Origin of the sequence: Pauljensenia sp. UMB1177, assembly GCF_030217965.1 — a bacterium.
GTDB lineage: Bacteria > Actinomycetota > Actinomycetes > Actinomycetales > Actinomycetaceae > Pauljensenia > Pauljensenia turicensis_A.
Genome location: NZ_JASOOV010000006.1, coordinates 1 through 113,576 on the forward strand (window position 1 = coordinate 1; position 113,576 = coordinate 113,576).

Annotated in this window: 101 protein-coding genes, 3 tRNA genes and 1 pseudogene; 32 read left to right on the forward strand and 73 right to left on the reverse strand. The window is 57.1% G+C overall.

The features are described from left to right. Positions 1-282: hypothetical protein (locus QP442_RS07555; RefSeq protein ID WP_285069744.1), on the forward strand; the 282-nt coding region annotated here is incomplete at its 5' end. Positions 283-808: 526 nt separating this feature from the next. After that, complete coding sequence (locus QP442_RS07560; RefSeq protein ID WP_103632459.1) at positions 809-2,248, forward strand: alanine/glycine:cation symporter family protein; 1,440 nt, start codon at positions 809-811, stop codon at positions 2,246-2,248. Between the two features lie 506 nt (positions 2,249-2,754). Here the strand turns inward: QP442_RS07560 and QP442_RS07565 are convergent. The 22 genes from QP442_RS07565 to QP442_RS07670 all read right to left on the reverse strand — a co-directional run bounded on the left by QP442_RS07565 (position 2,755) and on the right by QP442_RS07670 (position 26,502). Next, on the reverse strand, positions 2,755-4,359 hold the full coding sequence (locus QP442_RS07565; protein ID WP_103632460.1) for an alcohol dehydrogenase catalytic domain-containing protein: 1,605 nt from the start codon (positions 4,357-4,359) through the stop codon (positions 2,755-2,757). A 34-nt stretch (positions 4,360-4,393) separates the two neighbouring features. Then, positions 4,394-5,413, reverse strand: coding sequence for an SDR family NAD(P)-dependent oxidoreductase (locus QP442_RS07570; protein WP_006680213.1), 1,020 nt, complete (start codon positions 5,411-5,413; stop codon positions 4,394-4,396). 21 nt (positions 5,414-5,434) lie between these two features. After that, positions 5,435-6,736 carry a PHP domain-containing protein gene (locus QP442_RS07575; protein ID WP_006680214.1) on the reverse strand — a complete coding sequence of 434 codons (1,302 nt, stop codon included), beginning with the start codon at positions 6,734-6,736 and terminating at the stop codon, positions 5,435-5,437. Positions 6,737-6,831: 95 nt separating this feature from the next. Next, positions 6,832-9,282: an alpha-ketoacid dehydrogenase subunit alpha/beta gene (locus tag QP442_RS07580; RefSeq protein WP_103632461.1), complete on the reverse strand. Its 2,451-nt coding sequence runs from the start codon at positions 9,280-9,282 to the stop codon at positions 6,832-6,834. A 32-nt stretch (positions 9,283-9,314) separates the two neighbouring features. Beyond that, positions 9,315-10,682 carry a dihydrolipoyl dehydrogenase gene (gene lpdA, locus QP442_RS07585; protein WP_103632462.1) on the reverse strand — a complete coding sequence of 456 codons (1,368 nt, stop codon included), beginning with the start codon at positions 10,680-10,682 and terminating at the stop codon, positions 9,315-9,317. Between the two features lie 19 nt (positions 10,683-10,701). Then, complete coding sequence (locus QP442_RS07590; RefSeq protein WP_006680217.1) at positions 10,702-12,054, reverse strand: dihydrolipoamide acetyltransferase family protein; 1,353 nt, start codon at positions 12,052-12,054, stop codon at positions 10,702-10,704. 10 nt (positions 12,055-12,064) lie between these two features. Beyond that, positions 12,065-12,811: a DeoR/GlpR family DNA-binding transcription regulator gene (locus tag QP442_RS07595; RefSeq protein ID WP_006680218.1), complete on the reverse strand. Its 747-nt coding sequence runs from the start codon at positions 12,809-12,811 to the stop codon at positions 12,065-12,067. A gap of 246 nt (positions 12,812-13,057) precedes the next feature. Further along, positions 13,058-13,489 (reverse strand): RbsD/FucU family protein, encoded by a 432-nt coding sequence (locus tag QP442_RS07600; protein ID WP_006680219.1) that lies wholly within the window; start codon positions 13,487-13,489, stop codon positions 13,058-13,060. A gap of 15 nt (positions 13,490-13,504) precedes the next feature. Next, positions 13,505-14,500, reverse strand: a complete 996-nt coding sequence (locus QP442_RS07605) for a LacI family DNA-binding transcriptional regulator (RefSeq protein ID WP_219585449.1) — start codon at positions 14,498-14,500, stop codon at positions 13,505-13,507. Then, complete coding sequence (locus tag QP442_RS07610; RefSeq protein ID WP_219585450.1) at positions 14,475-15,884, reverse strand: rhamnulokinase; 1,410 nt, start codon at positions 15,882-15,884, stop codon at positions 14,475-14,477. The genes QP442_RS07605 and QP442_RS07610 overlap by 26 nt, the downstream gene beginning before the upstream one ends. A gap of 203 nt (positions 15,885-16,087) precedes the next feature. Continuing rightward, entirely contained in the window at positions 16,088-17,848 is a 1,761-nt protein-coding gene (locus QP442_RS07615) for an L-fucose isomerase (RefSeq protein WP_285069745.1), read from the reverse strand. Positions 17,849-17,969: 121 nt separating this feature from the next. Continuing rightward, entirely contained in the window at positions 17,970-19,016 is a 1,047-nt protein-coding gene (locus QP442_RS07620; RefSeq protein WP_285069747.1) for an ABC transporter substrate-binding protein, read from the reverse strand. Positions 19,017-19,109: 93 nt separating this feature from the next. Next, a complete protein-coding gene (locus QP442_RS07625; protein ID WP_101628744.1) occupies positions 19,110-20,111 on the reverse strand; it encodes an ABC transporter permease in 1,002 nt (333 codons plus the stop codon). Further along, a complete protein-coding gene (locus QP442_RS07630; protein ID WP_006680225.1) occupies positions 20,108-21,628 on the reverse strand; it encodes a sugar ABC transporter ATP-binding protein in 1,521 nt (506 codons plus the stop codon). The genes QP442_RS07625 and QP442_RS07630 overlap by 4 nt, the downstream gene beginning before the upstream one ends. Positions 21,629-22,239: 611 nt before the next feature. Then, a tRNA-Asn gene (locus QP442_RS07635) sits at positions 22,240-22,314 on the reverse strand. A gap of 214 nt (positions 22,315-22,528) precedes the next feature. After that, the gene (gene rplL / locus QP442_RS07640; RefSeq protein ID WP_006680226.1) at positions 22,529-22,909 is read right to left on the reverse strand and encodes a 50S ribosomal protein L7/L12; all 381 of its coding nucleotides are present in this window, start codon (positions 22,907-22,909) and stop codon (positions 22,529-22,531) included. A gap of 90 nt (positions 22,910-22,999) precedes the next feature. Then, positions 23,000-23,521: a 50S ribosomal protein L10 gene (gene rplJ / locus QP442_RS07645; RefSeq protein ID WP_006680227.1), complete on the reverse strand. Its 522-nt coding sequence runs from the start codon at positions 23,519-23,521 to the stop codon at positions 23,000-23,002. Positions 23,522-23,868: 347 nt separating this feature from the next. Continuing rightward, positions 23,869-24,585: a 50S ribosomal protein L1 gene (rplA, locus tag QP442_RS07650; protein WP_006680228.1), complete on the reverse strand. Its 717-nt coding sequence runs from the start codon at positions 24,583-24,585 to the stop codon at positions 23,869-23,871. Between the two features lie 68 nt (positions 24,586-24,653). Then, a complete protein-coding gene (gene rplK, locus QP442_RS07655; protein WP_006680229.1) occupies positions 24,654-25,085 on the reverse strand; it encodes a 50S ribosomal protein L11 in 432 nt (143 codons plus the stop codon). A gap of 162 nt (positions 25,086-25,247) precedes the next feature. After that, positions 25,248-26,003, reverse strand: coding sequence for a transcription termination/antitermination protein NusG (nusG, locus tag QP442_RS07660; RefSeq protein ID WP_179369930.1), 756 nt, complete (start codon positions 26,001-26,003; stop codon positions 25,248-25,250). 96 nt (positions 26,004-26,099) lie between these two features. Then, a complete protein-coding gene (gene secE, locus QP442_RS07665) occupies positions 26,100-26,393 on the reverse strand; it encodes a preprotein translocase subunit SecE (protein WP_006680231.1) in 294 nt (97 codons plus the stop codon). A gap of 33 nt (positions 26,394-26,426) precedes the next feature. Then, positions 26,427-26,502: transfer RNA gene (locus tag QP442_RS07670), tRNA-Trp, on the reverse strand. 133 nt (positions 26,503-26,635) lie between these two features. Between QP442_RS07670 and QP442_RS07675 the strand changes: the two genes are divergently transcribed. The 3 genes from QP442_RS07675 to QP442_RS07685 all read left to right on the forward strand — a co-directional run bounded on the left by QP442_RS07675 (position 26,636) and on the right by QP442_RS07685 (position 29,993). After that, positions 26,636-27,850, forward strand: coding sequence for a pyridoxal phosphate-dependent aminotransferase (locus QP442_RS07675; protein ID WP_006680232.1), 1,215 nt, complete (start codon positions 26,636-26,638; stop codon positions 27,848-27,850). Between the two features lie 185 nt (positions 27,851-28,035). Continuing rightward, on the forward strand, positions 28,036-28,845 hold the full coding sequence (locus tag QP442_RS07680) for an alpha/beta hydrolase (protein WP_006680233.1): 810 nt from the start codon (positions 28,036-28,038) through the stop codon (positions 28,843-28,845). Continuing rightward, on the forward strand, positions 28,845-29,993 hold the full coding sequence (locus QP442_RS07685; RefSeq protein WP_285069749.1) for an adenosine deaminase: 1,149 nt from the start codon (positions 28,845-28,847) through the stop codon (positions 29,991-29,993). Before QP442_RS07680 ends, QP442_RS07685 begins: the two co-directional genes overlap by 1 nt. A 41-nt stretch (positions 29,994-30,034) precedes the next feature. Here the strand turns inward: QP442_RS07685 and QP442_RS07690 are convergent, their stop codons facing one another. Then, positions 30,035-31,165, reverse strand: a complete 1,131-nt coding sequence (locus QP442_RS07690) for a UDP-N-acetylmuramate dehydrogenase (protein WP_442953378.1) — start codon at positions 31,163-31,165, stop codon at positions 30,035-30,037. A 281-nt stretch (positions 31,166-31,446) separates the two neighbouring features. Between QP442_RS07690 and QP442_RS07695 the strand changes: the two genes are divergently transcribed. Then, positions 31,447-32,400, forward strand: coding sequence for a cation diffusion facilitator family transporter (locus QP442_RS07695; RefSeq protein ID WP_179369933.1), 954 nt, complete (start codon positions 31,447-31,449; stop codon positions 32,398-32,400). A 27-nt stretch (positions 32,401-32,427) separates the two neighbouring features. Here the strand turns inward: QP442_RS07695 and QP442_RS07700 are convergent. The 3 genes from QP442_RS07700 to QP442_RS07710 form a co-directional block, all read right to left on the reverse strand. Continuing rightward, positions 32,428-32,500 (reverse strand) — tRNA-Thr (locus QP442_RS07700). 102 nt (positions 32,501-32,602) lie between these two features. Next, positions 32,603-33,421 carry a DsbA family protein gene (locus QP442_RS07705; protein ID WP_006680237.1) on the reverse strand — a complete coding sequence of 273 codons (819 nt, stop codon included), beginning with the start codon at positions 33,419-33,421 and terminating at the stop codon, positions 32,603-32,605. Between the two features lie 63 nt (positions 33,422-33,484). Then, entirely contained in the window at positions 33,485-35,329 is a 1,845-nt protein-coding gene (locus tag QP442_RS07710) for a serine/threonine-protein kinase (RefSeq protein ID WP_179369936.1), read from the reverse strand. Between the two features lie 264 nt (positions 35,330-35,593). Between QP442_RS07710 and QP442_RS07715 the strand changes: the two genes are divergently transcribed. The 3 genes from QP442_RS07715 to QP442_RS07725 all read left to right on the forward strand — a co-directional run bounded on the left by QP442_RS07715 (position 35,594) and on the right by QP442_RS07725 (position 38,946). Then, a complete protein-coding gene (locus tag QP442_RS07715; RefSeq protein WP_179369937.1) occupies positions 35,594-36,718 on the forward strand; it encodes an ABC transporter ATP-binding protein in 1,125 nt (374 codons plus the stop codon). Positions 36,719-36,864: 146 nt separating this feature from the next. Then, positions 36,865-38,121, forward strand: coding sequence for a DUF4032 domain-containing protein (locus tag QP442_RS07720; protein WP_006680241.1), 1,257 nt, complete (start codon positions 36,865-36,867; stop codon positions 38,119-38,121). Positions 38,122-38,196: 75 nt separating this feature from the next. Then, positions 38,197-38,946, forward strand: a complete 750-nt coding sequence (locus tag QP442_RS07725; RefSeq protein ID WP_006680242.1) for a glycerophosphoryl diester phosphodiesterase — start codon at positions 38,197-38,199, stop codon at positions 38,944-38,946. 134 nt (positions 38,947-39,080) lie between these two features. Here QP442_RS07725 and QP442_RS07730 read toward each other — a convergent pair whose 3' ends face one another. The 3 genes from QP442_RS07730 to QP442_RS07740 form a co-directional block, all read right to left on the reverse strand. Then, positions 39,081-40,259, reverse strand: coding sequence for a hypothetical protein (locus QP442_RS07730; protein WP_006680243.1), 1,179 nt, complete (start codon positions 40,257-40,259; stop codon positions 39,081-39,083). 206 nt (positions 40,260-40,465) lie between these two features. Beyond that, positions 40,466-41,482 (reverse strand): class II fructose-bisphosphate aldolase, encoded by a 1,017-nt coding sequence (fbaA, locus tag QP442_RS07735; RefSeq protein ID WP_006680244.1) that lies wholly within the window; start codon positions 41,480-41,482, stop codon positions 40,466-40,468. A gap of 209 nt (positions 41,483-41,691) precedes the next feature. Further along, a complete protein-coding gene (locus QP442_RS07740) occupies positions 41,692-42,402 on the reverse strand; it encodes a TrmH family RNA methyltransferase (protein ID WP_442953379.1) in 711 nt (236 codons plus the stop codon). Between the two features lie 62 nt (positions 42,403-42,464). Between QP442_RS07740 and QP442_RS07745 the strand changes: the two genes are divergently transcribed. From QP442_RS07745 to QP442_RS07760, 4 genes are all read left to right on the forward strand, one after another. Further along, positions 42,465-42,974 carry a PH domain-containing protein gene (locus QP442_RS07745; protein WP_006680246.1) on the forward strand — a complete coding sequence of 170 codons (510 nt, stop codon included), beginning with the start codon at positions 42,465-42,467 and terminating at the stop codon, positions 42,972-42,974. A 45-nt stretch (positions 42,975-43,019) separates the two neighbouring features. After that, positions 43,020-43,844, forward strand: coding sequence for an HAD-IIA family hydrolase (locus QP442_RS07750; RefSeq protein ID WP_006680247.1), 825 nt, complete (start codon positions 43,020-43,022; stop codon positions 43,842-43,844). Positions 43,845-44,120: 276 nt separating this feature from the next. Continuing rightward, complete coding sequence (pyrE, locus tag QP442_RS07755; RefSeq protein ID WP_006680248.1) at positions 44,121-44,690, forward strand: orotate phosphoribosyltransferase; 570 nt, start codon at positions 44,121-44,123, stop codon at positions 44,688-44,690. Between the two features lie 18 nt (positions 44,691-44,708). Continuing rightward, positions 44,709-45,326: a hypothetical protein gene (locus QP442_RS07760; protein ID WP_006680249.1), complete on the forward strand. Its 618-nt coding sequence runs from the start codon at positions 44,709-44,711 to the stop codon at positions 45,324-45,326. A 155-nt stretch (positions 45,327-45,481) separates the two neighbouring features. On the opposite strand, the gene QP442_RS07765 is transcribed toward QP442_RS07760, so the two are convergent. From QP442_RS07765 to QP442_RS07775, 3 genes are all read right to left on the reverse strand, one after another. Continuing rightward, positions 45,482-47,698, reverse strand: coding sequence for an NlpC/P60 family protein (locus QP442_RS07765; protein WP_285069753.1), 2,217 nt, complete (start codon positions 47,696-47,698; stop codon positions 45,482-45,484). 213 nt (positions 47,699-47,911) lie between these two features. Then, the gene (locus tag QP442_RS07770; RefSeq protein WP_103632466.1) at positions 47,912-49,195 is read right to left on the reverse strand and encodes a hypothetical protein; all 1,284 of its coding nucleotides are present in this window, start codon (positions 49,193-49,195) and stop codon (positions 47,912-47,914) included. A gap of 171 nt (positions 49,196-49,366) precedes the next feature. Beyond that, on the reverse strand, positions 49,367-50,152 hold the full coding sequence (locus tag QP442_RS07775; protein ID WP_006680253.1) for an SDR family NAD(P)-dependent oxidoreductase: 786 nt from the start codon (positions 50,150-50,152) through the stop codon (positions 49,367-49,369). A 177-nt stretch (positions 50,153-50,329) separates the two neighbouring features. On the opposite strand from QP442_RS07775, the gene QP442_RS07780 reads away from it, so the two are divergent. Then, the gene (locus QP442_RS07780; protein ID WP_006680254.1) at positions 50,330-51,127 is read left to right on the forward strand and encodes an exodeoxyribonuclease III; all 798 of its coding nucleotides are present in this window, start codon (positions 50,330-50,332) and stop codon (positions 51,125-51,127) included. Positions 51,128-51,162: 35 nt separating this feature from the next. Here QP442_RS07780 and QP442_RS07785 read toward each other — a convergent pair whose 3' ends face one another. From QP442_RS07785 to dnaK, 13 genes are all read right to left on the reverse strand, one after another. Next, positions 51,163-51,975 (reverse strand): serine hydrolase domain-containing protein, encoded by an 813-nt coding sequence (locus QP442_RS07785; protein ID WP_006680255.1) that lies wholly within the window; start codon positions 51,973-51,975, stop codon positions 51,163-51,165. A 166-nt stretch (positions 51,976-52,141) separates the two neighbouring features. Beyond that, entirely contained in the window at positions 52,142-54,778 is a 2,637-nt protein-coding gene (clpB, locus tag QP442_RS07790) for an ATP-dependent chaperone ClpB (RefSeq protein ID WP_006680256.1), read from the reverse strand. Positions 54,779-55,027: 249 nt separating this feature from the next. Next, complete coding sequence (locus QP442_RS07795) at positions 55,028-56,017, reverse strand: DUF5692 family protein (protein WP_006680257.1); 990 nt, start codon at positions 56,015-56,017, stop codon at positions 55,028-55,030. Positions 56,018-56,220: 203 nt separating this feature from the next. After that, the gene (locus tag QP442_RS07800) at positions 56,221-56,844 is read right to left on the reverse strand and encodes a TetR/AcrR family transcriptional regulator (protein ID WP_006680258.1); all 624 of its coding nucleotides are present in this window, start codon (positions 56,842-56,844) and stop codon (positions 56,221-56,223) included. Positions 56,845-56,921: 77 nt separating this feature from the next. Continuing rightward, positions 56,922-57,602, reverse strand: a complete 681-nt coding sequence (locus QP442_RS07805) for a YbjN domain-containing protein (RefSeq protein WP_006680259.1) — start codon at positions 57,600-57,602, stop codon at positions 56,922-56,924. After that, on the reverse strand, positions 57,599-58,051 hold the full coding sequence (locus QP442_RS07810; RefSeq protein WP_103632488.1) for a YbjN domain-containing protein: 453 nt from the start codon (positions 58,049-58,051) through the stop codon (positions 57,599-57,601). The genes QP442_RS07805 and QP442_RS07810 overlap by 4 nt, the downstream gene beginning before the upstream one ends. Before the next feature lie 520 nt (positions 58,052-58,571). After that, positions 58,572-59,462 carry a hypothetical protein gene (locus QP442_RS07815; protein ID WP_006680261.1) on the reverse strand — a complete coding sequence of 297 codons (891 nt, stop codon included), beginning with the start codon at positions 59,460-59,462 and terminating at the stop codon, positions 58,572-58,574. Between the two features lie 120 nt (positions 59,463-59,582). Then, on the reverse strand, positions 59,583-60,320 hold the full coding sequence (locus QP442_RS07820) for a type 1 glutamine amidotransferase (protein ID WP_006680262.1): 738 nt from the start codon (positions 60,318-60,320) through the stop codon (positions 59,583-59,585). Positions 60,321-60,331: 11 nt separating this feature from the next. After that, the gene (locus QP442_RS07825) at positions 60,332-61,672 is read right to left on the reverse strand and encodes a Mur ligase family protein (RefSeq protein ID WP_006680263.1); all 1,341 of its coding nucleotides are present in this window, start codon (positions 61,670-61,672) and stop codon (positions 60,332-60,334) included. A 102-nt stretch (positions 61,673-61,774) separates the two neighbouring features. After that, complete coding sequence (locus tag QP442_RS07830) at positions 61,775-62,323, reverse strand: heat shock protein transcriptional repressor HspR (protein WP_006680264.1); 549 nt, start codon at positions 62,321-62,323, stop codon at positions 61,775-61,777. Positions 62,324-62,326: 3 nt separating this feature from the next. Continuing rightward, positions 62,327-63,340 (reverse strand): DnaJ C-terminal domain-containing protein, encoded by a 1,014-nt coding sequence (locus tag QP442_RS07835; RefSeq protein WP_006680265.1) that lies wholly within the window; start codon positions 63,338-63,340, stop codon positions 62,327-62,329. A 51-nt stretch (positions 63,341-63,391) separates the two neighbouring features. Further along, positions 63,392-64,078, reverse strand: coding sequence for a nucleotide exchange factor GrpE (locus tag QP442_RS07840; RefSeq protein WP_103632468.1), 687 nt, complete (start codon positions 64,076-64,078; stop codon positions 63,392-63,394). Continuing rightward, positions 64,075-65,931 carry a molecular chaperone DnaK gene (dnaK, locus tag QP442_RS07845; RefSeq protein WP_285069755.1) on the reverse strand — a complete coding sequence of 619 codons (1,857 nt, stop codon included), beginning with the start codon at positions 65,929-65,931 and terminating at the stop codon, positions 64,075-64,077. The genes QP442_RS07840 and dnaK overlap by 4 nt, the downstream gene beginning before the upstream one ends. A 181-nt stretch (positions 65,932-66,112) precedes the next feature. On the opposite strand from dnaK, the gene QP442_RS07850 reads away from it, so the two are divergent. The 3 genes from QP442_RS07850 (at position 66,113) to QP442_RS07860 (ending at position 68,436) form a co-directional block, all read left to right on the forward strand. After that, positions 66,113-66,328 carry a hypothetical protein gene (locus QP442_RS07850; protein ID WP_285069757.1) on the forward strand — a complete coding sequence of 72 codons (216 nt, stop codon included), beginning with the start codon at positions 66,113-66,115 and terminating at the stop codon, positions 66,326-66,328. A 139-nt stretch (positions 66,329-66,467) separates the two neighbouring features. Beyond that, positions 66,468-67,637, forward strand: a complete 1,170-nt coding sequence (locus tag QP442_RS07855; RefSeq protein ID WP_103632489.1) for a methyltransferase domain-containing protein — start codon at positions 66,468-66,470, stop codon at positions 67,635-67,637. 154 nt (positions 67,638-67,791) lie between these two features. Then, entirely contained in the window at positions 67,792-68,436 is a 645-nt protein-coding gene (locus QP442_RS07860) for a Fic family protein (RefSeq protein WP_285069758.1), read from the forward strand. A 218-nt stretch (positions 68,437-68,654) separates the two neighbouring features. On the opposite strand, the pseudogene dcm reads toward QP442_RS07860, so the two are convergent. Together dcm and hemH are read right to left on the reverse strand one after the other, a co-directional pair. Further along, a pseudogene (gene dcm, locus QP442_RS08660) lies at positions 68,655-69,011 on the reverse strand (DNA (cytosine-5-)-methyltransferase); the annotation flags it as partial. Between the two features lie 68 nt (positions 69,012-69,079). Beyond that, positions 69,080-70,072: a ferrochelatase gene (gene hemH, locus QP442_RS07870; protein WP_103632470.1), complete on the reverse strand. Its 993-nt coding sequence runs from the start codon at positions 70,070-70,072 to the stop codon at positions 69,080-69,082. A gap of 232 nt (positions 70,073-70,304) precedes the next feature. Here hemH and QP442_RS07875 point away from each other — a divergent pair, with 232 nt between their 5' ends. After that, the gene (locus QP442_RS07875; RefSeq protein ID WP_103632471.1) at positions 70,305-70,547 is read left to right on the forward strand and encodes a hypothetical protein; all 243 of its coding nucleotides are present in this window, start codon (positions 70,305-70,307) and stop codon (positions 70,545-70,547) included. Between the two features lie 164 nt (positions 70,548-70,711). Here the strand turns inward: QP442_RS07875 and QP442_RS07880 are convergent, their stop codons facing one another. After that, positions 70,712-70,840, reverse strand: coding sequence for a hypothetical protein (locus QP442_RS07880; protein WP_285068187.1), 129 nt, complete (start codon positions 70,838-70,840; stop codon positions 70,712-70,714). Between the two features lie 86 nt (positions 70,841-70,926). Here QP442_RS07880 and QP442_RS07885 point away from each other — a divergent pair, with 86 nt between their 5' ends. After that, positions 70,927-71,379, forward strand: coding sequence for a GNAT family N-acetyltransferase (locus tag QP442_RS07885; protein ID WP_006680274.1), 453 nt, complete (start codon positions 70,927-70,929; stop codon positions 71,377-71,379). A gap of 230 nt (positions 71,380-71,609) precedes the next feature. On the opposite strand, the gene QP442_RS07890 is transcribed toward QP442_RS07885, so the two are convergent. Both QP442_RS07890 and QP442_RS07895 read right to left on the reverse strand, forming a co-directional pair. Beyond that, on the reverse strand, positions 71,610-71,813 hold the full coding sequence (locus QP442_RS07890) for a hypothetical protein (protein WP_006680275.1): 204 nt from the start codon (positions 71,811-71,813) through the stop codon (positions 71,610-71,612). A gap of 36 nt (positions 71,814-71,849) precedes the next feature. Next, positions 71,850-72,689, reverse strand: coding sequence for an aldo/keto reductase (locus QP442_RS07895; RefSeq protein ID WP_219585882.1), 840 nt, complete (start codon positions 72,687-72,689; stop codon positions 71,850-71,852). Between the two features lie 41 nt (positions 72,690-72,730). Here QP442_RS07895 and QP442_RS07900 point away from each other — a divergent pair, with 41 nt between their 5' ends. Continuing rightward, the gene (locus QP442_RS07900; RefSeq protein WP_103632473.1) at positions 72,731-74,032 is read left to right on the forward strand and encodes a M18 family aminopeptidase; all 1,302 of its coding nucleotides are present in this window, start codon (positions 72,731-72,733) and stop codon (positions 74,030-74,032) included. Positions 74,033-74,370: 338 nt separating this feature from the next. Here QP442_RS07900 and QP442_RS07905 read toward each other — a convergent pair whose 3' ends face one another. Beyond that, complete coding sequence (locus tag QP442_RS07905) at positions 74,371-75,939, reverse strand: aspartate:alanine exchanger family transporter (protein ID WP_006680278.1); 1,569 nt, start codon at positions 75,937-75,939, stop codon at positions 74,371-74,373. A gap of 13 nt (positions 75,940-75,952) precedes the next feature. After that, positions 75,953-76,660 carry a TetR/AcrR family transcriptional regulator gene (locus QP442_RS07910; RefSeq protein WP_006680279.1) on the reverse strand — a complete coding sequence of 236 codons (708 nt, stop codon included), beginning with the start codon at positions 76,658-76,660 and terminating at the stop codon, positions 75,953-75,955. Between the two features lie 121 nt (positions 76,661-76,781). Here QP442_RS07910 and QP442_RS07915 point away from each other — a divergent pair, with 121 nt between their 5' ends. The 3 genes from QP442_RS07915 to QP442_RS07925 are packed head-to-tail and all read left to right on the forward strand — an operon-like array spanning position 76,782 to position 82,425. Further along, on the forward strand, positions 76,782-79,460 hold the full coding sequence (locus QP442_RS07915) for an MMPL family transporter (RefSeq protein ID WP_006680280.1): 2,679 nt from the start codon (positions 76,782-76,784) through the stop codon (positions 79,458-79,460). Further along, positions 79,457-81,892, forward strand: coding sequence for a YhgE/Pip domain-containing protein (locus tag QP442_RS07920; RefSeq protein WP_006680281.1), 2,436 nt, complete (start codon positions 79,457-79,459; stop codon positions 81,890-81,892). Before QP442_RS07915 ends, QP442_RS07920 begins: the two co-directional genes overlap by 4 nt. 29 nt (positions 81,893-81,921) lie before the next feature. Then, the gene (locus QP442_RS07925; protein WP_219810916.1) at positions 81,922-82,425 is read left to right on the forward strand and encodes an RNA-binding S4 domain-containing protein; all 504 of its coding nucleotides are present in this window, start codon (positions 81,922-81,924) and stop codon (positions 82,423-82,425) included. Between the two features lie 76 nt (positions 82,426-82,501). On the opposite strand, the gene QP442_RS07930 is transcribed toward QP442_RS07925, so the two are convergent. From QP442_RS07930 to QP442_RS07945, 4 genes are all read right to left on the reverse strand, one after another. After that, the gene (locus QP442_RS07930; protein WP_103632474.1) at positions 82,502-85,225 is read right to left on the reverse strand and encodes an ABC transporter permease; all 2,724 of its coding nucleotides are present in this window, start codon (positions 85,223-85,225) and stop codon (positions 82,502-82,504) included. Then, the gene (locus QP442_RS07935; protein ID WP_006680284.1) at positions 85,222-85,935 is read right to left on the reverse strand and encodes an ABC transporter ATP-binding protein; all 714 of its coding nucleotides are present in this window, start codon (positions 85,933-85,935) and stop codon (positions 85,222-85,224) included. Before QP442_RS07935 ends, QP442_RS07930 begins: the two co-directional genes overlap by 4 nt. Further along, the gene (locus QP442_RS07940; RefSeq protein ID WP_103632475.1) at positions 85,932-86,528 is read right to left on the reverse strand and encodes a PadR family transcriptional regulator; all 597 of its coding nucleotides are present in this window, start codon (positions 86,526-86,528) and stop codon (positions 85,932-85,934) included. Before QP442_RS07940 ends, QP442_RS07935 begins: the two co-directional genes overlap by 4 nt. A gap of 123 nt (positions 86,529-86,651) precedes the next feature. Next, entirely contained in the window at positions 86,652-87,308 is a 657-nt protein-coding gene (locus QP442_RS07945; protein WP_103632476.1) for a hypothetical protein, read from the reverse strand. 205 nt (positions 87,309-87,513) lie between these two features. Between QP442_RS07945 and QP442_RS07950 the strand changes: the two genes are divergently transcribed. Continuing rightward, positions 87,514-88,359, forward strand: a complete 846-nt coding sequence (locus QP442_RS07950) for an aldo/keto reductase (RefSeq protein WP_103632477.1) — start codon at positions 87,514-87,516, stop codon at positions 88,357-88,359. 9 nt (positions 88,360-88,368) lie between these two features. Here QP442_RS07950 and QP442_RS07955 read toward each other — a convergent pair whose 3' ends face one another. Beyond that, entirely contained in the window at positions 88,369-88,491 is a 123-nt protein-coding gene (locus tag QP442_RS07955) for a hypothetical protein (protein ID WP_285069761.1), read from the reverse strand. Between the two features lie 47 nt (positions 88,492-88,538). On the opposite strand from QP442_RS07955, the gene QP442_RS07960 reads away from it, so the two are divergent. Beyond that, the gene (locus tag QP442_RS07960) at positions 88,539-88,949 is read left to right on the forward strand and encodes an ACT domain-containing protein (RefSeq protein ID WP_103632490.1); all 411 of its coding nucleotides are present in this window, start codon (positions 88,539-88,541) and stop codon (positions 88,947-88,949) included. Positions 88,950-89,214: 265 nt separating this feature from the next. Further along, positions 89,215-90,534: a DUF4921 family protein gene (locus QP442_RS07965; protein ID WP_285069763.1), complete on the forward strand. Its 1,320-nt coding sequence runs from the start codon at positions 89,215-89,217 to the stop codon at positions 90,532-90,534. A gap of 3 nt (positions 90,535-90,537) precedes the next feature. Here QP442_RS07965 and QP442_RS07970 read toward each other — a convergent pair whose 3' ends face one another. Further along, positions 90,538-91,716: a hypothetical protein gene (locus tag QP442_RS07970; protein WP_006680291.1), complete on the reverse strand. Its 1,179-nt coding sequence runs from the start codon at positions 91,714-91,716 to the stop codon at positions 90,538-90,540. A gap of 152 nt (positions 91,717-91,868) precedes the next feature. On the opposite strand from QP442_RS07970, the gene QP442_RS07975 reads away from it, so the two are divergent. Further along, positions 91,869-92,126 (forward strand): DUF4235 domain-containing protein, encoded by a 258-nt coding sequence (locus tag QP442_RS07975; RefSeq protein WP_006680292.1) that lies wholly within the window; start codon positions 91,869-91,871, stop codon positions 92,124-92,126. A 93-nt stretch (positions 92,127-92,219) separates the two neighbouring features. Here QP442_RS07975 and QP442_RS07980 read toward each other — a convergent pair whose 3' ends face one another. Continuing rightward, positions 92,220-92,612, reverse strand: coding sequence for a sterol carrier family protein (locus tag QP442_RS07980; RefSeq protein WP_040318326.1), 393 nt, complete (start codon positions 92,610-92,612; stop codon positions 92,220-92,222). 160 nt (positions 92,613-92,772) lie between these two features. Between QP442_RS07980 and QP442_RS07985 the strand changes: the two genes are divergently transcribed. Then, the gene (locus QP442_RS07985; RefSeq protein WP_006680294.1) at positions 92,773-93,777 is read left to right on the forward strand and encodes a hypothetical protein; all 1,005 of its coding nucleotides are present in this window, start codon (positions 92,773-92,775) and stop codon (positions 93,775-93,777) included. Between the two features lie 32 nt (positions 93,778-93,809). Here QP442_RS07985 and QP442_RS07990 read toward each other — a convergent pair whose 3' ends face one another. The 13 genes from QP442_RS07990 to QP442_RS08050 all read right to left on the reverse strand — a co-directional run bounded on the left by QP442_RS07990 (position 93,810) and on the right by QP442_RS08050 (position 108,380). After that, positions 93,810-94,613, reverse strand: coding sequence for a CDP-alcohol phosphatidyltransferase family protein (locus tag QP442_RS07990; RefSeq protein WP_006680295.1), 804 nt, complete (start codon positions 94,611-94,613; stop codon positions 93,810-93,812). A gap of 284 nt (positions 94,614-94,897) precedes the next feature. Further along, a complete protein-coding gene (gene purL, locus QP442_RS07995; protein WP_006680296.1) occupies positions 94,898-97,270 on the reverse strand; it encodes a phosphoribosylformylglycinamidine synthase subunit PurL in 2,373 nt (790 codons plus the stop codon). A 103-nt stretch (positions 97,271-97,373) separates the two neighbouring features. Next, the gene (gene purQ / locus QP442_RS08000) at positions 97,374-98,081 is read right to left on the reverse strand and encodes a phosphoribosylformylglycinamidine synthase subunit PurQ (RefSeq protein WP_006680297.1); all 708 of its coding nucleotides are present in this window, start codon (positions 98,079-98,081) and stop codon (positions 97,374-97,376) included. Further along, positions 98,078-98,344, reverse strand: coding sequence for a phosphoribosylformylglycinamidine synthase subunit PurS (purS, locus tag QP442_RS08005; protein ID WP_006680298.1), 267 nt, complete (start codon positions 98,342-98,344; stop codon positions 98,078-98,080). Before purS ends, purQ begins: the two co-directional genes overlap by 4 nt. Positions 98,345-98,419: 75 nt before the next feature. Next, positions 98,420-99,331 (reverse strand): phosphoribosylaminoimidazolesuccinocarboxamide synthase, encoded by a 912-nt coding sequence (locus tag QP442_RS08010; RefSeq protein ID WP_006680299.1) that lies wholly within the window; start codon positions 99,329-99,331, stop codon positions 98,420-98,422. 25 nt (positions 99,332-99,356) lie between these two features. Beyond that, positions 99,357-100,688: a phosphoribosylamine--glycine ligase gene (purD, locus tag QP442_RS08015; RefSeq protein WP_006680300.1), complete on the reverse strand. Its 1,332-nt coding sequence runs from the start codon at positions 100,686-100,688 to the stop codon at positions 99,357-99,359. 123 nt (positions 100,689-100,811) lie between these two features. Next, the gene (locus QP442_RS08020) at positions 100,812-101,909 is read right to left on the reverse strand and encodes a hypothetical protein (protein WP_103632479.1); all 1,098 of its coding nucleotides are present in this window, start codon (positions 101,907-101,909) and stop codon (positions 100,812-100,814) included. Next, positions 101,899-102,975 (reverse strand): vWA domain-containing protein, encoded by a 1,077-nt coding sequence (locus QP442_RS08025; protein WP_181002134.1) that lies wholly within the window; start codon positions 102,973-102,975, stop codon positions 101,899-101,901. Before QP442_RS08025 ends, QP442_RS08020 begins: the two co-directional genes overlap by 11 nt. 1 nt (position 102,976) lies before the next feature. After that, positions 102,977-103,996, reverse strand: coding sequence for a vWA domain-containing protein (locus tag QP442_RS08030; RefSeq protein WP_103632481.1), 1,020 nt, complete (start codon positions 103,994-103,996; stop codon positions 102,977-102,979). Beyond that, positions 103,993-104,463 carry a hypothetical protein gene (locus QP442_RS08035; RefSeq protein ID WP_103632482.1) on the reverse strand — a complete coding sequence of 157 codons (471 nt, stop codon included), beginning with the start codon at positions 104,461-104,463 and terminating at the stop codon, positions 103,993-103,995. Before QP442_RS08035 ends, QP442_RS08030 begins: the two co-directional genes overlap by 4 nt. After that, positions 104,453-105,346: a DUF58 domain-containing protein gene (locus tag QP442_RS08040; RefSeq protein WP_103632483.1), complete on the reverse strand. Its 894-nt coding sequence runs from the start codon at positions 105,344-105,346 to the stop codon at positions 104,453-104,455. The genes QP442_RS08035 and QP442_RS08040 overlap by 11 nt, the downstream gene beginning before the upstream one ends. A 50-nt stretch (positions 105,347-105,396) precedes the next feature. Then, positions 105,397-106,386 carry an AAA family ATPase gene (locus QP442_RS08045; protein WP_103632484.1) on the reverse strand — a complete coding sequence of 330 codons (990 nt, stop codon included), beginning with the start codon at positions 106,384-106,386 and terminating at the stop codon, positions 105,397-105,399. Between the two features lie 158 nt (positions 106,387-106,544). After that, entirely contained in the window at positions 106,545-108,380 is a 1,836-nt protein-coding gene (locus QP442_RS08050; protein ID WP_103632485.1) for a phosphoenolpyruvate carboxykinase (GTP), read from the reverse strand. Between the two features lie 240 nt (positions 108,381-108,620). On the opposite strand from QP442_RS08050, the gene QP442_RS08055 reads away from it, so the two are divergent. The 3 genes from QP442_RS08055 to QP442_RS08065 are packed head-to-tail and all read left to right on the forward strand — an operon-like array spanning position 108,621 to position 110,785. After that, positions 108,621-109,253, forward strand: coding sequence for a DUF47 domain-containing protein (locus tag QP442_RS08055; RefSeq protein WP_006680308.1), 633 nt, complete (start codon positions 108,621-108,623; stop codon positions 109,251-109,253). Positions 109,254-109,256: 3 nt separating this feature from the next. Next, on the forward strand, positions 109,257-110,318 hold the full coding sequence (locus tag QP442_RS08060; RefSeq protein ID WP_006680309.1) for an inorganic phosphate transporter: 1,062 nt from the start codon (positions 109,257-109,259) through the stop codon (positions 110,316-110,318). 5 nt (positions 110,319-110,323) lie between these two features. Beyond that, entirely contained in the window at positions 110,324-110,785 is a 462-nt protein-coding gene (locus QP442_RS08065; RefSeq protein ID WP_103632486.1) for a septum formation family protein, read from the forward strand. A 592-nt stretch (positions 110,786-111,377) separates the two neighbouring features. Here the strand turns inward: QP442_RS08065 and QP442_RS08070 are convergent. Further along, on the reverse strand, positions 111,378-112,511 hold the full coding sequence (locus QP442_RS08070) for a GIY-YIG nuclease family protein (protein WP_285069764.1): 1,134 nt from the start codon (positions 112,509-112,511) through the stop codon (positions 111,378-111,380). 312 nt (positions 112,512-112,823) lie between these two features. Here QP442_RS08070 and QP442_RS08075 point away from each other — a divergent pair, with 312 nt between their 5' ends. Then, on the forward strand, positions 112,824-113,126 hold the full coding sequence (locus QP442_RS08075; RefSeq protein ID WP_285069765.1) for a hypothetical protein: 303 nt from the start codon (positions 112,824-112,826) through the stop codon (positions 113,124-113,126). Positions 113,127-113,576: the final 450 nt, after the last annotated feature.

Sequence of the window (113,576 nt, forward strand, 5' to 3'; positions counted from 1 at the left end):
GCCAGGATCAAACTCTCCGAACAAAAACATATCCAGAAAAAACCAACCACCAAAACGCGGCCAGCCAATCCCAACAAAAAAACAAACTCAAAAACAAAAAACAGGCATAAAAACAAACACACTATCGAGTTCACAAACAACACCCACACACTCACCAAAAGCACTCAACTTTCGTTGGTTACCTCAGTGAGGGAGGCAGTCGATTCGAGCTTTTCTCGCTCTCGGCGACAGGAAAATAATTTACACACCTTCGTGGCAACTCGTCAAATCATTTTGACGTGAGCGTCACCACACTCGGCGCGAAGGCTCATTTTCTCCTCAAATTCAGCCACTTTGACGAGCTAAACACAAATTTCTTCTTCTGACGATTGCCACTCTCCTCACAGTGACCAGGGCACCAGTCGCTTGCAGGAACCGATGCCTTGACAGCGTCAATATGCTACCCACAGCCAGCCCACGTCGTCTTTCCGCAGATGTCACACTTCACCGGTCGACACATTGTTCATTCCTCTTCCTTTAGGGTCTTCGAAGCAATCGACGATTGCTTCACCGTCATGTCTCAGTAGTCCAATAGTTCCTGATGGCAATGAGCCCACGCTTCAGGGCATCAGCATTCACCCTGCGCGAATGCGTATCCAACGACGAAAACCAGGAGACAAGCATTGCTGAATTGGAGAAGCTTTTCCTTTCCCTTTCCTAGATTTTCCAAACATTAGCCCAAACGTGACTAGTCCTTTGCCTTTCCCGTACAATCACCTTGTCAATCGCTACGCCATGTAGCGTCCCATCTTCCGACAAGGTAACGAGCATGCTTCCTGCTTCTTCATCGATTGTCGACTCGATTAACACAGTCCTCGACGTTCTCAACACCTGGCTGTACTCATACATCCTGATCGCACTGCTTATCGGTGGCGGCCTCTACTTCTTCATTCGCACCAAAGGCTTGCCTGTGCGTATGTTCCGCGAATCAATCCGCGTGGTCACCGAGCCCCCAGAGAAGAAAGGCGAGCTTTCATCCTTCCGCGCACTGATGGTCTCCACCGCATCGCGCGTGGGCGTCGGCAACATCGCCGGAGTCGGTACCGCAGTCGCTCTTGGTGGCGCAGGCTCCGTCTTCTGGATGTGGGTCATCGCAACACTCGGCGCCGCGTCAGCATTCATCGAATCCACACTTGCCCAGATCTACAAGAAGCGTGGCCACTCAGCTGACGACCATTCCATCGGCGGCCCCGCGTACTACATCCAGATCGCGCTCAAGCAGCGTTGGCTTGCAGTGATCTTCGCAATCGCATTGATCCTCACCTACATGGGTGGCTTCAACCTGCTGGCCTCGTTCAACGTCGCTGACGCATTCACCTCGTACTCCTGGTACCACGAAGGCTCGACCCCGTACATCATCGGCGCAATCCTTGCCATCGCGATGGCACTATCAATCTTTGGGGGCACACGGCGCCTGACTTCGGTTACCGGCGTCTTGGTTCCGATCATGGCCCTCATTTACCTGACCGTTGCTGCGATCGTCATCATCTTCAACTACCAGAACATCCCCACAATGCTCGCCGCGATCTTCCAAGGCGCCTTCGATTTTGAGGCAATCTTCGGCGGTTTCGCCGGCTCGGCAATGATGCTCGGTATTAAGCGCGGTCTTTACTCGAACGAAGCCGGTGTCGGCTCTGCTCCGAACGCGGCTGCGTCCGCATCTGTTTCACACCCCGTGAAGCAGGGCTTGGTCCAGATGCTTTCCGTCTTCATCGACACGATGATCATTTGTACTCTGACCGCGTTCCTGATCCTCTCCTCTGGCGTCCAGGGTGGTGACGATCTGAAAGGCGCTCCGCTGGTTACAGCTTCGATGCAGACCGTTCTCGGTGGCGTCGCTCTGCCGTTCACGACCACCGCGTTGCTGCTCTTCGCATTCACGACGATCATCGGTAACTTCTACTACGCCGAGGTCAACCTGCGCTTCCTCGCTGGTGGACGCGTTCCGATCTGGGGTCTGCAGATTTTCCGTGGCATCGCAGTGATTCTTGTGTTCTCGGGTGCTCTTCTGGACTTCTCAGTTGCATGGAACCTTGGTGACCTATTGATGGGTCTAATGGCTCTGATCAACCTGCCGGTCATCATCATCTTGGGCAACAAGGCCATTAAGGCTGCGAACGACTACCAGGCGCAGCGCAAGGCTGGAAAGAACCCCGAATTCAAGGCGACTTCCATCGGTATCACCGAAGAACTCGACTACTGGAAGTGATAATCACGCTCAACTAGTTCTGACCTCACATCCGTGACGTGTGGCCCTCGTTCAGAAATGAGCGAGGGCCACACTTTTACCTTTTTCAGGATTAATTTCGAGAAGGCAGCCCCGTATCGGCATTCATCAGGCGGGTACACGCTTTCCGTTTCGCGAATCATCCCACCAGTCAGTTTTTCCAGCTCAGGCATACGAGGCAACGAAATCAGGCTCCCAGCTGGTAAAACAACATCTCAGACGACAAAACCTGCCACACCGGACCTCGTACACCAGCGCACACGCACAAGGCCCACAGACGCGCATAACCCAGTCACAGCCCAAGGCTCTTAACCAACCTCAATCAGGGACAAACACACCTGGGCCGGACCTGCAATGCAGATCCGGCCCAGGCCTCGGCAATTATTCACCAACTGGCACGAGCACGAAAGGAACAAAGGCTTGCGCCACGATGAGGCTTACCGCTGAGTTGCTAGGTAGCTTTCCCCTTCAAAAACCACCCAGAAACGTCATTTGGCTACTTCGAGAAGAACTTCTTCAGCTTCCTTCGTCCACAGACCATCCACCAGCTTGGCAGCAACCTCAGGGTACTTGTCACCAAGTTCCGTCAGCGGCGTCAAACCAAGGTCATGCAGGGTCGGGAAGACCATGATCTTACCCCCCGACGTACGGTTGATCACCGCGTTGATGGCGTCGCCGAAGCCTGCCATACCGGTCACTGCGTACAGGGAGATCGACGTATCAATGATGCCGGCTTCGATCTTGCGCAGAACGGTACGCATATCGGAAACATCAGAGCCTGACGTGCCCAGCATGAAAATCTTGCGCTCGATGATGCCCTGCAGATCAAAGTCACCAAAGGTGCCCGCCGGAATACCAGCGAACGCATTGAGGATCGCACCATCTGCACACATATCGACAGCCTGAGAAACCAGCGCCGGCACCGGCACCAGGCAGGTGATGTAGGTGTAGCCGTACTCAAGCGGAGTGGTGGAGGTGTTGATGATCTCCAGCGGAACACCGTTCTTTTCGGCGGTCGGGCCAACGGTCTTCTTCAGACCTGCCAGGCGATCGTCAGAAAGGTCGGTGCCGACAACGGAGATGCCCTCAACACCGGAGGTGACCGCACGCATCGTGTGCATCACACCCATCGGGCCGGCGGCACCGATGAACGCGCATTTATCGTTCGGACGCAGGTCGCCGTTAGCGGGGATCCATGCATAGCCTTCGCGCGGGTCCGTGCCGACGGTGCCACAGAAGCGGATAAAGTCGTAGTGAACACGACCGATGTCAAGGCTGACCTTGCGGGAGATGGTTTCTCCGCCGAGGACAACACACATGACCGCACGGGTACCGAGCAGCAGAGACGCCTTTTCAATGCCGTCCGCGTCCGCTCCGAAGAAGACGATGTCATCGAAGGTCTGTCCTTCAAGACCATCAATACCGGCAACGTCAACGGTAACGATCTGCGCAGGCTTGTGATCAGCGGTCAGCTCTTCGACAGAGCCTTCGCCGACAACCAGCAGGCGACCACCGTCTGCAACGTGGTTGCGCTCTGCCCACGCGTAGGAGCCTTCAACGGTTGCCCACGGCTCGATCAGGCCAACGGCCGCTGCCGACGGACCCTCGGTCACGTGGATCAGGAACTCTTCACCTTCGGGGGAGACGACACAACGCTCATCGACGACCGTGTATTCCTGAAGGGCACCGTCGAAGTTGTAACCGAATGCGCCATTGGACTTCGCAGTGCGCAGATGCTTCCAGTCAGCCTGGACCAGCAGACGATCGCCAACCTTGAAGTGGGTGACCTTCTCGCCTACCTCGACGACGCGGACAACGGGCTCGTGACCCGGAACCGTCGGCTGGGAGCCGGGACGGTAGTTCGGGATCTCGGCAAGTGCTTCGGGGGTGATTCCCGCGATGACTTCGGACTTACGCGGGTGCTTGTCGAACTGGTGCAACAGCTTCGTGTCAGAGAAGCAGATGCCACATGCCTCAACCTTGAGCATCATCTGGTGAGGGCCGACCTTGTCGATGCCCTTCTCCTTGTTGACGACGAATTCTTCGGCGCCGACGATCTGGATCGCATACTGCGATTCGGGGTACTCAGTCATTGGATTCTCCTTATTTTCCGGATCAAGCTTGCGCTCAGTTCATCATGACTTGGCCACCCGTAACCGGGACGGCCTGGCCGGTTTCGTATGCCTGCTCGACGATGTAGAAGATCGCGCGCAGAACGTCGATGCCTTGGGCACCACGACGCATCGGAACCTTTGCTTCGTAGAACTCCTTGACGTCCGCGACAGTCTTCGCGCCGGGGACCTTGCCCGAGTTCAGGTACTGAACGAACAGGCCACGGTCGGGGTCAGACCAGAGCGGGCCGTCGTAGAAATTACCGGGGCAGATTGCGTTGACCTTGACACCATGCTCGACCATCTCGAGGGCGAAGGACTGGACCAGGCCGATGCCACCGAACTTGGAGCCTGCGTATGCGGCGTTCTTGTTCGAGCCCACCAGACCGGACTTGGAGTTGATCTGGATAATGTCGGTCAGCCATGCACCAGATGTTGCATGCTGACGAGCAAGCAGACCACCAAGGTGCTTGGTAACCAGGAAGAATGCGACGTAGTTGATGTCGGTCGACAGGCGGAAAGCAGATGCGTCTTGTTCAAGGACAGATCCCGCACGAACGATGCCTGCGTTAGAGACGATCAGGTCGATACCACCGGTGACCTTTTCGATTTCCTCGGTCATCGCGGTCACGGATTCTTCATCCGCAACGTTGACGGTAATCGGGTACGTGGTGTCTTCGCCGAGTTCCTTGCACTTGGCAGCAGCGCCTTCGCCGTTCAGGTCAGCGATGTAGACGAAGCAACCCTGGCCGACGAGGCCTTTGGCGATCTCGGCACCGAAGCCCTGTGCGCCACCGGTAACCAGCGCGACACGACCGGAGATTTCACGGTCGTTGCGCGGGGTCGCGGTGATCTCGTAGGTTTCTTCGCCGACGGTGACGACGACGGGAAGTTCGGTTTCGGAAAGAGTCGAAGCGTCAACCGTTTCAAGGTTGGCATCGAGGGTCAGGGTCGCAGCCTTATCGGTTGGGCGAACGATGACCGGTCGAGCAAGCGCGCTCAGGAACAGGCCTCGAAGCAACGGTGCATGAGTCATGTTTAATCCTTCGGATAGTTCTCAGACGGTAGGAATATTTGCTGCGACTTCAGCCGGATCTGCGCCATCAGCAATAGCGCGTCCAAGCGGAGCGTAGGAAGCAATACGGACGGCAAGGTGCTCAGGAGTGAGTCGCTCGCTACCCAGGATGTTGTACTTCGGATCGAAGCTGGTCAGGGCCTCGTGCGCGACAAGTGCCCACGTGGCCTCGTTGAGATCTTCGAACTCGGGGCGACGCAGTTCGGGGCAGTTGAAGAGCTGGCGTGGCTGGTTAATGTCGACGCCGGAGATCTCGAGCATGCCGTGCTTGACTGCGAGTTCATGGATTCGCTTGAGCTGTTCCGGAGTGTTACGCGGAGGCATATAGGTAACAGCGCGCAGGCCCTTTTCTTCGAGAGCTTCGAAGAGCTCGTCAAGGAATTCATCTTCGAACTTTTCAGCCTTCTTGTCGCCGGTCGGCGAAGCGGAAACATCACCGAGGTAGGCGTAGGTGGCAATGGCACCGATGGAATCTGCGAACTGAACAACTTCCTTCGCAGTCGGCAACTCGTCAGTGGGCTGAATGTAGATGCGACCCAAGTATTCCGACTTCAGTACACCCAGAAGATCGTAGACGAGGTGCGGATTCTCAGCGTCACCGAGTGCGCCTTCGAGGGCTGGCGGAATGTTGACACCCATGCTCTTCAGGCCATCGACGAGGCTCTGACCGCGACCGAATCCCTTAATGAGAGCCGATGCCATCGCGGCAAGCAGGTGGCGCTCTGTGATACCGCCACCGTTGGCATACTGAGAGATGCCGACCATGTCAGTTTGAGGATCGAAAGGCTCCAGGCCAAGACCAACGAGGATCTTGTTCGCGGCCTCAGCCATCTTCAGGGTGCGCTCGAGACGGGCAGCGCGCTTGGGCGCCAACCACTCGGTAACCTTTTCGCGAGCAGGAGCCGGAACACCCTGAACCGTCATGTAGGCGATGCCTTCGGAGTCCGGATTGTTCAGCTTACGAGTAGCAAACGGACCGTCGGGATCAAAGAAAGCGCGGATTTCAAAGCCGGTGACTGAGCCCATTCCCAGCAGACGACATGCGCCGGTCATTTCGGGCGCAGCTGCGATCGAGTCATGATCGACGGAGCCAACAACACGCAGGCCTGCGCGACGAGCATTCAATGCTGCAGCGGTCGGCGTGTAGGGGCTGAAGGAGTAGCACGTATGAATGTGGTTGTTCGATTCAGGAACCCACGCGGGGAACTCTTCATCATTCAGAACTGCGGCAAGAGCGGCGAGGCGGTCCTCCTGGCTCAGGCTAACGTCGTTGGTGGCGTCCATCGGATCCTCGTATCGAAATGTAGAAAAAAATTAAAGCGTTAAATGCCTGATGGCACCGGTGGGGCGAGCCGAAGCCCGCCCCACCGGGTCAATCATCAGAGACCGAGACGGTTGCGACGAGCAATCTCGCCTTCAGTCTGGTTCGACGAGGGCACATGGCCCGGGAGCGGAACAATGCGCTCGTGGATTGTGTCGATGATCCACTCGACCTGCGGGAAGAAGTAGGACTCCAACTCGGGGCCGGGGGTGATGCCGTTGCGCGAGCCGACAACCGCGATCGGCGCGTCGAGAGCGTCAAATGCGAGAGTCTGGACGTTCGCTGCAACGGTGTTGAGGAAGTTGCCACGCTCGACAGCATCGGAGGTGAGAAGCAGGCGACCTGTCTTCTTCACGGATTCGATGAGCTTGTCGTAGTTGAGCGGTGCGACGAAGCGGAGGTCGATGACCTCGGCGCTCATGCCGTACTTCTCCTGAAGGACATCAGCAGCCTCAAGTGCACGGTAGATCGTTGCGCCGTAGCCGGCGATCGTGATGTCGGTGCCTTCGCGACGGATTGCCGGTTCACCTTCGGGGGTCTCGTAGTAGCCTTCCGGAACACCACCGGGCTCGAATTCTTCGCCCTTGTCGTACAGGAGCTGGGATTCGAAGAAGACAACCGGGTCGGTGCCACGAAGAGCAAGGTTGAGCATGCCCTTTGCATCGGTCGGCGTGGTCGGGAAGTAGACCTTGAGGCCCGGGATGTGGGCGGTCAATGCCGACCAATCCTGCGAGTGCTGTGCACCGTACTTGTTACCAACGGAGACACGGAGGACGAGAGGCATCTTCAGCAGGCCAGCGGACATGGACTGCCACTTTGCCATCTGGTTGAAGACCTCGTCGCCGCTTCGGCCGAGGAAGTCGCAGTACATGAGTTCGACAACTGCACGGCCACCGGCCATTGCGTAGCCAACGCCTGCGCCGACGATTGACGCTTCAGCGATCGGCGAGTTGAACAGACGACGGTACGGAAGCGCTTCGGTCAGGCCACGGTAGACAGCGAATGCGCCACCCCAGTCACGGTTTTCTTCGCCCCATGCGGCCATCGTCGGATCTTCCTTGAAACGATGGAGCATAGCTTCGAAGAGACCATCACGGAACTGGTACATCTTCATCTTGGAAACGGGCTTGCCGTTCTCGTCCTTAGCGGTGCGGATCTTGCGCGAGATCGCGGCGACGCGCGGGTTGTTTTCGAGATCAATCTCCGCTTCGCCTTCTTCCATCTTCTCGGTCGGCGTGTTCGAGAACATAACCGTGTCGATGTAGCCGTCGGCAACGCGCGGGCAGGTGTCTTCGTCGATGGCAAGCTTGAGGACCTTAACGAGCTTTTCGGTGAGGGTAGCGGTGTAGTCCTCAATATCGGACTGCGTGGTCAGACCGTTGGAGATCAACAAATCCGAGTAGGTCTTGATGCAGTCGACCTTCTCCCAGAGCTCGACCTCGTCCTTGGTGCGGTACGAGGAGGCATCCGACGGGGAGTGACCAGAGAAGCGGTACGTGATGGTATCCATGAGGACCGGGCCACGTCCCTCTTCGAGGATCTTCTTCTTGCGGGAGACGGCGTCGGCAACAGCCAGCGGGTTAATACCGTCGACGCGCTCTGCGTGCATAGCCTCGGGGTTGAGGGCTGCACCGACACGGGCGAGGATGTCGTACCCCATGGTCTCACCGAAGGTCTGACCGCCCATGCCGTAGAAGTTGTTGAAGAAGTTGAACAGAATCGGCGGGTTGCCACCGTCCTCTTCACGCCACAGCGTGCGGAACTGATCCATGGAAGCGAAGTTCATTGCTTCCCAGACCGGACCACATGCAAGGGCTGCGTCGCCGACGTTGGAGACAACGATGCCGGGCTTGCGGTTGATGCGCTTAAAGAGTGCTGCACCGTTTGCGACTGGAGCAGAGCCACCAACGATTGCGTTGTTCGGATAGGAGCCAAACGGCAGGAAGAAGGTGTGCATCGAGCCGCCGAGGCCACGGTTGAAGCCGGACTTGCGGGCGAAGATTTCCGCGAGGGCACCGAAGAGGATGAAGTTCTCGGTGAGGTCCTTTGTGTCCTTGTAGTCGATCTTCTCTGCGAACGAGAGGGTCTCGCCGTCGAGGAAGGTCTTCATGATGTTTTCAAGCTCACCGTTTTCGATCTGGCGCATTGCCGAGTAGCACTTGGCAAGAATTTCACCGTGCGAACGGTGCGAACCAAAAACCTGGTCATCCGGGGTCAGGACTGATGCCTGGCCAACGTATGCCGATTCCTGACCGATACCAAGGTGAGCCGGACCCCTGTGGTTGTAGGCAATGCCCTGCCACTCGCCGGTCTTTTTGATGGAGTCAAGCATGGATTCGAAGGTACGGACCACGATCATGTCGTGGAGCATGTTCACCATGCCGTCCTTGCCATAGCGACCAAGTTCGGTATCGAGATCAAACGTGTACTGGTTCACCGGGATGTCCGGGAACTGGATATGACCTGTCGCGCGGACCTGCGACGGGTCGATGATCAGAGACTTCGTCATTGTGTCTTACTTCTTTCTTCGTCTGTGGAGGTTCAGAGCTTGACGGCCCAGGCAGCCTCGCGAATAACTTCGGAGACAGTCGGGTGGGGGAAGACAACCTGACGGAGGTCTTCGACGGTCAGTTCCATTTCGAGGACGGCCTGTGCGCCCCAGATCATTTCTGCTGCGTATGCGCCGAGCACATGGATGCCGAGGACCTGCTGGGTCTTCGGATCAACGAGGATCTTGGCTTCACCAGGAGCCTTGAAGCCGTTCTCCGCAATGAAGCGACCAGACATCTGAGCGGGGACCTTTGCAACTAGGACGTCGCGGCCTTCGCGCTTTGCAGCAGATTCGGTGAGGCCAACGCCTGCAGCCTCGGGAATGGAGAAGACTGCCCACGGAACAGTGTTCCAGCGCATAACCTCGCCAACCTTGCATGCATCGGGGTTGATGATGTTCGCGGAAGCAATTTCTGCCATGCGGTATGCGGCGTGTGCTAGCAGTGAACGGCCGGTGACGTCACCAATTGCCCACACGTTCGGCAGATTGGTACGCATGCAGTCATCGACAACGATGCCTCGGTTGATTTCGAGACCCGCTTCTTCGGCGCCCCAGCCAGCGGTTGCCGAGCGACGACCAACAGCCATGAGCACGACGTCAGCTTCGAGGACCTTCTTTTCGTCACCCTTCGAGTAGTGGACCGTTGCGCCGTCGAGAGACTCAACGCGGCAACCGAGTTCGAAGGTGATGCCCTTCATCGCTGCGCGCATCTTGGCAGCCATGTCATCATCCATGAATGGCAGGATTTCCGGGGTCATTTCGATAATCGTGACCTCCGAGCCGAGGGTCGAGTACAGTGAAGCAAACTCGACGCCGATAACGCCACCACCGATAACGGCGAGACGCTTGGGGACCTCAGGCAGAGAGAGGATACCGGTCGAATCGACCAGGTGCGGGTTGTCCTTGACACCCGGCAACGGCGGAACAGCGGGAACCGAACCGGTTGCGATGATGACGTGCTCGGAAGTGTAGGTGATACCGTCAGCGGTGACCTTGCCGGGACCGTCGAAGTGACCACGTGCGGACACAACGGTGACGCCTGCTCGCTTTTCGGTTGCTGCAACACCGGAAACGAGGCCCTTAACAACCTTTTCCTTCCAGTCCTGCAGGCGACCCCAGTCGAGGGTCACGCCGGTTGCGTCAACACCGAACTGGCCAGCTTCCTTGGCGTGCAGGTAGTTCTTTGCACCAGCAAGGAGGGTCTTGGTCGGGATGCACCCAACGTTAAGGCAGGTGCCACCAAGGTACTGCTCTTCAATGAGAAGAACCTTTTTGCCGGCGTGCCCCAGACGCTCGGCAGCAAGGTAGCCACCAGGGCCTGCGCCGAGGACAATTACGTCGTAGTGAGTTTCAGTCATTATGTGTACTCCTAATTACTCAAGCCAGAACAGTGACGTCGATGTTTTCGATAGCGACAACGAGGTCCTTCAGGAAGCGTGCGCCGTCGGCGCCATCAATGACCTGGTGGTCGATCGTAAGCGACAGGTTGATACGTTGTTCAACACCGATCTCGCCGTCAGCTTTGACAACCGGACGCGGCGTGATGGTGCCAACGCCGAGGATTGCGGTCTGCGGGCGGTTAATGACCGGGGTGAAGGTTTCGATGCCGAAGGAACCGATGTTGGACACCGTGAAAGTGCCACCACCAAGAAGGTCGGGGCTGATCGTTCCGGCGATGGCGTCAGCTGCGAGGCTCTTTGCCTGAGCAGAGAACTGCTTGAGCGACAGGGCCTGAGCGGAGCGGATCACGGGAACCAAAAGACCGCGCGGAGTATCGGCTGCGAAGCCGAGGTGAACCTGCTCGAACTTGGTCAGGGTGCCATCCTCGAGGTGAGCGTTGAAAACCGGGTACTTCGGGAGCGTGCGGGACACTGCGAAGCAGACGAGGTCGTTCAGGGTGATCTTGTTGAGGCCCAGAGCTTCGTCCGAGTTCTTGACCTTCTTGCGCATCGCAAGAATGCCGGCTGCGTTGGCCGTCGTGTTGAGGGTCAGCTGTGCCGACTCCTGCAGGGATGCCATCATGCGCGAAGCAACAACCTTGCGGACACCCTTGAGCTTCTCGGAGGTGGAAGCACCCGGGAACTCTGCAGCAGGAATTGCAACTGCAGTCGCCACGACGGGAGCCGGAGCAGTCGGGTTTGCCAGATCAGCAGTCGTCACGCGACCACCAATACCGGTGCCTTCGCCAGTAGCCACACCTCCTTGCGCCTGCGCCGCTGAAGTGTACGCGGGGCCTGCTGCAATAGCGGCCTGAACATCACGTTCAATCACGCGACCGTGAGGACCGGAGCCCTCAGCAATCGCAGCGGTGTCAATACCCTTAGAACCGGCAAGAGCACGAGCGCGCGGGGAGACTGCACCGGTCGCAGCGGTCGTAGCAAAGGACGGCGCGGGAGCTGCTTCTTGAGCCGGAGCGCTTTCCGCCGCTGCTTCAGCAGCGCCGGCCTCGTCCGCCGAATCGTCAGCGGGAACAAGAGCGGAAATATCTTCGCCGGGCTCGCCGACGATGATGAGCGGATCCTTAACCGGAACCTCGTCGCCCTCTTCCCACAGGATCTTCAGGACGGTACCGGCGTCAGTGCTCGGCACCTCCATTGTGGATTTGTCGGTCTCAATCGAGCAGAGAGTCTGGTCAACAGCGACGGTATCGCCAACCGAAACCTGCCATTCGACGATAATGCACGACTCCACAGAGTTGCCCAGCTGGGGCATCACCACGATGGTGGCCATGTGTTTCCTCCTAGACGATGCGTAGCTGCGTACGCTCGGTCAATTCCTTGATGGATTCTTCAGGAAGGTCGCCATCGGTAATGATGCCGGTGACGTCCTCAATTCCCATGAAGCTAACGAAGCCTGCTCGCCCAAACTTCGAAGAGTCTGAAAGCAACCAGGTTTCCTCCGTGCGCCCTCGCATGAGACTGCCAACATGCCCACCTTCAGCGAGCTGGGTTGTCAGACCTCGTTCGACACTGAATCCGTCAGTGCCAAGAAATACTAGGCGCGCGTTGAAGTCATTAATGGAACGCTCTGTAACAGGGCCGACCAAAGATTCGGTTTCAGCATGGAAGCTACCGCCGGTCAGCGTGACCCGAATATGCGGGTTCGGACGAGCATTCTGGAAAACAAGAAGAGAATTAGTAACGACCTGAACGCCACGACGTCCGGTCAGGTGCTTGACGACAAGAGCGCACGTCGTGCCAGCTTCGATCATGATGCGATCATCGTCGCGCACCATTTCGGCGGCCGCGCGGGCAATGCGCTCTTTGTCCTCGATTCGGTCAGACTGACGCAGTCGAATATTGCGGTAGGCAGTCGGACGAGCACCACCGTGGGTGCGAACAAGATGACCCTCATCTTCGAGGTCCTTCAAAGTGGTTCTAATCGTGACAGGCGAAACGTCGAGTTCTTCAGCCAGGACGTTAACATTCACCTCGCCTTCAACGGCAAGGCGATCAAGGATGTAACTGGTTCGTTGTGCGCGCCCCACACCCATCCCCTCTTCGTGAGCATCGATTAGATTGTCACTTTCGTTTCGGTTTTTACAGTCTAGCAACTAAAACGAAAATCAACAAGACCTGCCTCACAAGAAATAATAGCGACAATTCACTGAAAAACTCACGAAAATATACGCAATTTTCACTGAAAAATCGCCAAATAACGAACTGCACTGTCGCTCAAACACTCAACGCGCTTGAACAACAGTGCAGTTTCGTATGAAAGTTCTACGAAAGACTCATTCTCCGGGCTGACGAACGCCCACAGTCAGCAAAAGATTGCCGTACAGGCGCTGTTCGCCAGTCGCCACAATGATGCCCACATCTTCGCTACGCGCTGCATCGTAGAAGTCGAAACGCGACAGCTCACCGAACTCGGTATCGGGCAACTGGGCCTTGAACTCATCATGGATCGGGATCTCAACGGCCGGCTGATCGGGAGCCGGAACCATGATCTCTGCCTTCTCGATCGGGCAGACCTGCTTCAGAACTTCCAGAATCTGAAGAACGTCCAGCATGCCAGGAGCGAAGTTCAGCGAGATAAGCTCGCAACGCTCAGACACACCGGTGGTGTGCGGGTAGTTCGCATCAGCAAGCAGAATCTTCGAACCGTGGCCAGCCGCGGCCAGTGCACGCAGAAACTGCGGGTGCGTCATTGCTCCATAGATCATGAAGATCTGTCCTTTCTATTCAATCGAGCTGGACCGGATAATCAGCTCAGGGTCAATCGTCACATCCTCGCTCTTACCGCCGCGCATCATCGAACACACGATACGAACAGCAGCACGACCAAGGCGGTCAAAAGGCTGACGAACAGTCGTCAGCGGAGGGGCATAGCAATCAGCGCCATCAATATCATCGAATCCAACGACCTTAACGTCTGTCGGAATCTTCGCTCCCCGTTCGTGAATCAATCGCATGGCACCAAGCGCCAACTGATCATTCGCTGCTTGAATTCCCTGGGGAAGCTTTGCCAGCGAGCGCATAGCGTCATATCCATCTTGCGAATCCCACGAATATGACTCGATCACTTTGCCTTCGACTCCGTGTTCTTCGCACGAGAGTTTAAAGCCCTGCAAGCGCATGGAAGCATCAGACCAACCCGACGGGCCCGCAACATGAACGATGTCGGTAATACCTTGGCTCAGCAGATGATCAGTCGCTAGCTCTGCGCCTCGAACATTATTAATGGACACTGTCGAAATTCCATCCAAATCGTGTTCGCTAGTCAGCACCAAAACCGTCGGAACCCGCTTGCCAATCTGAATGGCAAGGTCAACGCTCGGGTCCTGTCCAGCAAGGATCACAACCCCATCAACATCGAATGGCGCCACGTCGTTATGCAGTTCACCATTTGGCACATATGCGTTTGAAAGCGACACGTGATAGCCGGCTTCAGAACCTGCATTCAAAACCGAAAGCAAAACCCTCGCATGCCCGTGAAACATCGGGGCAGCCAGCAAAACGTGCAGAACGCCCGTCCGATTCGACGCAAGCGCGCGCGCCGCGTAATTCGGTCGATACCCAACTTCAGTAAGGATCAAGGAAATACGCGCACGCGTCGCATCCGCAACCTCAGGATCACCGCGAACAACGCGTGAAACGGTATTCGATGAGACGCCCGCTAAACGCGCAACGTCTGCTAGCGAGACCTTCTTACCTGTTGGACGGCGTGTGGACATGGGTCTTTGCTGTTGCCGCAATCATCGCGGGGCGATCCGCGGGATCAAGGTGTCCAAGAAGTTCGAGTTGAGCAAGAAGCGAACCGAGAGTTGAAGCTTCAATCGGGCCGGCAACAACACGAACCTGCGCCGCTTCTGCCGTGAGATCGCACAGCAGGTGGTTGCGGGCGCCTCCACCCACAAGGTTCAGCTGATCGGGTCGCTCTCCTGAAATCTGAGTCAGCTCATCAATCGCACGCGCATAGCGACGAGCGAAGGATTCGATAATCAGGCGAACGTACTCGGGCATCGAGGTCGGATGCGGAGCACACTGTTCATCGAGGGCAACATCAATCTTCTGTTGCATCTCACCAGGCTCAGCAAAGCGCGGGTCATCCGGGTTGAAGAACACGGTGCACGGTGCACATTCACGGGCCTGCGCGACAAGCTCATCCGTATCAGTCGGAGTTCCTTCACGCTCCCACTGACGCTGGATTTCCTGAAGAATCCACATACCCGTGATGTTGAAGAGCGGGCGAACTCCCCCGTCAGTGCGAGACTCGTTCGTCAAACCACGTTCGTATGCAGCATCCGAGATCAGCGGGTGATCCTCAAGAGCACCAAGAACTGACCAAGAACCACACGAGAGGAAGTACGCGCGGACGCCTTCATCAATGGGTAGACCGTGAACTGCGCATGCGGAGTCGTGTGCACCACCGCGGACGACGGTCAGTTGCTCGAGGCCTTCGACGGTGCACTGCCCAACAGCGGTGAGGTCGTCATTCAATTCACCAACCCACGAGCGATCCAAGCCGAGGCGTTCGAACATGGCATCGTTGAATCGTGGTGAGCCCGGTTCACATAGACCCGAGGTAGAGGCGATGGTGCGCGACCAGCCCTTCACTCCGGAAAGCTTCCAGGCGAAGTAGTCAGGAAGGAAAAGAATCGAGTCGGTCTTGGCAGCAAGTTCTGGATCTTCCAACGTAAAAGCCAGAAGCTGGTTTGCTGTGTTGATCGTTGCCGGGGCGATACCCGACATTTCAAAGAATGTGCGATCATCAACGCGCGAGCGGAATTCTTCGTGTGTGCGCTCGGTGCGCTCGTCGCGGTAGGCACGAACCTTGCCAACTCGCTCGTTATTTGCATCGAGGGGAACGAAGTCAACACCCCACGTATCCACGGAAACAGACACCGAGTCCGGGAATTGTTCCACTGCCTTTTTCAAACCGATAACGGTCTGTTCCCACATCGTGTCAACGTCCCAAGTCAACGAACCCGTTTCGTCACGGATTGCCTGATGCTTGAAACGGTGAACGTCAGTGATCTCAAGACGGCCATCAACAATAGTTCCAGCTAGAACTCGACCCGAAGCGGAACCGAGGTCAACAGCAAGTGCGGTGGTCATTAAACGGGTCCTTCCTGGTACGGCAGGCGGGATGCTCACTTCACGTCAATGCGAAGGGGCGACTTTGAGTGTTTTATAGCTTTATGGTCAGCGTCATCATTGAACGCTTGGGTGACTCTCAACATTGAGAGTCGGTGCGGTGGGTAAGCCCTAATGGGCTCACCCACCGCTTTGACTTTCGTCAGCTAACTGCGACTAAACAATCAGCGGTACATCGGACCGAAGGTCTCGCATGCACGGTAGTCCGCGCCTTCGAGATCAGCGGTACCGAACAGCGACCATGCCTTCGGGCGGAAGATCTTTTCTTCCGGAACGTTGTGCATGTTCACCGGGATACGGAGCATCGAGGCAAGCGTGATGAACAGGGCACCGTTGTGACCGTAGGAAATCGCGCCGTGGTTTGCGCCCCAGTTGTTCATGACATCGTAGGTCGTCTTGAAGGCACCTTCACCGGTGAGGTTCGGAACGAACCAGGTAGTCGGCCATGCGATATCCGTGCGCTCTTCGATCTTGAAAGCAACTTCGTCAGGAAGCTCGACGGTCCAGCCTTCGCAGATCTGCATGACTGGCTTGCCGGCAACCAGGTTAATGCGAATCATGGTGACAGGCATTTCACCTTCAGTGCGGAAGTGAGTCGAGAAACCACCACCGCGGAAGTAACCTGTCGATGCCGGGTGGAAGGTGGTTGCCTCAAGGGTTGCCTTCTGGTCTTCTTCGGTGACCTCCCAGAACGGCTTGATGACGGGCTTACCGTCACGGGTTGCCTTGCCAGCACCGTCAAGGGTGGTGGAACCGGAGTTGCGCAGGTCAAGGAAGCCCTGTGCCGCGCGTCCTTCCGGCTTCCAGCCGGTGACGCGCTCGACGGACTCGGGGCTCCAGTAGGTGCGAACATCGGAGAAGATCTGGGGCGTATTGGTCAACAGGTAGCCAAACAGCATCGAAGCACCGTTGAGCGAATCGTTCTCGGTTGCAAGAACGTTGGGCTGACGCGGACCGGTCCAGTCGAAGTTCGTGTTCAGAATGGTTTCCATAACGTCACCATTCGGGAAGTGGTCGGTCCACTGGCGCTGTCCTTGGAAGCCTGCGGCGATAGCACCGTGGCCACCAGCTTCTTCTTCAAAACCGAGCTCTGCAAGACGTGGGTTGCCGTTCATCAGGTCGCGACCGATCAAGGTCATCTTAGTGACGAACTTCCACCAGTCCTCATGCTTCTCCGGGAACTGCCAATCTTCGGGGTTCCAGTCCTTGCCCTGCTTGAAGTTCTCGCGGATCCAGGTGTAAGCCTTCTCGTACTCTTCCGGATCGTAGATGCCTTCTTCAATGCGGCGGGTGAACTCGGACATGTCGATGTATTCGTTGCGCATTCCAAGGTAAGCACCGAAGAAGTCAGGGTTGACGACAGAACCAGCAATACCCATGGCAACCGAGCCCATGGACAGGTATGCCTTGCCACGCATCTGGGCAACTGCAAGACCAGCGGTAGCGTAGCTCAGAAGACGCTCACGAACATCTTCCGGAATGGAATTGTCATCGCCATCCTGGACATCCTTGCCGTAGATGCCGAATGCGGGGATACCGATCTGCGCGTGCCCAGCAAGAGCTGCTGCCAGGTAGACAGCGCCGGGGCGCTCGGTGCCGTTGAAGCCCCAAATTGCGTGCGGCATGGTGGCATCCATGTCCGTGGTTTCAGTGCCGTAGCACCAGCAGGGGGTAACGGTCAGGGTCAAGCCGACATTGTTGACGCGGAACTTGTCAGCGCAAGCCATTGCTTCGTGGACACGACCAATGGTGGTGTCAGCAATGACGCACTCGACGGGGGTGCCGTCGGTGTAACGGAGGTTTTCGGAGAAGAGCTTGGCAACGGCCTCAGCCATGCCCATGGTCTGCTCTTCGAGGCTTTCGCGGACACCGCGACGGCGACCATCGATTGCCGGGCGGATACCGATGCGGGGGTGATCAGTCATTTGTTCCCTCATTCCTTGATCAAAACTTCATTGTTGAGTGGGGGGCGATTCACACCCCTCGGATCCTACGTGTGAGTTGGGGCGGGCCCGAGTGAATGAGCCCACCCCAACTCAGTCAACATCACTCGTAGAGGTTCGGAGCGACCTCGTCAGAGTCGATGTTGGATGCGTCGTACCAGTAGAAGCCGGAGTCAATCGTCTTCGGGAGTGCGATGCCGTTGATTGCCTGGATGGCTGCAGTGACGGTCTTGTAGCCCATGAGCTTCGGCGCCTGGGTGATGGCGCCGGCCTGCGAGCCGTCCTTGATTGCAGCGATCTGGGTCTTGCCGGAGTCAAAGCCGACAACGGTCAGGGTCTTGCCGGACTCGTTAGCACCCTGGATGGCGCCGGAAGCTGCTGCTTCGTTGGAGCCGTACATGCCGACGATGTCGTCGTTTGCCTGGATGATGGCCTTGGAGGTGTCAGCTGCCTTGCCGACCTCGCCTGCAATCTGCTCTTCGAGGAGCTTCAGGCCCTCGGGTGCGTTGGCCTTGAAGTATTCCTTGAAGCCATCGCAACGCTGCTTGCCGGTGGTGGAGGTTGCGTCGTGGCAGATCACGCCGACGGAGCCGGTCTTGCCATCGAGCAGTTCGATCATGTGCTTTGCGGCCTCAGCTGCTGCTGCCTTGTTATCGGTCGAAACCGTGGTCAGCGGGAGGTCGGAGTCAACACCGGAGTCGAATGCGACCAGCGGGATGCCTGCGGACTCAATCTGGGTGAGTAGCGGGGTTGCTGCGCCCGAGTCGAGAGCTGCAAGGCCGATAGCTGCCGGGGAGGTGTCGAGTGCTGCCTGGAGCTGGTCGAGTTGCTGGGTCACCTTGGTCTCGTCGTCGGGGCCGACGAATTGGATCTTGTAGTTGAACTCCTTGCCGGCGTCCTCGGCGCCTTCCTTCACTGCCTGCCAGAAGCGGTGCTGGAAGCCCTTGGAGACGAGGTAGATGGTCTTGGTGCCATCGCCAGCAGGAACTTCGTTAGACTGCTCGGTGACCTCTTCCTTTGTTGCGGAATCGGAGCCCGATGCCGCTGCGTCGGAACCCGACTCGGAGGTGTTCGAGGTGGAGCAAGCTGCCAGGCCGAAGGCCATGGTTCCGGCTGCTGCGACTGCAACGATACGGCCGATGGGGCGCATGTGTTTTTCCTTTCGTGGGGCCAAGAAGACGTTTGCCTTCTTGAGGGTGTGAATCAAACGCCTATGTAAGATTCACGGATTCAATTGGTTTTATCAGGCTGCGTTCTCGCGAGCGCGGCGGATGTTGTCAATGAAGACTGCGAGGAGAACAACGATACCGGTAACAACCAGCTGCCATTCAGAAGCAACACCCATCATCGTCAGGCCCTTCTTCAGGGTTTCCATGATGAGTGCACCAACGAATGCACCTGGGATCGATGCACGGCCACCGGAGAGTGACGTGCCACCGATAACGGTTGCTGCGATGACGTTGAGTTCGAAGCCGACGCCTTCAGCGGGCTGGACGAAGCCGAAACGTGCCGAGTAGAGGATTGCGCCGATTGCCATGAAGACACCAGCGGTGATGTAGATGATGACCTTCCAGAGGCGGACGTTCACACCGGAGAGGCGGGTTGCTTCCTCGTTCGATCCAATGGCCAGAGCGTAACGACCAAGGAGGGTCTTGTTCAGCAGGAACGCTGCAAGAATCGTCAAGAGGATGAAGATGATTGCTGCGTTCGAGATACCCGGGATGATCGAACCGGTGGACAGTGCGATGTAGCCAGGGTTTGCGATCGAGATCGTGGACTTATCGGAGATGATCAGTGCCAGACCACGAGCCACCATCATCATTGCCAGTGTTGCAATGAACGGCGGAAGACCGAGAATCGAGATGTTCAGGCCGTTGATCAGACCAACGAAAGCACCGAACAGGAGAACGAGGATAAGACCGACCCCCAGGGGCAGGTTCAGCCAGTCAGCCGACAGGAAGACACCGGCCATAACGGCGACGAGGGTCATGCCCGTACCGACCGAGAGGTCAATGCCGGATGTTGCGATAACGAACGTTGCGCCGAGAGCCATCACGCCGGTGTAGGCGGCCTGCAGAAGAATATCGGTAAAGATCTTCGGCTGCGCAAAGTTCGGGGCTGCGAACATGAAGTATGCGTAGATGATGACCAGTGCGATGATCACCATGACTAGCTGCATGTTCGATTTGAAGAAGGCTGCCACCGGGCTGGTGGACTTTTCCGCCTTAGTAGCTGCGGTGCTCACGCGAGAACTCCATTCGCTTCTTCCTGACCAACGGTGGCCAGTTCCATGATGTTTTCCTGGGTGGCGACCTCGTTGTCGAGTGTGCCGATGATGCGGCCGTGGGCCATAACTGCGATGCGGTTTGCCAGGCGCAGAACCTCAGGCAGTTCGGAGGAGATCACGATGATCGCCTTGCCCTGCTTGGCAAGAGCCTCCAGAAGTGTGTAGATTTCATCCTTCGCGCCAACATCGATGCCTCGGGTCGGTTCGTCGAAGATCAGCACGTCGGAGTCGCGGACAAGCCACTTGGCGATAACGACCTTCTGCTGGTTACCACCAGAGAGGGAACGAACTTCAGTGTGAATCGAAGGGGTACGAGTACGGAGCTTCGCGACGTATTCCTGAGCTACTGCGTCGATCTTCTTGGAGTTGATGACGCCGGCACTGGTGAATTCGCTCATCGTAGCCATTGCAGTGTTGTCTGCGATGGTCTTGTCGAGAAGAAGACCGAACTGCTTACGGTCTTCGGAGAGGTAGCCGATGCCAACCTTAACGCCGTCAGCTGCGTTGCGGATCGAGACCTTCTTACCGTTGATGTAGACATCGCCGGAAGTGTGGGGGTCAGCACCGGAGAGAGCGCGAGCAACTTCGGTACGACCTGCGCCAACGAGACCTGCGAAGCCGAAGATTTCGCCCTTCTTAACCTCGAAGGACACATCGTGGACGGCCTTCTTCGTGGACAGGTGCTCAACCTTCAGAACTGCTTCGTCAGACAGAGGCTTAGTGGTGGGGCGAGCATCAGCCGGAACCTCGCGACCAACCATGAGGCGAATAACCTCGGAGAGTTCGGTGGCCTTGGTATCGACGGTGCCGACGTACTCACCATCACGCAGAACAGAGATGCGGTCAGTGAGCTCCTTGAGCTCAGGCATACGGTGCGTGATGAAGATCAGGCCGGTTTCCGGAGTAATGAAGTTGCGAACGAGCTCGAACAGGGATTCGGTCTCAGTCGTGGTCAGAGGAGCTGTGGGCTCGTCCATGACCAGGATCTTCGTTGACTCGTAGGAAAGTGCACGGGCAATTTCAAGCATCTGCAGACGGGCAACCGTGAGGTCACGGCAGGTGTCCGCCGGGTTCAGGTCCATGTTCAGGCGCTCGAACAGCTCCTTAGCATCCTTGTTGAGCTTGCGGTCGTTGATGACCGAGCCTTTGTGGGAGCCAGCACGACCGATGTACAGGTTCTGCGCAACCGTGAGGTCTGGAATAATGTTGAGCTCTTGGTGAATGATGCTCAAACCCAGATCACGAGCATGGTTGGCGTTCTTGACATCAACCTTCTGCCCCTGGAGCCAAATCTCACCGCCCGGATCCGCCTTATGGATACCAGTGAGAACCTTCATCAGCGTCGACTTACCGGCGCCGTTCTCACCACAGAGACCCAAGATCTCGCCAGCGTTAAGGTCAAGGTCCACGTTGGACAACGCCTTGACGCCAGGGAATGTCTTTGAGATCCCCTTTAACTCAAGTAACTTTGTCACTTCTCACCCCTTGGGTACCGATCACTACAGTGTGGCCGGAGTTTGTTATCTGAAACTCGTTAGCGCTACCGAAACAAGCCCCAGGAATCGCCCTCATTGGCGTGTGATAAGCCTACGACAACTGAGAGCGCCTTTGAAATCGAAAATGACGCTCCGTTATTAAATCGTTACCGCTAACGAAAAGGACTCGCGAGATATCAACAAAAGCGCCCCGAGAGCTTTCACGCACTGACCTAACGACCATTTCAATTGGGCATATTTGCATCTCCAACCTGCAAAAATCTGTCAACAAACAGCAGATTCCGGTGGGGACGATTCACTACACACGAACGCGAGGGAGCGAGTTGCGTTCGCCCCTCCGCTAGTCAACGACGAGGCCGGGCACATCAAATAGCGACTCCCCCACAGTGCCCGAAGGCACGAGCTATAGAGGCATGAAACTGGGGATAATGCCCGAAAGTCAACACCCCTTAGAAAACAAGCCCAAAAAGCTAACTAAACCCCTCATCACAAAGCACCCTGGCCAAAACACCAAAATTAAGACACAAAAATGGGCATTAGTCCCAAGAAACTGGGGCTTCAGTGAGTAACTCACTGAAGCCCCAGTTATGTGGCTCCCGCGACTGGATTCGAACCAGTAACCGTCCGATTAACAGTCGGATGCTCTGCCGTTGAGCTACGCGGGATTGCGACCTGTTAATTATGCCGAAGTTCAACCGCTGATTGCAAATTGACTCTGCGTGGTGCGCGCCTCATTTTGAAACACAGCATAAACAGGACCTCATCAGGCAAAAACTGTCCCCCGGGAATCACTCCCAGGGGACAGTTTCAAGCGAATGAATCGCTGAAGCGTTTCTCACCTTCTATGCGCACAAAGACACGTCAGGTAAGAAGACGAAATCACTTAAGGGTGACCTTGCCGCCTGCTTCTTCGATTTCAGCCTTTGCCTTCTCAGCGTCGTCCTTCTTGGCAGCTTCGAAGATGGTCGACGGTGCGCCGTCAACAAGATCCTTGGCTTCCTTCAGGCCGAGACCGGTGAGGTTCTTGACAGCCTTGACAACTGCGATCTTCTTATCACCTGCGGACTCGAGGACAACCTCGAACTCGTCCTTTTCTTCAGCAGCTTCAGCAGCAGCCGGAGCAGCAGCAACGGCGACAGCAGCCGGAGCAGCAGCGGTGACGTCGAAGGTCTCTTCGAAGAGCTTGACGAAGTCAGAGAGCTCGATGAGGGACATTTCCTTGAAAGCTTCGATGAGCTCATCGTTGGAGAGCTTTGCCATGATTGGCATCCTTCCTAATTGGCCTGCCTTGCGAGCAGATTGTTGGTGAGTTCCACGCGGTTACGAATCGAACGCGCGGGGCCTGTCGCTTCAGGCCGCTTCGCCCTGCTGTGCACGCAGAGCATCGATGGTGCGCACCGTCTTGGACGGGAGCGCGTTGAATGCGTACGCCGCCTGCGAAATCTTCGCCTTGAGGGCGCCGGCAGTCTTGGCCAGCAGAACCTCGCGGGATTCCAGATCAGCAAGCTTCTTAACACCCTCAACGGACAGCGCTACGCCATCCATTGCGCCCGACTTCAGGACGAGCTGGGGGTTTTCCTTGGCAAAATCACGCAGCGTCTTGGCAGCCTCAACAGGCTCACCGGTGACGAAAGCAATAGCGGTCGGACCCTTCAGGTCCTCAGCGAGGAAGCCGAGGCCGACTTCCTGTGCCGCCAGCCTTGCCAGCGTGTTCTTCACCACGGCGTAGCTCGCGTTTTCGCCCAGTCCGCGACGCAGCTGCTTGAGCTGGCCAACGGTCAGGCCGCGATACTCAGTGAGCAGGACAGCGTCAGACGCGCGGAAACGTTCCACGAGTTCGGCAACTGCTGCTACCTTGTCAGACCTCGCCATGGTCCTCCTTCCAGATAAGTGACCACCGAGTAATGAAAAAGCCCGACACGTAGGTTCGTGTCGGGCATAAATATCCGGTGTAGTCATTGCTGACTAGTCACTCACCTACGTCGACAGCTTTCGCATTTCATCTCAGTTTCCTGAGAAACCGACGGTCTTCGGCAGTGACCAGACTAGCAGGATGGGGTGAAGCAAATCCAGTCGCGACGATGTGCAGTAGGGCACGCAGACCTCAATACTCACTCACACAACCCATGAACATAAAACGTGAGTGGGCTTGATTGGTGTTTAAGCCAATCAAGCCCACTCATACGTCAATGTTTCATTCCCCTACAGGGAGTTCAACATCAGGAAGCGTCAGCAGTTGCGACGTTCTTCGTCTTCGTGGCATCGAGCGGGATGCCCGGGCCCATCGTGGTGGAGACGGTTGCCTTCGAGATGTAGCGCCCCTTGGCGGAAGCCGGCTTCAGACGAAGGATTTCGTCCAGGACAGCGCCGTAGTTCTCGGCGAGCTGTTCTGCGGTGAAGGAGGACTTGCCAACAATGAACGCAAGGTTCGAGTGCTTGTCGACGCGGAACTCAATACGACCACCCTTGATCTCCTTGATCGCCTTCGCGACGTCCATGGTGACCGTGCCGGTCTTCGGGTTCGGCATCAAACCACGCGGGCCGAGGACGCGACCGAGGCGACCAACCTTGCCCATGAGGTCCGGGGTTGCAACGGCGACATCAAAGTCGGTGTAGCCCTTAGCAACCTTTTCGATGAGCTCGTCGCCACCGACCTCGTCAGCACCAGCGTCGATTGCATCCTGCGCACGCTCACCAACAGCGAAGACCAAGACCCGGGAGGTCTTGCCGGTGCCGTGAGGCAGCGAGACGGTGCCACGCACCATCTGGTCAGCCTTGCGAGGATCAACACCCAGTCGGAAGACGACCTCGACGGTCGAATCGAACTTGGTGACGGTGGTCTCCTTGGCCAGCTTCATGGCCTCGAGAGGGGTGTAGAGAATGTCCGCGTGAATCTTTTCAGCCGCGGCGCGGTAGCTCTTGGAGCGCTTAGTCATTCTGCTTCTTCTCCTTGCAGTTGTGGGTTCCGGGCAGCGCATGCCCTACCACGGGAAATAGTTTGGGGTCAGCCTTCGACGACGATGCCCATGGAGCGGGCGGTGCCGGCGATGATCTTGGCTGCAGCTTCGATGTCGTTCGCGTTGAGGTCGACCATCTTTGCCTGTCCAATTTCGCGAGCCTGGTCCATAGTGATGGAGCCAACCTTCACAGTGTTCGGGGTGCCGGAGCCCTTCTGGAGGCCAGCGGCCTTCTTGATCATTTCGGAAGCCGGCGGAGTCTTCAGAACGAAGGTGAACGTACGGTCTTCATAAACGGTGATTTCAACCGGAACGATCGAACCACGCTGCGACTCAGTTGCAGCGTTGTAGGCCTTCGTGAACTCAACGATGTTCACACCGTGCTGGCCCAGTGCAGGACCAACCGGAGGTGCAGGGGTTGCGGCGCCGGCTGCGATCTGAAGCTTGATCAGGCCGGTGACCTTCTTCTTCGGTGCCATATTTCGGGTCTTTCTTGTTCAATTACCAGAAGAACGGAATTCCTTCTGGTTGCATGTAGAGGCAGGGCGCTGAAGGCGCACTGAACCCACTACACACGAAGTGCAATGCTATCGCGCACCCGCCCATGTTCCCAAGTTCGGGTGCGCGACTTCACTCTTTGGTCAGTCTTCGCGCTTGGCAACCTGGTCGAAACCAAGTTCAAGCGGAGTCTCGCGTTCGAAGATCATGACGAGAACCTTGAGCTTCTCGGTCTCGGGCGAGATCTCGGAAATAGTCGCTTCCAGCGACTCGAACGGACCATCGATGACGGTGACGATCTCGCCAACCTCGAAGGCCACGCGGATCTCTTCCTTGACCTGAGCCACGGCAGGGACCTGCGGGCCAGCTTCTTCAAGGATGTTGTACTTCAGCAGATCAACGACCTCATCGATGCTGAGCGGAACCGGGTTGTGCTGGTCTCCAACGAAGCCGGTAATAGCCGGGGTGTCCTTGACCATGCGGTACGACTCTTCATCAAAGTCCATGCAGACGACGACATAGCCAGGAATACGAACGTGGCGAACACGCTTCTTCACCGAACCACGGAACTCGGTGATGTACTCATCCGGAACCTCGACGCGGAAGACCTTATCGGTCATGTTCTGGCTTTGAACGCGTTGTTCAAGGTTCGCCTTCACCTTGCGCTCGTGACCGGAGTAGGTGTGCAAGACGTACCAGTCACCGGGGATCATCATGATCTCGTTGCGGAACTTTTCGAGGGGATCAATGTCGCCAGATTCTTCGCCAGATTCAGCTTCTTCAGCTTCAACCGGCTGCTCAACGCTTCCGGCTTCTTCTTCCGCCGCTTCAGCGGGGTTTTCGGTCAGTTCAGCCTGGGCGGCCTCGTCGATTTCGACAGGCAGATTCTCTTCACTCACGCGTTCCTCCTGGGTGCTAGTTTCCTAGCAGAAAATTGAGTGCCGAAGGCTAGAAGAAACCCGCCTGCAGTATCTGCGGGCGGGTTCGCATCAGCTTCAGCTGAATATCAGTGCGTTCAGTTTACCGAATCCAAGATCCAAAAGACCAGTGAAAGCCATGATTACGGCCACAAAAACGACCACGACAACGAAGTAGGTCCACGTTTCAGAACCACTCGGGTAGACGACCTTCTTCATTTCTTCAATCACTTGAAGGAAGAAAGTCCACATCCTCACGAAAATATTCGGCTTCTTCTGAGCCTCTTTTTCGTGGGAGTCACGGGACGGCGTAGCGCCAGACTTCGTGCGATCTGTTTTCGCTGGCATGTGTGATGCCGTTGCGTCAGCCACGGAACCCCTCCTGAATTCGTGCCCAGAATATAGTGGCAGGGCAGGCGGGACTCGAACCCACAACCGCCGGTTTTGGAGACCGGTGCGCTACCAATTGCGCCACTGCCCTACTGCACGCCGTAGAACGTGCGGGAACGAGTTTATGGAAAATCTCTTCAACTGTCCAACTGGGGAGTGTCGCAAACTGCTTGATATTCGGAATTAGACTACCGAACAGCCCCATTTAATGCGACGATAGTCCTATGAGCACAACACCTCGATCGCGCGTCAGCGCACGCTTTTCCGCTATCACCCCTTCAGCCACTCTCGCGGTTGACGCGAAAGCGAAAGCCCTGAAGGCTGCGGGTCGTCCCGTCATCGGCTTCGGCGCAGGTGAGCCGGACTTCCCCACCCCTGACAATATTGTCGAGGCCGCCGTCCGCGCAGCGCGCGAGCCGGCGATGCACCGCTACACTCCGGCGGCCGGCCTTCCAGCTTTGCGCGAAGCAATTGCCGCAAAGACTCTGCGCGATTCCGGCTACGAAGTTGATCCGTTGCAGGTGCTGGTCACCAATGGCGGTAAGCAGGCCGTATTCCAGGCTTTCGCTTCCATTTTGGATCCGGGGGACGAGGCTCTTCTTCCGACCCCCTACTGGACGACCTATCCGGAAGTCATCAAGCTTGCCGGCGGTGTCACGGTTCCCGTTTTCGCTGGTGCCGATCAGAATTACAAGGTAACCGTCGAACAGCTCGAAGCTGCTCGTACGGAAAAGACGAAGCTTCTATTGCACTGCTCACCCTCGAATCCGACCGGCGCTGTTTACACTCCTGCAGAAGCTCGCGCGATTGGCGAATGGGCTCTTGAACACGGCATTTGGATTATCACCGACGAAATCTACGAGCACTTGCTCTATGAAGATGCCGAGCCGGCTCATATGGTGAAGCTTCTTCCAGAGCTTGCCAATCAGACCATCGTGTTGAACGGTGTGGCGAAGACCTACGCAATGACCGGCTGGCGTGTTGGTTGGATGATCGCTCCGACTGACATTGTGAAGGCTGCAACCTCGTTCCAATCACATTTGACCTCGAACGTATCGAATATGGCTCAGCGTGCAGCCTTGGAAGCTGTCACTGGCCCTCTCGACGCTGTTCATTCCATGCGTGAGGCATTCGACCGCAGGCGCAAGACCATGATCTCGATGCTTTCCCAAATCGACGGCCTCGATGTTCCGACCCCGAAGGGCGCGTTCTACGCCTACCCGAACGTCGAGGGCATTCTGGGTCGCGAAATCCGTGGCAAGGTCCCCACAACGTCGGCTGAGCTTGCCGACCTGATCCTCGAAGAGGTCGAGGTTGCTGTGGTGCCCGGCGAAGCGTTCGGCCCATCTGGCTTCATTCGTCTCTCCTACGCCCTGTCTGACGGCGACCTTGTTGAAGGTGTCGGCCGCATTCAGGAGCTTCTGGCGCAAGCGCACTGAGGCCAGGCCTTACTAGCACCTCCCCAGGACAGGACCTCGCGCCCAGGATCTCGAACCCACACAGTGTCTGTATTCTGTTCACGCTTGGCATGTCTGGACGAACGGACGGCTCTGAGAACCGCACAGGTTCTCAGAGCCGTCCCGTATTCTGCACACACTGCCTTCCACCTGCCACAATAGAGTGCATGAATATCCAGTATCGTTCCGCGTCAACGCTCGCCCCGAAGGGCACCGTCTTGCTCTGCCACGGATATGCCGAGCACTCGGGCCGTTTTCTTCCCCTGCAAGACGAACTTATTGAAGCTGGATACGACATCGCGTTCTACGATCACTATGCTCACGGCACATCCCCAGGCCCACGTTCGCAGGTTGATGTTGGACGCCTGATCAAAGACCATCTAGACGCTCGACGCATTGTGCTGGCGCACGCACGCACATCAGACCTCTTCCTCTTTGGTCATTCCATGGGTGGTTTGGTTACCGCCGCATCGCTTCTTCTGAACCCCTCGAACGTGAACGGTGCGATCTTGACGGGCCCAGCATTCCGCCCGCTTCCTCCGTTGCCGGCTGGCGTGGCTCGCTTACTGCTTCCGCTTGCGCGCGTTTTCCCCGCTTTGACGGCGCAGAAGCCTCGCTCAGCAGATGACCCTTCCGTCCTCTCTCGCGACCCCAGAGTCCAAGAAGCGTTCGATGCTGATCCACTCAACTACACGGGTGGCGTTCCTCTGATCACGGGGGCAACAATGATCACTCAGGGCGACCTTGTCCTGAAGAATGCTCACCGCGCCAGGACTCCTATGCTGATCCTTCACGGAAACGCAGATAAGTTGGCATCGTTGAACGCTTCAAAGACTTTCGTTCAGAACGCACTGGCATCACACCCTGATGCTGATATTCACCTACGAATCATTGATGGCGCGTACCATGAGGTCCTCAACGAACCCGAGGGTCCAGGCCTGATTAAAGACATCGTCGCCTGGCTGGACAGGCACTGATGTCCCAGTTCGTCGCCTCGTCGCCTATCCACCGATTCACTGACCAGGCCAAACGCGCACGCCCAACCCAACCGAATCTGACTGCCCCGGCGCACCAAACATCTGGTCGACGCGATTTATCGCGCCTACCGAAAGCGCATCTGCACCTGCATTTCACTGGAGCAATGCGCCCGCAGACTCTGATTGACCTGGCCAATGAGCAGGGCGTTCGCTTGCCCAGCCACCTTCTGGCCATCGACCCGTTAAAAGTCCCCGCCGACGGACGAGGCTGGTTCCGCTTCCAACGTTCCTACGATTCTGCGCGTCATCTGGTGCGCTCAGAATCCGCCATGCGACGCATCGTCCGCGAAGCTGTAGAAGACGACGCGAAAGAGGGCTCGGTTCGCCTTGAAATGCAGGTGGATCCGACCTCTTACGCCCCGTGGGTTGGTGGCATCACTCCGGCCCTCGAAATCATCCTTGACGAGGCCCGACAGGCGTGGCGCGATACGGGCGTGGAAGTGGGAATTATCGTTGCCGCATCGCGTATCCGACATCCTCTTGATGCCCGAATTCTGGCACGATTAGCCGCGCAATATGCTGGCGAGGGTCCGGGCACGGTCGTCGGTTTCGGCTTATCGAATGATGAACGCGTGGGCACAACCAGCGAGTTTGGCGCGGCCTTCGGCATCGCACGGCGCGCAGGACTGGCTTCTCTTCCCCACGGTGGTGAACTGCTAGGACCCGAGTCGGTACGCAATGTTGTCACCGCGCTCAACCCGGCACGACTCGGCCACGGCGTGCGTACGACGGAAGATCCAGACCTGCTTCGCAGGCTCATTGACGAAGGCGTTGCTTTCGAAGTCTGCCCGACCTCAAACGTCCATTTGGGGGTCTACCAGGACTTTTCACACGTTCCCCTGCCCGTTTTTATGAAATACGGGGCAACGGTGGCACTGGGCGCAGATGACCCGCTGTTATTCCGTTCGCGACTGATCCAACAGTACGCACGAGCACGCGACACCTTTAGTCTGTCCGATCAACAGATCGCAGACTTGGCTTCTCAGTCAATCAACGCTTCCCTGGCATCAAGCGCTTCGAAGAACCAATGGCACGCCCACATTCAGGCGTGGCTCAACACACCCCCATACGACGGTCACAACGACTAAGCGGGAGCCTCGCAAGCCGTCGGGAAAGGCAGAAGCGGACGCTACCAGCTGATCCCAACCGTGACGGGCTCGGGAACCAAGGTGATGCCGAATTTTTCTTGAACGCCGGCGCGAACCGCGAGCGCAAGCTCGACGACCTCATCGCTGGTGGCATCCCCGCGGTTGGTCAGGGCAAGAACGTGTTTCGTTGACAGCGAGGCGCCGTTTTCGCGCGCTCCATCCACTGCCCAGCCTTTCGTGAAGCCCGCGTGGTCGATCAACCATGCAGCTGACGTTTTCATCATGCCATTTCCGGCGTCAAAGCGTGGGGCCTCGGGTGGGAGCGTGGCAACGGTTTCGGCATCGACGATGGGGTTCGTGAAGAAGGAGCCAGCACTCCACGAATCGTGATCGTTGGGGTCGAGCACCATACCCTTTGACGTGCGCAACTCAAGGACAGTATCACGCACACGCTGAGCATTCGCGCTCTGCCCTTGTTCAATGCTCAAGCGATTCGCGAGTTCGCGGTACAGGACGGGCGCGGACTGATCGGAGATTGTGAGGCGGAACGTGGCTTCGAGGACAACCCAACGCCCGGTCGGACCCCATATACGTCCCTGGTCGTCACCTTCGCGGACTGAGCGCTTAATAATCGACTCACGGTAGACGAGATCCAGTTCAGATGCATTCAAGCGCTTCTCGCACTGTTCACCGCGATCCCAGACGTCAACGTAGGCAAGCGTGTCAGAGATCTCGTGACCGTAGGCTCCAACGTTTTGAACAGGCGCAGCTCCGACGGTTCCGGGGATGCCGGACAGGGCTTCGATGCCCGAGAGGCCTTCGGCAAGGGTCCACTGGACGAATTCGTCCCAGACGGTGCCAGCAGTCGCCGTGACGAGAACGGTGTCATCTGAGCTCTCATAACGAGTGATCTGCTGACGCCCATCTTTAACGACAATGCCTTCGAATGGGGCATCGGAGGCAAGAGTGTTTGAGCCACCCCCGATCATCAGAATCGGGAACTCACCCTTGTCTGCGCTGTCAAAGGCTGCAATCAGATCGGAACGTGAATCGGCAAGAATATAGGTAGCGACCGGACCCCCAACGTGGAAGGTCGTCAGTTCTTTCAGCGTCGTCATTGCCATTAAAGCTCCCTTATCAATTACTGCCTCTATCCTACGGCCAGGTACCACCCACTAGTCTTCGGCAGGCTCGATTCCACGCTTGAGACACATGGACTCACTCAACCGAAAACGCAGTGGTCACATCACGGTCATATTTTCATTAAAACCGTCTACGAGAGCCTCTCACTCACACACAAGCGACCTTTTTCCCAAGAAAGAACAAAGCAACTAAGGTATGACTTAGTTAGATGCACACCTCTTGGCTCCGTTCGACTTTTCCGTACCTTATGCGCTGGTACAGATGATGGATTCACGAGGGCGTGCTCGATTAATTCGACGACAGGATGGTCATGCAGCACGAGAACGAGCACGCTCATCACCACGATGACACTCACGGTCACACACATAGTCACGGGGCGAATGCGTCACGCACACGCCTTGCGATCGCACTTGGCATCACCGCATTCATTCTGGTGAGCGAAGTTGTCGTCGCAATCCTGACCGATTCACTGGCTCTTCTTGCCGATGCCGGTCACATGACAGCGGATTCTGCGGGCCTCGTATTGGCACTTGTTGTCGCCCACCTGGCTCATAAACCTGCGACCGACCGCTCAACGTGGGGGTTGCGTCGCGCCGAGATTATCGGCGCGGCTATCCAGGCTGGCGGGCTCGCCGTTATCGGCATCATCGTTGCCGTTCGCGCCACGATAAACCTCGTCAACCCGCCCCAGATCGAATCTGGCGGAATGCTCATCATGGGCGTTATTGGTTTGGTCGCGAACGTCGCATCCCTGCTGGTTCTCATGGGTGGTCGTGAAGCGAACCTCAATATGCGCGCCGCTTTCTTGGAGGTGACGAACGACGCCCTAGGGTCGATCGGCGTTATCGTCGCTGCCGCGGTTATCCATTACACCAACTGGACCCGAGCGGACGCCCTCGCTTCCCTGTTGATCGTCGTACTCATCTTCCCAAGGGCAGCACTTCTGCTTCGTAGCGCCGGCATGGTTCTGATGGGATTTACTCCCGAGAACCTCGACCTTGCCGAGGTGCGCGATCACATGCTCCGCATCGAAGGCGTCGAAGCAATCCACGACCTGCACGCGTGGACCGTCGCGTCGGCTATGCCCGTCCTGACAGCACACATCATCATCAGCGAAGAGGCTTTCCAGGCCGGCAGAAGCGAGCAGATTCTTGACCGCCTACAAAACTGCGTCGCCAAGCACTTCCCCGTTGAAATTAAACACTCCACATTCCAGCTTGAGACTGCCGAACACCTGGTCCACGAGCAGATTGAGTGCTCATAAAACCTTAAGACAAAAGGGTGTAACGAGAGCCGCCTATCGGACTCGAACCGATGACCTGCTGTTTACAAGACAGCTGCTCTACCAACTGAGCTAAGGCGGCTTCGACAATTCAACGAATCGTCATCACATAGTGTGCCATGAAGAACGGGGTCCCGACCAATCGGCCGCGACCCCGCACTTCACGTTTGTCAGTTCTTCGAACTCATCTCAGGCCAAGTCCTGAACGCAAGGACGCCATGATCGAAGCAGAATCAGAGCCCGACAACGTCAGCAGGTCCGTATGATCCTTAATGAACTCCGGTGTGCCTTTCGACTCACGGTTCGTGAAATTCGCGTTGCTCCACGTGTCGGTGGCGGTTGTCAGATAGTCGGTGACCGCGTTCACGGGCAGGGACGAAACCACGTCAGAGGAAACACCCACCTGAGAAGCGATCGTCTTCACCTGTTCCCAGGACTTCGTCGCATCCTGAATCACCGTACCGTTACCAGCCTTGAACTGGCCAGCAAAGTACGCCATCAGCCCCTGGTGAAGAGCCCCCCAGTGCTCAGGATCCCGCTGAGCAACAATCAGCGAAGCAGAGGTAGCGGCATTCGCGTATTCCATGCCGACCGTCCTCACGGGCTGGAACTCAATGTTGTATTCGCCATTGTCAGCGCCTGCGATCAAGTCTTCGCCAATCAGAACCTCAAGATTCGCGCAGTGGTGGCACGAGTAGTCGAAGTATTCGGTAACGGTCGGAAGAGAGTCATCAACCTGGCCGACACCAAGATGCGAGTAACGAATCGGCTGACCCGACGCGTAGTCACCCAAGTAATCACTGGGGTTCGCGCTCTGCGCTTCATTCTTTGCAGAAAGCTGCTGAGAAATAATCACACCAACGGTCGCAATCACTGCGATAACGATGACTGTAACGACTGCGATGATGATCGAACGTGTGCGACGCTCAGCCTTTTCCTGCGCTTCGCGCATCTGCTGAGCTTTCGCGCGCACGGAGGTATCCGTTACCTTCTTGCCTGCCATGGTTTTCCTTTCACAGGTCACATCTTTAAGGCAACCCTACCTAGCGCTAGGCACGTATGCAGTTCAGAGCGCGCCTCCGGTGACGAGGAACCATGTGGCACCTACCACGCCAACAGCAAGGAGGCCAGCAATCGCACGCACCCACACTGGGCCCAGCAGTCGCCTGACCGCAATGCTGGTTCCAACTCTCAGATCGGAAGAGGTTGGCATCAACCACGCTGAAACGATGGTCGCCAGGACAACGATCCACACGCCGATCGAGCCAATCGGTTCGGTCACTAACGGGTCGAGCGTCGCATTCGGATCGGATGCCAGAACAATGTCCAGTAGACGCATCCACTGTCCGCTTCCGCCGTGAGCAACCGTGTAGAGATTCCAGGCAAGATACGGGACGATTCCACCGATAGTCATCCCAAACACCACCTGCACCAGAGCGCGAATAAGGAGCAGTGGCGACGAGGCCACGGTCGCAGCGGTATCACTGGATCGCGCAATGCCAGCCCGAACACGGCGGTTTTCTCTATGTCGATGGAACGCGCCACCAAACGCCATGAAAAACATGAGCACGATGACCGTAGCAGTCCCCATCACTCCTGCGAACATGGGGATAAGAGCAAGTGGCATCGCAATGATGCACCCGAAGATCCACACGATTCTGGGAAGGTCAGCTTCATATCCCAGATCCTCATACGGGTCATCGACATCGAATTCATCCGACCCCGGAGCCGTCCACTGACCCGGAACCGCCACCGCATGAGGATCTACGTATCCGCCGACGGCCTGCCCATACATGCCAGCAGGTGCGCCATTCGGGTAGGTCAGCGGTTGAAAGTCCGCGGTGTTGCTGACCGTTTGCCCCATTCCCAGTTGGGGAATTGACGAGGCCGCGCTCCCCACATTCCACTCATCAGTTTCAGGGCGCGGAAGGAGCCTCGTCGATGGGTGAAGCGGAGAATCCCCAAACTGAACAGTTTCGTCGTTATTGGACCACGCCAGCATCCCTGACGAGGAGGCGACAACGCGGGGCTCATCTGCGACAACGGGGCGGACAGCGGAAACGTAGGGGTTCGCGAAGGCAGCGCTCCAGTCAAGCTGGTTGATCGACATGACGTCGCCGGGAAAACCGTAAAGTTCGACTAACGTTGCGACGACCTCGTCGGGTTCGGGGCGAGAATTCACGTCCGGAGACAGAGCCTGGTGAATGATCTGCGCAAATGAGAGCGGAAGTCCCTCAGTGTCCGGCTCGCCCGTCAGAACACGAGCAATAATCGCCTGAACATCGCCCGTGCCGTACGGAGGACGCCCGGTCGCAAGCGAGAGCAGGGTCGCCGACCACGCCCACCAGTCTGAATCATCGTCGGCCGGGCGAGCACGCAACAGCTCTGGAGCCGTGTAACCGGCAGTACCTGAAACCAGACCGGTGCGAGTGAAATGCTCATCCGCTTCACTCATTGCGATCCCGAAGTCAATCAGAATCGGGCCGTGCGGAGAACAAATAACATTCGATGGCTTGATATCGCGGTGAACGATCCGCGCGTCATGGACAGCCATCAATGTGCGCGCGAGACTGGCTGCAATCGCCGCGATCAACTCCGGCGCAAGCGGCTGGCCATTCATCAACGAGGCCAACGTCGGGCCCTCTACATATTCAGTCGCAATGAAGGGCTGCGAGGCATCGGTTTCAATGTCAACGACGTGGGCAACCCTGGCGGAGCGAACCGAATTCACGGTCGCAGCTTCACGTTGCAGGCGACGGCGAGATTCTTCGTCGGCGGCCAAAGCAGGGTGCACAAGCTTGAGGGCAACTCGATCGCCGCCCTCGTCCTCTGCAAGCCACACGGTACCCGCGCCACCCGTACCCAGCTGGGATACGAGCGTGTAGCCACCGATCTGATCGCCTTCATTCACCCGTTCAGATTACAAGGAGCCATGGGCAGATCGATTGAACAAACTCCGTGCGACGGTGAACAAGCGCAGTCTCAACAACACGCCACGCGGTGAACAAGCGCGGTGGGTAATGCGCACGACACACTGAAACCTGTTGCATAACCACGCCGTGTGCTAGGTTGAGAAAGGTTGCTCGCACGAGGAACCCGCCAGTGATGACGCTGGTGAACATCGACCCACTCGGATCGTCCGGCACGTACCTGCCGGTGGGAAGGAAAATGAATAATGGCAACTGTTACCTTTGACAAGGCAACCCGTATCTACCCGGGTAACGACAAGCCCTCGGTCGACCAGCTGGACCTCAAGATCGAGGACGGCGAATTCCTGGTCCTCGTCGGCCCGTCCGGTTGCGGGAAGTCCACCTCCCTGCGTATGCTCGCCGGCCTCGAAGAGGTCAACGGCGGTCGCATCCTGATCGGCGATAAGGACGTCACCAACGTTCCGCCAAAGAACCGCGACATCGCAATGGTCTTCCAGAACTACGCGCTCTACCCGCACATGACCGTCCGTGAAAACATGGGCTTCGCCCTCAAGATCGCCGGCACCCCGAAGGACGAAATCAACAGGCGCGTTGATGAAGCCGCACGCATCCTCGACCTTGAGCCCTACCTTGAGCGCAAGCCGAAGGCACTCTCCGGTGGTCAGCGTCAGCGCGTCGCCATGGGGCGCGCAATCGTTCGTAAGCCTCAGGTCTTCCTCATGGACGAACCCCTATCGAACCTCGACGCGAAGCTCCGCGTTCAGACCCGTACCCAGATCGCTTCTCTGCAGCGTGAGCTCGGCGTCACCACCGTGTACGTCACCCACGACCAGACCGAAGCTCTGACCATGGGCGATCGCATCGCCGTCCTCAACAACGGCCTCCTCCAGCAGGTCGGCACCCCGCAGGAAATGTACGAGCGCCCGGCAAACGACTTCGTCGCAGGCTTCATCGGCTCCCCGGCTATGAACCTCGGCTCGTTCACCGTCGACGGCACCAACGCTATCCTCGGCCCGGCACGCGTTCCGCTCTCGCAGGCAACCCTCGACGCCCTCACTCCGGCAGACGGTGGCAAGATCACCATCGGTTTCCGCCCTGAAGGCCTCGAAGTTGTTTCCGAAACCGAAGAAAACACGATTCCGATCGAAGTTGAATTCGTTGAGGAACTCGGCTCGGACGCCTACGTTTACGGTCGTCTTGCAGGCTCTACCGAGGGCCTCGGATCCACCGACGAAGGCTCAACGAAGCAGATCATCGTTCGCGTTCCTCCGCGCACTGCTCCGGCTCGCGGCGGCGTGATCCACGCTCGCATCCGCCCCGGCCAGCAGCATAACTTCTCTGCTGCAACCGGTATGCGTCTGCCTGAGTGATTCATCCACAGTTGGCCCCGTTCTCGTTGATAGTGACGAGGCGGGGCCAACTCATATCCCTGACGCCTGACCAGTGCCCCACTTTTGGTGGGTTGGCGCTTTCTCCTCAATAATTGCGTCCCTTTAAGCAATGAGAGAATAGAACTATGTCCGAATCACTAGAGATCATGGCCGCGACCGTTGATCCCTCGCTTCTTGATCTTCCTTGGGAAATTCCGCTGGAAGAATGGCCCGACGAGATCCTCGCGGCTCTCCCCCGTGGCATTTCTCGCCACATCGTGCGATTCGTGAACCTCTCTGACCGTGTGATCGCCGTAAAGGAAATTGGCCCGACCGTCGCACATCACGAGTACGAGATGCTTCGTGACCTCTCACGTCTTGGTGCCCCTTCCGTGCTCCCTACCGCAGTGGTCACCGGTAGGCACAGTGTTGACGGCGAGGAGCTCAATGCCGTCCTGGTCACCGAACACCTGCAGTTTTCCCTGCCCTACCGTGCTCTGTTCAGCCAACACATGCGCGCTGACACGGCAACACGTTTGATTGATGCCCTAGCGGTACTGCTTGTTCGCCTGCACCTTCTTGGTTTCTACTGGGGCGACGTTTCACTGTCGAATACTTTGTTCCGTCGAGACGCCGGAGCATTTAGTGCCTACCTGGTGGACGCAGAAACCGGCGAGCTCCACCCGAAACTCACCTCTGGCCAGCGCGAGTACGACGTTGATTTGGCACGAACTAACATCATCGGCGAACTCATGGATCTTCAGGCTGGAGAGTACTTCCCCGAAGACGCGGATCCCATTGAAGTTGGCGACCGTATTCGAAGCCGCTACGACGAATTGTGGAATGAGCTGACCGGAACAGAACTCATTGATTCTTCCCAGAAGTGGAAGGTTGCTCAGCGAATCGAACGCCTCAATGACCTGGGGTTCGACGTTGCTGAATTGAAGATGACATCGGTTGCCGGATCAACCGAACTGATGATCCAGCCGAAGGTCGTTGACGCCGGACATCATCATCGCAAGCTCATGCGACTCACCGGCATGGATGTTGGCGAGCACCAAGCACAACGCTTGTTGAACGACATCGCCACCTACCAAGCCACCGCGGGCACCCCGAACATGCCACTCGAATTGGCCGCACACCAGTGGTTGAACAACGCCTTCGAACCCGTCATGCGAGAAGTTCCAGCCGAGCTGAAAACCAAGCTCGAACCGGCTCAGATCTACCACGAGTTCCTTGAACACCGCTGGTACCTGGGCGAACAAGCCGGCCACGACGTTCCCCTCGAAGAAGCGATCGACTCGTACGTTGAAAAGATTCTTGCCGCCAAACGCGACGAAGAACGCTTCATCAACCAGACAGAAGAAGAAACCACCGCCGCATCAAACCCTGACCTCTGGTAAGAACAAGCGGTCTAGCCCCCAAGCGACTAACGTTGCAGGCAGACAACTGAACGAGAACACCCAAAAGGAACACGCATGGCATTCCCCAGGATTTTCGCGCACCGCGGAGCCTCATCATTGGCGCCTGAAAACACGATCGCCTCCTTCGCGAAAGCAGCGGAGGTCGGTGCCCGCTGGTTCGAATTCGACGTCGACGTCATCGGCGACGGATCTTTGATCGTCATCCACGACGATAAGCTTCAACGCACAACGACCGGCAAGGGCGGCTACTACAACCTCAGCTTCTCCGACATTCGCACACTTGACGCCGGAAAGTGGTTCTCTGACACCTACCGGTTCGAACGAATCCCAGAAGTAGCTGACGTCATCTCATTCGCCAATTCGGCAAACATGGGCATGAACCTCGAGATCAAGCCCTGCTATGGTGGCACCGAACTTCGCGAAAAGCTGATCGAGAACCTCGCCGTTGCAGTTGATTCGGTCGCGAACACCGAGCGCTTCATCGTTTCTTCCTTCGACCACGAGGCCCTCGCACGCTTCCACGCTATGCGACCGAACATTAAGCTCGGTTGGCTGTTCGACCGCGAAAACCAACCCGGCCCCACCTGGCAACAGGGAGCTGATCTGCTGAGATGCACCGCAATTCACCCCGATGTCAACGGCCTCACCCCTGAAGAGGTCAAGGAAATGCGCGACGCAGGCTTCGACGTCAACGTCTGGACAGTCAACGATGTGGATCAAGCTCAGGAGCTCGCATCATGGGGCGTCACCGGTATCTTCACCGATCGCCCACAGGACTTCCCCGCTGAAGCACACGCGCTCTAAAACGTGCGTTTTAAAGTGCCACATTCCTGACGTAACGCACCGGGGTCGGTAGTTCGAATGAACTGCCGACCCCGGCCTCGTCAATAAGCAGTTGGCGCGATCATCACACGAGGACGCATCAATCGCAAGCGATACTAGCGGTCCTCTTTCGCACGCAGGTAACGCGACAGCGACAACTCTGCCACCGAATCAAACAGCAGAATAGCGCCGAGCACACCACCGAACTTCATCCAACCACGACGCGGAGCCTGCGCGCGCGCCGCGAGGGTCAGCAACATCGTGCCGACGATAGCCTCGGCACCGGCAAAATACTTCACCAGATGCGGACGATCGACGGCGATTGAATGGTAGGACTCCCATAGAGGCTGAGCCGGTGAATCCGGTTCCTTCAGCATGATGTCCACGCTACGACCGATCGCGTTTGAAATACCGCGAGCCATGTGGAGCTTCGCGCCTTCAACCTCATCGGCATCAATGTGCCCTAGCAGGAAGCCCGCAACGGACTCGGGCAGACCAAGCGCCTTCACCGCAGCGACAACAGCGTCATCACCGAACAGGGACGTCGACTTGTACAGATCGTCAACGTTCGACCCGTTCACCGCGTCCGCAATCTTCTTCAAATTCGGACGTTCGCCGACGAGATCCAGGATCTCGTCGTCAACCTCTGTCGGCACATTGTGCGCGCCCGGAATGATCTTTGAGTCCATCGCCCAGTTGTGAATAACAACGTGTTCCAAGTGGTCATCCGTGACCAGGAAAATTTGGAACTCATCATCCTGCTTCGACAGGGTTATCAGTGGCAGTTCACCGAAGTTCCAACCAGCTTTTTCAGCCGGAAGCTCAGCAAGAAGCAGGCGCTGGCCACCATTGCCCTCAAGATCGGCAAGATCGATACCCTCAAGCGCTGCAAGCAACGGCACCGACGACGCAGGTGTATTACCAATCTCAACGATTCGCGAGGATTCTGCCGGCTCATCGTCATCCAAGTCGTCATCCCACACGTCAGCAAGCGGACTGACCCCTTCGGGAGTATGGTCCACGACCACGGTCGAAATACGGACTTCGCCCTCAAAACGGGATGCAAGCTCTTCGGCAAGATCCTCGATTGTGGGACCTTCAGAAATCGTATTGTCACGAACAATGCCAAGACGACCGTCAGAAACAGCGAAGTCAACGCCCACAAAGTGCGGGGCAGACGGATACCACTCGACTTTCGCTAGGATGGCGCGCTCATGCAACTCATTGATAACGGCCTTGGGATCAAGACCCGCGCCGATGATCATGCCTTCAACTGAAGTCCACACCTGGCCCATAGCGACCACCCTTCTTACGTCGAACTGTTCTAATCTCATCACGTTTCACCCGCGTTGTCGCTATCTGAGACACTCTTTCAGCGAAAGCGCGCAAAACTTCCAGTGTGGCCGGACAAAAGTGCGCCCTCACGCATGCGAAACAGGGCTAAACGCGGAAAGGGCCCGCAGCCGTAGCTGCGGACCCCGTCCGTTGATCAGGTAAAAGATCAGGCCATCTTGGTTCCGACGGAACCAAGACGCTGGCAAGCCTCGACGACGCGAGCAGCCATGCCTGCTTCAGCAGACTTGCCCCACGAACGCGGGTCGTACTGCTTCTTGTTGCCGACCTCACCGTCGATCTTCAGGACACCGTCGTAGTTGCGGAACATGTGCTCCACGACCGGACGGGTGAAGGCGTACTGGGTGTCGGTGTCGACGTTCATCTTGATGACGCCGTTTTCGACTGCGAGGGCAATTTCCTCTGCGGTCGAACCGGAGCCACCGTGCATGACCAGGTCGAACGGACGGTTGTTCTTCCAACCAACCTTTGCTGCAACCTCTTCCTGGATGGTGCCCAGAATTTCGGGACGAAGCTTGACGTGACCCGGCTTGTAAACACCGTGGACATTACCGAAGGTCAGAGCGGTCAGGTAACGGCCGTTCTCGCCAAGACCGAGGGCCTCAACGGTCTTGAGTGCATCTTCGGTGGTTGTGTAGAGCTTCTCGTTGATTTCGCCGACAACACCGTCTTCTTCGCCACCGACAACGCCGATTTCGATTTCGAGGATGGTGTTTGCCTTCTGGGAGAGGGCGAGGAGTTCCTTGGCGATCTCCAGGTTCTCGGCGAGCGGAACAGCGGAGCCGTCCCACATGTGCGACTGGAAGGTCGGCAGATCCTGGGTTGCTTCAATCTCCATGAGCGGGCGGATCCAGGAATCAATATTCTGCTTTGCGCAGTGGTCGGTGTGCAGAGCGATGGTCACGCCGTAGTTCTTGGCGACCTCGGTTGCGTATGCAGCGAGGGCGAGCGAACCGGTGACGCGGTTCTTGATCGTCGAACCGGAAGCGTATTCAGCGCCACCGACGGAAATCTGAACGATACCGTCAGATTCTGCCTCGGCGAAGCCCTGGATAGCAGCGGTAACGGTCTGGGAAGAGGTCACGTTGATCGCGGGGTAGGCAAACTTGCCTTCCTTCGCGCGGTTCAGCATCTCGGCGTAGACCTCAGGGGTTGCGACAGGCACAGGAGCCTCCTATTCGAACGACAGATTTGTCACTGGCTATTGTTCCACACATCGCAAGTTTCATGTGAGGTAGGAAGTCCCTATTTCCTGCACATAAGTGCCTCTAAGGTGGACTTTTGCCCGTGCAGGCAACAAAAAAACAGCGTAGTTTTAGCTTCGCCATCCCGGCCTCGCCGATGAGGAACGAGGCCGCGCACATCACTGAAGCGTCAGGCCAAACTGGACGCGTGCGCCCACATCGCGATTGCCGCCGCGTGGCCAACATTCATTGAGCGCGTCGATCCTCGCTGGGTAATGTGGACGATCACCTCGGCAAGGTCGCTCATTTCCTGGCTCAAACCGGAGGATTCCTCGCCGAAAATCAGGCACGCACGCTTCGGCAGTTCAGTGGATTCCAGTGGCTTGGAGCCCTCCACGTTATCGACGCCGACGAGGCTCATTCCGCGCTCTGCGCACGATCGGGCAAGGTCTTCGGGAGTCTGGCAGTGATCGATCTGCAGGTAGCGGTCAGTCACCATTGCCCCGCGACGATTCCAACGACGACGCCCGACGATGTGGACTCGGCTAGCTCCCAGCGCATTCGCAGTGCGCACGATAGACCCGATATTGAAGTCATGACCGAGGTTCTCGATTGCAACCTCGAACGGGAGCGCGTGGGCTGCGATGTCTTCGCGGATCGCGTCCATCGTCCAGTAGCGATACTGGTCTTCAACGTTACGATGATCGCCGTTCTTCAGTAGTTCAGGATCGTACTTTTCATCGGTCGGAAGCTCGCCAACCCACGGACCAACACCGGGCCTGCTTTCAGAAGCAGGCGTGGCCTCGTCCCCCATTGCACCACCGGAGAGCGCACGGTCTAGCACCTGCGCACCGCGCTCACTGGCGCTGACGACATCCTGATAATCATTACTCACGGGCATAACAATAGCGTCTTGCATTACATAGCAAGCACAAGCGGGGGAAATAATGGCACGATTAAGACATGTCTCCACGTCATGCACTCTTGTCCCAAGACGAACACATTGTCCGCCGTATGCGCACGCACTTCAAAGCCATCCTGGGCAATACGCTGGCTGAGCTGGTTCTGATCATTGTCGGCGTCTTCGCGTCGGTCTACCTACCGACTGAGTGGGCGCCCTACAGCCACGAGATCGTCTGGGCAATCGTCATCGTCGCGACATTCCCGATCTTCATCATGCCGTTCATCCGCTGGTTCACCACGACCTTCACGCTGACCACGAAGCGCATCATCACGCGCCACGGCATCATCAACAAGAAGGGTCACGACCTGCCTATCACGCGCATTTCCGACGTAGCAATGGACCGCGACTTTATCGACCGCCTGTTCGGGTGTGGCACTCTGACTCTGCAGACCAGCGCAGACGACCCGCTTGTCCTGCACGATGTTCCGCGCGTCGAATACGTTCAAGTTGAAATCTCGAACCTGCTGTTCAACGACATTCACGGCGCAATCGACGCAGATCCCGAATAGACCCTTATCCATGTCTTTCCCCGATATTCCACATAGGATGAAGACATGACTGATAACGAAATCGCGCCCAAGGCGCTCACTGACATGCCACCTGTTTCCGCATGGCTTTCCGACATGGACGGTGTTCTGGTCAAGGAAAACCGCGCGCTTCCCGGAGCTCAGCAGTTCCTTGAGGCACTGCGCGCCAAGAACATGCCATTCTTGGTTCTGACGAACAACTCAATCTTCACCAACCGCGACCTGTCTGCTCGACTTGAACGGTCCGGTTTGGATGTTGCCGAGGAGCATATTTGGACTTCGGCAAACGCGACCGCAGCATTCCTATCGCAGCAGTCACCCAACTCGTCCGCATTCGTGATTGGCGAGGCCGGACTGACGACCGCGCTCCACGGCGCCGGCTACATCATGACCGATCAGGATCCTGAGTACGTGGTGCTCGGCGAGACACGTAACTACGACTTCAACGCGATTACCCGAGCAATCCGACTGATCGAAAGTGGCGCAAAGTTCATCGCCACCAACCCGGACGTCACGGGCCCCTCGGATGAAGGCACACTGCCCGCCACCGGTTCGATCGCAGCAATGATCACCGCAGCCACCGGTAAGCGCCCCTACTTCGTCGGCAAACCGAACCCCGTGATGATTCGCGCAGGTCTGAACAAGATCGGTGCTCACTCTGAGCACGCTGCAATGGTCGGCGACCGCATGGACACGGATATTCAGGCGGGTGTTGAAGCCGGTCTGCGCACGCACCTTGTGCTATCCGGCTCAACGTCAATCGAACAGGTCGAACAGTATCCATACCGCCCATTCGGAATTCACGAGGGTATTGGTGAGCTGATTGAGCTGGTCGAGGCAATCGCCGGCTGACCGCCTGTTTTCCCTTCTCGGGCTGAATGCTCGAGCTCTTGACGATACTGCCCCCAGCCTGAAGTGAACTGCCCTCCGGAAGAAAACTGAATAAATCAGCCCAACTTCCGGGGGACAGTTCAAAGGTTGGGGGCACTTTCGTATACGGCCGTCTACGGAGCGAGAGATGTGGCGAAAGCGTCCCATCCTCTATGCCCACCTACCGTCACCTCATCCTCTATGCCCACCTACCGTCACCTCATCCTCTATGCCCACCTACCGTCTAGACTGTGAAGCATGACGAATGACTCTCAAAAAGCCCGCCTGTCCGAACTCGTCAAGGAACTTGCCGTCATCCACGAAAAGGTGACTCTGGCTTCCGGTCGCGAATCTGATTTCTACGTTGATATGCGTCGCGCAACGCTTCATCACGAAGCTGCGCCCCTGATCGGCCACGTCATGCTCGATCTTTTGGAAGAATCCGGTTTCGCTCCGGGCGAAGACTATGTTGCAGTTGGTGGCCTGACCATGGGAGCAGACCCCGTTGCAGCCGCAATGATGCATGCCGCTTCTTCGCGTGGCCTCGACCTTGATGCTTTCGTTGTGCGCAAGGCTGCCAAGGATCACGGCATGAAGCGTCGCATTGAGGGGCCGGACGTGGTCGGCAAGCGCGTGGTTGTCCTCGAAGACACCTCGACCACTGGCGGTTCACCTCTGGAAGCTGCCACTGCTCTGCGTGAAGCAGGAGCCGAGGTCGTTGCTGTTGGAGTCATCGTTGACCGCGCAACTGGCGCTAAGGAACGCATCGAGGCTGAGGGATTCCCCTACTTCTATGCGCTCGGTCTTGAAGACCTCGATCTGGCCTGATTTCGCGGTAGGAATCTGATGCGAAATCAACTCTTTCCGGGACGTTGCTCAGTGTGTTTGAGCGCGGTTGCAGGTCTCACGCTTACTCTTGGCGCATGCTCACCATCGCCCAAGGCAAGCCCACAATCTGCCCCCACAGCGCAGTCAATCGGATCTGAGGCTGGAGCGGGGATCTATGCCGATCCTCAATCAACCCAAGCGCTTCCCGAGATGAGCGCTCCTTCAGCGGGCTGCCAAGCGATGGATGACATTCTCGTCCAGGCACTCGAGTCCTTGCCTGAAGGACAAGCCTTTACTGAAGCAACAGTCTCGGGCAATTCCACCACTGCAACTACCGCGTGGGCTTCTTTCGTCAAAGCTTTTGCCTCGGCGCAAACTGATGCTCTGGTGCAAGCAGGATCGGTGGATTCCACTGGTACTCATGCAGCGGAGGCGTTCAAAGCGTACGCGGATGCAAGTGCGCGCCTGTCTGATGGCTCCTTAAACGAATACGTTGATGATCGGGCTGCAGAAGAAGCAATTAAGACCGGGAAGATGCCCGAGTTGAACCCCGAATATGCATCAACTGTGGAGCTCTTCAACTCCGCGCACATCACCTTGACCGACTGTCTTCCGCACTGGCCAATCGTGTTCTAAGACAGAGTTCCAAGGCAGATCTCCAAGGAAAATCTCAAGACCAGTAAAGACTCTCGCTTCCCTATACTGACGAACGAGGCCCCTCAGTTTCCTGAGGGGCCTCGTTACGTGCCGGCAAACTGGAAAACTACCGACCTGCTAGATCACGATTCTCTTTACGGGAACGGGCGAATAACCCACGGTGCGGTGTTGGAGTATCCGTAGCTGGTCCACACGGAATCAACACGAGCCGGATTCCCCATCCAGTCGGTGTGGACAACCCGCTCATTACCCAAGTAGAGCGACACATGCGTCACTACGCCACCCGACGTGTAGAAGATCAAGTCACCACGTTGCCTTTGCGACAGCGGAAGATATTGGAATCCGGAGTAGTTGTAGAGCTCCTGCGAGGTGCGATAGTCAGGCCACGCATGCTTGAGCACGTTAATCGGTTGTGGATCAAGGCCACCTGCGTGTAGTGCTTGAAGCACCAAACCCGAACAGTCAAAGCCCAAGTTGTACGGGCCAGCTCCACCCCAAGTATAGGGCGATCCCACCTGCGCTAAGGCGTAGGAAATCATTGCTTCAATGTGTTCGGAGCGGCTTGCGCTAACCGAAACGGTCGGCGCAACTTGATACTGGTCGACATACCAGGAATACCCGGTTCCCATCGCGTTCCATGTGCGCTCGTCGACGACGCCCGTTTGTGGCAGGCCCGCTCGACGCTGGAAGTTACGCACTGCCGACATAAAACTACTGTCAACGGACGCCAGCTTCATCGTGTGCCAGATACCTAGGCGCTGTTGAACGATTCTGACTTTCACGCCGTTCATGCCGTAGGTCAGAGTATTGGTAGCCCATCCAAGGGACTGAATTGACATTGTCGGTTGTAGATAGCCGGCAGGAGCTTGGTAGTTGACCCATTGACCCGATGAGAGGAAGTTGTACCATTTCCCATCGATCGTGCGACCAGCATTCGCCATGATGCCTGTAGACGGTTCCAGGTAGTACCAATCTAAACCAACCCGTTGCCATCCAAGACCGACTTCACCTGAAGGCTTGCGGTAATGCCAGCCATCTGCGCGCTTGTACCATCCGGTCAACATCGCGCCGTTAGATGCGAACTCATAGGAGTTCCCGCCGATAGTTCGCTCGCCTGTCACCATGATGCCTGTAACGGGATCAAGGTAGTACCAATCTAAACCAACCCGTTGCCATCCAAGACCGACTTCACCTGAAGGCTTGCGATAATGCCAGCCATCTGCGCGCTTGTACCATCCGGTCAACATCGCGCCGTTAGATGCGAACTCATAGGAGTTCCCGCCGATAGTTCGCTCGCCTGTCGCCATAATGCCTGTAACGGGATCAAGGTAGTACCACGTACCTCGATCATTCAACCAACCATGAACTTCATCGCCGAGCGTAGTCGCGTAATGCCACCCATCGGACATCTCAACCCAGCCGGTCTTCATCTTGCCATTGGCATCGAAAGTGTAGGTCCTGCCACCAATTGACTTGGAAGCATTTTCAACCATGACGCCATTTGATGGATCGAGATAATACCACACCCCATTCAGACCCAGCCAGCCGAGGTACTCGACGCCGTTGGAATCGGAATAGCGCCAGCCTTCCTTCAGCTTGGTCCAGCCGGTAGACATTGCACCCGAAGCGTTGAACACGTAGGTGGTTCCATTGATCGTTTGGCGTCCGGTCTGCATGATTCCCGTGGACGGATCAAGGTAGTACCACGTACCTCGATCATTCAACCAACCATGAACTTCAACGCCGAACGTAGTCGCGTAATGCCACCCATCGGGCATCTCAACCCAACCGGTCAACATCGCGCCGGAGGCATTGAAGAAGTAGGTTTCGTTTCCCACTTGCTTCTGGCCGGTGACCATCTGTCCCGTTTCAGAATCGAGGTAGTACCACGTACCTCGATCATTCAACCAACCTGTGGTAAGAGCACCAGACGCGGATGCGTAGAACCACGAATCAGAGTTGCGGAACCAGTTACTTGCCATGGTCCCGTTCGCATCGAAGTAGTAGGTGGAGCCGTTAATACGCGCCCACGAGTCTTTCAGGAGCGTCCCATCGGGTTGCTTCCACTGCCAGACGCCGGAGTAGATCCATGAACCTTCAGGGGATTGCAAAGGTTCGTGGGCAGTCGTCTTTTTCGGGGTAGCGACAGGAGCTACGGTTTCAGCTCCTAGAGGTGAAGTACCCTCCTGATTCTGCGGGTTTTCTTGGGGATCGCTCTGGGTTGCGACGGTCAAAGGTGCGCTTTCACCGTTTTCGTCAGCAAACGTGGCGACGTTCGTCGACAGGACAAGCCCAGAGATAACACACGCGCTTGCCAATGTACGCCACGGGACTTGGTGTGAAACTCTCATTGTTCCCCTTGTATTGCAATTCCGTAGATGGCACCAAGATCAGCCACATTGGATTACTAGTAAATACTACTCAGGAATCACCTTATCGAATGGCGCACGTTACTGTACAGCAGCGAATCACGACGAAATGAGCACGTCGACTTCCGGACTATCCAGCACATCGAACAATTTCACGTTCGGGGTTGCGCGGATTTTACGAGGACGACCAGACGTTCAGGAACGCCATACTCCAGAAGCGTCGAAGGAGTAGGTTTTTCCACCAATATTCTTCGAGGTGTTTGCGACCATGATGCCCGTTGAGGGATCCATGTAGTACCAGTAGCCGTTCACGATTGCCCAGCCAACAGCCTCGGCACCACTGGTTGAGGAGTAGTGCCAACCATCGCTCAGACGTGCCCAGCCGGTAGACATTGCACCCGAAGCGTTGAACACGTAGGTGGTTTCATTGATCGTGTGGCGTCCGGTCTTCATGATTCCCGTGGACGGATCAAGGTAGTACCACGTTCCTCGATCATTCAACCAGCCGTAGGTTTCGTACCCGGATGCGTTGAGGTAACGCCAACCGTCAGAGTTTGATACCCAGCCGGTCTTCATCTTGCCATTGGCGTCGAAAGTGTAGGTCCTGCCACCAATTGACTTGGAAGCATTTTCAACCATGACGCCATTTGATGGATCGAGATAATACCACACCCCATTCAGACCCAGCCAGCCGAGGTACTCGACGCCGTTGGAATCGGAATAGCGCCAGCCTTCCTTCAACTTGGTCCAGCCGGTAGACATTGCACCCGAAGCGTTGAACACGTAGGTGGTTCCATTGATCGCGCGTCGGCCGGTCTGCATGATTCCCGTGGACGGATCAAGGTAGTACCAGGTGCCGTTCAGCTTGAGCCAGCCGAAGACGCGGTCACCTAATGCGTCGATGTAGCGCCAACCTTGCGACATGGAGACCCAGCCGGTCTTCATCTTGCCGTCAATGTCGAAGAGGTATAGCTTTCCGTTGATGATCTTCTCCGTGTCTGCGATCATCTTGCCGGTCGTCGGATCAAGGTAGTACCAGGTTTCGCCGAGCTTGAGCCAGCCGGCGGTGTGTAGGGCTCCCGCATAGCCTCCTGAAGGCTGGAAATAGTACCAAGTGCCATCCTCTTTGTACCAACCGGTATTCATCCAGCCTGTTGATTCAAAGTGATAGATGTGCCCATTGATTTTTGCCCAGGTTGACGCAATCTGGAGACCCGTGCCATTGGCAGCCCAACGCCAATCGCCACCAATGTTCTGCCAGTTTCCTCCGGACGGGGCGTAGGGAGTGGTGGAGGTTGTCACCGTTGAAGGGGAGAAAGGATTTACGCCCGACTGCAGGTCCATCTGAGCTGCTTGCGGAATACTTACCCCTGTTGCACTCTGCGCGGAGTCGGCGCTTGTCGCTTTTACTCCGGGAATGATGAGCGCGGCAGCTACGAGGCCAAGCAGAGCCGTTCGCTTCGTCATACGCAGTTTCATTGGCGAGTTCTTCCTTCAATCGACTGATCGTTGATGGGAGTCAACAGACACACGTCGAGCAGACATGTCATTACAGAGTATCGGTGAACAAAATGAGGGAGCAAGAGCTAAACCACATTATTATCACCAATCACATTAGTAACAGTAGCCCCATTAAGTGCTGGTATGCACTCACATATGCGGAACAGCCCGCATCACACGACGCGTCAAAGAACGCGGAGCAAACTTCATCAACGCCATCCCGACCTTCGCAGGAACAGTCGGCGTGACCAACACTTTCCCGCGACGCACCGCGTCAAGGCCAGCAGTCACAACTTCCTCAGGGGTCGCCAAGAACGCACCCGGCATCTCTTCCATATCGACACCAGCCTTTGTAAAGAATTCAGTACGAACCGGCCCCGGCATAACAGCGGTAGCAGTCACTCCCGAGCCTCGTAATTCCTCCGACAGGCCCTCGGTGAACGCAACGACCCACGCTTTATGCGCGGAGTAGGTGCCCGCCCCTGTTCGCGACGCTACCGACGCCGTGTTGATGATGGCACCTCGGTGACGCACGCGCATCGACCGAGCTGCATGATGCGACAACACCATCACCGCACGAACCATGACATCCAAGCCATAGAGCTCAGCATCAAGGTCGTTGTCAGGGAAGGACGTACCTAGCCCGAATCCGGCATTATTCACCAGCAGATCGATGGGCTTCAGAGCCGAAGCGCCCACTTCAGCACCACCCACATCCAGACGCTCAGCGACGCGAGCCAGCTGGTCAGGATTCGCCAAGTCAGCGACGATCACCTCTGCGTTAATCCCCGCGTAGGCGTGAAGTCGCTCCGCAAGCTGATGCAATGTCGCTTCACTCCGTGCCACCAGGACCAGGTCATGGCCACCTGCAGCCAGTTGCCAACAAAACTCTTCGCCAATGCCCGACGTCGCGCCGGTAACAAGTGCAGTTCCCATGAGATAAGCCTACGAGGCAAAACACGCCAGCGTCAGGGACCTTCACCCTCAACTACCGCAGGAGCGAAAGAGACTGACAAACAGGTCTTTGGCGAACAAGCGCGGACTCAATCCGTGAACAAGCGAAGTCAAACCCCGAACAAGCAAGGTCGGAGCCTGCCGGCTAGGGTTTATCCCATGAGATTTGCTACCTGGAACGTCAACTCCATCCGCACCCGCGTCGATCGCGTCATCGCTTTCCTTGAACGCTCGAGCACAGACGTACTGGCGATGCAGGAAATTAAGTGCAAACCCGACCAGTTCCCCGTCGACCAGTTCACCGAAGCGGGGTACGAGGTTCGGATTCACGGCCTGAATCAGTGGAATGGTGTTGCGGTAGCCTCGCGCCTACCGATTCTTAAGGTCGAGGATCATTTCGCGGGCCAACCCGCATTTGGGAATCCTCCGGTTGTGGAGGCTCGCGCACTCGGCGTTACTGTCGAATCGCCCGATAGCTCACCATTCACGATCTGGAGCCTGTATATCCCGAACGGTCGTGAGCTGACCGACCCTCATTACGTCTACAAGCTCGAGTGGCTACGCGTCTTGAAGGAAAACGGTGTGAAGTGGCTGTCTGAGGACCCGAAGGCGCAGATCGCCATGGTCGGTGACTGGAATGTCGCCCCCTTTGATGAGGACGTGTGGGACATGACCGCATTTGCCGACGCCACCCACGTCTCACAGCCCGAGCGCGACGCATTCTTTGCTTTCGCCGATGATGGGTGGGACGAAATCACCCGCGACCGCGTCACCAACTACACCTACTGGGATTACCAGAAGCTACGCTTCCCGAAGAATGAGGGCATGCGCATTGACTTTGTGTACGCCTCCCCCGCGTTGGCGTCGCGTGTGGTTGAGGCTCAGATCGATCGGGATGAGCGTAAGGGCAAGGGCGCGTCGGATCATGTGCCAGTCATCATCGACATTGCCGACTGACCACTTGGGATCAGAACCGCCTTCGCGCCTGACAGTTAGGCATTCACGAGGCCCTGCAATTGGGCGTTGAGCTGCGACCATTGTTCCTTATGCCAGGGGCCGAATTCTTGTGAACCAAGGAACGCTGCGGTCGCGTCGTGTTCACGGTCAACCCAGAGGAACGAGCCTGAGACTCCGAAGTGGCCGAATGTTGTGGCCGGGGCATCTGGGGCGGTCCAGTGCGGGTTCTTCGTTCCCCGGATTTCAAGGCCGAGTCCCCACGGGCACGGGTTATGCCGACCGTATCCGGGGACAACGCCCGCGAGGTTGGGGAACTGCGGGGTTACCGCTTCAGTCGATAGCGCATCGCTGATCAAAGTTGGATGCAGGAGCTCCTGGCCGAGGATCAGCAGGTCATCAATACTTGCTCGCCCAGAGCGCGCGACTGAACCGGGAACGTCCGCCGTTGTCATGCCCAGAGGCTCAATCACGGATTCTTCAATCCATCGACCGATGTCTGTTCCCGTTGCTTCGGCAACCGCATCACCAAGGATCTCGAAACCAGCGTTGGAGTAAACACGTCGTTTTTCGACGCCGAACTGTGCATCGCGAGATTCTGCGGGCAAGCCCGAGGCGTGAGCCAGAAGGTGGCGAATCGTGGACCCTTCGGGACCAGCCGGATCGCCCAAACTGATAAAGCCTCGCTGGACTGCAACCAACGTTGACCATGCCATCAGAAGCTTCGTGACAGACGCCAGCGGATAGACGGTCGACGTGTCACCAACCTTGACCAGGGTCTGTCCCCCAGCATTCAACGCATACGCATGAGCAAAAGGAATATCCATCAGTTCGCTCGTGATCACTGCCATGCGTGTCCCCTTCTGCGTTGTGACGCTCGCTCGATTGTTCGGGCCGTGCTGTTATCGGTGTGCCCCCCTATTCTAAACGCGCCCTTATCGGCCACGAGTTCTGGTGACAAGTGCACGTGTGGGGCGCGCGTTGAAAACCCGCGCCCCACACGGCCTCGTGAATCAATCAGCAGGAGAAGATGTCCGGCTCTTCACCTTCTGCGACTACCTGCATCGACAGAGTCTCCAAGTCTTCGGAAACATCGACGCGAACGGTCGAACCATCGCCAACCTCGCCGGCTAGAAGCATCTTCGCCAGCTTGTCACCGATTTCCTTCTGGATCAGGCGACGTAGCGGACGAGCACCGTAAGCCGGGTCGTAGCCAATCCGGGTCAGCAGACCGCGGGCAGGCTCGGACACATCGAGCGTGATGCGACGGCTCTCAAGACGCTTCGCGAGCTGGCCGACCATCAGGTCAACAATGCCAGCCAAGTCATCCGCCGACAGCGGGTCGAACATGACCGTCTCATCCAGACGGTTTAAGAACTCCGGCTTGAATGCATGACGCACCGTCTCCATCACCGCATCAGTCTTCATCTCTTGCGTCAAAGACTGATCGGATAGGAACTGCGAGCCAAGGTTCGATGTCAAAATCAAGATCGTATTCCTGAAATCAACCGTGCGGCCCTGACCGTCAGTCAAGCGACCATCGTCGAGAACCTGAAGCAGAATGTCGAAGATTTCCGGATCAGCCTTTTCGACCTCATCCAAAAGGATCACCGAATACGGACGACGGCGAACAGCTTCGGTCAGCTGACCACCCTGCTCGTATCCAACGTATCCCGGAGGGGCACCGACGAGGCGCGCGACCGAATGCTTCTCGGAGTACTCCGACATGTCGATGCGAATCATCGCTCGCTCATCATCGAAGAGGAACTCCGCCAGCGACTTCGCCAGCTCCGTCTTACCGACACCCGTCGGACCGAGGAACAGGAACGAACCGGTCGGACGATTCGGATCCGCAATCCCCGCACGGGAACGCCGAACCGCATCGGACACCGCCGCGACGGCCATCTTCTGACCAATCAGTCGATGCCCGATCGCATCTTCCATGGTCAGAAGCTTCTCGGTTTCCGTCTGTAGGAGCTTACCGGTCGGGATACCCGTCCAGGACTCCACGACTTCCGCAATCTCAGCCGGCCCAACCTTCTCTGCGATCATCGGCTCGCCGGCTGCTTCATCTTCCGCTTCAGCGTTCGCCTCGGCTTCGCCAATCTGGCGTTCGACCGCGGGGATTTCACCGTTCTGAAGCCTTCCGGCTTCTTCCCAACGATTCTCACGGATAGCAAGTTCCAACTGAGTACGCAGTTCATCCAGCTGAACGCGCAGATCACCGACCTTGTTATGCCCGGCCTTCTCTGCCTCCCAGCGTCCAGTTAATGCAGTCAGCTCTTCCTGCTTATCAGCGAGGTCCGCACGAAGCTTCTCTAGGCGAATCTGGGTCGCTTCATCCGTCTTATCCGAATCAGATTCGGTCAGATAGGATTCTTCCATTCGCAGACGATCCACCTGGCGACGCAACTCATCGATCTCGATCGGGGAAGAATCAAGTTCCATCCGCAGACGAGACGCAGCCTCATCAATCAAGTCGATCGCCTTATCCGGCAGTTGACGCCCCGTGATGTAGCGATCCGACAAGGTTGCCGCCGCAACGAGCGCACCATCGGAGATTGTCACCTTATGGTGGGCCTCGTACTTCGGCGCAATACCGCGCAAGATCGCAACCGTATCCTCAACGGACGGTTCGCCGACGAAAACCTGCTGGAAACGACGTTCCAGAGCCGGGTCCTTTTCAATGTTCTCGCGATACTCGTCCAGCGTGGTCGCGCCAACCATGCGCAGTTCGCCACGCGCAAGCATCGGCTTGAGCATATTGCCAGCATCCATCGCACCTTCAGACCCACCACCGGCACCGACGACCGTGTGAAGCTCGTCGATAAAGGTGATGACCTGCCCGTCAGAGCGCTGGATTTCTTCGAGGACAGCCTTCAGACGCTCCTCAAATTCACCGCGGTATTTCGCGCCTGCCACCATCAATGCCAGGTCGAGAGCAATAAGCGTCTTATCCTTCAGGGATGCCGGAACATCGCCCGCGACAATACGCTGAGCCAACCCTTCGACAACCGCAGTCTTACCCACACCGGGCTCACCGATGAGGACAGGGTTGTTCTTCGTACGACGCGACAGTACCTGCACAACGCGACGAATCTCCGCGTCACGACCGATCACCGGGTCGAGCTTGCCTTCGCGAGCAACCTCGGTCAGGTCTCGCCCGTACTTCTTGAGAGCTTCGAAGCTCCCCTCCGGGTCAGGTGATGTAATCGGATTCGGACGGAGCGTCTTCAGAGCTTCCTCCAAAGCGGTGGGCGGTGCCGCGTTGTGAGAAAGAATGGTGCCGGCCTCACTCTTTGACGCGGCAAGCGCAATCATCAGGTGTTCAGTCGACACATAAGCGTCGCCAGCCTTTTCTGCACGCTTCTGAGCGTCGTTGATGACTCCCATCAGAGCCTGGTCTGCCTGAGCGTTTTGGGCGGTCGAGCCTTGAATACTTGGCAATGCGAGCAGAGCGTTACGCGCTCTCGCGCCGATCGTCTTACGGTCGGCACCGACAGCATCGAGAAGCGCCGTCGCAATTCCTTCGTTCTGAGTCAGCAGAGCATTCAAAAGATGCAGGGGCGTAACTCCCGGGTTGCCAGCTGCCCTGGCTGACTCGAGCGCAGAGCCAATAGCTTCCTGCGCTTTCGTCGTGAATTCGTTGGTCATATTTCCTCCAGTGACGCATTGCGTCGAGATATGGGCACGTGGCGATCCCACGTGCGTCTGCATATATCAACGCTCCAAAGTTGAGTCTATTCCACTCAACTTTATTTTTCTCGCCGAAAACTCAACTTCCACCCCTTCCGCTTCCCCATTCACGAGGCCAGCTACTCACCCTTAGCTGACAAAGGTGATCTGACAAGCGAAAACCCCGCCCGACACATGCCGGGCGGGGCCTCGTCCATACAAACTGGATCAGGCGGTAGCCACATCCTCACGGCGCGCCATTGCAGCCTCGAAATCCTTCGTCCCCACGAAGATTTCATTCGTGTACGGGTTACGGCCAAGCTTGCGCGAACGGTAGATCACGTAGCCGAGAGCCAGAATGTTGGCAGCCAGAGCGAGAATCGAAACAAACAGGTTTACATTCGGATTATTCACGGACTGAACCGAGAAATTCGAGTAGTCCTGGAACGCGGGAACAACCTGCGCGAACATACACCAGAGAGCCAACGTATTTGCACGATTCTGGATCCAACCACCCTTATTCCAGAAGGCGTTGGCAACCGTCGGTGCAAGAAGCAGGGCAACACCGCAGTACCAGGCGTGAGTCGGCAAACAGTTGTAGGTGTAGCAGAAGTTCCAGAGGTCGTAGGCGACAATGAACACCCACGTCATGTCTGGCCAGAGCATGTCCTGCTTCTTTCGAGAAGCGTAGATACCAAACCAGCCGGTCATCAGGAAGATATTGATCAGACCCGCGATGCCATTGAAGACATTGTGCCAACCGCCCATCAGCGTGACACCTTCGGAGGAAACCCAGGTCGTGCCGAATGCGCGGAACGCCGACTCAAAATCAGAGACAACGGCAATCAGAATGTTGATCGCAACAATAACGAACGGGAAGCACTTGAATGCATGTGAACGACCGATTTTTCCCCAGCCATACTTCAGCATCATGAAGCCAATACAGCCAGCAGTTGCCGCATAGAGCTTCGCATAGTGGAACCAGCTATTCATGTGCACGTAGGTCGGGTTATTGAGCGCCCACTCGGCACCCTGTCCAGCACCTACGTAGATCGCAATGAAATAGACCGTCAAAATAGCCGGCAGTACAAGGAAACAGAAGATGCCTCCCGCCTTTGTACGACGCGCGATCTCATTCGCTCCGATGAGCGCAGCGAAAACTAGCACCCATCCAATCCACTGATATGCGGCATGTTCGCCGTAGACCTCGAACAACATTGTTCTTGCCTTCCTTGCACTCACAGGACGCTGAGTCGTGACACGGACTCAAGAAATGAAGGTCCACCCTTCGGGGTCAAGATCCAGATTCAAAGCGCGCGCCACTACAGATATGAACTGACTCACACAGTCTAGGGCCAACATTTACACCCTGTCAATCACTGTTTGAGCTCCGCGCATTCCCTCAATGAAGAAATCCTTCATCAATCGAGTTGAACGAGATCGTCAATCTGGAGGGTGTGGGCGACGATTCGTTTAACCGCCGCTTCGCTGATATCCGGGCGCGTTCTCATCAGGGAGATCAGACCGACGATAAGCATGTAGAAGGTCTCGTAAAGGTCACCAATTTTGATCTCATGGTGTCGGCGGAAATCTTCTACGGTGTTATCCACAATGAAGTGCGCGATACGGTCGGCCGCGCGGTCAATGAACTGCAGATACAGTTGCCCGTTCCCAGTCCCCGCCAAGCTCATGCTGAATGGACTGTCTTGATCGATGATCGAACACATAAGATGCACTGCGTCATCAAGAGCTTTATCAACGTTTCCGAGTTCTCGCCCCTCGTTCCACTGACGAACCTGAGCGAGAAAGTCATCAATCACACTGTCGAGGACCGCCGAGGCGGCTTCATCTTTGGTCGCAAAGTAGTGGTAGAACAGGGAGCGCGTGAGGTTCGCTCGCTTCGAGATTGAAGAAACCGTCATCGCTGTAGCCCCACGCTCAACAATCTCAGCTCGGACAGCGTCGAGGATGTGAGAACGCGTCGTTTCACCGCGCTCATTCAGCAGGGGATAAGCTGTAGCCCGCGATGTGAGCGGAGTGTCCATCACATCCCCCCTTTAATAAATGACTGTGTCTGCCACATGATCGGCAGAGTTCCTACGCTAGTGTCGCGAACAGCGCACTATTCGCTGTAGTCGCCGTTCATGTCAGATTCCGATGGAGCTGGGCCAAATTTCTGATCTACTTCCTCAAAGAAGGCGGAAATTGTGCCGATTCCGCATTTGCACTGAGTAACAAGCTGCGCGTCAGAAAGCCCCCACTCACAGTCCAAGTTCACTTCTGCCAGAATTCGAATCTCTCCGTTCTTTTCAGTAAACGAAGCCATCGGCCACAGGTGAGTCGCATGCCAATCTTCAATCAGTAGCTCGACTTCTGACCTCAGCTGAGCATCAACGGGGGTGCTTCGAAAGGCAATAATTGTGAAGATTTCATTCTTCTTGCCGGTGATCCGGAACACGTACTGATTCGAATCGAAACCTGTCACAAAGTCACCCTCGTCGTCGATCTCCCAATTCCAACCCTGTGAGTCAAAAAAGAACCCGACACGTTCAAGGGTGACTGGACGAGTCAGATCCAGCTGATCGGGCTGGTCCGAACGATCCTGCACATCATCTGCCGAAGAAGCTCCCCTACCTTGGTCTTCCCCGTTGTCATCTTCACTGGGAACCTGAAGGGACTGGAGTTCTTGCAGGTCTGCGTCTACATCTAGGACGAGGCCGTCTTTGGCAGAAGCATCCTTTTGCACTTCATCTGCTACTTGGGCATTCAAGATCTTCCTAATTCGATCAAAGATTCCGCTCATAACGACAGCTCCTCGTTCAGTGCTTCAAAGAATTGCATCCCCGTGCCAAGCGCACAATCGATCTGCTGGTAGAGCTGTTCGTCCGTTGCTCCAGACTCCCAGTCAACAGTGTTCTCTACTCGAATATTGACGACTCCCTGATCGTTAAGGGTCGAGCAGACTTTCGGCCAGAGGTGCTTCCTATGCCAGTCAGCAATAAAAGCACGTGCCTCTGGTAGACGGTCCGGATTGATGGGGTTACCCCAGCCACCCAGGATATGGAGAATCTCTTGCTTCGTTCCAGTCAACAAAAAATAAAAGGTGTAGCCATTCCAGCGACCACCCAAATCGCCTTCATTATCAACGAACCACGTCCAGCTACGTTGATTGAAAAGATCCTTCAGGCGGTCTTGAGTTACCGGGGTAGGAATCTTCAATCGATCTGCGCTGTTTGACTCGATGTAACCCATGCTTTCCTTCCCCTTTTTAACGAAATTACCGTTTATCTCTACCAATAACGCTAAGAAACGCATTGTTTCACGATGTCGATACCTGCGCTGAACCGTTCTCCATTCAGGGATGAGCAGTCATCCCAGGCAATCACGTGCCATGGCATCGTTGCCGACCCACCATTGTTCCCAGTCTAGAAGAGACCATGTAGAAATCATTTTGCATTTAGCGTCAATCTGGTGTGTACATGGTCCATGTCAGAATCTTGATATGAATGCTGGCGTCTTCTTCATTTAAAGCCCAAACAGCGCCATGCACCCTCGTGGGCATCCCTCTTCCAAACGCTCGGCGACTGACAGTCCCGGAAAAGAAACACGAACGCCCTCGCAGTTTTTCAGTGAAGAGGATCTTCCCTGTCACTCTGGAAGAAGCGAACCAAGAAGAACCTCGTCGACGCCGAGGAAAACACCCAGGGTGGACGTGAGGGCGAGGCGGTATCACTACCAGCCTCGCCCTCACGCGAAAGAAACTGTCAGGACATCACTGCCACTGATACGGCGAACCTATCTGAGTGGCGCGGATTTGCGAACGCTTACGATTCGTCACCACCAGCCAGATGATGCCGGCAATCAGTAGGATCAGACCAAGAATTCCGATTCCCGTCGCCCAAGCAACTCCCGACATTCCAGCCCCCACCAAATCGTCGGCGGTAACACCAGAAATTGCCATCAATCTAGTGGTTTCACCCTCACATTCAACGACGTAATTTCCGGGCGCCAGACCATCAATGTAGAAAGTGTCCGTCGCACTCGTCGTCATCTTATATTCGGTGTCCGTTTCAACCGAGGTGACCTTACACGAGTAGAGGGTGCCCGCGTAAGCCGAAGGATCCGAACGTGAGGCCGTCACCATCAGCGATCCGCCGTCACCGATGGTGATTGTGTCGCCAGAGCGGATCTCATTCGTTCCAGCAATAACACCGTCAAGATCGAGACCAGCCAGAGCGCCCACCAACAGGGAAATCGGGGCAACGATAAACATCATCAGCAAGCCAACGACCATCATGATGATCGAACCGGCACGGCTAGGAAGCTTCTGAGGCACACCCGGCATCGGCATTCCAGCAACGTTGGGGCCACCAGCCTGTTGGCCGCCATAGGGCTGTCCCATCGGCTGATTCATCGGCTGACCCGGGTACTGAGGTGCATCAGAATTCCACTGCGCTTGCGCACCCTGCGGGTAGCCCGCGCCACCATCATTGAACGTCCCACCCGCGTAAGAACCGTAGGTTGGATTCGATGAACCGGAGACCTCGCCGTACTGAGGCCACGGTGTTTGGGATGAAGCCTGAGGGGCTTGTCCGTTGAAACCGGTCGCGAAACCACCATTCGGCTGGCTACCAGTCGGATCGGTGTTCATTTCAGGGGTCATCAATCCTCCAGATCGATAGTCAATTCTTATCCATCGTATCGGTGAAGAAGCGCCCTGTCTTTGGGGAGCAACCCCGATCAAACCCTGATTTTCCGTAGACAACAGCGCAAAGCACGCTGATCAGCGGCACGCAAAATCCAAACGTTCAGCGCGCAGAGCTTCGACGCCTGGAACATCAAGTGGCGCCAGTTCAAGCCCTGTAGCGCGAGTAAGAAGCAAGTCGGCAAGCTCAGGATTTCGAGCTAAAACGGGTCCATGCATATAGGTAGCAATAACGGATCCTTGAACGACACCATCGTAGGCAATAGGCTCCGGTGTCATCCCTTCGGGAGTTCCGTTGCCAACGCCCGCAATGACGCGACCAAGCGGACGCGCGTTGGGCCCAAGAACCGTCCCACCACCGTGGTTTTCAAAACCGCTCATTGGCTGGGTCAGTCCTTCAAGAAGGGGTTCACAGACAAGCTCGCCAATTGCACGATGCCCCTGCGGATCCGTGGTGACATCAAGAACGCCGAGGCCTTCGACTCGCTCGTCGCGCGCATCGCGATACCAGTGCCCCAAAACCTGCAATGAGGCGCAGATGGCAAGAAGTGGCTTGCCGGCGTCCAAGGCGTGAAGCAAGCCCGAGTCGTCGCGAAATTTCTGAGCCGCCAGTGACTGCGCAGTGTCTTCGCCACCGCCGAGAGTGTAAAGATCCAGTTCTGCTGGGATGTCTTCGTTCAAAGACACTGTCACTAGTTCCGCATCGATACCTCGACGGCGGGCGCGCTCTGCCAGAATCAGAGCATTGCCCGTATCTCCGTAGGTGCCCAGCACGTCGGGAAACAAGACCCCGATTCGCAGGGTTGATTCACTCATCGTCCACCCTCCTATCGTCCAGTTGCTGATTTCTGGCGAGCATCAAGGATTACTTTAAAGTCTCGAAGAGCCGTGTAGTTCAGCAACATTTCAACCTTGCCGGGCTCAAGGAGCTTCAAGGCGTCCATGGGTAGTGGCGCAAGATCGCAGTGAATTCCCGCGTATTCAAGGCGGACGGCCAAGTCGGCGCCTCGTTCACCGCACGCGACAATGCGACGATCGTCGGACGCGGACAACACGGAGAAGTCGACATCCCAGAGCCACGAGAGATCCTGCCCGTCCGGAACCTGGCCGTTGACTGCAATCACGACCTGTTTGACACGCGGGTCAACCATCGTCATCGCTTCTTGCCAGCCTGCCGGATTCTTCGCCAACATGATGCGAGCGCGACGCCCATCAACGTCATGAATGGAATACCGTCCGGCAACCTGACGCACTTGACCGATCGCGTTGGCGGCCACCTGCGGATCAATCCCCAACGCGACCGCGGCCGCTACCGCCTGGGCAGCGTTGCCAAGGTTTGCGCGCCCCGGGAGCTGCAGGTGCAAAGGAACGCGAACGTCGTTTGGTCCGTACAGAATTGCCGAGGGCCCGCTTGCTCCTTCCGGCATCAAATCGATGTTGCCGATTGTCCAGTCTGGCGTGGGACGCTGGCGAAGTTCGGGGAGTTCTTCGCCGAGGAAAGCTTCAATGAGATGCCACGAATCGGAGTCACGAACAACCCTGCCACCGCGCGGATAGGCCACGGAGTCGTCTCCCCATCCGGCGCCCGCGGCAACCCAGACAACGTTTCGCGCTTCGCAGGCTGCCGACACGATCAGCGGATCATCACAGTTCGCAACAACAAGGGAATCAGGGTTTTCTTCAACTGCCTGACGCAGACGGCGTTCAACCGAACCAATTTCACCGACGCGATCCAGCTGATCGCGAGACAGATTGAGGAAGACAAAAACTTTGGGCGAAACGTGCGCTGCAACGGCGGGCACGTGCATCTCATCAACTTCGAGGGCCGCGTGTGGCGCGGTCGGCGTGCTCATCAGCGCGGTGATAATACCCGAGCCCATGTTGTCGCCATTCACGTTCGAGGCAACCTGACCTGCTGTTTCAAGGGCCGCGCGAACGAATCGGTTGGTCGTTGACTTGCCGTTCGTCCCTGACACGATCACGGAGTCCATCGGGACTGCAAGTTCCGACAGAATATTCGGGTAGATACGGCTGGCGACTTCACCGCCGATCATTCCGCCTGATCCTCGTCCCAGAATTCGCGAGGCCGTGCGGGCAAGTGTGCCCGCACCGAGTGCAAGTTGGGCGCGCATCGGCAGTCGGTGCGCCGACGAATCGTGAGAACTCATGGGGTAACCCTAACGCGAGTGTAGAACTATCTGCGCAAATACACTTCGGGGCGAGCGTGACTATTGTCAACGCTCGCCCCGAAGATGCAGAGGTTATGGCGATTAGTCGACGACGGAAATCGTCCCGTCGATCACCCTGACACCCGAAGGTCCTGCTTCGATAACAGCCCGGATTGTGCGTTCCGGGTACGGGCTTGCAGTACGGATTGGACGCCAGATAGAGATTTCCCTCCCTTGCCCATCGCGGGCAGAAGGATTAACCCACGGGCGCTCACCGCGACGCATCGGCGACACCACGCCGTTTGCGGACGCGGCGAAGACTCGATCTTGACGAGCTTCAAGTTCTTCGATCCGCTGGCACAGCGCGACGCGCTCAGCTTCGAGGCTTTCCACTCGGCGTTCAAGTTCAAGGATCCGCTGGATTCCAGCAAGATTGATGCCTTCATCCTGGCTCATCCTCTGTACCTCGCGCAGACGTTGAACGTCGCGTTGCGAGTAGCGACGTCCTCTGCCCTTTGTGCGCGCGGGCGTCACCAAACCGAGGCGATCGTATTGACGAAGAGTCTGCGGGTGCATGCCTGCAAGCTCAGCCGCCACTGAAATAACGAACGTCAGTGCGTCATCAGAATCGGAAGAACGCCGCCTGACCATCGGTCACTCCTTCGCCTTCTCCATCAGGGTGGCTCGCACGTCCTGGTGATCAAAAGAGTCAGCAAGTGCCTTCACGGCATCTTTCTGTTCCTTGGTCAGGTGGTCTGGAACGGCAACCATGATCTCGATCAGCAGGTCACCCGTGTGCTTCGCGGTTTCAACACCGCGTTTGCGCACGCGTAGAACCGCGCCTGATTGAGTTCCAGCAGGCACCTTCACAGTCACGGTATTCCCATCGATCAGTGGAACGTCGATCTTCGTACCCAAGGCCGCTTCGGCGAACGTCACGGGAACTCTCACGCGCAGATTGTCGCCATCCCGGGTGAATACCGGATGGGGCTCAACGTGGATCGTCACCTGAAGGTCGCCGGACTGGCCACCGTTTTCCCCGGGCATTCCTTTGCCACGAAGACGAACCTTCTGACCTTCTTTAATGCCTGCGGGGATACGAACGGTGTTCTTCTTCCCGTCGACTTTCATGGTGAGCGTTGCTCCCTTGAGCGACTCACGGAAAGTGATCGACGTCGACGCGATTCGGTCGGCGCCTTTCCTGGGACGTGGCGGGGTGTGACCAAAGCGGGTACCAGCCCCGTAGTTCGGCTGAGGGCCGCCGGCGTTGAAGCCACCGGCCGCTCCACCGAACATTCCGAAGAGATCCTCGATATTGACTCCCGAACCGGAAGTTGAGAAGTTGAAGCTAGTGCCTTGACCACCGAACATCGACGAGAACGCATCTGTGAAGCCGGCACTACCCGGGCCACCGGCGGAGAAGCGAGCTCCTCCACCCATGGCACGGATCGCGTCGTATTGCTTACGCTGTTCCTCGTCAGACAGCACCGCGTAGGCTTCGCCGATTTCCTTGAACTTGGTTTCCGCCTTTTCATCACCCGGATTCTGGTCGGGGTGATACTGGCGAGCAAGCTTGCGGTAGGCCTTCTTAATCGCTGTTTGGTCGGCATCTTTTGCTACGCCCAGCGTCTTATAGAAGTCTTTTTCAAGCCAATCTTGTCCGCTCACTTTCACTCACCTCCATCATTCTTTGAGTTTGGGCGGATACGGGTATGTGGTTTATTCAGGGTTGTCCACCATGACCTTCGCAGCACGTAGAATCTTTTCATCGCGACGATAGCCGGGCTGGAGGATCTGGGCGATGGTTGCTACCTGAACCTCTGGGTTCACGTTGGCAAGCAGGGCCTCATGCTGAGTGGGATCGAATTCTTCACCTACAGCGCCGTAGCGTTCCAGGTTGAAGCGCGAGGCCAGAACGCTTTCCAGCTTCGTTGCAATCGCAGCAAAGGGGCCATCTTCGAGCTCCCCGTGAGCGCGGGCCGCATCGATGTCATCGAGAACGCTGATGAGCGCTTCAATGACTTCGCTCTGGCCGGATTCACGGTGGCCTGAAGCAGCTTCCTTCGCCCTGCGCACATAGTTCGAGTACTCCTGATTCAGGTTGTACAGGTCAGCGTGCGCACGTGCCAGCTGGTCTTCGAGGTCAGCGATTTTCTCGAGTGCGTTTGCGAGGTCCGAGTCTTCAACTTGTTCCTCGAAGGCGCTCATGTCAGTCAGTGCCTCGTCAGCTAACTGCGCGGTGGCTTCTCCTGCAGTTTCCCCGGTTGATGCGGACGCGGCCGCGCCGGCTGCGAACTGTTCGTCCGAGCTCGGTGCGACCTGCGCCTGCGATGCCTGGTCGTTGGCCTTGGCATCGCTGTGATCCTGGGGACCGGACTGGAAGCCCTGGTTCTCAGTTTCGCTCACTTGGTGTCGTCCTCATCCACGATTTCAGCATCGATGACGTCTTCATCAGCTGCGGGGGCGTCGCCAGCCGGAGTCTCGGTGCCTGCTGCTTCAGCCGCCTGCTGGGAGGCATAGACCTCTTCGCCGATCTTCATCGCGGAAGCGTTGAGCTTCTCGAGAGCTGACTTCACGGCCTCGGTGTCTTCACCCTTGAGCGCTTCCTTGACGGCGTCAACGTCAGCCTGAACCGCGGTGCGGGTCGCCTCGGTGACGGTTTCGCCATTGTCCTTGAGGAGCTTCTCAATCGAGTAAACGACCTGCTCAGCCTGGTTACGAGTGTCGGCGTCTTCACGGCGCTTCTTGTCCTCGGCTGCGTGCTCTTCAGCTTCCTTCACCATGCGGTCGATGTCTTCCTTTGGAAGAGCGGAGCCACCGGTGATGGTGACGGACTGTTCCTTGCCGGTGCCACGGTCCTTCGCGGAAACGTGGACGATACCGTTGGCGTCGATGTCGAAGGTGACCTCAATCTGCGGGATGCCACGTGGAGCCGGCGCAATACCGGACAGCTCGAAGGTGCCGAGCAGCTTGTTGTCCCGGGCGAACTCACGCTCACCCTGGTAGACCTGAATGAGCACGGACGGCTGACCGTCTTCGGCGGTCGAGAAGACCTCGGACGCCTTGGTCGGGATCGCGGTGTTGCGATCGATCAACTTGGTCATGATGCCACCCTTGGTCTCGATACCGAGGCTCAGCGGGGTCACGTCGATCAACAGGACGTCCTTGCGGTCACCCTGGATGACGCCGGCCTGGAGGGCCGCGCCAACGGCGACAACCTCATCGGGGTTCACACCCTTGTTCGGTTCACGGCCGCCGGTCAGCTGCTTGACCACGTCGGAAACGGCAGGCATACGGGTGGAGCCACCGACCAGAACCACGTGGTCAATGTCGTTGACGGAGATTCCGGCTTCGGCAATGACGTCGTGGAACGGCTTCTTGGTGCGATCCAGCAGGTCCGAGGTCATCTCCTCGAACTTTGCGCGGGTCAGGGACTCGTCCAGGTGGATCGGGCCGTCTGCGGTCATCGACAGGTACTGCAGGGAGATGTTAGTCGAGGTTGCGCTGGAGAGTTCCTTCTTGGCCTGCTCAGCGGTTTCCTTCAGACGCTGCAGCGCGACGGTGTCCTTGGACAGGTCCGCGCCAGTCTTTGCCTTGACCTGATCAATCAGCCAGTTGACGATGCGCTGATCCCAGTCGTCGCCACCGAGGCGGTTGTCGCCGGAGGTTGCGCGAACCTGAATGGTCGAGAAACCGTCGTCATCCTTGCCAATTTCGAGCAGGGAGACGTCAAAGGTTCCACCACCGAGGTCGAAAACCAGGATGAGTTCATCTTCCTTGCCCTTTTCGAGGCCGTATGCAAGCGCCGCTGCGGTGGGCTCGTTAACGATGCGCTGGACGTTGAGGCCTGCGATCTGGCCTGCGTCCTTCGTTGCCTGACGCTCAGCGTCGTTGAAGTAGGCGGGGACAGTGATGACGGCATCGGTGACGGGTTCGCCGAGGAATGCTTCCGCGTCAGCCTTCAGCTTGGAGAGGATGCGCGCGGAGATTTCCTGAGCGGTGTACTTCTTATCGTCAATTTCGATGCTCCAGTCGGTGCCCATGTGACGCTTGACCGAGGAGATCGTACGGTCAACGTTGGTCACAGCCTGACGCTTTGCGATTTCACCGACGAGGACCTCGCCAGACTTGGAGAATGCGACAACGGAAGGCGTGGTGCGCATGCCTTCTGCGTTCGCGATGATTGTGGGTTCGCCGCCTTCGAGGACAGCGATTGCGGAGTTGGTGGTACCGAGGTCAATGCCTACTGCACGTGCCATGTATGTGTTCCTTTCGTTCAGCCACCCAGCTTCGCCGGTGACTGCATGTGAAGATTTCTTGGACTGCCGTATGCGCGAGGCGCCTACTTGAGTCCGACAGGCTCAACTTTATACACCCGAACTTCATCACGCAAGAGGAAAACGAAAAGTTGAGTCACCAAAACTCAATGTTCACACGTTTATGCAGGTCAAGACAGTATTTGACTTCACACATTACCGAGCGCTTACCGGTGTTTTCAACGATCCCGTCGACGATAACCCCACTGGAATCATGGAAGAGGCTGACTACGAGGCTCTTGGTCTCAACCGGCGTTACATCACCACGAAAGCAAGCCACTCCGGGCGACTTCCCCAACGCGATCACCGATCAGATGACAGTCTGCGACGTTGTCTTTAAGGTAGCGAACACTCACTTCCGTCTTACCTGCCAAGGAGTGAGAGAATACTGAGACGTATCCGACCCTCCCTCTTACAGCGAATAGGCGGACCTTGTGTCTTCGATCCAGCTCAGGCTTTCCCCGCGTTCCATAAGCGACATTCTCTGTCAGCACTGGAATGCAGGTCGTTGCCACTCGTGCACGAATATTGAGGTTCCTTACGGCGACCAGCTTGCCACGAAGACAACGCGTGTTCGCGACCAGTTAGCCGACGTTGCTGGAGCCACCGATATCGCATGGCTTCCCCCTGTTGCCTCGTCGCCGACCGGCTTTCGCACGAACGCAAAGTTGGTCGTCGGTGGCACGAGGCGCCGGCCGACTCTTGGCATTTTGGGACGCGATCGCAGGGGTGTTGACCTGCCGGATTGTCCGATTCAGCATCCTGCAATTAACCGTGCGACGCCGGGGTTGAAGCGCTTTATTCGCCAGCTGAACCTGACGCCGTATGACGTGCCCACAAAGAGCGGCGAGTTGAAGTATGTGCTACTCACCGTCGGCGTGGATAATGCTCTGATGTGTCGCTTCGTGCTTCGCACACGCGACCGCGTCTCAGATATTCGCAAGGCACTCCCCTACTTGTTTGACTTGGCGCCCCATATTGAGGTCGTCACCGCAAACATTCACCCCACACACGAAGCGATCGTCGAAGGTCCCGACGAGATCATTCTGACCACGCGTCGCACACTGAAGATGGCGGTCGGTGATGTTCAGCTGGCGCTCGGGCCTCGTTCATTCACGCAGACGAATACGGAGGTGGCCGGAAAGTTGTACCGCCAGGTCACCGAATGGGCAGTTTCGGATAACGAGGCCGACCACCCTCGCTCAGCCTGGGATCTTTACTGCGGGGTCGGAGGTTTCGCTCTTCACTTGGCAGCGGCCGGCATTACTCCCGTAACGGGCGTGGAAGTATCGGATCAGGCGATAGCTTCGGCAATTCAAGGTGCTCGCCAGTTGAAGCTGGGGCGCGCGGACGCGCAGTTCATCGCTAAGGACGCGACGGCTTGGGCTGCTCGCCAGCCCGAAGAAAGCCGACCGGACGTGCTGGTTATTAACCCGCCACGTCGAGGGATCGGCTCAGAATTGGCCTCGTGGATTAGCGAATCTGGAATCCCGCGAGTCATCTACTCGTCGTGCAACCCGAAATCGCTCGCACGCGACTTGACAGAAATGCCGAACTATCGGGGCCTCGAAGCGCGTGTATTCGACATGTTCCCGCACACGGATCATGTGGAGACGGCAGTATTGATGTCAAGGGTCGAAGGAAAATAGGCTCGAAAGCCCTTGATTTCAGGCACTTTTCGGCTTCCGCAACCCCGAAAACTACCGCCTCCGCATGCTCCTCGTCGGCGGAGGACTCAACCTATGACCCACGCTCAAGTACGAAGAGCCCCTCTATGGCAGCGCTACAGAGCTGCGGGCGACATTGGATTATGATTTCTCGGAAGAGAAGAAGTTCTCTTATAAGAATCTCTCGATGGATGAGATCATCCACCACCTTGCACTTTTTGTTTCCAGACTGTGGCAGATCCATGTTTTCGGTGAGGGCAACACCAGAACGACGGCGGTATTCTTTATCAAGTATCTGCGCACGTTGGGCTTTGATGTGACAAACGATATTTTTGCTGAGAACGCTTGGTATTTTCGGAATTCACTGGTCAGGGAAAATTACAATGACCTGAAAAACGGCATTCACGAAACGATGGAGTTCCTTGAGGCGTTCCTTCGCAATCTCCTGTTGAACGAGAACCATCCGCTGCATAATCGGACATTGCACATCAGCGGCACCTTTAAGGAAACAGAAAAACCGGACATTGAAACTGCAAAACCAGACATTGACGATCTAAAATCGGACATTGAAGCTGTTTTTCAACCGAAAACGGCAAGCCATATTTTGAAGCTGCGTGAAGCATTTCCGGGGCAGACGATCTTTGGGCGGTCAGATGTCATGAAGGCGATTGATCTTAAAGCATCCAGAGCCTCTGATCTTCTGAAAGAAATGGTGGAACATGGAGTCACTGAGCCGGTGACCGGACACGGAAAAGGCAAGTATCGCTTCCGGCAGCAGTAGAGTTGAGTGGATGGGAAATAACAGGTTTTCGGACATATTCCCTCAGAGCGATGAGTAGAGACGATTGGAAAATCTGTGCGTCCGCTTATATATAGTAGGAACAACCACATCACCCTGTTTCCGAGAACGAGCGATACCGAAAAATCGGCAAAAATGGCCATTTGACATCCATCTGGAGCAATCAAGCCACGCCGAGGTTGCAATTGCCTTGGAGCGTTGCTGACTACAATCGCCTCAGGCTTGGCTGAGCACTGAGACAAGCTCAGAAATTGGGCGCATGCCCCCAGTTTGAACGTTGTGTCCTCCTTCGCCCATATTTGACGATATCCCGCCACTGAAAAAGCCTGACAGGGGAAACCACCGACGAAGATATCGGCATCGGGTACTTCTTCGGGCAGAACCTCGTGAATATCGCGCCCACCTACTTTGAGGTCAAAGTTCTGTTCGTACGTTTCAACGGCATATGGATCGAACTCATTGGCGTAAATCGTCTTTACTTTGCCGGTTTCTTCGAATCCGAGGTCGATCCCTCCGACTCCCGCCAAGAATGACGCTAACGTCCAGTTCTCGGCCATGAATATGCCCCATTTCCACGTGGTACACCCCACGGCTAACAGGAATTGCGGCACGCCGCAGCTTGGCCTCAATCACCCCAGCCGGCAAGCAGGTTTCGCGCCTGCTCAGCCAATGCGTCAATTGCAGGCTGCGCTTCATTGGCCCATGGAATGTAGTGGAACTCTGATCCGCCCGCATCAGTGAATGCTGTACGGTTCAGCTGGTCAATCTCTTCAAGGGTCTCCAGACAGTCGGCAACGAAGCCGGGGCAGATGATATCGACGCGCCTCGTCCCCTGCTTGCCGAGTTCACCAACCGTGTCGATCGTCGCCGGACCATTCCACTCGGCAGGACCGAAAACAGACTGGAAAGTAGCGATGCAGGACTCTTCATTCAGTCCCAGTCGCTCACGCAGAAGCGCAGCCGTTTCCTTGCATTCGTCAATGTAGGGATCACCCTTCTTCGACATGGCAACCGGAATTGAATGGAACGAGAGGATCAGACGGTCACCACCGGCAAAGTCCGGAGTGCCGTTGAGCTCCCACGACTCACGGATTGGACTTTCAAGCGCGTCAATATAGGTGGACGCAGTCGGAAACGAACGGGATAGCCGGATTTCAGGGTGCTCGCGCCTCGACAGTAGCCACTTGGCGGCCGCGTCATTCACGGACGCAATCGTGGTCGCCGAATACTGCGGGTAGGCCGACAGGATCGCGATCTTTCGATAGCCCTGCGTCATCAGATCATCAAGGACGCTTCCGAGGCTTGGCTGGCCGTAGCGCATTGCGGGCACGACTTTCATTCCAAGCTGTTCGCTCAGAAGTTCCGCCTGACGTGTCGTGTAGTGCAGTAGCGGGGATCCTTCATCCAGCCACACGGTCCGATATTTCGCGGCGGATTGGGCTGGTCGAACGCGCAGGATCACTCCCTCAAGGATCGGGCGCCAGACAGCTTTCGGCATTTCAATGACTCGCGGATCACTGAGGAACTCACGCAAATACGTGCGGACATCCGCAGTCGTCGGAGTTTTCGGAGTTCCAAGGTTGGCAAGTACGAGGGCCGGAGCATCACTGTGGCGCATAGTCCGAGTTTAACGGGTGGTTCACAGCGCTTTTCTGACAGGTGTCATCAGAATGTGTTCTGTCCGGTATGACGCACGAACCGTCGTATGTGTCGATGGCTACGTTACGACAACACGTCCAGCAAATCTGACCTGACTAGCACAACAGACCTCACACAACCGACCAAGATACCAACTAAGGTGCCGACCAAGATAACTATTGGAAGTTCGACAGTTTTCTTGGGAGGTGCAGATGGAAAACGTTTCAGCAGCGGAAAACGGCGCGGTCATCGACCGTGTCACAGTCCTCGGCTTGCGCACAGTGATCGGCAGCCTGGCCCTACCCGTCATCATTGCTCGCATTGTTTCCGCGAACGGCAATTTTGCTCTTAATAGGAAGGTTTTCCATGCTCGCCCTGGCACTCTTGTCTCAACTGGTCTCCGGTACGCTTCCCTCGCTGTCACACTCGTTGGCACGTCGTACGTGGGCCTTTGACTTCTGACTCACGTCGGAATCCCGCTCTGGATTGCGAAGTTGATCGTCGACATTTCGCTCTACTGTGTGTCCTAGCGCGTGCAGAAACGTTGGGTTTTCGCCAAATATGAAACGCCCATGTACGAGGCCGGACAGGTTTCGCTCCCTGGCCTTCCGCTCCAATTTCACTGCTCGCGACCGCGGGGCAAGCCGGCTAGGTCCATGCGGATCAGCCGAAAGAGCACGAACTGTTTATTCGTCTGACCTCGCGGTTTGGGACGCATAAGGCGACGTGACATTCGAAGGGCGATCACGGTCGTTTCCTTGGGTGGCCTTCGCCCGTAGAATTGCGACAAGATTGCGACAGGATTGCGTGAAGACGCGAAGTGAAAGGACCCTTATGACCATCGAGATCATCACCGAATCGTCCCCCGAAATCGTCGAGGCGATGGAGCGCCTGATTCCTCAGCTGTCCCGTTCAGCTGCCCCACTGGACGCGGCTGGGTGCGAGCGTTTCATTTCTCAGCCCGGCGTTCACCTGTTCGTTTTCCGCTCCGACAAGGCTGACGAGTCCGGCGCTTTCCCGATCCTCGGCATGCTCTCGCTGGCAACCTTCGAGATCCCGACCGGCGTGCGCGCCTGGGTCGAGGATGTCGTTGTTGATTCAGCTGCTCGTGGCCAGGGTGCCGGTCAGGCGCTCGTTGAGGCCGCGATTCGCCATGCTCAGGAAGTTGGCGCACGCACGGTCGATCTGACCAGCCGTCCGTCACGCGAGGCAGCGAACCGCCTCTACCAGCGCGCCGGTTTCGAGTTGCGTGAGACGAACGTGTACCGCGTTCCACTGGACAAGTAAGCGCTACGTCGCCAGTTGGCGCCTTTTTCTTGGGTACGAGGCTGGGTCTGCTGACCTAGCCTCGTCCTTTTTGTTGCCCGAATTGCGAGCGAGGATCCGCTAGACACACCGTGTATTCACTCCGCCCTTGATGCAAGAGAGGGGCGAGAAGCGGTGAGCGACCTCGTGAATCAATCACACGGCGAGCGAGTGAAAACTAGCTGTTATCGACCAAGTCCGAAACCGTGGAGTCAACGACCTTTGGCGCACCGCCCGTCTCCCATTCGGTCGGCATCCTTACGCAGTTTCAAGCCATAGAGAACGAAACCAATGGCAGCGGCAAGGAAAATCCAGCGAGGCCAGAAATCCACGGCATAGACCAAGTACGCGGAAAAAGCTGCGACAAAAAAGTTAACGTTCGAGCTCCGACGAAGATCATCGGGGTTGCGTGCCATAGTTCATCCTTTTCATATGCGCTTGTAAGCGTCGGCTTAGAACTCTTCGTAGAAAGCAGGGTCTTGGTTCGCACTGCGACCATCGGGGCGTGCAAGAGTGGCAATACGCGCCATCTGGTCTTCGCTAAGCTCGAAGTCGAATACGTCGAGATTTTCCGCCTGACGTTCTTTACTTGCTGACTTCGGAATCGGAAGAGTACCACGCTGGAGGTGCCAGCGAATGACAACCTGCGCGGGAGACTTACCAGTCTCGTGACCGATCTGAGTGAGAACAGGCTCATCGACAACGTGCAGTTTTCGAGCCAGCGGACTCCACGACATTGTCTGAACACCAAGATTGCGGTGGGCTTCAAGGCTTTCGGCCTGCGGGAAATACGGATGAAGCTCGATCTGATTGACAGCGGGAACAACCCCGACTTCGTCGCGCAGGCGCTCAATGTGTTCGGGCAGAAAGTTCGAAACGCCAACCGATCGAATCAAACCCTTCTTCTGCAGGTCAACAAGCGCTTGGAAGGCTTCAACATAGAGACCCTGACGCGGGTTCGGCCAGTGAATCAGGTAGAGATCCCAGTAGTCCAAACCGGCACTGAACAGGGATTCTTCAACCGTGTCAACGGCTTGTTCGTAGCGGTGATGGCGACCAGGAAGCTTTGAGACTAGGCGCAGGTCCTCGCGTGGAACGCCACAAGTGCGGACCGCTTGGCCCAGAGCCCCCTCGTTTTCGTAGTTGAACGCAGAGTCCAGCAGACGATATCCGGCATGAATCGCGTTCACCATTGATTCGATGCCGGCGTGACCACGCAAATTGTACGTGCCCAAGCCGATCAGGGGAATTGTGGTGCCGTCGTTCAGGGCGTAGGTGTCTAAATGCTTCATTGCAGACATACCCTCAGCATAGTCGGGCTTACGATTAACCCATGGGCTACTTCGATTACTCTGAGACTGACGTACACACGATCGACTATCAGCACTTCCTGCTTGACTCCCCTTCCCCATATCACGCCGCCGACTTGGTGGCGCAACGCCTGGTGGATGCAGGTTTCACTCGCCAGGACGAAACTGAGCCGTGGAACGCGAGTCCCGGCGGACACGTCATGGTTCGCGGTGGCGCCGTCGCAGCGTGGGTCGTTCCGACTTCTGTCACTGAGCAGACCGGCTTCCGTATTGTTGGTGCGCACACCGATTCCCCTGTTTTCCACGTGAAGCCGTCGCTGACGTCGTCGACCGCAGATGGTTGGGGTCAGATTGACGTCGAGGTCTACGGTGGCATGATGTGGAATTCGTGGCTTGACCGCGAGCTTGCTGTTGCCGGCCGATTGATGATGAAGGACGGTCGCCAAGTTCTGGTGCGCACCGGCGCACTGGCACGTATCCCACAGCTGGCAATTCACTTGGATCGTGGCGTGAACCCGGAAGGGCTGAAGCTCGATCCGCAGAAGCACCTGCACCCAGTGTGGACCGTCGATAACCCGGAAGCGAACTTCATGGCTGAGGTCGCGAAGTACGCCGGCGTGAATGTCAAGGACATCGTGTCACATGATTTGATCCTGATTCCTCAGCAAGGCCCTGCCACTTTTGGCGAGTCCGGCCAGTTCTTCGCTGCGGGTCAGCAGGACAATCTTTCCTCCGTTCACGCCGCTCTGACTGCATTTGAGCGCCTGACGAAGGCTGGGACTCCCACCGATGGTGACGTTCGAATTTTTATGTGCTTCAACCACGAGGAAATTGGTTCCGCAACCCGCGAAGGTGCTGCCGGCCCGATTTTGCAGACCGTTCTGGAGCGTACCGCCTACGCTCTGAATCGCGACGCCGACGGGGTTGCGCGCATGTTTGCCGCTTCGTCGTGCATCAGCGCGGACGCCGCCCACTCAGTACACCCCAACTACGCGGAGTATCACGACCCGGCAACTCATCCGGTGATGGGACGAGGCCCGGTCTTGAAGATCAACGCCAACCAGCGCTATGCGACCGACGGAGAAGGTATTGCCCTGTGGCACCGCGCGTGCGCTGCTGCGGGCGTGCCATCTCAGGACTTCGTGTCGAATAACGCGATGCCGTGCGGATCCACGATTGGCCCGATCACGGCGACTCGCCTGGGCATTCTGACGGTGGATGTGGGCGTCGGCCTCCTGTCGATGCACTCGGCTCGCGAAATGAGCCACGTCAACGACCTGATTGGTATGTCGAAGGCGCTCGAGGCCTACTGGCTGGGCGCCTGACGTACTCAGACTCATTGGTGCCCCGCGGACGATCCGCGGGGCACCAATGCGTAGTTCTGCATAATCCCCCTAGGCAAAGGTTCTCACGATCAGAAGCTGGTGAGCTCAGTCCTCGAAGGAAACAACGGCGGAACGGCCTGACCACCAAGGACACCGGTGTTGGAAGAAGAAACGGTGTATGCAATTGCGTGTGGTGTGTTCATGAGTCCATCTGACGACGGGAATTGGAGTCTCGCACGCTGAATCTCGCACCGTGTGGGGTACTCATACCGCACACCCAACATCCGTTCAGCTCATGCAATGGCCACCAATGGCGGTGGCGGTGGAGCACGTCGGTGTTAGATCGACCAGATGAACGGAACCAACAGGATCTTCACGACGATGGAGAAAGCAAACAGGCTCGCGTAGGCGGCCTCGATGCGTTCATCGGGAACGCGGGCGTCCGCGGCCTGCAAGACTGCCGGTTGCCCCAGGAAACCTGCGACTCCACCGGCGCTACGAGGCGCGGACAGACCGGCAAATCGACCGGCAAGAGCCTGAGCCACGCAGCAGACCACTACCAATATCACAGCGAGCAGCGCCGCCTTCGGACCATCGGGGCTGGTCAGAAGCGAAGCGAGTTCTGGCCCTGCATTCAAGCCGAGACCAGCAAGGAAAAGAAGCAAGCCGATCTGACGGATCGTAATATTCGCCGAGGTGGGAAGTGTCCATACCAGCGGCCCGGTGCGACGCAGGGCACCCAGCAACATGCCAACGATCAGCGGGCCGGCAGCAGAGCCAAGAGTGAACGAGGCCCCCGATGGCATCGGGAACGGAATCGCGCCGAGCAACATGCCCAGCACCAGACCGATACCGAACGCCATTGCGTCGACTTCCGCAACGCGCTTTTCGGAGTCTCCGAAGAAGGACTGGATTTCATCAAGCTCATCTGTCGGGACAACGACGGCGACGTGATCGCCGAGTTGCAGATCTAGGTCGTCTCGGGCAAGCAAGTCAAGGTCGCCTCGGCGGACGCGCGTGACAACAGCGCCGAAACGTGTGGCTACATTGAGCGCAGAAATCGGCTGGCCGGCAACTTCGGGGTTCGAGACAAGGATGCGCTCAAATGCGACGTCCGAGCGGTCATCTTCAAGGTGGTGCTCGACGGGTTCGCCGATTTGATACGCGGCTTCTTCAATCTTTGCCGGGTCGCCCACAACCAGCACGAGATCCCCCTCGTACAGGTCCTCACCGGGAACGACAACGCGGGTTTCGCCTTTGCGACGAAGGTAGGACATGCGAACCTGCTGGTCACGCCACAAGGTTACGTGACGGGTGTTGATGCGTTTGGCAACGCGAACAGTCATCGTTTCCAAGGACTGACCGGCCAGTGAGGGGGTGTCTTTTTCGCCCACCCATTTGCGGGTGACGGTCATGGTAACAACGATGATCCCGATGATGACGCCGATCGGGTATCCGAAGGCGTAACCGACTGCGGCTTGCGGGTCGCCGGTGACGCGAGTGGCCGCGTCTAGGGCAGGAGCAGCGGTCAGAGCACCGGTGAATAGACCGAGTGTCAGCCCCTTGGGAAGCTGAAGCAGACCGCCGCCGATGAACGCGGTAATTGCGCCGATGACGCAGACTACGGCACAGCTTCCAAGAAGCGCCGTCTGTTTTCGAATGTCTTTAAAGAACACTGCGCCCGACGAGATGCCGACCGTATAGACGAAGAATGCTAGGCCGATCTGTTGGACGATTTCCATGCCTTCGCCGACTTCGGGGTTCCACGCGGAGGCTGCGAGGCCGACGAAGAGTGCCCCGGCTGCGCCGAAACGAAGTGGACCGAAGCGGATTGCGCCGAGCGCAGCACCCACTCCAACAACCAGGAAGAGGGTAAGAAGGTGGTTCGCAATCAGCAGGGAGGCCATGCTTCAACCCTAGTCAGGCTCCATTTTCAGTTCCATCTTCTGTGCGTGGAACTGCCCACGTTGGGGTGAGCCCGGCGTTAGTTGCGTCCCAATTATCACCCTGGGAGGAAATCAGTCGCGACGAGGCGAAAATAAGCCCCTCGATCATTTGGGCGAGCATCCGCTTATTCGTACCACCGCCCATTGAGGGCGCAAACGACTCCAGATAGAAGGTGGTCAGGATTCGCGAGATCACTCCTGGCTCGAAAATCGATTGGCGTCCCATTCGGGCGAGCACGCCGCGGACGATTCTTCCGACTGCTGCTTCGAGCTGTTCACGTTCAGTGACGGGGAATGCATCATCGCTAGCGATAAGTTCGGGATGACGCATCATGTAGAGGTTGTATTCGCAGGTCAGAACGTACATTGTTCGCCCCTGCGCCGAAAAACTGTCAAGGACTGCCATGATGGTGCCAACGTCGGGTTCGCCTTCGATACCCGCGAGCGCCGCTTCGATTTCATCGACGATTGTGTGGGCGCGTTGGACGAGGACATCCTTCAATACTTCATCCATTGACGAGTAGTTGGAATAGAAGGCGCCTCGGGTAAAACCCGCTGCTTTGACGACGTCATCAATTTTTACGCCGGAGAATCCTTTTTCTACGAAGACGTCTGCGGCAGCGTCGAGAAGGCGGGCGCGGGTGTTGACGCGATTGCGTACGTCGCGGGTTTTGCTGCTCACTGCCCCTCCTTCGAGGACTGAAAATATCTATAGGATCACCCTAATCGAAGTTTCAATACATTTGTGAATCGGATACGCTTTTGTATCGAAACATTGATGCGATTCATCGAAAGGACCAAACGTGTCCTCCCTTCTTCACCGCGTAGGCCGCTGGTGCGCAGACCATGCGAAGCGGACGCTTGCCATCTGGGCAGCTCTTCTTACTGTGCTCGCTATTGCCGTTGGATTACTCGGCATTAATCTGTCGGGCGCTTTCAAGATCGCCGAAGCTGAGTCGATGACCGGCTTGGAGATCCTGGCCGAGCGACTCCCCCAGGCTGCGGGCACATCCGAACAGGTACTTTTCACCGCGTCGGACTCGAATATCACCGCTCACAAGAAAGCAATCGATGAGTTCGTCGACAAGGCCGGCGATATCGACGGTGTCGCGCTGGTCTCCGACCCGTTTGATTCTGAGCGTTCCACGATCACCGACAACGGGAAGAACGCGCTTGTTCAGATTCAAGCAGACACGTCGGTGGGGTCGCTCGCGGGCGGTGAAAATGCGAAGGCTCACGACGTTTCAGCCGCCCTTGATGAATTAGCATCATCCGTCCACGATTCCGATTCCGCGCTTACGGTCCAGCTGGGAGGCAATATCGGCAAGACGGTCGATATTGCCTTATCCGCGACCGAACTGGTCGGCGTTTTGATCGCAGCGATCGTCCTGCTCGTCACCTTCGGGTCACTACTGACCGCGGGCGCACCGATCCTTTCAGCGTTCATCGGTGTGGGTGTCGGCATGGCCTCGCTTCTTGTTGGCGCAACGTTTATTCAGATCAATTCGGTGACCCCGGTCCTCGCGGTCATGATCGGTTTGGCTGTGGGCATTGACTACGCGCTATTCATCATTTCGCGCGCTCGCGAGTATCTCGCCAAAGGGATCGAGGCTCACGAGGCCGCGGCTCGCGCAAACGCGACCGCGGGGTCGGCAGTGGTGTTCGCTGGTGGCACGGTGATCGTTGCACTTACTGGCTTGGGTGTTGCTGGTATCCCGTTCTTGACGGTGATGGGCGTCTCCTCAGCGATTGTTGTTGGCATTGCGGTTCTGGTTGCTTTGACCGCTGTTCCGGCTCTGCTTGCTCTTCTTGGCCAGCGCGCAACTCCAAAGAAGCGCACCCGTAAGGCCGTAGCGAACAATAGTAAGCCCGCAAAGAAGCACCGTTCCTTTGCTGCACGTTGGATCGACACAATCACGAAGATTCCCGCTTTGACGGTCCTTGTCGTCATTACGATTCTTGGTATCGCAACGATTCCAGCAACCGGTATGCGCTTAGGGCTCACTGACAACGGATACGAAGCCAAAGATACGCAGTTGCGTCAGACCTACGATGCGATCACACAAGCCTACGGTGACGGATACAACTCCCCCATTGTTGTCATCGCGGATATTTCCCAAACGGCTCAGCCACTCGAAGTGACGGACGCTCTCGCCGATCGCCTCTCGTCCCTAGACGGCGTCGACCGAATCGCACTGGCAACACCGAACCAGGATGCAACGATCGCATTCGTCCAGATCCTTCCGGAAAAGGGCCAGACCGATCCGAAAACTCACGCGCTTGTTCGAACCATTCGCGATGACGCATCCCAGATTGAAACCGACCTTGGGATCCGTGACATCATGGTGACGGGCCAAACCGCAGTCGCCATCGACATTGCCAGCCAACTCAATGCCGCGCTTGTTCCCTTCGGCATTGTTGTTGTCGGGCTCTCGATCATTCTGCTGATGATTGTCTTCCGCTCAATCGCTGTCCCACTGACAGCAACTCTCGGCTATCTGCTGAGCCTCGGCACAGCATTCGGCGCAGTCGGCCTTGTCTTCGGATGGGGCTACTTCGCTGACTTCATCCACGTGACCAAAGTGGGCGTCGTCATCTCGTTCCTCCCCGTGATCGTCATGGGTGTCCTCTTCGGCTTAGCAATGGACTACGAGGTTTTCCTTGTCTCGCGTATGCGTGAAGAATGGATCCACTCCCGCGACGCCAAGCGAGCTGTTCGACGCGGCTTCATCGGATCATCCACGGTCGTCACAGCAGCGGCCGTCATCATGACCGGCGTCTTCGCGGCGTTCATCCCACACGGGAACGTCTACATCAAGCCCATCGCTGTCGCCCTGACCGCCGGCATCGCAACAGACGCTTTCGTCGTACGCATGACCCTGATCCCCGCACTCATGGCGCTCCTCGGCAAGCGCGCATGGTGGATGCCCGCATGGCTTGACCGCATGCTCCCCGTTGTCGACGTCGAAGGCGAGGGGCTTGCCCGCTCGCTCGAACACGCCGACTGGGTAAAAGCACACGGCGAATCCTCCCTCAGGATGGAAGGAGTTCGCGTCCAAGAAGGAAGCGACGTCGTATTCAGCGGATTCACCCTTGTTTTGAAACCCGGAGAACTCGGCATCGTCAGAAGCGACGACACCCTAGCGCGTCACGCGCTCGCAACCATCATCAGCGCACGTCTTCGTCCAACACGGGGAATCATCGTCGTCGGCGATCGCGTCCTCCCAGACGGGACCGCATTCGTCCAACGTCAAACCCTTTCACTGCATAACCACGATGACGCTGTTCCTACACACACCAGGATCGTGATCGTTGACGATCCGGGAACCAGGCGGTGGAAACGTATCGACGAATTGATCGCCGCAGGTAAGACCGTGGTTGTCACCGGCAAGCGCGGCCTCGTCGTCCCTGAAAATCTCACCCCAGCAGCCGACGTTGAACTGGGTGCGAGCACCACCACCTCAAAGGAGAATGTTCGATGAAACGCCACTGGATGCTTCTGACTCTGATCCTTCTGCTCCCCACTCTGCTGGGACTGACCACCCTACTCGGCGTCAATGCGGGCACGGCAAACGCCAGCCAGATCAGTGCTGCCATCGTGAACAACGACGAAATTGCGACGCTGGATGATGGGACACAGGTGCCCGGTGGCCGACAAATCATTGCGGCCCTGACCAAGGATGACGTCAACGGCGAGCAATCACTGAACTGGTCGGTTGTTACCGAAGAGACCGCAGCCTCTGGTCTTCATGACGGCACCTACGATGCTGTCGTCACGATCCCCAAGGACTTCTCACAGTCTCTGGTCGACATTTTGGTGAACAATTCTGGCGATGTTCCACAACTGAACCTCGAAGTTGCGGACGGTTCAAGCGATGCTTTTGGCACCTTGTCGAATGCGCTTGCTCACAGTGCCGCATCGGAATTCGGTACGACGCTCACTGTCAAATACCTGACGCAATCCCTTGAAGCCACGGGGACAATTGCCGATAAGATCGGCCAGGCCGCCGACGGAGCGCGCCAAGTTGCTGACGGACAAGTCAGCGCGACTAACGGAGCGCGTCAGCTGGCTGACGGCACATCGACACTGGCAAGTGGAAGTGGCCAGCTTGCCGACGGGACACGCTCTCTAGCAAATGGGGCTTCTACGCTCAGTTCCGGAGTTGCTCAGCTCACCTCGGGGAGCTCATCCCTGGCAGACGGAGCGCGCACGTTGGACAACGGGTTGAGCGCTCTCAACGACGGCTCAACCACGCTCGCTTCCGGAGCCTCCTCCTTGGCCATGGGCATCGATTCTCTTAAGAGCGGCTCAACTTCCCTGAGCGACGGCGCCTCCTCTTTGGCAGGAGCAGTCGCGAAGTACACAGGCGGAGCCGCCCAACTCTACGCCGGCATGACTCAGTCTCTTGATGGGACCTCGCCATCATTGCAGACGGGCGCACAACAGGTCGCAGCCGGCCTTACCCAGCTGGATCAGCAGTTGGGCACCCTCGACACTACTGCTCTCAACGCTCTGCCCGGTCAGCTGAGTGCAGCAAGCAACGGAGCAAGCACCATCAAGACCAACGCAGACGCGCTACCCGCACTCATTAGCGCCTGCCAGGCAGGAAGCGCTGTAGCATGCACGGGGGCAACCCAATACGCGCAAGGCATTTCTGCCGGTGCCGAACAGCTGGCAACTCAACTCAGCCAAGGAGCAACCGTGGCGCAAAACTCGGTGGACTCCACGGGCACACAGCTCCAGGCATTGAAAGCCGGAGTGAGCACGCTGAGCGCAGGCGCCACCAGGGTCTCCGGCGGTATTGACACCGTCGTGGCAAACATGGGCCAGCTGGCTGGGAAAAACTCTTCCGACCTGAACTCCGCTGCTTCGCAGGTGGCAGCCGGGGCGACGAAGCTCGACCACGGTGTCAGCCAGCTGAGCACGGGAGCCCATCAGGTAGCTAGCGGATCATCAACACTGTCGAGTTCCCTTGCCCAGGCCCATAGCGGATCATCTGCTCTATCTTCCGGAGCTTCAACGCTCGCCGACGGTGCATTAGAGGCGAATAGTGGCGCCTCCCAACTATCCTCCGGAGCCTCCACTCTGGCGTCGAAGACCGGCGAATTGGTCAGCGGAGCCCAAACGCTGAACTCCGGTGCCAACCAGTTGGTTGACGGCCTGAATCAGCTGAGCGACGGTTCCACCACGCTCGCCGACGGACTCCAGTTAGCCACCGATCAGATCCCCACACACTCGAAGGCAGAAGCGGCCTCGTCCGCGAAGGCACTGGCCACTCCGATCGACGTCACCTCCACTTCTGGTAAGCAGGATACGACGACATCGTGGTCTCCCACCGCAGCGGTTCTTGCCCTGTGGCTGGCGACAATGGTGGGGGCACTCGCGTTCGGCGCGCTCAATTCCAAGCGCGTTGATTCGGCGGCCACCCCCGCTGCACTCGCGTTCAATGCCCTTTGGCCGAACCTGATCGTGTCCGGTGTTTCCGCAGCTATCCTTGGTGGCGCACTGCGTATTGCCGGAGCCATGACAACTCGCCCCGTCGCAACATTCGTCATTCTTGTGGTAAGTGCGCTGACGCTCGCAATCGTTCAGCAAGCACTGATCGCAGCGTTTGGTCAGCGCGTAGGACTGGCAATCTCCGTTGTTTTATTCGCCTTCCAAGCAGTGTTGCTCGTCGGCATTTTCGCCGGCCAGCCGACCAGCGGATTCATTGGTGGCTTGCGAGGCGCGATGATCCTTCCTGCGGTTGAAGGAACGCTACGAGCGCTTGTTTTGGGAGTCGGTGCGACGAACCTTGGGCACACCGTAGGTCTGTTGATCGCATGGTCGCTTCTTGCTTTCATCGTTTCGATCGGTGCTGTTGCGAAGCGTCGCCAAACCTCCGTGAGCGAACTGCGAGCACGCCTCGCCTAGCTCCCTCGGCAACCGTCTACGATTGCCGTATGACTAGTACACCGGGCACCTCGGGCGAATCCCCGTCGACCTCTACCAGCGAGCAGAAGGCCGTCGAGATTCCCCGAGGCGCTTTGGCACCCGGAGACTCGGTTCGCGTCGATACGTGGCTCTGGGCTATCCGCAAGGTCAAGTCGCGGTCGCAAGCAACCTCTGCGGCTCGCGCCGGACATGTGAAAGTCAACGGTGACAGCGCAAAAGCCGCTCAAAAAGTGAAGGTGGGCGACGAGGTCCGCCTACGAGTCGACGGTTTCGACCAGATACTGACGGTAACGAAACTGCTGGTCAAACGCGTTGGTGCCCCTCAAGCGCGCGTCTGCTACGAGGACCTCACTCCCCCTCGTCCCAGATTGTTCATCCCGGTTGCTCAGCGTGAACGTGGAACTGGTCGCCCGTCGAAGAAAGAGCGCCGAGAGTTGGATCGCCTACGCGGGCGTGACTCTCATGAACATGCGCGTCTCGACCATCATCTTTCCGATTTCGATTGGGATTGACGAGGCGTCACTGGGGGGGATTACGCCGGGGCGCTGACTGTCCGGCTCAGTTCGAGCACCGCAGTCAGTAGGCGGCCTAGCTCACCGAAATCAGGGAGCCCGGCTTCTGCTGGCGCGAAGCAACAACGCCCGCAACGACAGTCGCCAAAATCGGAGAACCGAAGAACATCACGATCACCTGAAACCACGGGATCACAGGATGAAGGTTTGCAAGCTCAGGGAATACACCTGAACGAGCGATCGTCATGACCGTCAGCACCCCTGCAATCAAGCCGGACAGCACGGAAATAGGCAAGCAGACCAATGCGAGTCCCATGCCCTGGTAGGCGGTAACGCGCGAACGGAGAGTCCTAGACGCACCAATCGCTTCCAGCGTCTCGAAGTCGGGACGCATAGCGTTAGCCGAAAGAACGACAATCAAAGCGATCGTTCCGGTGGCGGAAAGCAATGCGATCAGCGTAGCGATGTAGGGCATGATGATGGTCGACAACGGAGGTTGAATGACCGTCACCGATGAACCGGGGGCGCTCGACTCAATTGCTGAAATAAATCCCGACATCGCCCAAACAGACACGGGCTTATCAACAATCAAAAGCTGTCCCAGTGGAAGGACGGGAACCTTCAACACTTCAGCAGCTTTGGGAGACAAGACGATCACGTTCAGCTTCGACCAGGTGATTGCTTGAATCTGGGCCTCGGACACCGTGGTGGGGTCAGGAACCGTGTTCAAGCCTTGCGTAGCTGCCTCAACCGTGTCGCTCATATCTAGAGCACGAAGTGTCGCTTGGCCCGATTCAGAAATGTACGAGCCCCTCGGCATAATCGCACCACCGGAGTTCAGGGTCGTTACGGCCTTCACCATCTCGTCGCCGGAAAGCAGGTTGGAGGCGGAGAGGAAAGTGCCATCGTCCACGATGTACGCCAAATCCAATTCCGCGAGCGAGGGAACATGGTCGTTCATTGACTCTGTGGATGCCTCGTTAGGGGAGATCGTTTCGATCACGATGGAGGGGCCACAATCAGTGGATTCCCATTTCAAACCTGACAGCGTGGTGGCGCTCGATACCGAGCGACGATCCGTCACAGCTGCAGCGGCAGAATCGTGAATCACTCGCGCCTGAGAAACCCTATCCGTGACATCGGCGTCCGACACGAAGACGCTTCCTTTCGGCCCCAGGTGCGCGTGTGCATTCCACGCGGCTTCGTTCGCGCTTGTCAGAGTGATCAGAAGCGCTGTGGCCAGCAGTGCGGTGGTCATCAACGAGGCCATTGCTGGAAGCGTCCGCTGGCCGTTCCTGACCGCGTCACGAACCGCAAGACGCAAACCCAGCGAAGGATGAAGTCGGCCACGCCAGTCATATGCAACAAAGTAAGGAGCGGTTCCGATAATTCCACTGATCAGCAGGGCTAGACCGAAAGCAAGAATCCCCAGAGCCCCCGCCATCGCTGCCCACATCAAAAGCGGGATAGCAAGGACAAGAAGAAGCGGGTAGAACGGGATCTTCCGAACAAGACGCGACGGCGCACGAGTATGCCCAGAGAACAGCGTGGTCACATCCGTGTCCGCAAGGTCACGAGCCGGCGCATAACAGGCGATCAGACACACCACAATCGGTGAAATGAAGGAGAAGACTAGAGCTTCCCAAGGAATCATCGACAGACTTAAACCTTGAATCTGGACGAAGGTACCAAGGACGATCCCCACCCCTGCAAGGGACAGGAATGCCGACAGGACACCCAGTACCAGTCCCAGCGACATCATCAGACGAATCAGGTGAAAACGTGTCGCGCCAACGGCAAGCATCGTAATCGCGCTGGGGATACCGTTCGTTTGAGCGACCGCGAATAGCGGTGAGACGAACAGGATCAGCTCGATGAAAACCAGAAGAACACCGATAACAATGATGAATGGAAGCCATGCCTGAGCCGATGAAAATTCCGTGGATTGCGGAGGCGGAGCGTTCTGAGGGGGATGTGCCAGAACAGCACGAGAGATAACAGCGAAGCCTGAATGATTGAGCAACTGCACGTCGTCCCACGTCACAGGGGATTCACTCAAGATGTAGTAGTGAGCAGAGGTTCCTTGAAGTTCACTCGGCGATCTCGATGCAAAAGTTCCAAGACCTACAACAATGCTTCGTTCCTGATCCGCCACTTGGTCAATCATGACCGTCGCAGTAATTGATGGCTTCATGCTCGTGCTTGATACTGAAACATGAATCGTGTCCCCCACGCCCACGTTCAGTTCTGTAGCAACGTCTAAAGCAAGAACAGCATGCCCATTTTCAAGCCTCGGAGTCTGTTCATCCTTCTCAGCAAAAATATCCAACGACGAAGTCTCTGTGGCTGTCGTAACTAATGCAGAGCGTAAACCGTCTTCAGTTGACACATTGACCGACGGGAAAGATAGCGTTGTGACCATCACAGCATCGCTGGGGAGCCACCGATTCAGTTGAAACTCATCGACAGACGATGAATCCACGGACGCAGAAGTCACATCACCCGCTGGTTCACCCAAATAATCCTGTTCGATCGGATTAAAGCTGACGCGTGTAATTCGCGCTTGAGTCGAATCATTCGGCCCTAAGTTCTGTATCGCCAAATAGCGTGATGATGACATCATCGACCAGAGAGTGATCGACGAAATAACCAGCACGATCGGTAGCGAAACGATCAGTAACGACGTCAGGGTACGCCATCGATCACGGATCGTTGCGCGCCTCGATATCCGCAATACAATCTTCCAAGTATTAGCACGTGCGCGAATTCCGTGGCTCAATCCGGATCCGCCTTCGCTCATAGAAGATCCTCAATCCGATCTGACGAAGAGGTATCAGTCATCTTCCCATCACGAAGGAAAACTGTACGGTCAGCCCACGCGGCAAAACGGGCCTCGTGAGTCGCCAGGATTCCTGCAGCGCCCGCATCAATCTGTTGACGCAAAGCAAGCATAATCTGTTCACCCGAGTGAGAATCGAGGGAACCGGTGGGCTCGTCAGCCATGATAATCGAGCGACGACCAACCAGAGCGCGGGCAATTGCAACCTGTTGTTGCTCACGACCATTCAGGCCATCCGGGAACTTTTCAGCAAGGTCAAGAGCTCCCACTTCCTCGAGGGCAAAAAGTGCAGCATCGCGTGCTTTCGAGGAAGAAAAACCATCCAGTTCAAGTGGCATTTCAACGTTTTCCACCGCAGTCAGGGTGGGAAGTAGATTTGAATCGCGGAACACGTATCCGATCGACTTACGGCGAACCATCGCACATTCCACAGACGACATATCTGCAAAGGACTCGCCGTGAATGTAAACCTTGCCCGACGTTGGGCGCTCTAGTCCTCCAGCGATGGCAAGCAGTGTGGATTTACCAGAGCCCGAAGGTCCCATGATGGCAAGAAGCTCGCCAGGCTCAACCTGTAGGTTGATCCCAGCGAGCACCTGAACCTTCGTATTGCCGGTACCGTATTCGTGAAAGATATCGACAAGAGCAACCGGATGGGAGTTCAAACTCATCGCACGCCGGCAGCAACGTTCTTCGAAGACTTCTGACGTTCCTGACGTTTGAAGCGAGCGAATGCTGCGCGACGAGCGACCTCGGAAACGGCGCCGGACTCAATGTGATCCAGCCAGTTCAGTTCCGCTTCGAGGTCGAAGATATGACGCTCAAGAATCAGCTTCCATGCGAGTTCTTCATCCGAGGCAAGCGACTTCAGACGCGTAACATCACGCAGTGCCCTCAGTGAGGAACGACGCTGGGTCTGAATGAGTGCCGTGACATCAACACTGGGGTCAGTTGCTGCGACGGCAAGCTTCATGACGAGCTCATCGCGTTCCGGGCTCTGACGCGAAACCGGGGTCTTCCACCAGTCGTTGAGGATCTCGCGACCCTTTTCGGTGACCTCGAAGACTTCAGAGTCACGCCCAGCGTTTGTTTCCTGGCGCGAAGAGACAGAACCATCGCGTTCAAGGCGTTGCATCGTCTGATAAGCCTGACCGATATTCAACGGCCAAGCTTCGCAAGTCTGATCCTCAAACATCTGCTTGAGGCGGTACACACCAGCAGGCCGCTGAGAGACGAGCGCGAGGAGCGCTTTGCGTACTGACATTGACGACTCCAGACTTTCCGACTACCTACGTCTATCCACTCTTACAAAGGACTAAGTTTATAACTGAGGAGTCTAGTTTAATCAACACTTCATTGCTTTTACGAAATGCAATTATTCATAGGTTCATGGTTCAACAGAAGCGAGGATCACACTCCAAGTCCCATACCTCTGTCGCAAAGTGGCAACAGAAGCAACATCGTCCCTGCCCGTCGCACGTTGTCGCTTCGACCATTTCCTGTACCCCTGAAGTGTCGGTTCGATCTGATTACGCTCACATTCGGCAATGAATTCGCGCAGAACAACGGCCATTGATTCGGAAGTAAACCTGCCAGATCCGCGGGCCCGGCCTCGCGAATTCGCGCGGAACCCAAGACGAGCGGTAGCCCGACTCCACGATCCTCCCCCAAGGCGAGCTGAAATTGTCTGCGACGACGGCGGCCAGAGCAACGCGCCTTTCGTGGACGCTAAATTCCAGCGCTTCAGCAGCGCATCGCGTTCACGATTGCACTGCGACACGGACAGTGGACGCAGTTCATGGCGCTCCATCGCCCATTTGGCAGCCTCGATCAGCAAGACCGCTTCATCCACTTGCTCATCGCTGAGCGGGACCTTGCGCGCGACGGGAGCCAAAAGATCACGAAGAGCCGAATCTTTCCCCGGGATCTCATCACCGAGGCTGGACCGCGAGTTCAATGCCAGCAGAAGCCAAAGACCAGCTTCAATCTGCTCTTCAGTAAATGCGGCGGTACGTTTGTGTACTTTCGGGGTTTCTTCAGCCATACCCCTCACTTTAAACAGGACGCACGCCACTGTGAACTGCCACCCACTGCCCCATTGAGATAGAGCGCCTACGACACGTAAAATACAGGCTTTTCAGGCACCTGAAATTCTATTGGAAGTAGTGACGCATACTCTTCACACTCGCGTGGCGACATCTACGTGGCAGAACGTGGGAAGATGAAAGTACCCGACGAAGCGAGGAACCATGCCCACCCCAACCATCCCAACGCTCACGCTGCCAACCGGAGCGCCTATTCCGCAGTTCGGTTTTGGCACGTACAAAGTGACTGAGGGCGTCTATGAAGCGGTGTCAAACGCGCTGGAGCTGGGGTATCGGCACATTGATACGGCTCAGATGTACGGCAATGAGCCAGAGGTCGGGCGCGCGATCGCAGATTCTAAGATCCCGCGCGAGGAACTGTTCATCACGTCGAAGTTGAACAACACAAACCATGAGCCTGACGTTGCGCGCGCAACTTTCGCTCAGACTTTGGAGGATCTGCGTACTGACTACGTGGATTTGTTCCTCATCCACTGGCCTTTACCCACGCTGTACGACGGAAATGTTGCCCTGCCGTGGAGTGCGCTGGAAGAGTTCTACGCTGATGGTCGCGCGCGTGCGATTGGCCTGTCGAACTACGAAATCGCGCATATCCAGGCGGTTCTCGACGTGGCGACGGTGGCTCCTCATGTCCTGCAGGTGGAGGCTCACCCCTTCCTCCCCAACAACGAGTTGCGCCAGTTCGCGCGCGATCACTCCATGGTGGTGGAAGCCTGGTCTCCGTTGGCACGAGGCCGCGCCCCCTTTGACGAAACCTTGGCCATGATTGGTGCGCGGATCGGGGTCAGCGCCGCTCAGGTAGCTCTGCGGTGGGCGTTGCAACGCGGAGACGTGATCTTCCCGAAGTCGGTGACACCATCGCGTCAGGCGCAGAACCTCGATGTCTTTTCCTTCACGTTGTCGGACGAGGACATGACAGCCATCGACGCCCTAGACGAGGGCGAGGCAGGGCGCACCGGTTCGAACCCGAATACGATGAATAGGCTCTGACTAGCACTTTTACCGGCTCTTCTTCTTCAGCCCCCACCGCGCTTGTTCACCGTCAGCACGGGCGATCGCGCGCACATAGAAGAGGGAAGCGAGCGCGAAACGGCCCATGAAACGCTCAAGGATGTCCAGCATAAGACGACGCCTTTTACTCACACGTGCTGAGCGATAGCATCTACGTCATGACTGAAACCCATGCTCTCGACCAAATTCTTGCCACGCTGGATCCGACAAACGCCGGCGAATACGTTTTCGCCATCGTTGACGAGGTCCCAGCAGGCACCCACCCCTTCGCCGTCATTCGTGATGAGGACAAGCTGACCGCTGTTCTTCCCGTTGACGAAGCCGAAGAGGCCGGTCTTCCGACCGAAAAGCGCTACGCTCACATCTTCCTCGGCCTGCAGGCTGACCTTGATTCGATCGGTATTACCGCGACAATCGCACAGATCCTATCGGCTCGTTCGATTGCAGCGAACCCGATCGCCTGCGCTCGTCACGACCATTTCTTCGTCCAGGCAGATCGTGCGCAGGAAGCTGCCGCTCTGATCGCTGATCTGGGTAAGAACGCTCGCGGATGGCTACCGAACGCCTGACGTTCACGTAGCATGTGCGCCATTTAATGTCGGCGAGAACCTTTCGAGGTTCTCGCCGATTGCGTTTTGCCAGCCGGCCCTACCCACCCATACAACCGCGCTTGTTCACCACCGGCCCCGCCCGTTCAGCGGCCCGACACCAGTACTTGCGCTGGTCAGACCCCATTGCGCGTGTTGGGCATGATCGCACCCCTGTCTGTATCGAATGCAAAGAATCGTTCACCGACTCTGGGAGAACGTGCATTTGGCAGGTAGAATTAACCTCATGGCAAAGGAGCTCTCTCGAACCGACCGTGCCATCGTGCGTTTAGCCGATGGCACGGTAAAGCAGCAGAACCTTCTCACCGGAACCGAGGTGTGGACCGTTCCTGGACGCGGTCACCGCCCGCTATCGGTTCCCCCGGCTCACCCAATGCCCATCGATCACGATCAGGATGGATGCCACTGCGCCTTCTGCGATCGGCGTTATCTTGAGACTCCGCCGGAAAAGTCCCGTTTGGTACGTGACCAGGCCGGAAACTGGAGTGAACTGACCGGACTTCCCGCTGACCAGCTTTCCACGACGACAGCTGAGTTCCGTCGCATCCCGAACCTGTTCGAGATCGTGTCCTACAACTACTGGCATCTGAACCACGGCCACGTTCCCAGCGAAGCTGAACACCGTCGCATGGCGGAATACTTGGCATCCTCCGAGGGCTACGACCATGTGATGCGCGTGGTGCACGCTCGCCTGTCGGCATCAGGTGTCAGCGATGGCGAAATCGACGCAATGTCGGATTCTGACAAGCTACAACAGGCGAATGGCTTCTTCTCCGGCGGTCACGACCTGATCGTTGCCCGACGCCACTACATCGATGGCGCGAAAGACACAACGCAGCTTGCTGCTTCAGGCACAATGACTCCCGAAGAGCACTTCCAGTACACGGCGTTCACAACGCGCACGATGGCGGACCTGTACACCCTTGACCCGAATGTTCGCTACGTCGCTGCATTTCAGAATTGGTTGAAGCCCGCGGGAGCCTCGTTCGACCACCTGCACAAGCAGTTGGTGGCAATCGACGACTTCTCGGTGCAGACGGAAGCCGAACTGAACCGCCTGCGCTCCCAGCCGGATATTTACGACGATATTCTGACCGTCGCCGCCACGCGCAAACTGCTGATTGCGCAGAACGACCATGCGATCGCGATGGCGGGCTTCGGACATCGTTTCCCAGGCGTCGCTATTTGGCCCCTGCATTCCCCGCGCAATCCGTGGGAAGCTTCCGAAGAGCAACTTCGTGCCGTTTCCGACCTGTTGCACGCGGTCCACGCTGCGACCGGTGCCGATGTTCCCTGCAACGAAGAGTGGTACCATCGTCCGCCCACGGTTCGCACGCCGATGCGGTGGAGGATCCTGCTCAAGTGGCGCATTTCGACGCTGGCAGGTTTCGAGGGTGGCACACGCATTTACCTCAACACGCTTGACCCGTGGCACGTGGTCGACCGCTTGGTCCCGCGCCTGGAGGAAATGCGTGGAGCAGGCGCGATCGCTCCGATGAAGATCGGCGCGGAATGTCGCGTGGACCCGCAGATGCTGGCTGACTGACGTTCAGCCCGCGAGCGCGCTACTCCACTGGTCGAGCGCCCACGTCGCGGCATTGGAGGACGGCTCGTTGACGGTGATGGCATCGTCTTGAGGGGTCATAAACCAGCTGGCCGGAGTGTTTTCGCCGGCGCTTTCTTCCAGCGGGTAGACGACTCCGTCCTGCGCTAGCGCGTGTTGCCCGTCCCAGCTCAAGAGCCACGCGGCTAGGGAGCGGACACCGTCAAGCTGGGTGGTCTGCGCGGTGGGCGCAATGTACAGGTATCGGGTGACACAGCTGCTTCCCATTGCGACGCCCTGGGATTCGATGCCGGTGTTCGACGTTGTGCGAGCAAGTTCGCGCATGGAGCCGACCATGTAGGGCAGTCGTTTCGCGGGTGCGACGACCGTTTGGGCTCCACTGAGTTCTGTGGCGTCTTTTTGTGCTTCAACTCCGCCCGTGAGCGAGGTTCCTGTCCATGTGGCTAAGGCGGCCTCGTCGTTTTCGATCATCACCGAAGCGGCTTTGAGCGCGCCCACCCACTGGCCGAATCCTTCGCCGTAGGAGGTGGCGACGCCGTCGATGAACGCTCGCCCGATGTCGGATGACACGGGGTCGGGGACAATCAGCGAGGCCGCATCACCGGGATTGCGTAGCGTTTCGAGTCCACTTGGGAGGGCATATCCGTTGACGCTCATCCAGGCTTTGTCGATGAGGACGCACACGTCGTTGCGCCCGTACGCCAACGCCGAGGCGGTTGCGGCTACTTCGGTGCCCGGGGTTGGCGTCAGAGAGAAGAGTGCGTCCGTCGCCAGTTGTGCTGAAGAATTCACGAGGCTCGGCCTGTCGATTCCGAGCACTGCATCGATGTGCTGGCCATCGAGAGCGAAGGCGGAATCAATCACCTGTTGCGCGACGTCGTAGCCGGTTGCTTGGTGGAACGCCTCAATAACTGAGTCGGGAAGTTTTTCTGCCTGAGTGACACCGATGGTGATAGTGCCTGTTCCTTTGGACGGTTCGGGGGCGCCAAGGGTGGAGGCGTTCTCGGACTGCTGGCCGGATGTGGAGTCGGACGAGTGTGGAGATGAGCCGATCGGTCGCGAGAACGGGTCGGTTCCTGAGCCGATGGACGAAGAGCATGCGCTCAGCGCCATGCACATCACGACAATTGCGACGGATGTGGGCATTACGCGACGCAGGTTCACTTTAAGCTCCTCGGATCTGGATCCCAACACCCCAAGTCTACGGCTCGCGTGTGGAATCGTGGCACTCGGGTGCACTCTTCACGTGTCGTGGGGCATGATTGAAGCAGGAATTTACCGCACGTGGTGTGTTGTCGACAGAATTGGAGTGTCCCATGGAGGATTTCGGCTGGAAGATTGCAAGCGCTGGAGCGATGGCTCTTTCTGCTCTTGCCGCAGGAAAGGTCACTGAGCTCGGCTGGAAGCTGGTGACGGGACACGATATTCCGCGTGAAGACGATGACGAGGCCGCGATGGTGTCGCTGGTTCTCTTCGCCGCTACGTCGGCGGCGATCGTAGCGGTTGCTCAGCGTTATGCTCTGCGAGGCGCCAAGAAGTGGTACGGTCCGCGCGCTCCTCAGATTGAGGACTGACAGCTCTTTTTCAGACGCTGAATCTGAGCGCTTCGGCGTGATCACTCGGGCGTGGCTCTGGACTTGATGTCCCCTTTGACTCAGCCGTGATTGCTACAGCGCGGAGTCGCGATCAGCTTTCAACCCCGGAATAACGGGGAAGAACGTGGTCAGGTCAGTGCGCTCACCGGTCGCCTGAACGCGCCCATCCCCTGTTGCTTCGTCCCAGGTAATGATGCCTGTGGCCAGTTGTAACCACACCTGCATAGTCGTTTCGACGACTGCGGGTGGCGTCCCACGACGATGCGTTGTACCCGTAATAATCTGAACCGCGCCCGCAGGTGGGACACGCACCTCGACCGAACGGCCGGGGTGTAAAACTGCGAGTTCCTCAAGAGTGAAACGCACCGCTGTTAAAAGAATGGCACGTTTCGTTTCATCCCGCTCACGCATCCACGTGCGCAGAGCATTCATGCCCTGATCGGTTGGAATCTTCCGGTTAGCCATAGTGCAATCGTAGTCGCCCGGCATTTTCGGGGCTGAATGCGGGTAGACCCCTATATCTTTATTCGCTACTCTCAGACAGGCTAGACACGTAAAGTCGCTCATAGAGTGCCCATCGATGATGCGGGGCTAAAGCTTCGCTCCTCATTTATTAAGGAGATGCATGAACCAGGCAGGCTCTGTTGAGCGCCCAAGCGACGCTGAAAAGCCAGCAGGCACTATGCCTCCATGCGCCTCGTACACTCCTTCAGCTGTCGATAGACTCTTCATCCCCGCAAGTGTCGCCGATATTCCCGAGGCCTCGCGCTACTGCTGGGATGCCGACGTTCTGCTGGAACTGTCAGGCGCTGATCGTATTGGTGAAATCAGCGCACGTCGTACGCAGTTCTTCGATGACCTTGGCGATTTAGCCGATGAGGTAACAGACTCGTTCTTTTCCCTTGACTCCTGGGGACATGCGTTCGGTCACCGACTGCGTGAAGCTGTCGAACGGCGTCAGACGTTGTGGCTGGGAATCTTGCCCGCGCACCTGTTAGAGAAGCTCCGTACTTTTGCTGGCGACCCCGCGCTTGTTCGAGTTGCGGGCGTTCCGTTGGACGACGGATCTTTGCCGGTTGCTATCAACCCGATTGCTCTGATCAATCAGTGGAAGACGTCTGAGGTCACTCGCCGGTATCTGCAGCGTGTTCTTACGGGCGCGGATTCTCTCCGCGCGACGAGAACCGCCATCCATGCCTTGCGGGAGGCTGGCGTGGCTTTCCGTGACCGCTCATTCGCTATTCGAATGATGGTCAATCCGACGTTCTTGGCGTACCTGGTTGTGTTCGTCTACTCGTCACTGCGGGCACTACCGGTTGCTTTTGTTCCGGGGTTCCACGGGAAAGTCTGGGTTCTCTGGTCGATCGACATGATCACCGCTATTCCCTACACATGGGGCGTTCTGGCGATGGTTGCTGGTCGCACGTTCTTTAAACGCGTCATGGGGTTGATTGTCACTATCGTGACCTTCGTGTCCCCCTACGTGTATTTCTGGATGCACGGGCGTCACTATCCACCAATGGTGATCGTGTTCGTCGCCGCGATGATTATTGGCGCCATCGCGTTAGAAGGATTCCGCTGGTGGCGCGACCGCGTCGTGAAACGCACGCTTGTGAATTCGGTGAGTTAAAGCGTCACTCGGCTGATCTCACTGCCCTGAAGTCACTTCGCAGAAACGGCGGGCCCCTGATAGGTGCGCACGAACCCGGTGAAGAGGAACCACGCGGATGAAATCCAGAAGATGATGTTCGCCCACATCGGGATAGTGGGGAAGACTGCGACCATGAAACAGGTGACGGCAATCCAGATGACTGTGACGATGATGTTCGAGGTGCGGTTCTTCTCTACTCGCATCGGATGCGTGAAATAGAGGGGAACCAAGGTCAATACCGCCAGCATCAGCGTTGTCACGACGTTCATCCACGCCGGCGACTGGGTAATGTACATCGTCACGGCAACGATGTTCCAGGCTGCGGGGAAGCCGACGAAGTAGTTGTCGCTCGACTTTTCCCCATCGTTGGCGTAGCAGAACACCGAGGACACGGTTGCGACGATCGCCATCAGCATCGCAACCCACTTCGGACCAAACGGCAGGTAAAGGTACATGAATACTGCCGGCAGGAACGTCCACGTGATGTAGTCGATGATGTTATCCAGAACCGACCCGTCGAACCACGGGATCACTTGGCGTACGCAGGCTTTACGTGCACACGTGCCATCCACGCCGTCGACGATCATGGAGATGCCCAGCCATAGCCACATCAGTTTGATCTGACCTTCAACAAGCGCGACGGCCGCGAGGCAGGCAAAGACAAGGCCCGACATGGTCAGACCATGAACTGCCCAAGCTGCGATAACTCGTTTAATACCAGCGGGTCCACATTCGCCTGTTGTGGGAGTTGGGGCAGGTAATGAAGAATCATTGTGATCGGAATTCTCCGCCGTATTCGTCATACCAGTGGTCACGTCATGCTCCAGTCAGTCGTTTTTGGGATGAACTGGAACCAGTTTCACCCTTCACGTCGACAAAGTGTAGCGATCACGCCGGTGTTCAGGGAAGAATCAGGGCTACCCCCAAAACGAATCATAAGCAAGGCGAGACTCTCGTCTCTTTTCTCATTCATTCCTCGCGATGCTCACTGTCGGTGTTAGTCCGGGCACCATCGCATTAACGGTATACCAATACAACACAGACCCGGGGTGGGTGCGGTTTGTGCACCCACCCCGGGCCGTATGAGTTCAGTCGTATTTCAGAATCGGTCTCGCAGGGCAGCTTCTGACTGAGCGCGAAGGTCGTCCAGGTCGGCGATCCAACCAACAGACTCTCCCGAGTCAGCGAGCAGATCAGAGCCGTGAAGAACCAGCATGTCACCACCGGTCGTACCGATGCGAGCAAAGTCAATGCCTTCTGCCTGGCAGGCAGCGTAGACCGCGTCAAGTGCACCTTCAGGAACGGCGATGATCGCTCGTGCCTGCGACTCGGAGAAGAGCATGTCGAAGTCGCTCAGACCGTTCTGACCCTGTGCACCGGTCAGGTCGAAGGCACCGCCAATTCCGAAGCGGAGCACCGAATCAACGAGAGCCTGTGCCAAGCCACCGTTCGACAGGTCGTGTGCCGAGCGGATCAGCGGGCGACCATCCGGACCATCGGCCTCGGACAGGGCACGGACCACGTTGCCGAGGGCAACTTCAGCCTTCAGATCCACCTTCGGCGGGCGACCGCCCAGGTGATCGTGGCAGATACGTGCCCACGCGGAACCGTCGAGTTCCTCTTGAGTCTGGCCGAGCAGAATGACTGCCAGGCCTTCCTCGGTGAAGCCGGACGGGTTCGCGCGCGTCACGTCCTTCATGATGCCGAGCATACCCACAACCGGCGTCGGGTTAATCGACGAGGTCGGAAGGTTCTTCTCGGTACCGGATGAGTTGTAGAGTGACACGTTACCGCCGGTGACGGGCACGCCCAATTCGATGCAGCCGTCGGCCAGACCCGTCATTGCAGTAACCAGCTGCCACATGGCGTCGGTGTCTTCGGGGTTACCGAAATTGAGGCAGTCGGTAATCGCGACCGGTTCGGCACCAACGATGGCGACGTTTCGGTAGGATTCCGCGAGTGCTTGTAGCGCACCTTCACGAGGATCGAGCTTCGTATACCAGCCGTTTGCGTCGGTGGCCAGGGCAACGCCGAGACCGGTTTCTTCGTCGACGCGGATAACGCCGGCATCATCGGGCTGAGCAAGAGCGGTGTTGCCCTGCACGTAGCGGTCATACTGGTCGGTGACCCAAGCCTTAGAGGCTTGGTTAACGTTGGAGATCACCGCGTTGATATCCGCGAGCAGTTCTCCACCAGTTTCGGGACGCTTCAGGGATGCGGACGTGTTCGCCTGCAGTTCGTCCTGCCATGCTGGGCGGGCGTAGGGACGGTCGTAGACCGGGCCGTCATGGGCAACGGTCTTCGGGTCAACGTCGACGATGCGGTGTCCGAAGTGGTCGATGGTCAGGCGACCGTCACCGGTCAGCGTGCCAATGATCGACGCCTCGACGTCCCACTTGTTGATGATCTCGAAGAAACGTTCCTTATCTTCGGGGGTCACGATCGCCATCATGCGTTCCTGCGACTCGGACATCAGGATTTCGCCTGCGGTCAGGGTCGGGTCACGCAACAGCACGTTCTCAAGGTCGACGTGCATACCAGAATCGCCGTTAGAGGCCAGCTCGGAGGTGGCGCAGGAAATACCTGCGGCGCCGAGGTCCTGGATACCCTGAACGACGTCCGCTTTGAACAGGTCGAGGCAACATTCGATGAGGACCTTCTCCATGAAGGGGTCACCGACCTGCACGGAGGGACGCTTGGCGGGCATGCCGTCTTCGAAGGTTTCGGACGCCAGAATCGATGCGCCACCGATGCCGTCACCGCCGGTGCGCGCGCCGAAGAGGACAACCAGGTTGCCTTCACCGGTTGCGTTTGCCAGGTGAATGTCGTCGTGACGCAGGGTACCGACGCAGAGTGCATTGACCAGCGGGTTGCCCTGGTAGGACGGGTCAAATTCAGTTTCACCACCGATATTCGGCAGGCCGAGGCAGTTGCCGTAGCCACCCACGCCGGAAACCACACCGTGAACGACGCGCGGGGTATCCGGGTGGTCAACCGCGCCGAAACGTAGCTGATCCATGACGGCGACCGGGCGCGCGCCCATGGAGATAATGTCGCGGACAATACCGCCGACGCCGGTTGCAGCACCCTGGTAGGGCTCAACGAACGACGGATGGTTGTGCGACTCAACCTTAAAGGTAACCGCCCACCCGTTACCGATGTCGACGACGCCAGCGTTCTGCCCCATGCCGACCAACAGGTGGCGCTTCATTTCTTCGGTGGTGCGCTCGCCGAACTGCTCAGCGAGGTGCTTCTTCGATGACTTGTAGCTGCAGTGCTCTGACCACATGACGGAGTACATCGCCAGCTCAGCGTTCGTGGGGCGACGACCTAATATCTCGCAGATCTTGGCGTATTCGTCTTCCTTCAGGCCCAGTTCTTTCCAGGGCATATCTTTCGTGGGGGTTGCGGCCGCATCTTCTGTCGTATCCGGCAATTCCCGAGGATTCTCTGCTTTGACCTTCGCGGTCATACCTGCTCCATTCGTTACGCACGTTTCGGTTCGCGTCTATGAACGTTTCGTGAAAAATTCAGCGGGCGCGGCCTCGTATCTATTCACGAGGCCACACGTCGGATTACCCCACTAATCCCATCAGGGCGGACTGGAAGATCTTCAGGCCTTCGGTACCACCGTGTCCGGAGTGCACGCCATCCTTCGTGGCCAGCGGACCAAAGCCCGCTTCGGTCGCGTGTTCGGGGTGTGGCATCAGACCAACGACATTGCCCGCAGCATTTGTCACGCCAGCAATATCGTCCGCGGAACCATTCGGGTTCAGGCCGATGTAGCGGAAGACGATGTGGCCTTCACCTTCGAGACGCTCCAGCTCAGCCGGGGAGGCTTGGAAGTTGCCTTCACCGTTCTTCAGCGGAACCGTGAAGTGCTCGCCAGCGCTAAACGCACGTGTCCACGCGGTATCGGCGTTTTCGACGCGCAGTTCCTGGTCGCGGCAGAAGAACTTCTGATGATCGTTACGGATCAGAGCGCCGGGAAGCAGGTGCGCTTCGCAGAGAACCTGGAAGCCATTGCAGATGCCAAGAACGGGCATACCCTTACCGGCTGCCTCGACAATTTCACCCATCACGGGAGCAGTCGCAGCAATTGCGCCACACCGCAGGTAGTCGCCGTAGGAGAAACCACCGGGGATGACGACCGCGTCAACGCTGTGCAGGTCGGCATCCTTATGCCAGAGAGCGACGGGCTCGCCACCGGCAAGGCGGACGGCGCGCGCAGCATCCCGGTCATCCAAGGTGCCCGGGAAGGTAACAACACCAATGCGGGTCACTTGGTGGCCTCGCCTTCATCCAGCGCCTCGACGCGGACGACATCTTCGATGATCGGGTTCGACAGAACCTCTTCAGCTGCCTTGCGGGCATCCGCGAGAAGTTCCTCGGTGACCGGGCCGTCAACCGTCAGGTGGAAGCACTTGCCCTGGCGAACAGAAGCAAAGCTTGTGATTCCAAGCCTCGGAAGTGCAGATCCCACTGCCTTACCCTGGGGATCCAGGATTTCCGGCTTCGGCATCACTTCCACGATGATTCGCCCCACGGCGTCCTCCTATTGTGCGTGCGGAATTTCCGCGTGTTGGGTGACGGGCTTGACCCGCTTAATTGGTGGTGATGGTTATAGTGTCGGTTCTTCGCCGGTCAGGCGAACAAACGCTTCGATGTAACGGTCGCGAGTTGCGGTCACAACGGATTCTGGAAGGACGGGCGGATTTTCTCCCGACTTCTTGTCCCATCCGGATTCGGCGCTGGTCAGCCAGTCGCGAACGTACTGTTTATCGAAGCTCGGGGTGATCTGGCCGGGCTGCCACTGGTCGGCGGGCCAGAATCGCGAGGAATCAGGGGTCAGGATTTCGTCGCCCAGGACCAGGTTGCCTGTTGCGGGATCCAGCCCGAATTCAAACTTGGTGTCGGCGATGATGACACCGCGCTCGGCAGCGATTTCGCGAGCACCTTCATACAGGGCGATAGAAACGTCGCGCAGGCGAGACGCAAGTTCTTCGCCGACCATTTCAGCTGCGCGTCCGAAGGAAATGTTCTCGTCGTGATCGCCCAGTTCCGCCTTGGCAGCGGGAGTAAAGATCGGGGTTTCGAGGCGCGAGGCTTCAACCAGACCCTCGGGAAGAGCGATATCGCAAACGGTGCCCGACTCTTTGTATTCGACCAAGCCGGAACCCGTCAGGTATCCGCGAACGACGCACTCGATCGGAATCATATTCAGAGCCTTGGCAACCACTGATCGACCGACGAGGGGAGCCGGAACGCTCAAAGGATCTGTGGCATCAGTTTCAGCAGTGATGACATGGTTTTCAATCACGTCGCGTAGCTGTTCCATCCACCAGAGAGCAAGCTGGTTCAGCACCTTGCCCTTTCCGGGGATTTCCGACGGCAGAATGTAGTCGTAAGCGCTGATGCGGTCCGAGGTCACCAGAAGAAGACGGTCAGGTGTTTCCTGATCGGCGGGCGCGTAGATGTCACGCACCTTGCCGGAGGACACATGTTTCCATCCTGGAAGTTCCATAGCAGCCATTACGCGTCCTCCGTCTCTATTCAGTTCAGTTCTTAGCGTCTAGCTCGGCCGGCCAGGTTGCAATGTCTTTACGGTGATGCTCACCAGCGAAGCTGATCCAATCGACGCCCTCGTAGGCCTTGGCTCTGGCTTCTTCAACGGTTGCGCCGCGTCCCACGACGTCCAGCACACGCCCACCGGAATTCACCAGCATTTCGTCGGGTTCGAACCCGCAACACCCCAGTGCAACCTCCTCCGCCGAAGATGTGATCTCAAAACGAGTACCCGCGTGAATAACATGCACGCCGTCGATAGCTTCCGCGTCCTCAATGCCTGTGATTTCATGTCCGGTATCGGGTGTGTCCGGGTAGCCACCCGATGCCATCACAACCGTGACCACCGCATCCGGGGACCAGATGGGAGCAGGCAAATGAGCAAGCGTTCCAGTCGCCGCGGCGTAGAGCAGGTCAGCAAGTGACGAATCGAGGCGTTCAAGAACAACCTGCGTCTCAGGATCACCGAAGCGAACATTGAATTCGACGACGCGAATACCTTTCGACGTCATTGCCAGACCGCAGTAAAGCAGCCCCACGAACGGGGTTCCGCGACGAGCCATCTCGTCAACGGTCGGCTGAGCAACGGTCTTCACGACCTCGTCGACAACCGAGTCATCCAGCCACGGAAGCGGCGTGTACGCACCCATGCCACCCGTATTCGGACCGGAGTTTCCGTCGCCAACACGCTTGAAGTCTTGAGCGGGAACTAGCGGAACAACAGTCGTGCCATCGCTGACGCAGAACAGAGAGACCTCGGGGCCATCCAAGTATTCCTCAACCAAGACAACGCCATCTTCACGGTTCAGGCAGGTGGTTGCGTGAGCAAGCGCCACATTGCGATCATCAGTCACCACAACACCCTTGCCAGCGGCAAGCGCATCATCCTTCACCACGTAGGGAGCGCCGAATGCGTTGAACGCAGCCTCGACCTCTTCGGTCGTACGGCAGGTGAAAGCGCGAGCGGTCGGAACACCAGCTGCTTCCATGACCTCTTTAGCGAATGCCTTGGACGCCTCAAGTTGAGCAGCAACCTTCGACGGGCCAAAAACCGGGATACCTTCAGCGCGCACAGCGTCAGCGACGCCGGCGACAAGAGGAGCCTCAGGGCCAACAACAACCAGGTCCACTCCGCGACCCTTCGCGCGCACAGCGACATCATCCGGATTCAGCGGGTTAAATACAAGTGATTGCCCCAGTGGCTCAAGCCCCGGGTTACCCGCCTGAACAATCAGTTCAACCGGATCAGATGAAGATGCAGTACGTACGAGGTTTCGGGCGAGGGCGACCTCGCGCCCCCCATTTCCCACTAAGAGGACCTTCATGGCTTCAGCCTATCGATGTTTGCGAGCTGGCGCGACACTCGTCCAATTCCTCCCGACGTGGGACGTGCCACGAATCCACCTTCCGCGCCGCCCAGTTTCGTGATTGACGAGGCCGGATCCGACCTACCATGCGCCATTCGAATCGCCGGTCCGAGTGGTCGCAGACGAATCTTCATCAACGTCAGTGCTACGACGCAATCGACGTTCAATTTCTTGACGACGTTGCTCTTCTGGGGTCAATGGCTTCGATTCTTCATCGCCCTCCTGGTCCAACGAATCACCCTGCTGACTCTGTTCTTGACCGCCACCGGAAGAACTCTGGCCCGAAGAGTCGCTGCTCTGCGAATTATTCGACTTATCCGGCTTACCTTGTGCGCGCTGACGCTTATTCTTCAAGCGCTCGCGAGCCCTACTTGCCTGCTCAGATTGGGAAGATTCTTCCTGATCAGCAGATCCGTCACCCGACCCCTGGTCAGGCTGAGAGTCTCCGCCCTGCCGGTCGGCCTCGTTATCCGAAGACGAACCGGACTGCGACGAACTCGATTGGTCGGAATCGCCAGACTGACCTTGATCGCCACCTTGGCCCCCTCGGCCACCGGAGGACTGATCCTGCGGATCCGACGGGTCTTGCGGCCGGGAATCAAGAGTGCACGCAACAAGCATTTCATCCGCCTGCTGGTAATTCTGATCCGCTTCATCACCCTTGCCGGATTCTGTCGCCTGGTCGCCCAATACCTCGAGCGCAAGAGCAGTGTTAATACGCACCTGACACTCGTAAGAGAAGGCTTGAATGTGCCCCTCTTCGTCCTGTGTAGCCTTCGGGACGCCTTCAAGAGCAATCTGCAATTCGCTGAGTGCCTGACCTGCTTTGCCCTCTTTCAAAAGAGACGTGCCCACGTTGTAATGCGCCACCCATGACTCTGGCCCGTAGGTCGTCAACGTACGTTGCGTTGAATACTCGCCCGTTGCCTGGGTGTACTCGCCCGCCCGCCACTGGTCTCGCGTGTGATGAGACCAGACGGGAAGCCCCACAAGGAACGACGCAATCAGGCTAGCAACGACAATGAGGGGCGTAGACCTCAGGAGTCTGCGCAGATCTTCCTTTGTTCGCTCCCGCTTTGCCGGAACAGGCTGGCGTTCAGGATCACCAGCAGTACGCCCACCGAAGGGAAGCGCGACCTCGTACTTATTCGCCTTACGGGTGTTCTTCTTAGATGGCACGAGCCCTCCTCATGTTTCGGGCTTTACCTGCAACGATCGCGGTTTCCCACTGAAGCATTCCGCCCAAGAACAGGGCAAACGGCCAAATCAGGTAGCGTGCTGCCTTCACTTGGGCTCGCTGAGTGGCCACTACCTGCGAATTTTCATCCAGAGTCGACGCAGCCTGTTTGACCTCGGCAGTTGCCGGCGAGTGGATGTACGTCAGCCCCGTTTGCTCGGCAATGTCTTTCAAGGCGTCCTCGTCAATGCGCGTAATCGCGATCGGAGAATCCGGCTCGGAACCATCGCGAATGTACTCGTCTTCGACCACTTCACCTGCTTGATCGCCCGACTGAGAGTCTTCGGTGTATCCGCGCTCCTGCGCGTCACCCGTCAGGCGACGCACCTTCATCGGCCCACCCTCTTTCGTGCCGTACCCGATGATCGCACCACCGTCGACGTATCGGCTCATCAACCCCCACGAAGACGTACTCATGTCGTCGATGGGACTCCAGACGTCTTCATTCGAGCTTTCCCCGTCAGAGAAGACGAAAAGCCCACGGATTGCGTCCGGATCTTGTTCTTCAGCGTCAGACAGCGCACTGAAAAGAGCTGAAGCCGGACGATTCGGTGTCGACCCGTGGGACGAGTCAGAAAGCTCCTGACGCAGGTTCGTCAGATAGCTGTCGGCAGCATCCCGATCCGTCGTCAGAGGGAGAACCGTGCTGACATTCGAATCCCAGACCATGATCGTGATGCGAGCACCCGGCATTGCATCAAGGATGGTCTGAACGTCCTGTTTGACGCCCTCGATTCGAGGCCGATCGCCATCCCAGTCTTCACCCGCCATCGATCCTGTCCGGTCGATGACAATCCACGCTTCGGCCGCCGAGCCAACGTCACTTGCCTTGCCAGGAATGGAGGGGCCCGCCATCATAAAGACCAACAGAGCAACGATCGTGGCACGTCTGGCGGCTTCACGTTTCGATGTGCGCGTACCTCGCTTCAGCCCAAGCAGGACCAGCGCGAATCCAACAAGCGCCACAAGAATGAACGCTGTTAAAGAAAACACGGGACGGAAGAACATGTCAGAGCCTCCCGATCGCAAGCAGACCGAGGAACCCGATAATGCCAACAGCGGCAAGACTGAGGAAGCCAGCCGGCTTATCGATCTCAAGAACCTTCGCATGCTCGGACAATTCGATGCGCTGTAGAGATTCGATTTCTTGGATGATCCCTTGGACGCTCGCAGCGTCGGAGGCATCATAGAAGACACCGCCGTTGTCTTCGGTCAGCTCTTTCAGTTCTTCACCCTCGGTGGTCAGCAGGTCACCATCCCCGGGATACAGGGTGGTCACCTGAACGTTCTGCTGATGAGCAAAATCAAACGCCTGAGCAAGCGTGTAAATCTGCGGACCGTTGATCTCGTTATCCGTGGCAAAAAGAATCAGACGTGAACGGTCTTCGCCGGAGTGGTCAAAACTCAGCACACACGACGCCAAGCCGTCGCCTGCAAGCGACGCGGCTTCTTCTTCGTCGTCAAGGGTCGCCGCCGTGTAGTCAATCAGCTCCTGCGTGACATACACGCCGTCGGCGCTTTCACCCAGGTAGCCTTCCTTCATGATTCGGCTCATCTCGTCGAGCTCAGACACCGCAAGGTCGTAGTCGTTCGTCAGCGGGAACTTCACCAACGTGCGAGAATTCCACAGGTTCAAGCTGATTCTTTCGCCTGCAAAATGCTGAACAATCCGCGAAAAAGCATCGCCGATATTCCCGTCGTAGGGGATCATCGACCCCGACGTATCCAGGCACAAAACAATGTCACGTGACGCCGTCTTCTCATCCTGGATCACGCGATCAATGGGTGCCCCGGCACTGAATGCCACGCCGACAATGCCCAAGCTCAAAAAGACAATCGCGCCCGCAAGCATGATGCGACTACGCCTGACCAGGCGTTTAAAGCCGGGCAACGTTGAGATATAGCCGGAATGCGCCACCCAGCCTCGTGAATCATTCGCGATAGAGGACGAGGCCGCACGCCTCCACCCAACGACCAACGCGACCAGGGCGGCTCCGATAACGAGAACAACGAAAAAGGTGAACTTCACTGATCGATCACCTTCAACGCTGACTCAAGAAGCGTCGACACCCACTTGCGCGTCGGTTGGCCGGAGAACGAGGGTTCGACGCAGCGCTCCATCAGATGCACGTACGCCGGCCACATCGGCACGAGCGCGCGAATCTCAGCGACCGTCGCGGACTCAAGATTGCGCCCCGTCCGCTCGGTCCCCAGCGCGCGCATCAAGCCCGCAACCGCCAAGTGAACCTCGGATTCGTTCCATTCTCCGGCGAAGAAATTCGCTTCGATCTGCACAAGATTGTCACGGTATGCACGACGTTGCTCAGCGCTCAGATCACGCAGGCCCCGCGGACGATTCGCATCCGACTTCCACCAGCGGACAAGGCACGCCACAATCCACGCGACGATGACGAGGAACAGAATGAGACCGGCAACCCACATCCACTCGGGATACACGACCGGCTCGCGAACACCGTCCAGAATGTTACCTGACACGAATCCCCCTTTCGAGGGCGCTCATCAGAGCACGCGGCACGTCCTTCGAGCCCGAAACCGACACTCGGATCACACCGCGATGATCCAGTAGGGACGCGACCTCTTGACGCCTAGCCGACACGATCAACTTCGCCTGGTCAGCCAACTGCGTGTCACCCAACAGGAAATCCGGCAACGGCCCCTGATCGACATCGACAATGCGAGTTCCCTTCGGCAAGTCCATCGGATTCATATCATTCACAGACACCACGATCACCGCATGTTTGCGCGTCAGCTTCGCTAAGACTGCATCCGCTTGCGAACCTGGCTCAGGCTGGAGCGAATCCGTTGCCAGAACAATCAGGGACCTACGACGAATCGCAACACACGCTCGCTCAAGAAGCGCCGTCACATTCGACGCGGGTGTTTCAAGCGTGATCGTCGGGCTGAGCCGTCGCAGAAGCATCTCCGCGTAGGCATTACCTGAACGCGCCGGGGAAATCGTGATCTTCTGACTATCCCCTGAAATCGCACCCAACTGATCGCCACGCGCTACCGCCAACCATGCGATCGCCTCACAGGCACTGGCGACAACATCAATCTTCGGCTCGCCCGATGGAGCAAGCGCCCCCATCGAACGCCCCGTGTCGACCAGCAGGACAACCTGCAGGTTAGCCGTCGACTCATAGCGACGAATAATCGCCTGCCCTGTACGAGCGGTCGCAGCCCAATCAATATCCTGGACGTCATCGCCCGCATGATATTCGGCAAGATCAAGAAAATCCCAGCCACGGCCCGGACGCGCACCGGAATGCTGCCCATCCATGATGGACAGCAGTTTGCGCATGATCGGCAAGCGCGCACGCGACGACAACGCGTGGATCTCGCGACTACGAACGGGCATGACAGCGTATCAGCTTCCTAGAATTCGACCGAAATAACATGAAGCGGGGCTCACGGAACAGGGACAGCGTTGAAGACAGCATCAATCAGGCCTTCAACCGACACATCGTCAGCCAACGCATCGAACGTGCGGATAATGCGGTGGCGGAGCACCGAATAACGCATGGCCTTCACATCGTCGGGAACAACAAAATGACGACCTTCAAGGAGCGCAATGGCCTGAGCGGCACGCATCAACGCAATACCACCGCGCGGAGACGCACCCACCCGCACATGATTTGCCCACGCTGGCAACGGAACGGGCCCGGAACCGCGGGTCGTGTTCATCAAGTCTACGATGTAGCCCTTCAACGTGTCGTGGACAAACACCTTCTGAACGGTGTCCTGCAGACCCACCAGCTCCTCAATCGAAATCGGCTCACCCGTAGCGGGTTGCGCCATCTGGCCAGACTCAATGCGAGACAGGATCTCAAGTTCTTCGCGTGGCTGGGGGTATGTAATAACCTGCTTCAAAAGGAAGCGGTCCATCTGAGCCTCGGGAAGAACGTACGTGCCTTCTTCCTCGATCGGGTTCTGGGTGGCCATCACCATGAACGGCTGGGGAAGCGGATAGTTCACGCCACCAATCGTTGTCTGATATTCCGCCATTGCTTCAAGCATCGCGGACTGGGTTTTCGCGCTGGAACGGTTGATTTCGTCCATCAACACGAAGTTTGCGTGGACAGGACCAAGCTGAGTGGTCATTTCTGCGGTTGCCTGGTTCCAGATCTGCATACCGACGATGTCGTTAGGCATCAGGTCAGGTGTGCACTGGATTCGACGGAACGAACCGGAGACAGCGGAGGCAAGCGTTTGGGCGGCAGTCGTTTTCGCCAGGCCGGGGACGGACTCGATCAGGATGTGACCACGAGTCAGCAGACCCACCATCAGTGCACGCTTGAGGTCGTGCTGGCCGACAACTTTCGAAGAGAAAATGTCGGAGACTCGCCCTAAAAGCTCCCCAGCCTTTTCAAGTTCTTCAGCGGAAATAGTTGGTGCCACCGTTGGCCTCCCCACTCGATTGTGTGTATTTCTTAGGGCTAATGCCCAAATTTTATCGCAGGCCACCGAGAACACGGTTTGCATATAAAAGCCCGGTGGTCGGACCCATCGGGTGCGACCACCGGTATAGATCGCGTGCGCTAGAGCGCTACCTGAAATCAGGCGCGAGCTGCTGCGATGCGCTCACGGAACTTCGCGAGCTGCTCGGTGATCTCCTTGGGGAGCTTGTCACCGAACTTCTTGAAGTATTCCTCGGTGTCGTCCATCTCAGCGGTCCATGCGTCGAGATCGATCGCGAAGAGCTTGGCCCACACGGACTCGTCAATGTCGAGACCATCAAGGTTGAAGTCCTCGAACTTCGGGTAACGACCGGTGACACCGTCGATTGCCTCAACCTCGCCAGCGGCACGACGGACGATCCAGTCGAGGACGCGCGAATTGTCACCGTAGCCCGGCCACATGAACTTGCCGTTCTCGTCCTTGCGGAACCAGTTCACCTGGTAGACCTTCGGGAACTTGTCGCCAAGCTCTGCCTGCATCTCGAGCCAGTGACCCCAGTAGTCAGCCATGTGGTAGCCACAGAAGGGGAGCATTGCGAACGGGTCGTGACGGAGCGAGCCGGCCTTGACGTCGGTTGCTGCTGCGGTGACCTCGGAAGCAACGGATGCGCCGATGAAGACGCCGTGTGCTGCTTCGTACTGTTCTGCAACGAGCGGGACGTTGGTGGCGCGACGGCCACCGAAGAGGATGGCGTCAATGGCAACACCCTGAGGTGCTTCCCAGTCGGAGCAGATGATCGGGCACTGCGATGCCGGGACAGTGAAGCGGCTGTTCGGGTGAGCAGCCTTCTCGCCGGACTCGGGGGTCCAGTCGTTGCCGTGCCAGTCGATCAGGTGTGCCGGGACCTCGCCGTCGATGCCTTCCCACCACACATCGCCATCGTCGGTCAGTGCGACGTTGGTGAAGATGGAGTTGGCGCGCATGGTGTCCATAGCCATCGGGTTGGTGTCGTACGAGGTGCCCGGTGCAACACCGAAGAAGCCGGCTTCCGGGTTGATTGCGTACAGGCGACCATCCGGACCCGGGCGCATCCAGGCGATGTCGTCACCGACGGTCTCAACGGTGTAACCCGGGATGGTCGGCTGGAGCATAGCGAGGTTGGTCTTGCCACATGCTGACGGGAACGCAGCTGTGACGTGGAACTGCTGGCCGGTCTCGGTGCGGGTCAGGCGCAGGATGAGCATGTGTTCTGCCATCCAGCCATCGCGGCGAGCCATGGTCGAAGCGATACGGAGAGCAAAGCACTTCTTGCCGAGCAAGGCGTTGCCACCATAGCCGGAGCCGAAGGACCAGATTTCGTTGGTCTCGGGGAAGTGGGTGATGTACTTTTCGTCATTGCACGGCCAGTTGTCATCAACCTGGCCCTCTTCGAGCGGAACGCCCACGGAGTGAACGGCGGGAACCCAGGTTGCACCTTCAGCGATGAGGTCCATTGCAGCCGTGCCCATGCGGGTCATGATGCGCATGTTGCAGACAACGTAGGGGGAGTCGGTGATCTCGATGCCGAGCTGCGAGATCGGACCGCCCAGCGGGCCCATGGAGAAGGGGATCACGTACATCGTGCGGCCCTTCATGGAGCCGGTGAACTTCTCCTTGAGGATGGCCTTCATTTCGGTCGGGTCTGCCCAGTGGTTGGTCGGGCCGGCGTCCTCTTCCTTTTCGGAGCAGATGAACGTACGGGACTCGACACGTGCAACGTCAGAGGGCTTGGAGCGAGCAAGGAAGGAGTTCGGACGCTTCTCTTCGTTGAGCTTGGTGAACATGCCAGTCTCAACCATGAGAGAGGTCAGGCGATCCCACTCTTCCTGCGAACCATCGGCAAACTCGATGGCGTCAGGCGTCGTCAGCGCGGCGATCTTAGCAACCCATGCGAGAACGTCTTCTGGAGCGTTGGACGGAGCTGCTGCTCGCACATCCTGTTCGGTCACGGACATTTTGCCTCCTGAGGCTTTCGGTATTCCAGGGCGACGGGTGCGCCCCTGTTCTACGTGTTCCATAATCCCAGATAGTGGAGGAAAATGCGCGGGCGATAAGTCCCGTGAGCATGTGTGCAACACTTCACAAACGTGGCGCGTCGGTATCCGTTCGTCTTCCTTCATTCATCTGAACGCCTCGAGTGCCTTAATCTGTAAGTGCGTTTTGGAACGCATCCCCAATCCTCAGGAGGAAAAATCGTGGGACTTCGTAAGGCCGCTGACGGCCCGTCCTTCTTCGACCTGTATTCACAGCAGGCCGCGAACCTTGTTTCCGGCACGACGATTCTTTCGTCAATCCTTGACTCCTCACCGCAGGAACAGGTCGCAATGCGCGATCAACTGCACGAGGTCGAACACTCCGGTGATGAAATTAATCACCACATTTTGAACCTCATCAACCAGACTTTCATCACCCCCTTCGATCGTGAAGACCTTGGCGCCTTGGCCTCGTGCCTCGACGACTGCATGGACCTCATCGACGAGGCCGGCGACCTCTACGTCATGTACGGTCTGAACGACCTACCGGACTACGTACACTCGCTTCTACACGAGCAGGTCGATATCTTGACTCGTTGCGCAGCGCTGACGGCAGAGCAGATCCCCGGCCTCAAGTCCCCACTGGACATGCGCGACTTCTGGGTTGAGCTGAACCGCCTTGAGAACGAAGGTGACACGACCTACCGTCGTGCTCTCACTTCGATCTTCGATTCCGGCCTTGATCCGGTGACGATCATCAAGCTGAAGGACCTTGTTGAGGTCCTAGAATCGGCATCCGACGCATTCGAAGACCTCGCAAACTGCGTTGAAACGATTGCGGTGAAGGAGTCCTGACCCGTGGATCTTAATCTGGTCCTGGTCTCGCTGGTCGTGATCATTGCTCTTGGTTTTGACTACACCAACGGCTTCCACGATGCGGCGAATGCAATCGCAACTTCCGTGTCCACCAGGGCACTGACCCCGCGAGCCGCTCTCCTCATGGCTGCTGTCATGAACATTATTGGTGCACTTTTGGGCACGGAGGTCGCAAAGACTATCGGTGAGGGCATCATCGATATCTCGCACTACACGAATTCGTCCGACGTTCTTCAACAGAGAGAGGGCTTGGCGATTGTGCTGGGCGCTCTGGTCGGTGCGGTTGTGTGGAATCTGATCACATGGTGGTTTGGGCTTCCATCGTCCTCATCACACGCCTTGATTGGTGGTTTGGTGGGCGCTGGCCTTGCTTCAGCGACCCAGGTGAAGTGGATTGGAATTCTTCAGCACGTCGTCATCCCGATGTTCGCGTCCCCGGTGATCGGCTTCCTTCTGGGCTTCTTCCTCATGAAGGGCCTGATGAGACTGTTGCAAAATCTGCCCTATCACCGCACGATGCGTCGCTTCCGTATTCTTCAGACTCTGTCAGCTGCAGCAATGGCCCTTGGCCACGGCCTGCAGGACGCTCAGAAAACGATGGGCGTCATTGTGATGGCGCTGATCGCCGGTGGCTACGGCGAGACGCACAACGTGATTGACCCGGTGACGGGTGACATCATGATTCCGCTGTGGGTCAAACTTGCTGCCGCAGGTGCAATTTCGCTGGGCACGTATGCCGGTGGCTGGCGCATCATGCGTACGCTCGGCCGTAAGATCATCGATCTAGATCCGGCTCGTGGCTTCGTCGCCGAGGGTGTTTCCGCCATCGTTCTCTACCTGTCCGCATTCGTTCTTCATGCTCCGATCTCCACGACGCACACGATTACGTCGGCGATCCTTGGTGTGGGTGCAACGAAGCGTTTCTCGGCTGTCCGCTGGGGGGTTGCTGGCAACATCGTGGTCGGTTGGTTCTTGACGCTTCCGGCTGCTGCGGCGGTTGCGGCGATCGTGTACTTCATCGTTCACGCGGTTGTTGGACTGTGACGATAGTGTTCGCCAATTTACGAGGCCGAACGGCCCACGCCACCGGCGCGGGCGCGTTCGCTGTTTCAGCCGTCGCGCTAATAGCAGGGTGTTCGAATTCGTCTGTCCTTGATTTGAAGGTCGGTGATTGTATTCAGCTGCCGAACACAGAGACGGCGGTGACGATCGATCGCACGTCCTGTTCCGAGGAACATCGGGGCGAGGTTTCAGCCGTTGTTAAGACAAACCCAAACGGTGCTGATGATGCGTTCCCTGGCGCTTCCAAACTGAACTCGCAGGCTGAAGAGGCGTGCGTTTCCTCTTTTACCGACTATGTTGGGTCAAACTATGTGACGTCATCGTTGGATGTATCGTGGCTTGTTCCGACTGAACAGTCTTGGAAGGACGGAGATCGTCATATTGCGTGCGTTGTGTATGCCCAGGGCGATCAAAAGCTCACGCAGTCTGTGAAAGATTCGAACTTGTAGGGCTCGCTTCTTCGGCTTTGAAGCTGTATACGGGGTGGGGGCGTCTCTGCGAGACGCCCCCACCCCGTGTGTTTTTACCGGACGATTAGCTGTTCCGGTCCGCCATCAGATGCGGTTAAGCGGATTGCGGTGGAGGCGGCCTCGTCGATAAGGAAGCGACCAGGTGGTGAGCGTCACCGCCTACACCCCACGCAACAAAACCCCACCAAAACAAAGCAAACTATCGCACCAAGTGCAGCCAGTAACTTGATGAGCTTGGACCGCAGATAACGGCTGGGTTCACCCAGCCGATTGAGAACGTCTTGACCGACCACCCGACTGTAAATCAAAACGCCCGACCTGATGAGGGTTTGGAAAGCTCGACTTTGGGACGCTGATCAGGCCCGCACCTTTGGCCAAGAAACGGGCTCAACGTTGACGCGATTGTGACCCACGAGTTTGCACTCAGCGACGTGTATTCAGCCTACGACGCCCTCCGTGACCGCATCGGTGTGAAAGTAGCACTAATCCCGGTCTAGGCCAGCAAGTTCTCAGACGACCAGTTCAGCGCGAGCTCGCCCCATGAAACATCTACAGATAAGTAGCGCTACGCTTACAGCTGTCCCTTGAATCCCCCACTTTGTTGATTAATCGCGTAGTGGTAAACATCGCGAACCAGCGGCTTAGAATGCCAGCGCTTGAACATTCCTGAAGTATTTTGCCGCATAGCTTGCAACGCGAACTTTCTGCCTCCGTCAAGAACCTCGGGATATTGATTACAAAACTGTTCGAGGTCTCCCACCGCGTAGTTAATCGCATCCGAATCTGCTGACGGATACGTAGCGGTGAACGCCCAAGCATCCAAGAACCCTCCATACGAAGATTCATACTCAAATCCCCAATAGTCCTCTGTTCTGCCTGGCAAAACAGTTCCTGGAATCGTATTCAACCAACCGACACCCTCAACGGATTCCAGCTTTGTCGCCTTCTGGTCTGGAATCTCACAAGTGCGAGGGAAGAACAAGAGCTCAATAAAGCCCGTACTCAACGTGGCCCAACGGCCCCCACTTGTGCTTGGACAATCCGTTAGAGTCCAGTACTTCCCCTCAAGCTCAACAGCGCTTGGAACTAGCTCCTTCAAGGCAAAAGCAATATCACGCAAAATTGGCTCCTGATACTCGTTAGGAACTAGCCTGGCGAATTTCGTGGGTTCACTCCCGAAGCCTTCCAAACGTTGCCGCGCCCCTCGTAAATCATAAGGACCATCACCTAGGGCCCATGCCTGCTGATCTTCAACCGGAATCTCCAGATCCAGGCTGGAGGGCTGGTCATGCCCGACATTCCCCAGACGGTTGCGCAAGCGTTTACCATCTGCGCGGAAGCGTTGGATCTCTTGATACTCAATCGAGTCCAAACTCATCACCGCAGGCACCGGCATAAACCAAAGCTTCTCCACGTCTGTCCACGGATCCACATGATTTGTGTTTCCGTGTCGATGCTGAGCAAAACGCGTCACCACATTCTTTGCCTGGCCAACATAGAACTCGCCGTTAGAAAACTCGAGCACGTAAATTCCTCGCCGGTTATGCGGGATAAGAGCTGAGATGGAATCCATTTCTCCCACTGGAAAACGCGCGTATTTGAGTTCAGAGAGCACCTCATTCGCGCCCGCATCAATCTTGGCAACCGACATCGTTTCAAGCTCATCCAAAGGCGTGCGCGAAGCACTTTGAGAATTGCGATCCATCTTGTTCCACCTCTACGACGCTAGATAACCAAACAACTCCAGCATTTGAAAGCACTATACCCAGATTTGTCACGTGCCAAGCAGGTCTCAAAAGCTTGCGCAAATATGCGAGCCTTGCGCGCTTCGCACACAATCACTCACAGGAAACCAAACGAGGGGAACCAGCGTTAACCTCAAACACCTCAAGCGCTTAAAATCCACTAGGCCTGCGCAGACGGAACGCGGCGAGCATGGCCGCTCCAAATTGTTAGCAAGCGTTGCCCTCACCGCGCTTGCAGCCACCACGCTCCTTCCAGCATTGATCCGAACTACGTGGAATGGCTCCCCCAAAAAGCTAAAGATGAAGGCTGGCTAGGAACCGGCGACGACCCCGATCACTGGAAGAAAATCGATACGAAAGACTCTGAAAGCACAGACGAGGCAACTGGCAACAACACCAGCGGAAGTAGCGCGAACCCCGCGGAAACACTACTGCGGACGGTCGTGCTAATCGCGATTCTTGCGGCCATTGGCCTGGGCATCTGGAAGCTGTTCAGCTCCCGCAAGAAAACCCGCTCCAACACCCCGGGAGGCACGAATTCGTCCGGGCAAAACTCGCCCGGCTCGAACCTTTAGAAACAATACGGGGTTATTCGTGACGTAACCGTGCAATAGGTATTGGGATCTTAAATCTTCTACTCATTGTGATAAGACAGGGGGTGCAGAAGGTGGGAACAAGGTCTCCCATCATGTCTTAGAGGGGGTCTAGCGGACGCAAGCGCTGCTAGGCTCTCTTCTTATTTCATTTCCGGCCTACGGGCTATTACCGCGCTAACCTGGGAGATACCCTTCACGCAATCTGCCACCACTAGGTTGATAGAAGCAACAAGATCGGGGTTAATACCCAAAGTGGCGGGTTAATCCCAACAGGAATTGTAGGTGCCCGTTGGAATTAACCCGCCTAGAGAAAATCCACCCGTCGCTAGTGCAAAACCAGGAGGCCAATTAAGCGTTAAACGCCTGCTCTATGCGCTCGTGCGCGGCCCAGATCTGCTCAGGTAGATTCTTGAACTGTGCAAGGTGTTC

Bases quoted from the DNA above. Each gene is read 5' to 3' on its own strand.
- QP442_RS07560 (WP_103632459.1), top strand. From the start codon at position 809: ATGCTTCCTGCTTCTTCATCGATTGTCGACTCGATTAACACAGTCCTC.
- QP442_RS07565 (WP_103632460.1), bottom strand. From the start codon at position 4,359: ATGACTGAGTACCCCGAATCGCAGTATGCGATCCAGATCGTCGGCGCC.
- QP442_RS07570 (WP_006680213.1), bottom strand. From the start codon at position 5,413: ATGACTCATGCACCGTTGCTTCGAGGCCTGTTCCTGAGCGCGCTTGCT.
- QP442_RS07575 (WP_006680214.1), bottom strand. From the start codon at position 6,736: ATGGACGCCACCAACGACGTTAGCCTGAGCCAGGAGGACCGCCTCGCC.
- QP442_RS07580 (WP_103632461.1), bottom strand. From the start codon at position 9,282: ATGACGAAGTCTCTGATCATCGACCCGTCGCAGGTCCGCGCGACAGGT.
- lpdA (WP_103632462.1), bottom strand. From the start codon at position 10,682: ATGACTGAAACTCACTACGACGTAATTGTCCTCGGCGCAGGCCCTGGT.
- QP442_RS07590 (WP_006680217.1), bottom strand. From the start codon at position 12,054: ATGGCCACCATCGTGGTGATGCCCCAGCTGGGCAACTCTGTGGAGTCG.
- QP442_RS07600 (WP_006680219.1), bottom strand. From the start codon at position 13,489: ATGATCTATGGAGCAATGACGCACCCGCAGTTTCTGCGTGCACTGGCC.
- QP442_RS07605 (WP_219585449.1), bottom strand. From the start codon at position 14,500: ATGTCCACACGCCGTCCAACAGGTAAGAAGGTCTCGCTAGCAGACGTT.
- QP442_RS07610 (WP_219585450.1), bottom strand. From the start codon at position 15,884: ATGACCACCGCACTTGCTGTTGACCTCGGTTCCGCTTCGGGTCGAGTT.
- QP442_RS07615 (WP_285069745.1), bottom strand. From the start codon at position 17,848: ATGACTGATCACCCCCGCATCGGTATCCGCCCGGCAATCGATGGTCGC.
- QP442_RS07620 (WP_285069747.1), bottom strand. From the start codon at position 19,016: ATGCGCCCCATCGGCCGTATCGTTGCAGTCGCAGCAGCCGGAACCATG.
- rplL (WP_006680226.1), bottom strand. From the start codon at position 22,909: ATGGCAAAGCTCTCCAACGATGAGCTCATCGAAGCTTTCAAGGAAATG.
- rplJ (WP_006680227.1), bottom strand. From the start codon at position 23,521: ATGGCGAGGTCTGACAAGGTAGCAGCAGTTGCCGAACTCGTGGAACGT.
- rplA (WP_006680228.1), bottom strand. From the start codon at position 24,585: ATGACTAAGCGCTCCAAGAGCTACCGCGCCGCGGCTGAAAAGATTCAC.
- rplK (WP_006680229.1), bottom strand. From the start codon at position 25,085: ATGGCACCGAAGAAGAAGGTCACCGGCCTGATCAAGCTTCAGATCGCA.
- QP442_RS07675 (WP_006680232.1), top strand. From the start codon at position 26,636: ATGAGCACAACACCTCGATCGCGCGTCAGCGCACGCTTTTCCGCTATC.
- QP442_RS07680 (WP_006680233.1), top strand. From the start codon at position 28,036: ATGAATATCCAGTATCGTTCCGCGTCAACGCTCGCCCCGAAGGGCACC.
- QP442_RS07685 (WP_285069749.1), top strand. From the start codon at position 28,845: ATGTCCCAGTTCGTCGCCTCGTCGCCTATCCACCGATTCACTGACCAG.
- QP442_RS07695 (WP_179369933.1), top strand. From the start codon at position 31,447: ATGCAGCACGAGAACGAGCACGCTCATCACCACGATGACACTCACGGT.
- QP442_RS07705 (WP_006680237.1), bottom strand. From the start codon at position 33,421: ATGGCAGGCAAGAAGGTAACGGATACCTCCGTGCGCGCGAAAGCTCAG.
- QP442_RS07715 (WP_179369937.1), top strand. From the start codon at position 35,594: ATGGCAACTGTTACCTTTGACAAGGCAACCCGTATCTACCCGGGTAAC.
- QP442_RS07720 (WP_006680241.1), top strand. From the start codon at position 36,865: ATGTCCGAATCACTAGAGATCATGGCCGCGACCGTTGATCCCTCGCTT.
- QP442_RS07725 (WP_006680242.1), top strand. From the start codon at position 38,197: ATGGCATTCCCCAGGATTTTCGCGCACCGCGGAGCCTCATCATTGGCG.
- QP442_RS07730 (WP_006680243.1), bottom strand. From the start codon at position 40,259: ATGGGCCAGGTGTGGACTTCAGTTGAAGGCATGATCATCGGCGCGGGT.
- QP442_RS07740 (WP_442953379.1), bottom strand. From the start codon at position 42,402: ATGCCCGTGAGTAATGATTATCAGGATGTCGTCAGCGCCAGTGAGCGC.
- QP442_RS07745 (WP_006680246.1), top strand. From the start codon at position 42,465: ATGTCTCCACGTCATGCACTCTTGTCCCAAGACGAACACATTGTCCGC.
- QP442_RS07750 (WP_006680247.1), top strand. From the start codon at position 43,020: ATGACTGATAACGAAATCGCGCCCAAGGCGCTCACTGACATGCCACCT.
- pyrE (WP_006680248.1), top strand. From the start codon at position 44,121: ATGACGAATGACTCTCAAAAAGCCCGCCTGTCCGAACTCGTCAAGGAA.
- QP442_RS07760 (WP_006680249.1), top strand. From the start codon at position 44,709: ATGCGAAATCAACTCTTTCCGGGACGTTGCTCAGTGTGTTTGAGCGCG.
- QP442_RS07765 (WP_285069753.1), bottom strand. From the start codon at position 47,698: ATGAGAGTTTCACACCAAGTCCCGTGGCGTACATTGGCAAGCGCGTGT.
- QP442_RS07770 (WP_103632466.1), bottom strand. From the start codon at position 49,195: ATGAAACTGCGTATGACGAAGCGAACGGCTCTGCTTGGCCTCGTAGCT.
- QP442_RS07775 (WP_006680253.1), bottom strand. From the start codon at position 50,152: ATGGGAACTGCACTTGTTACCGGCGCGACGTCGGGCATTGGCGAAGAG.
- QP442_RS07780 (WP_006680254.1), top strand. From the start codon at position 50,330: ATGAGATTTGCTACCTGGAACGTCAACTCCATCCGCACCCGCGTCGAT.
- QP442_RS07785 (WP_006680255.1), bottom strand. From the start codon at position 51,975: ATGGCAGTGATCACGAGCGAACTGATGGATATTCCTTTTGCTCATGCG.
- clpB (WP_006680256.1), bottom strand. From the start codon at position 54,778: ATGACCAACGAATTCACGACGAAAGCGCAGGAAGCTATTGGCTCTGCG.
- QP442_RS07795 (WP_006680257.1), bottom strand. From the start codon at position 56,017: ATGTTGTTCGAGGTCTACGGCGAACATGCCGCATATCAGTGGATTGGA.
- QP442_RS07800 (WP_006680258.1), bottom strand. From the start codon at position 56,844: ATGGACACTCCGCTCACATCGCGGGCTACAGCTTATCCCCTGCTGAAT.
- QP442_RS07805 (WP_006680259.1), bottom strand. From the start codon at position 57,602: ATGAGCGGAATCTTTGATCGAATTAGGAAGATCTTGAATGCCCAAGTA.
- QP442_RS07810 (WP_103632488.1), bottom strand. From the start codon at position 58,051: ATGGGTTACATCGAGTCAAACAGCGCAGATCGATTGAAGATTCCTACC.
- QP442_RS07815 (WP_006680261.1), bottom strand. From the start codon at position 59,462: ATGACCCCTGAAATGAACACCGATCCGACTGGTAGCCAGCCGAATGGT.
- QP442_RS07820 (WP_006680262.1), bottom strand. From the start codon at position 60,320: ATGAGTGAATCAACCCTGCGAATCGGGGTCTTGTTTCCCGACGTGCTG.
- QP442_RS07825 (WP_006680263.1), bottom strand. From the start codon at position 61,672: ATGAGTTCTCACGATTCGTCGGCGCACCGACTGCCGATGCGCGCCCAA.
- QP442_RS07830 (WP_006680264.1), bottom strand. From the start codon at position 62,323: ATGGTCAGGCGGCGTTCTTCCGATTCTGATGACGCACTGACGTTCGTT.
- dnaK (WP_285069755.1), bottom strand. From the start codon at position 65,931: ATGGCACGTGCAGTAGGCATTGACCTCGGTACCACCAACTCCGCAATC.
- QP442_RS07850 (WP_285069757.1), top strand. From the start codon at position 66,113: ATGCAGGTCAAGACAGTATTTGACTTCACACATTACCGAGCGCTTACC.
- hemH (WP_103632470.1), bottom strand. From the start codon at position 70,072: ATGCGCCACAGTGATGCTCCGGCCCTCGTACTTGCCAACCTTGGAACT.
- QP442_RS07875 (WP_103632471.1), top strand. From the start codon at position 70,305: ATGGAAAACGTTTCAGCAGCGGAAAACGGCGCGGTCATCGACCGTGTC.
- QP442_RS07885 (WP_006680274.1), top strand. From the start codon at position 70,927: ATGACCATCGAGATCATCACCGAATCGTCCCCCGAAATCGTCGAGGCG.
- QP442_RS07890 (WP_006680275.1), bottom strand. From the start codon at position 71,813: ATGGCACGCAACCCCGATGATCTTCGTCGGAGCTCGAACGTTAACTTT.
- QP442_RS07895 (WP_219585882.1), bottom strand. From the start codon at position 72,689: ATGAAGCATTTAGACACCTACGCCCTGAACGACGGCACCACAATTCCC.
- QP442_RS07900 (WP_103632473.1), top strand. From the start codon at position 72,731: ATGGGCTACTTCGATTACTCTGAGACTGACGTACACACGATCGACTAT.
- QP442_RS07905 (WP_006680278.1), bottom strand. From the start codon at position 75,939: ATGGCCTCCCTGCTGATTGCGAACCACCTTCTTACCCTCTTCCTGGTT.
- QP442_RS07920 (WP_006680281.1), top strand. From the start codon at position 79,457: ATGAAACGCCACTGGATGCTTCTGACTCTGATCCTTCTGCTCCCCACT.
- QP442_RS07925 (WP_219810916.1), top strand. From the start codon at position 81,922: ATGACTAGTACACCGGGCACCTCGGGCGAATCCCCGTCGACCTCTACC.
- QP442_RS07930 (WP_103632474.1), bottom strand. From the start codon at position 85,225: ATGAGCGAAGGCGGATCCGGATTGAGCCACGGAATTCGCGCACGTGCT.
- QP442_RS07935 (WP_006680284.1), bottom strand. From the start codon at position 85,935: ATGAGTTTGAACTCCCATCCGGTTGCTCTTGTCGATATCTTTCACGAA.
- QP442_RS07940 (WP_103632475.1), bottom strand. From the start codon at position 86,528: ATGTCAGTACGCAAAGCGCTCCTCGCGCTCGTCTCTCAGCGGCCTGCT.
- QP442_RS07945 (WP_103632476.1), bottom strand. From the start codon at position 87,308: ATGGCTGAAGAAACCCCGAAAGTACACAAACGTACCGCCGCATTTACT.
- QP442_RS07950 (WP_103632477.1), top strand. From the start codon at position 87,514: ATGCCCACCCCAACCATCCCAACGCTCACGCTGCCAACCGGAGCGCCT.
- QP442_RS07955 (WP_285069761.1), bottom strand. From the start codon at position 88,491: ATGCTGGACATCCTTGAGCGTTTCATGGGCCGTTTCGCGCTCGCTTCC.
- QP442_RS07960 (WP_103632490.1), top strand. From the start codon at position 88,539: ATGACTGAAACCCATGCTCTCGACCAAATTCTTGCCACGCTGGATCCG.
- QP442_RS07965 (WP_285069763.1), top strand. From the start codon at position 89,215: ATGGCAAAGGAGCTCTCTCGAACCGACCGTGCCATCGTGCGTTTAGCC.
- QP442_RS07975 (WP_006680292.1), top strand. From the start codon at position 91,869: ATGGAGGATTTCGGCTGGAAGATTGCAAGCGCTGGAGCGATGGCTCTT.
- QP442_RS07980 (WP_040318326.1), bottom strand. From the start codon at position 92,612: ATGGCTAACCGGAAGATTCCAACCGATCAGGGCATGAATGCTCTGCGC.
- QP442_RS07985 (WP_006680294.1), top strand. From the start codon at position 92,773: ATGAACCAGGCAGGCTCTGTTGAGCGCCCAAGCGACGCTGAAAAGCCA.
- purL (WP_006680296.1), bottom strand. From the start codon at position 97,270: ATGACCGCGAAGGTCAAAGCAGAGAATCCTCGGGAATTGCCGGATACG.
- QP442_RS08010 (WP_006680299.1), bottom strand. From the start codon at position 99,331: ATGGCTGCTATGGAACTTCCAGGATGGAAACATGTGTCCTCCGGCAAG.
- purD (WP_006680300.1), bottom strand. From the start codon at position 100,688: ATGAAGGTCCTCTTAGTGGGAAATGGGGGGCGCGAGGTCGCCCTCGCC.
- QP442_RS08025 (WP_181002134.1), bottom strand. From the start codon at position 102,975: ATGTTCTTCCGTCCCGTGTTTTCTTTAACAGCGTTCATTCTTGTGGCG.
- QP442_RS08040 (WP_103632483.1), bottom strand. From the start codon at position 105,346: ATGCCCGTTCGTAGTCGCGAGATCCACGCGTTGTCGTCGCGTGCGCGC.
- QP442_RS08050 (WP_103632485.1), bottom strand. From the start codon at position 108,380: ATGTCCGTGACCGAACAGGATGTGCGAGCAGCAGCTCCGTCCAACGCT.
- QP442_RS08070 (WP_285069764.1), bottom strand. From the start codon at position 112,511: ATGGATCGCAATTCTCAAAGTGCTTCGCGCACGCCTTTGGATGAGCTT.